At 45.8% G+C, this 101,563-nt stretch carries 98 protein-coding genes and 1 pseudogene (1 of these 99 only partly in view); 97 read left to right on the plus strand and 2 right to left on the minus strand.

What is annotated here, in order from left to right; translation table 11 throughout:
- The 6 genes from ffh to AMS66_RS27395 form a co-directional block, all read left to right on the plus strand.
- On the plus strand, nucleotides 1–1,022 hold the 3' portion of the coding sequence (gene ffh, locus AMS66_RS27370; RefSeq protein WP_053783772.1) for a signal recognition particle protein. Its footprint begins 355 nt before the window's first position; the window shows 1,022 of its 1,377 coding nt (coding positions 356–1,377); the start codon falls outside the window, past its left edge; the stop codon is at nucleotides 1,020–1,022.
- Nucleotides 1,023–1,076: 54 nt separating this feature from the next.
- Entirely contained in the window at nucleotides 1,077–1,349 is a 273-nt protein-coding gene (rpsP, locus tag AMS66_RS27375; RefSeq protein WP_024630184.1) for a 30S ribosomal protein S16, read from the plus strand.
- Between the two features lie 23 nt (nucleotides 1,350–1,372).
- On the plus strand, nucleotides 1,373–1,603 hold the full coding sequence (locus AMS66_RS27380) for a KH domain-containing protein (protein ID WP_024630185.1): 231 nt from the start codon (nucleotides 1,373–1,375) through the stop codon (nucleotides 1,601–1,603).
- Nucleotides 1,604–1,837: 234 nt separating this feature from the next.
- Entirely contained in the window at nucleotides 1,838–2,350 is a 513-nt protein-coding gene (gene rimM, locus AMS66_RS27385) for a ribosome maturation factor RimM (protein WP_053783773.1), read from the plus strand.
- 1 nt (nucleotide 2,351) lies between these two features.
- On the plus strand, nucleotides 2,352–3,119 hold the full coding sequence (gene trmD / locus AMS66_RS27390; RefSeq protein ID WP_053783774.1) for a tRNA (guanosine(37)-N1)-methyltransferase TrmD: 768 nt from the start codon (nucleotides 2,352–2,354) through the stop codon (nucleotides 3,117–3,119).
- Nucleotides 3,120–3,330: 211 nt separating this feature from the next.
- A complete protein-coding gene (locus AMS66_RS27395) occupies nucleotides 3,331–4,587 on the plus strand; it encodes a hypothetical protein (protein ID WP_053783775.1) in 1,257 nt (418 codons plus the stop codon).
- 1 nt (nucleotide 4,588) lies between these two features.
- Here the strand turns inward: AMS66_RS27395 and AMS66_RS27400 are convergent, their stop codons facing one another.
- Nucleotides 4,589–5,554 carry a polysaccharide deacetylase family protein gene (locus AMS66_RS27400; protein ID WP_053783776.1) on the minus strand — a complete coding sequence of 322 codons (966 nt, stop codon included), beginning with the start codon at nucleotides 5,552–5,554 and terminating at the stop codon, nucleotides 4,589–4,591.
- Between the two features lie 507 nt (nucleotides 5,555–6,061).
- Here AMS66_RS27400 and rplS point away from each other — a divergent pair.
- From rplS to AMS66_RS27445, 10 genes are all read left to right on the plus strand, one after another.
- The gene (gene rplS / locus AMS66_RS27405) at nucleotides 6,062–6,403 is read left to right on the plus strand and encodes a 50S ribosomal protein L19 (protein WP_024630190.1); all 342 of its coding nucleotides are present in this window, start codon (nucleotides 6,062–6,064) and stop codon (nucleotides 6,401–6,403) included.
- 256 nt (nucleotides 6,404–6,659) lie between these two features.
- Nucleotides 6,660–7,280, plus strand: coding sequence for a signal peptidase I (lepB, locus tag AMS66_RS27410; RefSeq protein WP_053783777.1), 621 nt, complete (start codon nucleotides 6,660–6,662; stop codon nucleotides 7,278–7,280).
- 167 nt (nucleotides 7,281–7,447) lie between these two features.
- Nucleotides 7,448–8,311, plus strand: coding sequence for a ribosome biogenesis GTPase YlqF (gene ylqF / locus AMS66_RS27415; RefSeq protein WP_053783778.1), 864 nt, complete (start codon nucleotides 7,448–7,450; stop codon nucleotides 8,309–8,311).
- Between the two features lie 408 nt (nucleotides 8,312–8,719).
- Nucleotides 8,720–9,424 (plus strand): ribonuclease HII, encoded by a 705-nt coding sequence (locus tag AMS66_RS27420; protein ID WP_082350922.1) that lies wholly within the window; start codon nucleotides 8,720–8,722, stop codon nucleotides 9,422–9,424.
- 31 nt (nucleotides 9,425–9,455) lie between these two features.
- Nucleotides 9,456–11,492: a flagellar hook-length control protein FliK gene (locus AMS66_RS27425; RefSeq protein ID WP_053783779.1), complete on the plus strand. Its 2,037-nt coding sequence runs from the start codon at nucleotides 9,456–9,458 to the stop codon at nucleotides 11,490–11,492.
- Nucleotides 11,489–11,797, plus strand: a complete 309-nt coding sequence (locus AMS66_RS27430) for an EscU/YscU/HrcU family type III secretion system export apparatus switch protein (RefSeq protein ID WP_024630195.1) — start codon at nucleotides 11,489–11,491, stop codon at nucleotides 11,795–11,797. The genes AMS66_RS27425 and AMS66_RS27430 overlap by 4 nt, the downstream gene beginning before the upstream one ends.
- Complete coding sequence (locus AMS66_RS27435) at nucleotides 11,791–12,189, plus strand: YraN family protein (RefSeq protein ID WP_053783780.1); 399 nt, start codon at nucleotides 11,791–11,793, stop codon at nucleotides 12,187–12,189. Before AMS66_RS27430 ends, AMS66_RS27435 begins: the two co-directional genes overlap by 7 nt.
- Nucleotides 12,190–12,693: 504 nt before the next feature.
- On the plus strand, nucleotides 12,694–12,855 hold the full coding sequence (locus tag AMS66_RS32545) for a paeninodin family lasso peptide (RefSeq protein ID WP_144424623.1): 162 nt from the start codon (nucleotides 12,694–12,696) through the stop codon (nucleotides 12,853–12,855).
- Nucleotides 12,856–12,921: 66 nt separating this feature from the next.
- Nucleotides 12,922–14,145 (plus strand): carboxypeptidase-like regulatory domain-containing protein, encoded by a 1,224-nt coding sequence (locus tag AMS66_RS27440; RefSeq protein WP_053783781.1) that lies wholly within the window; start codon nucleotides 12,922–12,924, stop codon nucleotides 14,143–14,145.
- A 261-nt stretch (nucleotides 14,146–14,406) separates the two neighbouring features.
- Entirely contained in the window at nucleotides 14,407–14,958 is a 552-nt protein-coding gene (locus tag AMS66_RS27445) for a nitroreductase family protein (protein ID WP_053783782.1), read from the plus strand.
- Nucleotides 14,959–15,170: 212 nt separating this feature from the next.
- Here AMS66_RS27445 and AMS66_RS27450 read toward each other — a convergent pair whose 3' ends face one another.
- Nucleotides 15,171–16,775 carry a YifB family Mg chelatase-like AAA ATPase gene (locus AMS66_RS27450; RefSeq protein WP_053783783.1) on the minus strand — a complete coding sequence of 535 codons (1,605 nt, stop codon included), beginning with the start codon at nucleotides 16,773–16,775 and terminating at the stop codon, nucleotides 15,171–15,173.
- A gap of 517 nt (nucleotides 16,776–17,292) precedes the next feature.
- Between AMS66_RS27450 and AMS66_RS27455 the strand changes: the two genes are divergently transcribed.
- The 81 genes and pseudogenes from AMS66_RS27455 to yfmH all read left to right on the plus strand — a co-directional run.
- Complete coding sequence (locus tag AMS66_RS27455; RefSeq protein ID WP_053783784.1) at nucleotides 17,293–17,748, plus strand: MarR family winged helix-turn-helix transcriptional regulator; 456 nt, start codon at nucleotides 17,293–17,295, stop codon at nucleotides 17,746–17,748.
- 249 nt (nucleotides 17,749–17,997) lie between these two features.
- Entirely contained in the window at nucleotides 17,998–19,158 is a 1,161-nt protein-coding gene (sucC, locus tag AMS66_RS27460) for an ADP-forming succinate--CoA ligase subunit beta (RefSeq protein WP_053783785.1), read from the plus strand.
- Between the two features lie 79 nt (nucleotides 19,159–19,237).
- Nucleotides 19,238–20,167, plus strand: a complete 930-nt coding sequence (gene sucD, locus AMS66_RS27465; protein ID WP_024630202.1) for a succinate--CoA ligase subunit alpha — start codon at nucleotides 19,238–19,240, stop codon at nucleotides 20,165–20,167.
- Nucleotides 20,168–20,412: 245 nt separating this feature from the next.
- Nucleotides 20,413–21,543: a DNA-processing protein DprA gene (gene dprA, locus AMS66_RS27470; RefSeq protein WP_053783786.1), complete on the plus strand. Its 1,131-nt coding sequence runs from the start codon at nucleotides 20,413–20,415 to the stop codon at nucleotides 21,541–21,543.
- A gap of 119 nt (nucleotides 21,544–21,662) precedes the next feature.
- On the plus strand, nucleotides 21,663–23,753 hold the full coding sequence (gene topA / locus AMS66_RS27475) for a type I DNA topoisomerase (RefSeq protein ID WP_053783787.1): 2,091 nt from the start codon (nucleotides 21,663–21,665) through the stop codon (nucleotides 23,751–23,753).
- 23 nt (nucleotides 23,754–23,776) lie between these two features.
- Nucleotides 23,777–25,120, plus strand: a complete 1,344-nt coding sequence (gene trmFO / locus AMS66_RS27480) for an FADH(2)-oxidizing methylenetetrahydrofolate--tRNA-(uracil(54)-C(5))-methyltransferase TrmFO (RefSeq protein WP_407944575.1) — start codon at nucleotides 23,777–23,779, stop codon at nucleotides 25,118–25,120.
- 26 nt (nucleotides 25,121–25,146) lie between these two features.
- Nucleotides 25,147–25,689 (plus strand): ATP-dependent protease subunit HslV, encoded by a 543-nt coding sequence (hslV, locus tag AMS66_RS27485; RefSeq protein ID WP_024630205.1) that lies wholly within the window; start codon nucleotides 25,147–25,149, stop codon nucleotides 25,687–25,689.
- Between the two features lie 139 nt (nucleotides 25,690–25,828).
- Complete coding sequence (gene hslU / locus AMS66_RS27490; RefSeq protein WP_053783789.1) at nucleotides 25,829–27,229, plus strand: ATP-dependent protease ATPase subunit HslU; 1,401 nt, start codon at nucleotides 25,829–25,831, stop codon at nucleotides 27,227–27,229.
- Between the two features lie 990 nt (nucleotides 27,230–28,219).
- Nucleotides 28,220–28,627 (plus strand): flagellar basal body rod protein FlgB, encoded by a 408-nt coding sequence (flgB, locus tag AMS66_RS27495; protein WP_053783790.1) that lies wholly within the window; start codon nucleotides 28,220–28,222, stop codon nucleotides 28,625–28,627.
- 5 nt (nucleotides 28,628–28,632) lie between these two features.
- A complete protein-coding gene (flgC, locus tag AMS66_RS27500; RefSeq protein ID WP_053783791.1) occupies nucleotides 28,633–29,082 on the plus strand; it encodes a flagellar basal body rod protein FlgC in 450 nt (149 codons plus the stop codon).
- A 67-nt stretch (nucleotides 29,083–29,149) separates the two neighbouring features.
- A complete protein-coding gene (gene fliE / locus AMS66_RS27505) occupies nucleotides 29,150–29,461 on the plus strand; it encodes a flagellar hook-basal body complex protein FliE (protein ID WP_024630209.1) in 312 nt (103 codons plus the stop codon).
- 138 nt (nucleotides 29,462–29,599) lie between these two features.
- Nucleotides 29,600–31,183 carry a flagellar basal-body MS-ring/collar protein FliF gene (gene fliF / locus AMS66_RS27510; protein WP_053783940.1) on the plus strand — a complete coding sequence of 528 codons (1,584 nt, stop codon included), beginning with the start codon at nucleotides 29,600–29,602 and terminating at the stop codon, nucleotides 31,181–31,183.
- A 2-nt stretch (nucleotides 31,184–31,185) separates the two neighbouring features.
- Nucleotides 31,186–32,211: a flagellar motor switch protein FliG gene (gene fliG, locus AMS66_RS27515; protein WP_407944576.1), complete on the plus strand. Its 1,026-nt coding sequence runs from the start codon at nucleotides 31,186–31,188 to the stop codon at nucleotides 32,209–32,211.
- Nucleotides 32,204–33,064: a FliH/SctL family protein gene (locus tag AMS66_RS27520; protein ID WP_053783793.1), complete on the plus strand. Its 861-nt coding sequence runs from the start codon at nucleotides 32,204–32,206 to the stop codon at nucleotides 33,062–33,064. Before fliG ends, AMS66_RS27520 begins: the two co-directional genes overlap by 8 nt.
- Nucleotides 33,051–34,370, plus strand: coding sequence for a flagellar protein export ATPase FliI (fliI, locus tag AMS66_RS27525; RefSeq protein ID WP_053783794.1), 1,320 nt, complete (start codon nucleotides 33,051–33,053; stop codon nucleotides 34,368–34,370). Before AMS66_RS27520 ends, fliI begins: the two co-directional genes overlap by 14 nt.
- A gap of 11 nt (nucleotides 34,371–34,381) precedes the next feature.
- Nucleotides 34,382–34,834, plus strand: a complete 453-nt coding sequence (gene fliJ, locus AMS66_RS27530) for a flagellar export protein FliJ (RefSeq protein WP_053783795.1) — start codon at nucleotides 34,382–34,384, stop codon at nucleotides 34,832–34,834.
- Nucleotides 34,835–34,876: 42 nt separating this feature from the next.
- Nucleotides 34,877–35,812, plus strand: a complete 936-nt coding sequence (locus tag AMS66_RS27535; RefSeq protein WP_053783796.1) for a MotE family protein — start codon at nucleotides 34,877–34,879, stop codon at nucleotides 35,810–35,812.
- Nucleotides 35,813–35,854: 42 nt separating this feature from the next.
- The gene (locus AMS66_RS27540) at nucleotides 35,855–37,234 is read left to right on the plus strand and encodes a flagellar hook-length control protein FliK (RefSeq protein ID WP_053783797.1); all 1,380 of its coding nucleotides are present in this window, start codon (nucleotides 35,855–35,857) and stop codon (nucleotides 37,232–37,234) included.
- A gap of 19 nt (nucleotides 37,235–37,253) precedes the next feature.
- Entirely contained in the window at nucleotides 37,254–37,799 is a 546-nt protein-coding gene (locus AMS66_RS27545; protein WP_053783798.1) for a flagellar hook capping FlgD N-terminal domain-containing protein, read from the plus strand.
- Nucleotides 37,796–38,179, plus strand: coding sequence for a TIGR02530 family flagellar biosynthesis protein (locus AMS66_RS27550; protein WP_053783799.1), 384 nt, complete (start codon nucleotides 37,796–37,798; stop codon nucleotides 38,177–38,179). Before AMS66_RS27545 ends, AMS66_RS27550 begins: the two co-directional genes overlap by 4 nt.
- Nucleotides 38,180–38,260: 81 nt before the next feature.
- Complete coding sequence (flgG, locus tag AMS66_RS27555; protein WP_053783800.1) at nucleotides 38,261–39,079, plus strand: flagellar basal body rod protein FlgG; 819 nt, start codon at nucleotides 38,261–38,263, stop codon at nucleotides 39,077–39,079.
- 66 nt (nucleotides 39,080–39,145) lie between these two features.
- Nucleotides 39,146–39,367 carry a flagellar FlbD family protein gene (locus AMS66_RS27560; protein WP_024630220.1) on the plus strand — a complete coding sequence of 74 codons (222 nt, stop codon included), beginning with the start codon at nucleotides 39,146–39,148 and terminating at the stop codon, nucleotides 39,365–39,367.
- Complete coding sequence (locus AMS66_RS27565) at nucleotides 39,367–39,825, plus strand: flagellar basal body-associated FliL family protein (protein ID WP_053783801.1); 459 nt, start codon at nucleotides 39,367–39,369, stop codon at nucleotides 39,823–39,825. Before AMS66_RS27560 ends, AMS66_RS27565 begins: the two co-directional genes overlap by 1 nt.
- A gap of 39 nt (nucleotides 39,826–39,864) precedes the next feature.
- A complete protein-coding gene (gene fliM, locus AMS66_RS27570; RefSeq protein WP_024630222.1) occupies nucleotides 39,865–40,863 on the plus strand; it encodes a flagellar motor switch protein FliM in 999 nt (332 codons plus the stop codon).
- Complete coding sequence (gene fliY / locus AMS66_RS27575; RefSeq protein ID WP_053783802.1) at nucleotides 40,853–42,115, plus strand: flagellar motor switch phosphatase FliY; 1,263 nt, start codon at nucleotides 40,853–40,855, stop codon at nucleotides 42,113–42,115. Before fliM ends, fliY begins: the two co-directional genes overlap by 11 nt.
- A gap of 28 nt (nucleotides 42,116–42,143) precedes the next feature.
- Nucleotides 42,144–42,509 carry a response regulator gene (locus tag AMS66_RS27580; protein WP_017689175.1) on the plus strand — a complete coding sequence of 122 codons (366 nt, stop codon included), beginning with the start codon at nucleotides 42,144–42,146 and terminating at the stop codon, nucleotides 42,507–42,509.
- 11 nt (nucleotides 42,510–42,520) lie between these two features.
- Nucleotides 42,521–43,057, plus strand: coding sequence for a flagellar biosynthetic protein FliO (locus AMS66_RS27585; protein ID WP_053783803.1), 537 nt, complete (start codon nucleotides 42,521–42,523; stop codon nucleotides 43,055–43,057).
- Nucleotides 43,054–43,809: a flagellar type III secretion system pore protein FliP gene (fliP, locus tag AMS66_RS27590; RefSeq protein ID WP_053783804.1), complete on the plus strand. Its 756-nt coding sequence runs from the start codon at nucleotides 43,054–43,056 to the stop codon at nucleotides 43,807–43,809. The genes AMS66_RS27585 and fliP overlap by 4 nt, the downstream gene beginning before the upstream one ends.
- 25 nt (nucleotides 43,810–43,834) lie before the next feature.
- A complete protein-coding gene (gene fliQ, locus AMS66_RS27595) occupies nucleotides 43,835–44,104 on the plus strand; it encodes a flagellar biosynthesis protein FliQ (RefSeq protein ID WP_024630226.1) in 270 nt (89 codons plus the stop codon).
- 10 nt (nucleotides 44,105–44,114) lie between these two features.
- The gene (gene fliR / locus AMS66_RS27600; RefSeq protein WP_053783805.1) at nucleotides 44,115–44,903 is read left to right on the plus strand and encodes a flagellar biosynthetic protein FliR; all 789 of its coding nucleotides are present in this window, start codon (nucleotides 44,115–44,117) and stop codon (nucleotides 44,901–44,903) included.
- 23 nt (nucleotides 44,904–44,926) lie between these two features.
- The gene (gene flhB / locus AMS66_RS27605; RefSeq protein ID WP_029880928.1) at nucleotides 44,927–46,009 is read left to right on the plus strand and encodes a flagellar biosynthesis protein FlhB; all 1,083 of its coding nucleotides are present in this window, start codon (nucleotides 44,927–44,929) and stop codon (nucleotides 46,007–46,009) included.
- A gap of 25 nt (nucleotides 46,010–46,034) precedes the next feature.
- Nucleotides 46,035–48,068 (plus strand): flagellar biosynthesis protein FlhA, encoded by a 2,034-nt coding sequence (gene flhA, locus AMS66_RS27610; protein ID WP_053783806.1) that lies wholly within the window; start codon nucleotides 46,035–46,037, stop codon nucleotides 48,066–48,068.
- Nucleotides 48,065–49,432, plus strand: coding sequence for a flagellar biosynthesis protein FlhF (flhF, locus tag AMS66_RS27615; RefSeq protein WP_053783807.1), 1,368 nt, complete (start codon nucleotides 48,065–48,067; stop codon nucleotides 49,430–49,432). The genes flhA and flhF overlap by 4 nt, the downstream gene beginning before the upstream one ends.
- Complete coding sequence (locus tag AMS66_RS27620; RefSeq protein WP_053783808.1) at nucleotides 49,429–50,322, plus strand: MinD/ParA family protein; 894 nt, start codon at nucleotides 49,429–49,431, stop codon at nucleotides 50,320–50,322. The genes flhF and AMS66_RS27620 overlap by 4 nt, the downstream gene beginning before the upstream one ends.
- A 33-nt stretch (nucleotides 50,323–50,355) precedes the next feature.
- A complete protein-coding gene (locus AMS66_RS27625; RefSeq protein WP_053783809.1) occupies nucleotides 50,356–51,792 on the plus strand; it encodes a chemotaxis protein CheB in 1,437 nt (478 codons plus the stop codon).
- Nucleotides 51,793–51,825: 33 nt separating this feature from the next.
- Nucleotides 51,826–53,901: a chemotaxis protein CheA gene (locus AMS66_RS27630; RefSeq protein WP_053783810.1), complete on the plus strand. Its 2,076-nt coding sequence runs from the start codon at nucleotides 51,826–51,828 to the stop codon at nucleotides 53,899–53,901.
- Between the two features lie 42 nt (nucleotides 53,902–53,943).
- Nucleotides 53,944–54,405, plus strand: a complete 462-nt coding sequence (locus AMS66_RS27635; protein ID WP_053783811.1) for a chemotaxis protein CheW — start codon at nucleotides 53,944–53,946, stop codon at nucleotides 54,403–54,405.
- A 37-nt stretch (nucleotides 54,406–54,442) separates the two neighbouring features.
- Nucleotides 54,443–55,036, plus strand: coding sequence for a chemotaxis protein CheC (locus AMS66_RS27640; RefSeq protein WP_090807429.1), 594 nt, complete (start codon nucleotides 54,443–54,445; stop codon nucleotides 55,034–55,036).
- Nucleotides 55,029–55,526: a chemotaxis protein CheD gene (locus AMS66_RS27645; RefSeq protein ID WP_024630236.1), complete on the plus strand. Its 498-nt coding sequence runs from the start codon at nucleotides 55,029–55,031 to the stop codon at nucleotides 55,524–55,526. The genes AMS66_RS27640 and AMS66_RS27645 overlap by 8 nt, the downstream gene beginning before the upstream one ends.
- 3 nt (nucleotides 55,527–55,529) lie before the next feature.
- Nucleotides 55,530–55,973, plus strand: coding sequence for a hypothetical protein (locus AMS66_RS27650; RefSeq protein WP_053783813.1), 444 nt, complete (start codon nucleotides 55,530–55,532; stop codon nucleotides 55,971–55,973).
- Between the two features lie 15 nt (nucleotides 55,974–55,988).
- Entirely contained in the window at nucleotides 55,989–56,777 is a 789-nt protein-coding gene (locus tag AMS66_RS27655; RefSeq protein WP_053783814.1) for a FliA/WhiG family RNA polymerase sigma factor, read from the plus strand.
- Between the two features lie 74 nt (nucleotides 56,778–56,851).
- Complete coding sequence (locus AMS66_RS27660) at nucleotides 56,852–58,261, plus strand: DUF342 domain-containing protein (protein WP_053783815.1); 1,410 nt, start codon at nucleotides 56,852–56,854, stop codon at nucleotides 58,259–58,261.
- Nucleotides 58,262–58,313: 52 nt separating this feature from the next.
- On the plus strand, nucleotides 58,314–58,628 hold the full coding sequence (locus tag AMS66_RS27665) for a hypothetical protein (protein WP_053783816.1): 315 nt from the start codon (nucleotides 58,314–58,316) through the stop codon (nucleotides 58,626–58,628).
- A 66-nt stretch (nucleotides 58,629–58,694) separates the two neighbouring features.
- The gene (locus AMS66_RS27670; protein WP_053783817.1) at nucleotides 58,695–59,267 is read left to right on the plus strand and encodes a hypothetical protein; all 573 of its coding nucleotides are present in this window, start codon (nucleotides 58,695–58,697) and stop codon (nucleotides 59,265–59,267) included.
- Nucleotides 59,268–59,270: 3 nt separating this feature from the next.
- Complete coding sequence (locus tag AMS66_RS27675) at nucleotides 59,271–59,903, plus strand: endolytic transglycosylase MltG (protein WP_053783818.1); 633 nt, start codon at nucleotides 59,271–59,273, stop codon at nucleotides 59,901–59,903.
- A 276-nt stretch (nucleotides 59,904–60,179) separates the two neighbouring features.
- Nucleotides 60,180–60,878 carry a 30S ribosomal protein S2 gene (gene rpsB / locus AMS66_RS27680; protein WP_024630243.1) on the plus strand — a complete coding sequence of 233 codons (699 nt, stop codon included), beginning with the start codon at nucleotides 60,180–60,182 and terminating at the stop codon, nucleotides 60,876–60,878.
- A gap of 116 nt (nucleotides 60,879–60,994) precedes the next feature.
- A complete protein-coding gene (gene tsf / locus AMS66_RS27685) occupies nucleotides 60,995–61,645 on the plus strand; it encodes a translation elongation factor Ts (RefSeq protein WP_053783819.1) in 651 nt (216 codons plus the stop codon).
- Between the two features lie 229 nt (nucleotides 61,646–61,874).
- On the plus strand, nucleotides 61,875–62,603 hold the full coding sequence (gene pyrH / locus AMS66_RS27690; protein ID WP_024630245.1) for a UMP kinase: 729 nt from the start codon (nucleotides 61,875–61,877) through the stop codon (nucleotides 62,601–62,603).
- A complete protein-coding gene (gene frr, locus AMS66_RS27695; RefSeq protein ID WP_053783820.1) occupies nucleotides 62,603–63,157 on the plus strand; it encodes a ribosome recycling factor in 555 nt (184 codons plus the stop codon). The genes pyrH and frr overlap by 1 nt, the downstream gene beginning before the upstream one ends.
- An 89-nt stretch (nucleotides 63,158–63,246) precedes the next feature.
- Entirely contained in the window at nucleotides 63,247–64,014 is a 768-nt protein-coding gene (locus AMS66_RS27700) for an isoprenyl transferase (RefSeq protein WP_024630247.1), read from the plus strand.
- Between the two features lie 16 nt (nucleotides 64,015–64,030).
- Complete coding sequence (locus tag AMS66_RS27705; protein WP_053783821.1) at nucleotides 64,031–64,825, plus strand: phosphatidate cytidylyltransferase; 795 nt, start codon at nucleotides 64,031–64,033, stop codon at nucleotides 64,823–64,825.
- 67 nt (nucleotides 64,826–64,892) lie between these two features.
- On the plus strand, nucleotides 64,893–66,032 hold the full coding sequence (locus AMS66_RS27710) for a 1-deoxy-D-xylulose-5-phosphate reductoisomerase (protein ID WP_053783822.1): 1,140 nt from the start codon (nucleotides 64,893–64,895) through the stop codon (nucleotides 66,030–66,032).
- Nucleotides 66,033–66,145: 113 nt separating this feature from the next.
- Nucleotides 66,146–67,417, plus strand: coding sequence for an RIP metalloprotease RseP (gene rseP / locus AMS66_RS27715; RefSeq protein ID WP_053783823.1), 1,272 nt, complete (start codon nucleotides 66,146–66,148; stop codon nucleotides 67,415–67,417).
- 62 nt (nucleotides 67,418–67,479) lie between these two features.
- A complete protein-coding gene (gene proS, locus AMS66_RS27720) occupies nucleotides 67,480–68,934 on the plus strand; it encodes a proline--tRNA ligase (RefSeq protein ID WP_053783824.1) in 1,455 nt (484 codons plus the stop codon).
- A 152-nt stretch (nucleotides 68,935–69,086) separates the two neighbouring features.
- Nucleotides 69,087–73,406 carry a PolC-type DNA polymerase III gene (locus AMS66_RS27725; protein ID WP_053783825.1) on the plus strand — a complete coding sequence of 1,440 codons (4,320 nt, stop codon included), beginning with the start codon at nucleotides 69,087–69,089 and terminating at the stop codon, nucleotides 73,404–73,406.
- A gap of 258 nt (nucleotides 73,407–73,664) precedes the next feature.
- Nucleotides 73,665–74,126, plus strand: a complete 462-nt coding sequence (rimP, locus tag AMS66_RS27730; RefSeq protein ID WP_053783826.1) for a ribosome maturation factor RimP — start codon at nucleotides 73,665–73,667, stop codon at nucleotides 74,124–74,126.
- Between the two features lie 124 nt (nucleotides 74,127–74,250).
- The gene (gene nusA, locus AMS66_RS27735) at nucleotides 74,251–75,348 is read left to right on the plus strand and encodes a transcription termination factor NusA (RefSeq protein WP_053783827.1); all 1,098 of its coding nucleotides are present in this window, start codon (nucleotides 74,251–74,253) and stop codon (nucleotides 75,346–75,348) included.
- 28 nt (nucleotides 75,349–75,376) lie between these two features.
- A complete protein-coding gene (gene rnpM / locus AMS66_RS27740; RefSeq protein ID WP_053783828.1) occupies nucleotides 75,377–75,685 on the plus strand; it encodes an RNase P modulator RnpM in 309 nt (102 codons plus the stop codon).
- Nucleotides 75,675–76,004, plus strand: coding sequence for a YlxQ family RNA-binding protein (locus tag AMS66_RS27745; RefSeq protein ID WP_029880929.1), 330 nt, complete (start codon nucleotides 75,675–75,677; stop codon nucleotides 76,002–76,004). The genes rnpM and AMS66_RS27745 overlap by 11 nt, the downstream gene beginning before the upstream one ends.
- Nucleotides 75,997–78,579, plus strand: a complete 2,583-nt coding sequence (infB, locus tag AMS66_RS27750) for a translation initiation factor IF-2 (RefSeq protein WP_053783829.1) — start codon at nucleotides 75,997–75,999, stop codon at nucleotides 78,577–78,579. The genes AMS66_RS27745 and infB overlap by 8 nt, the downstream gene beginning before the upstream one ends.
- 25 nt (nucleotides 78,580–78,604) lie before the next feature.
- Nucleotides 78,605–78,964, plus strand: coding sequence for a 30S ribosome-binding factor RbfA (rbfA, locus tag AMS66_RS27755; RefSeq protein ID WP_053783830.1), 360 nt, complete (start codon nucleotides 78,605–78,607; stop codon nucleotides 78,962–78,964).
- Between the two features lie 19 nt (nucleotides 78,965–78,983).
- The gene (locus AMS66_RS27760; RefSeq protein WP_053783831.1) at nucleotides 78,984–79,961 is read left to right on the plus strand and encodes a DHH family phosphoesterase; all 978 of its coding nucleotides are present in this window, start codon (nucleotides 78,984–78,986) and stop codon (nucleotides 79,959–79,961) included.
- Nucleotides 79,955–80,878: a tRNA pseudouridine(55) synthase TruB gene (gene truB / locus AMS66_RS27765; RefSeq protein ID WP_053783832.1), complete on the plus strand. Its 924-nt coding sequence runs from the start codon at nucleotides 79,955–79,957 to the stop codon at nucleotides 80,876–80,878. The genes AMS66_RS27760 and truB overlap by 7 nt, the downstream gene beginning before the upstream one ends.
- 66 nt (nucleotides 80,879–80,944) lie before the next feature.
- A complete protein-coding gene (locus AMS66_RS27770; RefSeq protein WP_053783941.1) occupies nucleotides 80,945–81,883 on the plus strand; it encodes a bifunctional riboflavin kinase/FAD synthetase in 939 nt (312 codons plus the stop codon).
- Between the two features lie 159 nt (nucleotides 81,884–82,042).
- Entirely contained in the window at nucleotides 82,043–82,312 is a 270-nt protein-coding gene (rpsO, locus tag AMS66_RS27775; protein WP_053783833.1) for a 30S ribosomal protein S15, read from the plus strand.
- 252 nt (nucleotides 82,313–82,564) lie between these two features.
- Nucleotides 82,565–84,667 (plus strand): polyribonucleotide nucleotidyltransferase, encoded by a 2,103-nt coding sequence (gene pnp / locus AMS66_RS27780; protein ID WP_053783834.1) that lies wholly within the window; start codon nucleotides 82,565–82,567, stop codon nucleotides 84,665–84,667.
- A 222-nt stretch (nucleotides 84,668–84,889) separates the two neighbouring features.
- The gene (locus tag AMS66_RS27785) at nucleotides 84,890–85,885 is read left to right on the plus strand and encodes a polysaccharide deacetylase family protein (RefSeq protein WP_053783835.1); all 996 of its coding nucleotides are present in this window, start codon (nucleotides 84,890–84,892) and stop codon (nucleotides 85,883–85,885) included.
- A 98-nt stretch (nucleotides 85,886–85,983) separates the two neighbouring features.
- Nucleotides 85,984–87,267, plus strand: coding sequence for a M16 family metallopeptidase (locus AMS66_RS27790; RefSeq protein WP_053783836.1), 1,284 nt, complete (start codon nucleotides 85,984–85,986; stop codon nucleotides 87,265–87,267).
- On the plus strand, nucleotides 87,227–87,673 hold the full coding sequence (gene dut, locus AMS66_RS27795) for a dUTP diphosphatase (RefSeq protein WP_170867769.1): 447 nt from the start codon (nucleotides 87,227–87,229) through the stop codon (nucleotides 87,671–87,673). Before AMS66_RS27790 ends, dut begins: the two co-directional genes overlap by 41 nt.
- Before the next feature lie 227 nt (nucleotides 87,674–87,900).
- A complete protein-coding gene (dpsA, locus tag AMS66_RS27800; protein WP_053783837.1) occupies nucleotides 87,901–88,800 on the plus strand; it encodes a dipicolinate synthase subunit DpsA in 900 nt (299 codons plus the stop codon).
- Nucleotides 88,797–89,393 (plus strand): dipicolinate synthase subunit B, encoded by a 597-nt coding sequence (locus AMS66_RS27805; protein ID WP_024630269.1) that lies wholly within the window; start codon nucleotides 88,797–88,799, stop codon nucleotides 89,391–89,393. The genes dpsA and AMS66_RS27805 overlap by 4 nt, the downstream gene beginning before the upstream one ends.
- Before the next feature lie 61 nt (nucleotides 89,394–89,454).
- Nucleotides 89,455–89,565: pseudogene (locus AMS66_RS34805) on the plus strand (aspartate-semialdehyde dehydrogenase); the annotation flags it as partial.
- 250 nt (nucleotides 89,566–89,815) lie between these two features.
- Nucleotides 89,816–91,033, plus strand: a complete 1,218-nt coding sequence (gene dapG, locus AMS66_RS27810; protein ID WP_053783838.1) for an aspartate kinase — start codon at nucleotides 89,816–89,818, stop codon at nucleotides 91,031–91,033.
- Nucleotides 91,034–91,081: 48 nt separating this feature from the next.
- On the plus strand, nucleotides 91,082–91,957 hold the full coding sequence (dapA, locus tag AMS66_RS27815) for a 4-hydroxy-tetrahydrodipicolinate synthase (RefSeq protein ID WP_053783839.1): 876 nt from the start codon (nucleotides 91,082–91,084) through the stop codon (nucleotides 91,955–91,957).
- A 477-nt stretch (nucleotides 91,958–92,434) separates the two neighbouring features.
- A complete protein-coding gene (locus AMS66_RS27820; protein WP_053783840.1) occupies nucleotides 92,435–94,114 on the plus strand; it encodes a ribonuclease J in 1,680 nt (559 codons plus the stop codon).
- 215 nt (nucleotides 94,115–94,329) lie between these two features.
- Nucleotides 94,330–95,103 carry a ClpP family protease gene (locus tag AMS66_RS27825; protein WP_330219358.1) on the plus strand — a complete coding sequence of 258 codons (774 nt, stop codon included), beginning with the start codon at nucleotides 94,330–94,332 and terminating at the stop codon, nucleotides 95,101–95,103.
- Entirely contained in the window at nucleotides 95,100–95,330 is a 231-nt protein-coding gene (locus AMS66_RS27830; protein WP_053783841.1) for a YlzJ-like family protein, read from the plus strand. The genes AMS66_RS27825 and AMS66_RS27830 overlap by 4 nt, the downstream gene beginning before the upstream one ends.
- 89 nt (nucleotides 95,331–95,419) lie before the next feature.
- Entirely contained in the window at nucleotides 95,420–98,155 is a 2,736-nt protein-coding gene (locus tag AMS66_RS27835; RefSeq protein ID WP_053783842.1) for an FtsK/SpoIIIE family DNA translocase, read from the plus strand.
- Nucleotides 98,156–98,342: 187 nt separating this feature from the next.
- Complete coding sequence (gene sleB / locus AMS66_RS27840; protein WP_053783843.1) at nucleotides 98,343–99,173, plus strand: spore cortex-lytic enzyme; 831 nt, start codon at nucleotides 98,343–98,345, stop codon at nucleotides 99,171–99,173.
- A 126-nt stretch (nucleotides 99,174–99,299) separates the two neighbouring features.
- Complete coding sequence (gene yfmF / locus AMS66_RS27845) at nucleotides 99,300–100,580, plus strand: EF-P 5-aminopentanol modification-associated protein YfmF (protein ID WP_053783844.1); 1,281 nt, start codon at nucleotides 99,300–99,302, stop codon at nucleotides 100,578–100,580.
- A 3-nt stretch (nucleotides 100,581–100,583) separates the two neighbouring features.
- Nucleotides 100,584–101,563 (plus strand): EF-P 5-aminopentanol modification-associated protein YfmH (yfmH, locus tag AMS66_RS27850; protein WP_236703654.1); only part of this gene is annotated, 980 nt, incomplete at its 3' end.

Below are 101,563 nucleotides of genomic sequence, written 5' to 3' on the forward strand. Positions count from 1 at the left end.
GTAAACTGGCTAAGATGCTGCAAAAGCAAAATAGCAGACCGTTACTTGTTGCAGGAGATATTTATCGTCCAGCAGCGATCAAGCAGTTGCAAGTGCTCGGCGAGCAGATCAAAGCGCCAGTATTTACACTGGGCGATCAGACAAGCCCTGTAGAGATCGCACGTCAGGGTCTGCAGCATGCCAAAGACAACGGCAATGACTACGTCATTATTGATACGGCTGGACGTCTGCATGTCGATGAAGAACTGATGGAAGAGCTTCGGCAGATCCACAGCGCAGTAAATCCCGATGAAGTATTGCTTGTCGTGGACAGCATGACAGGTCAGGATGCCGTTAATGTGGCAGAACACTTTAACCAGCAGCTTAATCTGACTGGAGTGGTTCTGACTAAGCTTGATGGAGATACTCGTGGTGGTGCTGCGCTTTCTGTTAAAGCAGTCACTGGTTGTCCAATCAAGTTCGCTTCCCTTGGCGAGAAACTGGACGCACTTGAACCTTTCCATCCAGAGCGTATGGCTTCGCGGATTCTCGGTATGGGCGACATGCTCTCTCTGATAGAGAAGGCGCAGTCCAACATTGATACCGATAAAGCCAAGGAAATGGAACGTAAGATGCGTAATGCAGAATTCACGTTCGAAGATTTCCTGGAGCAGATGGATCAGGTGAAGAAGCTGGGGCCAATCGATCAGATTATGGATATGATTCCTGGTATGGGCAAGATGAAACAAGCCAAGGACCTGAAGGTTGATGATAAACAGATGGGCCGGATCGAAGCGATCGTGTACTCCATGACGACCGAGGAGAAACGTAACCCGGATATGATCAACCATAGCCGGCGGAAGCGGATTGCTACAGGTAGTGGAACATCCTTGGCCGAAGTAAACCGTCTGATCAAGCAGTTTGATGAGATGCGCCGCATGATGAAACAGTTCTCGGATATGATGGGACCTAAAGGCGGCAAAAATAAAGCGATGAAGCAGCTTAAGGGTCTGGGCAAAGGAATGAAGTTTCCTTTCCGTTGATTCCAATCGCAGCTGAACGATATACAGATTTCATTGAAGGAGGTGAATTTTCAAATGGCAGTTCGTATTCGTCTGAAACGTATGGGTGCTCACAAAGCTCCTTTCTACCGCGTAGTGGTATCGGATTCCCGTTCCCCACGTGACGGTCGTTTTATCGAGGAGATCGGTTACTACAACCCGGTTGAACAACCGGCTGTTGTTAAGATCGATGAAGATAAAGCATTGCAATGGCTTCAAAACGGTGCACAAGCATCCGACACTGTCCGCAACTTGCTAAGCAAAGCGGGCGTGATGAAGAAGTTCCACGAGTCTAAATTGACTAAATAAGGTGCTGATTCGGAGGGTCATCTATGGAAGAATTAGTAAGCATAATTGCTAAGGCTTTGGTCGATCATCCGGAAGATGTGGCGGTTCGGACGGTTGAGAAAGATCGGCTTGTTGTATATGAGTTAACCGTTCATCCTGACGATGTTGGGAAAGTGATTGGTAAACAGGGACGAATCGCAAAGTCTCTTCGTACGGTCGTCACATCAGCAGCAGTTAAGATGGATAAGCGGGTAACCGTCGATATCATATCTTAAAGATATACGAAAGGGGGTTAGGATGCATGTCCTAGCCCCTTTTCGTGCATGCTGAAACTTAAATAATAGAATTGAAATAGCTCGTCAAGTATGATTATCTGCGGAAGTAGTGAGGGTACGGAATCGATTCTGAAGAAGCGTTAGGATAACAGCGATCCGAAGAACGATCCGTAACCGGAACGGCCGCAGGGATCACATATGAGTACCAATATGAATGGATTGTAGGAGGAAAGTATGGCAGAGTTTATGAATGTAGGTAAAATCGTCAATACGCATGGAATTCGCGGCGAGGTGAGAATCATGCCTTTAACTGATTTCCCGGAAGTGCGTTTTGCGAAAAATGCAGAGTTGTTTTTCTTTACACCAGATAATCATCCAGTCATGGTTAACGTGGAATCTGCACGTTTGCATAAGAATATGTATATTCTTCGTCTGAAAGAGTATGGCAATATTAATGAAGTAGAAAAGTTTAAGGGTGGCATGGCCAAAGTGTTGAAAGAAAATTTGGCTGAGCTGGAAGAGAATGAATACTACTTCCACCAAATTGTTGGATGTGCGGTCATTACAGATGAAGGTGAAACACTTGGAACCATCTCTGAGATTTTGACTCCGGGCGCGAACGACGTATGGGTTGTCAAAACACCGGCAGGCAAAGAAATCCTGCTTCCGGTCATCGATGATGTTGTTCTTGATGTGGACGTTGATCAGCAGCAGGTCAAGGTTCACCTGATGGAAGGGCTGCTGTAACATGAAAGTGGATGTATTAACCCTATTCCCGGAAATGTTTGACGGTGTGTTTGGAACCAGCATTCTGGGCAAAGCCCAAACCAAGGGTCTTGTATCCTTGGGGGCATCAAACTTTCGGAATTTTGCGACCAATAAACATAATACAGTCGATGATGCACCTTACGGCGGAGGTGGGGGTATGGTATTAAAGCCAGATCCAATCTTTGCTGCCGTTGAGGATGTGTTAAAGCAACGGGGCGAAGCCGCGGCAATGATGAAACCGCCACGTATTATTCTAATGTGTCCACAAGGTGAGACGTTCACACAGAAAAAAGCAGAGGAACTTGTACAAGAAGATCATCTGATTTTTATTTGCGGACATTATGAAGGCTACGATGAGCGTATCCGTGAGTTTCTCGTGACGGACGAATTGTCGATTGGTGATTACGTGCTGACGGGTGGCGAGCTGCCTGCGATGGTGGCGATTGATAGTATTGTACGCCTTATTCCTGGTGTACTTGGTAATGAGACAAGTGCTGTAACGGATTCATTCAGTACCGGATTGCTCGAATATCCGCACTACACACGTCCTCCGGAATTCAGAGGTATGAAGGTGCCCGATATGTTGTTATCTGGACATCATCTGAATATTGAAGCATGGCGCAGGGAGCAGTCCTTGCTTCGTACGCTGGAACGCAGACCGGATATGTTGGAGACGGCGGATTTAACAGACAAAGAACGAATTTGGCTAAACAAGTTACGTTTCGAACGTGAAAAGAGTTCAGAGTAATTTGATATATCGTGTAAGCACGGAATATAAACTAATGTAAAAGCTTGAAAGGTCAGCCTTGTGATATAAAGGTTGGCCTTTTTCTGTATTAAACACTTTTGCCGCATTGGACTTTTTTGCATGTTCCGAAATAGGCTTGTTTAAACTGGGGAATTTCTTTATGGTGATCTCAGATAGAGCTTATAAACACGAGATGCTGAGGAGGAATGATATGAATCATCAGCCTTATGAAATTGGTAAAGTGAATATTAGCGAAGCAGGAGAGCGCTGCAAGATGCTTCTGGGGGATCTGAATGGAGATGGCAGGCTTGAGATGCTGTTGGTGCAGGCAGATGGAGGCATAGACGATCGCTACGTTCCGCATCAGGTATGCTGTTTGTCGGCATATGATCTGGATGGAACATTAATTTGGCGGGTCGGAACACCGGATCCGGATGCAGGGGGCCCAGGGTCAGACTATCCTGCTCAGATCGCAGATTGGGATGGAGACGGAAACAATGAAGTGCTGTGTGTGATGAATAAACAATTTCTTGTCCTGAACGGAAGAACGGGAGAGATAAAGAAATGTCATGATCTGCCTGGAGAGCAAGCGCATGACTGTATTATTCTTGCCAACCTGACTGGTGACCAACACACAATGGATATTCTAGTGAAAGATCGTTATAAAATGTTGTGGGCTTTAGATCATGATTTCAAAGTGTTGTGGAAGCATGAAGGTAATATAGGTCATTTTCCGTGGGTGTACGATATTGATGGGGATGGCAAGGATGAAGTGATGGCCGGGTATGACATGCTGGATCATGATGGAACATTATTATGGTCCTGTCAGAATCTTGATGATCATGCAGACTGTATATGGTTTGGAGATGTGGACGAGGACGGGGAAGTTGAAATTGTTATTGGTGGCAGTGTCACGGTGATGATGGATCGGTACGGTAATGAGAAATGGCGTTATGAAGATTCGATTGAATCACAGCATATCGCATTGGGGAAATTTTGCGCGGGAAGGCAAGGACTACAGATTGCAGGCCTAGATCGGATAATTCGTGGAGATGAGAATGGCAAAGATGGAATGTTTATGCTGGATAGCGAAGGAAAAGAACTGTGGAAAGAAGATCGTAAAACTCGTGGATGGTTAACGATTATCGAGCCTGTAAGCAACTGGGATGACAGCGGGCTTGACTATATTCTGGCTTATCGCCGAGGTGGGGGCGTCCTGCCATCATTGGTCAATGGTCACATGCAAACGATTGCAGTGTTTGAAAAGGAGGGCTACGCCGTACATGCAGACTTGTGTCAGAGCGGTAGGGAACAGGTCATCATCTATGATGCACATGAGGCCGTGATCTATTCCAGCTCAGTGCTGGATGTAACCACTCCAATCTTTTTGGACATAAAAAGAGCCCAGCTTCAGCCAAAAAGGCTGTATAGCTCGACTCTTTATCCAGGCGGGGAAGTTTCAATTTAACTTAATGACTGATTTCTACGACAGGAAGGATTTCCTGTTGGTCTGATTCTGGATGGAGCAATGCAGCCAAATCGGTTCCTGTCGTAACCGTTAATCGTGGAAGCTTCATAGGATTATCCCCAGGTCGAACAAATCCTGAACGCACGGAAAAGGCCATGCGGTACCCATTTTGCTGCAGCTGATAGATCATCTGCGTGCTGGTATAACCGAAAGGGTAGGCAAGATATGGTGTATCGATACCAGTTTCTTTCATTAGCTTGACGTCATCATTCAGAAGGCTTGTATCGAGTCCGACTGGCACGTTGTCGCCACAACGCATATATCCCTTGTGATGCAGATTATAGGTATGGCTATTGAACTCAAAGACGTCTTTAGCGGCCTGCATCTCTTGTTTGGAGATAAACGTATTTTTGGCTGGATCAAAAGCTGAAGGCTGATCCTGAATTTTGCTGCCGATCACAAACAGGGAAGCGTGGAAATTATATTTTTTGAGCACAGGGTAGGCTAAAGTATAATTGTTCTGATACCCATCATCAAAGGTGATGACAATAGATTTTTGGGGCAAAGAAATCTGTCCATTCACGTATTGCTCAAGCTGCTCCAGTGTAATTGTGTTGTAGCCTTCTTCATGCAGATATTTCATGTTTTCTTCGAAGTCTTCCAGATTAATGATCGATTTGTTGTTTGTTTCATGATTGTTGATTTTGGGCTGTATGTAATGATACATCAGTACAGGTACTTCAGTAGCCGAACCTTGTGCGATGTGAAAGGTAGCCAGATCAAGTGCAGGTTTGCTGGAATAGTCGGAGTGTGACATTAGAAATGCCTTACGTTTTACCATGTCCCAGGACGTGCATGCTTTGTGAGACATTGCATTGGTAGGATGAGTTACCGCATACGCATACATTGTAATGGTACAAGTGAGTACAGCGAGTGCAGCAAGAGCGATTTTTTTAATGAGTTTCATAAGTCAATGGGTTCTCCTTTTGCCATTTCATTTCTTCGTAGAATTACATTTTAGATGTATCAGCACGTAATCCAACAAGCTATATCATAGACGATCTTTCTTGACAGAAAGTTACAGTATTTTTTCCGTCTAATGCTTGACTTATTCAAGAATACTAATTATGACAATCCATAAGGGTGGAGCTTCTATGTGCTTAAAGGAATCGTGTAGAAACGCGGATGGACAGGTGTATTTTAATGTGATTGTAATGTGACTATAATAGAATTCAGTGACGTGCTGAACACGATCGTTATCGTGGTTAACGAAAATTGGAGTAAAGGGAATTAAAGAGGATTGAAGAGCTATGGAGCTCCGTCAGCAATTTGTTTATTTTTCCTTGTGTTTTGTTAGGGTGCGTGATACAATAAGTCTGTTATGTGGAATACGGCGGTCCTCTATGGATAATGAAGGAGACAAGGTGTTCTCTGGAAGAAGTATGAACGCCTGTACGGAAGGAGGGAGTCATAGATGAATATCGTTCAAGCGATTACACAAGAACAACTTCGTAAGGATATTCCGAGTTTTCGTCCTGGTGACACTTTGAAAGTGCACGTTAAGGTAATCGAGGGAACTCGTGAGCGTATCCAATTGTTCGAAGGTGTTGTGATTAAACGCCGTGGTGGTGGAATCAGTGAGACTTTTACAGTTCGTAAAATTTCTTACGGTGTAGGTGTGGAAAGAGCTTTCCCGCTTCATTCCCCTAAAATCGATAGAATCGAAGTGGCTCGCCGTGGTAAAGTGCGTCGTGCGAAGCTTTATTATCTTCGTGAACTACGCGGTAAAGCAGCGAGAATTAAAGAAATTCGTTAATATAACGGATACCGGGGAGGGCTTGGAGACAAGCCCTTTTCGTTTTTGTCCGGGAAAAGTTGAACCGGAGGTGCACTTCCGAGTAAAATGGTATGGCGGCACACGCGCGAATAGTCCGGGAGGCTTGTGAAATCAGTTATTGAAGAACATTTGAATTGTGGATTAAATGTACTGGTAATGCTTGCGTGTAAGATTACATAACTGATGATGTGTATAAACTGCTATAACATGTACTGTGAAGAGAGGAAGATCATTAATGGAACAGGAAGTTCAACAGGACCAGGGCAATACTGTCGAAGAGAAAGGCAGTCGATCCAAAAAAGCCAAAAATGAAATTTTCGAATGGCTCAAAGCCATCGTGATTGCATTAGTACTTGTCATCTTGATTCGGTGGTTGCTGTTCAAACCGTTTGTTGTGGACGGGCCTTCCATGCAGCCGAATTTCCATACAGGTGAACGTGTGATCGTCAATGAAATTTTATATGATATCAGGGAACCACAGCGCGGAGAAGTTATCGTATTCCACGTTCCAACTGAAGGCCGTGATTTCATTAAACGTGTCATTGCTGTCGCTGGTGATACTGTTGAGGTTCAGGACGATACGGTTCTCGTCAATGGTAAAAAAGTCGATGAGACTTACATTCAGGGAGCAATCGATGCTGCTGAAGCGAACGGTGGAACCTACAACGTGAAGGACTTCCCTAATGAGCAATTTCCGGATGGGAAAGTACCTGAAGGTCATGTTTTTGTAATGGGGGATAACCGTCCGAACAGTACGGATAGCCGGATGATCGGTTATGTGTCACTGACGGATATTGTAGGTCGTGCAGATGTGATTTTCTGGCCGATCGGCGATATCAAGTGGATTAACCATTAATATGAATGCAGGATATATGAGCAAAATATAAAATGTACACCATAACGTAGAGGGCAGAAATAATCTGGGGATAATAGAGGTCGGAAGATTGTTTTGCCAGCGAAGTGATGCGGTGTGGCTGTTATAGGTAAAGCTTGTATATCAACAAATAATGAGGTGAAGACAAGGTGACGATTCAATGGTTTCCAGGTCATATGACCCGAGCCAGACGCCAGATTCAGGATAAGTTAAAGCTGATTGACGTGGTCATCGAACTGCTGGATGCCCGTCTGCCTGTCTCCAGCCGCAACCCGATGATTGACGAGATTTTACAGGGCAAGCCCCGGATGATTTTGTTGAATAAGTCCGACTTGGCGGATGCGAAAGTGACGCAAGAATGGATTGAATATTTCAAAAAAGAGGGAATCACTGCTTTCCCTGTGGATGCTTCAACAGGTACCAACGTGAAAGACATCCCAACACAAGCGAGGCTTCTCCTAAAAGAAAAAATTGACCGTCAAATAGCTAAAGGCATTAACCCTAGAGCGGTTCGTGGACTGATTGTTGGTATTCCAAACGTAGGTAAATCCACGCTAATTAACCGACTGGCTGGACGGAACATTGCGGCAACGGGAGATCGTCCTGGTGTGACGAAGGGGCAACAGTGGATCAAAGTTGGTAAAGAAATGGAACTGCTGGATACCCCGGGTATTCTTTGGCCGAAGTTTGAAGATCAAAACGTGGGTTATCGTCTTGCGGTAACGGGTGCAATTAAGGAAGAGATTCTGAATGCAGAAGACATCGCCTTTTTTGGCATCGGTTATCTGATGCGTTATTACTGGGATTCTCTTGAAGAACGATATGGACTTCAGGAGTTCTCCAAGGATGCGGATGATTCAGACAGCGTTATTGCGATTATGGAACAAGTTGGTCGTATACGTGGTTGTGTTGTAAGTGGTGGGCGTATCGATTTGGAAAAGGCTTCGCGAGCATTTCTGCGTGAACTGCGTGCAGGCAAAATGGGACGTTTCTCTATGGAAGCTCCTTATTAAATACGAAACAACTGCCGAAAGAAGCGGCCGTTACCGGATTACCGGGAGCGGTCGCTTTTTATTTGTCATACTGGAATTTAAAGTAGAGGAACATTGACTGATCTGGAAGGTGAATCTAGAAAATTGCACTTTATGGGATTGTATTGTACGTATATCTGGCTCTCTTAAATCATGCTATGATGAGTGATGAAGATTTAGCCTGCTCAATGCTGAATATCTTCAATTTAAGCCATCAGATACCGATAAAATAATAACTCACCATCGTCTAATGATATATATGCTTCACAGAAGTTTATTTCTTGTTTAAATGGATCTGGTAGAACAAAAATCGGGAATCTACGTCTATATAATAAAATGATATAAAAGTGATGTGTTGAAGCAAGAGTGGGCAGAGGAGATGACATCGTAATGAATGAAATAAATGAGTTAACTGAATTGACGCAACTGGATGCCCTGGTTGAACCGAAAAAGAAGAAAAAAGAATTGGCAGAGCCCAAAGATCTGCTGATCTATGAGCGTGAATATTGGGAAAGCGGATTTGAACGTATTGCCGGAATTGATGAAGTGGGACGCGGTTGTTTGTTTGGAGATGTCGTAGCGGCAGCCGTCATTTTACCTCGTGATCTGATTCTGGAAGGGGTTAATGATTCCAAGAAATTAACGGAGAAAAAGCGTGACGCATTATATGACATCATTATGGAAAAGGCATTGTCAGTTGGGATCGGTTATGCGGATGCAGAAACGATTGATCAACTGAATATTAAACAGGCTGCAAGGCTTGCCATGAAACGTGCGGTAGAAGCGCTTGAGGGCGTGCCAGATTATCTAATGGTGGATGCCGAGAAGGTGGATGTGAATATACCACAGTTGTCCATTATTAAAGGCGATGCAAACAGTCAATCCATTGCGGCAGCATCCATTATTGCGAAGGTTACCCGGGATAGGCTTTGCAAGGAGGACTGGGATACGTTATATCCGGAATATGGTTTATCAATACATAAGGGATATGCAACGAAATTTCATCGTGAACAAATCATGGCTCTGGGTGCTACACCCATGCATCGTCGCAGTTTTCTCGGCAATCTGCTCGGAGAACAGCACACTTTATTTTAATTAGACCACACACGGAGGGAGAGTGAAGGGTTTGAATATAAGTTCCGTGATTCGTGGGTTGCTGGGGGATAGTAAACCGGGAAATGCCAAGCCGCTGGAGTTAAAGGAAGGTCAGGTGGTCCGGGGATCCGTGGTTAGTGTATCCGATGATGGAGCAGATGCGGTTCTTCAGATTCAGGGTGTACAGGTGCGTGCAAAACTGGAAACCCCGCTTCGACCAGGTGAAACAACACTACTTCAGGTACAGCCTCCAGGTGAAAATGGCGTAACGGTCATGAAGCCACTCACGGGTGCATTGGCCGAACTTCCACAGGCGTCTTTGAACAATTTGCTTCAGGAGGTAGGTTTGCCGGATACCAAAGGTAATCGGGAATTATTGTTAGCCATGCAGCGAAGTGGGTTACCTTTAACCAAGGATAATGTAGCGATGGTTCAAAATATGATGACAGCGAAACCTGCACAGGTGCCTGCTGAAGAATGGGTGCAGGCGACAGGTATTGCTTTTCAGCGTGGTCTTCCGGTTACAGCGGAAACGGTAAAGGGCTTGCATCAGGCTGTATTTGGTCCGCCACTGCATCAGTTGTTGAAGGGCTTGGCTGAACAGCTGGAGTCCATGCTGACCCAAACCGCGGGGAAAACGCTGCCGACTGGTGAACAGGCAGCTACAGTGAAACCAACCGTAATGGGTGGAATGACTGTACCGTTAAGCGGAGAACAGACGGGAGTAACGGTAGCTGCGTCAGGCGGTGGGAGAGTGACAGGAGGAACTTCTGGCTTAGCAGGGCAACTCATGCCTGGAGCGCCCGCAGGTGCTGCTCCAGTGGCTGATGGATCGCAGGATAATGCTGGTAATGCGGTGAAAGGCAATGGGCAGACAGGTACGAGTACGGGTACGGGTACGGGAAGCGCTGAAGCTACTGGAGTGAAGTCAGGGGCCAGCAACATTGAAACTGCTGGCAAGGTGGGTGCAGGTATTCCTGCGGGAACCGGAATTCCTGGCGAGAGCCCGCGCACAGCTGACGTGGGCGTTGCTGGGAGCCGCCCGGGCACGCCAGGGGCGGCAGTGGATGCTGCGGCTGGACGAGTGATTGCGGGCCAGCCTGACGGCCGCAGTGAAACGCCTGCTGCTGCGGGGCCTTCTGCAGCAGCAGGGCAGGTGGCGCCAGCAGCTCCATCAGCAGCACAGCTGGCGCCCAAGCTGCTGGCGCTGCTGGACGCGCTGCGTAGCGCGTCCACAGCCGCACCGGCACAGCCCGGTGCGGCGACACAGGCCGCCCCTGCATCGCAGGGCGGCCAGGCGGCTGCGGCTGCCGGAGGCGTGCCGCAGCCTTTGCCAGCCGGCGCGGATGCGCTGCCGGCTGGCGGTAGTGCCGCAGCACCTGCGGGAGCTGCGGCGGCGCCTCTCACCCACGAGGGGGACCCGTGGGTGGGGCGCGTGTTGAAGCTGCTCGGTGCGGAGCACGAGCAGCAGGCAGTGCACGGCGCGGCTGCGCAGGCGCGCGTGGGGGAGGTAGCGAGTCCGGGAACGGCGGACTCGCTGAAGGGCTTGCTGCTGCAGCTTGCCAGCAGCGATGGTGCACCGGCGGCGCTCAAGGATGCCGCCGGACAGGCCGTGCAATTTCTGACAGGTCAGCAGTTATTGCTGACAACGGATCGCAGTGCTGCTTTTGCCCAGATGCACTGGTTTATCCCCATTACCGGACCCGACGGAGAAGAGACAGCTTCCGTCCAGATTCAATCACGCCGGGGACAACGGGGTGAATTGGATGCATCCAACTGCCGCCTGTGGTTTGATCTGGATATGAAGAGTCTCGGCCCAACGCTGGTGGATGTGCATGTTGTCAATAATATCGTCAGTCTTCGCGTCCTGAATGATCGTGAAGGAATGGGGTCGCTTCTGGAAAGTGGGCGTGAAGAGATCCACCGGGCGTTGGACAAGCTGGGCTATCAGTTGCTGACCTTCAAGGCAGAACCATGGCCTGTTGGCCAGGAACCAGGTGCAGAACGGAAAATGACTGCCTCTGACTACAGTCCTGAACGATACAAAGGGGTGGACATGCGGGTATGAAAGAGGATTCGCAACCGGACCTGATTTCCAAAAAGGCCGTTGCATTAAAATATGTACCTGGTGAGAGTGAAGCGCCAGTCGTGGTGGCCAAAGGCCGTGGCAAAGTGGCAGAAGCCATTTTGGATAAAGCCAAGGAAAATGGTGTTCCTGTTCAGGAGGATGCTGCACTTGTCGAAGTGTTATCTAAGCTGGATCTGGATGAACAGATTCCGTCGGAGCTGTATCAACTGGTGGCCGAAGTGTTAACCTATATTTATCGAGCCGACCGTCTGGCTTCTGGACGAGAGGAAGAAGATTCATGGTAGAGCGCAGATCAGATCAGGGTGCAGCTTCAAAACTGACACGTCAGCAAAAAGGACGATTGGGTGAAGAGGCTGCTTGCGACTGGCTACGGGAGCATCATTATCGGATTCTCCGTCAAAATTGGCGTTGCCGAAGCGGAGAGATTGATATCGTTGCTGCCCATGAAGGCATGATCATTTTTATTGAAGTCCGCAGTAGAAGCGGAACTGGAAAGTATGGTACACCCCAGGAGTCGGTAGATATCCGTAAAATGCAGCAGGTACGTGCAACCGCATCTGTATATTTGCAAATGACGGGAGAGACCAATCATCAAATCCGTTTTGATGTGATCGCAGTAATGCTGGATAAAGCGGGCGAAACCGTCTCGCTCAATCATATTATTAATGCATTTTGAGCTGCTACTATATTCGCGATTTATTAGCTGTGTTAACCCACGAGAAAGACACTAGAAAAAGTGTCTCTCTCGTGGGTTATTTTGATTTGGAACAGGTTGAGGTAAAAATGAACTTAAGAGCAGCAACACATTACATTTCATAACATAGATACATTTTGTATCGATTTGTTGGCAAAATTATTCATTTATCCCCGTTGTTTTTACTTCCCTATCTGAGTGTAAACAAGCTATGTCTAATAAATAATTTTCTAAATAAAAGTTCAAACGATGTGTTTCAATTCGGGCTATGCTACTAAGTTACCTGTTATAAAGTGCCCTCTTTCTCCTTACCATGTATATGTCCTTTTCAAAGTTCGTTTTAATTCAATAAACAATGAAGCTTCGCTATGTATCTAACTTGTTTCTAGACGACGAAAAGAGATTAAAGTTCTTAAAATAATTAGATACAAAATGTATCATTTATAATAAAATGAAAAAAGAAAATCAAAAAAAGAGGTGTGAACTATGAGAGAAATTCAATCTGCTGCGGCAAAGAAAGAGAAACAGGTGTGGGAGACCCCTCGAATGGAAGTGCTGGATATTAGCGAAACCATGAACGGCGGTGAAGGAATTTGGCAATATGTATGGGGCGGGGAGTTTTGGAAGCTCGAAATGCTAGTTAGTTAGATAGATAAAACGAGTTCATAGGGTCACCGGACTTACTACTATATATGGATGAGGTGAACGATTGTCATGAGTATTCAATGGAAATGGATGATTCGTTTAAGTGTGTTTTTATTATTTTTAGGGGTGTGTGGTCTGTTGCTTTCTGGGACGACATATGCTGCCTCCAAAGATGCTTTTGCGGAGGGGCAAGTTAATCAACTTGCTCAAATTTCAAGAGTTTTTGGGAAAATTACCGATATGGATGGTTTTCCGTTGAAAGATGCAAATGTAAATATCAAGATGTACACCTTCGAAAACAGCGAAATAGCAACCAAAACAATTAAAACCAATTCCAAGGGAGAGTACAATTTTGAAACAACGTTAAGTGAAGGCATACGCATCAATATTAGTACGGTTGCCAAGGGGTACTTGGATACCAACAAGAATTATATTAGCTATTATTTGATTCCGGGAGAAACAAGGGAATTTAATTTTTCCCTCTATGAACCAGCAACAGTTGTAGGCAAAATTACTGATCAATCAGGAAAACCAGTTGTGGGTGCTGTAATTAAAGTAACAACTGTCAGCCAGTCTGTAAAGACGGACAAGGATGGCAACTACGCAATTACAGGTATTAATCCTTATTCCGCCCCTGATATTGTGGTTTCGGTTGATGCAGATGGATATGTTCCTTACACAAAATATCTTTTTCTATACACCGCCGGTGTTACAGAGAAGTTGAACATAACACTTCAAGAGGCCGCCAAGGTGAGTGGCTTGGTGCAAGATGAACAGGGGAGGCCAGTGGCTGGGGCCACGGTATCTATTAATAATCTTAAGATGATAACAGACAAACAAGGCAAGTATTCCATGGATCGACTGTCTCCGGGAATAAGCATAATCTCTGTCGAAGCGGATGGTTATATCAACCAAACGATTAGGGTAACTTTGGTCAAAGGACCTAACAATACATTTGATTTTTTCCTTAAAAGTAATGTGGACAAAACCCCGCCTGTAACCAAATATGCTTTAGTTCCTTTGACAGAAATATCCAACGGAAAACAATATATTAATGGATTTAATTTTAAGTTAAAGGCAACGGACGAAGTTAAGGGATCAGGTTTGAAAATGACCCAGTACAGAATCAATGGGGGTGAATGGATCACGTTTACCGTACCAATAAAAATTTATGCACCTGATGTCAAAACAGTGGAATATTTCAGTACAGATGTCGCTGGCAACCAGGAGAAAATCAACAAAATGGATTTTGTGAATGGGAAGTTTGAGGGAGCAGGATCATACCCCTATTGATTAAATAGCTATTTATAATGAAGAAAGGCGACGTCACTTGAATCCCTTCGCGGGGTAAGAGTCGAAGTCGTCTTTTTAGATCTAAAATAACTGAACGAAATAATGTTGTAAGCATTCCTTTGAATCCAATGAACCGATCAGTGTATAATCAAGATTGTAATCCAGTTTGCTGCACTATTTGTTTTTTTATAAATGAGTCGATTCACATCGCAGGTTTGAACTGCGGTCACGGATAATTTTTATAATCTGGGAGGCATGGTCATGAGTAAATCTACCCAAACGGGTAACGCTGTAAGAGAAGCCATTGAAAACCGTCGCACCGTCAAAAAATTTAAAAAAGAAGCTGTTCCCACACAGCAGATTGTTGATCTGTTGGACACAGCCGTATGGGCACCCAATCATAAACTGCGTGAGCCGTGGCGGTTTTTGCTATTTAGCGGAGATGGACTGAACAAGCTGGCAGACGCTATTGATGCAGAGATGGGAGAGGATAACAAGTTCTCTGCCAATATCAAGCAAGTCCCAGCCGTTATGCTTGTAGTCATGGAAGAAGATCCGCGCCAGAATGTCTGGGATGAAGATTTTGCAGCAGTGAGTGCGTTGGTACAGAACTTCCTACTCGCAGCATGGAGTGAAGACATTGGTACCTTCTGGGTAACCAAGCCGTTCCTGTATGGACCCAAATTCCGTAAGTCCCTTGGTATTCAGGCTGGGGAAAAAATTATCGGCATGGTTTACATGGGGTATCCAGAGGTTATTCCTTCTGCCAAAGAACGTACACCAGCCAAGGACAAGCTGACTATATTTGAATAATTGATATCTTGTTGGCTATACTTTTGAACGTGATGCGTATGCAAAGCCCCTGCACGTATGCCTCTCATAAAGAGGATATATGCAGGGGTATTTGATATGTAAATCTATGTAATCTTGAATTTGAAATCTACAGATTTCTCGTTTGAATGTATCAGGATTACTGAATAGTGAGGACAGATATTTCCCTTTAAAGCTTTATTGCTGGGTGACCCTCAAAATAAATTCAGATCCAACTGCCGATACTGAATCGCCTCAGCCACATGAGCTGTCAAAATGACGCCATCATGATCCAAGTCTGCGATCGTCTGGGCCATCTTAATAATACGATCATGTGCACGCATGCTCAGGTTCAGTGCTTGCAGTGTCTGCTGGAGCAGTTGGTCTGCTTCTTCAGGCAGACGGATCGTTCGACGCAGAAGGGTTCCTGATAGCTGGCTATTCCAGCGAACTGAACTATTAGCATATCGTGCAGCCTGAATTTGATGAGCATGAATGACTTTGCCCTGCATTTCCGCAGATGAAGGAGAAGCGCCTGCCTTGCGCCACTCGCCTGGGGGAGGAACTTCGACCTGAAGGTCGATGCGATCTAGCAGTGGTCCCGAAATTTTGGCACGGTAGGCGGCAACACGGGCAGGACTGCATATACAGCGTTGATCGTCTGACTGGGCAGAGAGATATCCGCAAGGACAGGGATTCATAGAGCAGGCGAGCATGAATTGTGCTGGAAATGTGAACGCGGCTCTCGCCCGGCTAATGGTGACTTTACGATCCTCCAATGGCTGCCTCAACACTTCAAGGACTTGCCGCTGAAACTCAGGCAGCTCATCCAGAAACAATATACCCCGGTGGGCAAGACTCACCTCGCCCGGCTTGGGGATTCCGCCGCCTCCAATTAGTCCGGAAGTGGAGATCGTATGGTGTGGAGAACGAAAGGGTCTGTCTGCGATAAGACCATTCGAGGTATCTTTCAGCTTGCCAGCGGCACTTAGTACTTTGGTTACTTCCAGCGCTTCGTCTTCAGTCAATGGGGGAAGAATCGTAGGCAGCCGTTTAATTAACATGGTTTTCCCTGTTCCTGGCGGGCCGACCAGCAAAATATTGTGCATCCCTGCTGCGGCAATCATGAGTGCCCGCTTCACATGATGCTGTCCCAAAACATCACTATAATCATCATCCAGGAACGAAATGTGTTTCGAGCGCTCGCGGTTATTCGAATCTTCGCAGTCTGGAATTCGAACAGAAAGGTGGGCGTAGTCTTTTAAAACAATAGGCCCCGTATTTTGAATTGTTCCATTCGTGCTCTTTGCAGCTGTTACACTCTCTGGAACGATATCTTGCAAATGACGAATGCCATATACCTGAATACCCCGAATCAGCGAAGCCTCTTCCAGATTATCGGCAGGCAGAAGAACGGAGGTAAAGCCTTGGCGTTTTGCCAAATCTACCATAGACAAAATGCCAGGCACGGATCTCACTGAACCGTCCAATGCCAGCTCACCCACCACCAATGACCGTTCCTGTACTGGAAGTACCAGCTGACCACTTGTTGTAAGTAAACCAATAGCAATGGCAAGATCAAAAGAAGATCCTTCCTTGCGCAGATCGGCAGGGGCGAGGTTAATCGTAATCCGCTGTAAAGGATACTGGTAGCCACAGTTTTTTATAGCTGCACGAACGCGTTCAACCGCTTCACGAATAGCTGAATCCGGTAATCCGATAATAGACGTCTGGGGTAAACCATTCGACAAATCTGTTTCCACTTCAATTAAAACACCGTCAATTCCATATAAACAGGCACTATGCAGTTTTCCGTACATAATAAAAGAAACACCTCACTTCGTCCTTGGCGCGCATAATACGGGCCAGTCTACGAATTAAGGTGCTTCCTCAGCTTCTAACAAGCATTTTATATAAAAGGAATCAGGGCGTCAACCCGTCATCGCTGCTGCTGTATCTATCCCTGACTCTGGATTGTTACAGTTTAACGCACGAAGTTTCCCATAGAATTAAAGGATGTTCAGTTCCGAATCAATGTCGCGCTGTTGTGGTGGCGTAAGTAGACGAGTGGTGAGCTGTTGCAAACTATTAAGAATTTTTTGTAATGTGGTCATATATTGATGATTATCTATGCTTAAATTATATTTTATACAATTAAATTTATTGCTATTAAATATAAAAGTAAAATCATTTGTGCTCAATTATTCTGTTTTTTTTCTAATTTATGATAAGATAGATGAAGAGTTCCTTACAATTCCCATGTTCTAGCAGTTATATTAGGGGGGAATCTTTATTATAAGGAATATAGAATGCACAATAGGTAGGTGAGTCAGTTATATGCAGAATGAAAGTTTGAAGCTGGATAATCAATTATGCTTTGCCATATACGCTTGTTCACGTGAAATTACGAAGATGTATCAGCCCTATCTTGAGGTGCTTGGTGTAACTTATTCTCAATACCTGGTCTTGATGGTGTTGTGGGAACGTGAAGAATGTACGGTTAAGGAAATCGGAGAGGCACTTTACCTCGATTCAGGCACATTGACGCCTCTTCTGAAACGTTTGCAGTCAGCAGGACTTATTCATCGCGAACGTTCAGCCCTGGATGAACGAAAAGTATTAATTACACTTACAGACTCTGGGCGGGAACTTCGCCATAAAGCCTTGTCTATACCTGAAGCAATCCAGGAAGATGCGTGTCTGAACAGCTCAGAGTTCGAATCTTTACTGGGACAGTTCAAGGGCCTGCTGGAGAAAGTTCATCAGACCAACACCAAAGAAGTCAGAAAATAAAATGTATCGTCGTATTACAATCAAGAAACCTTGGCTTATTAGCTAAGGTTTTTTCCATTAATATCCAAGCATTCACAATATGGGATCATACTCATATCAAAATACTGTCTATTAACCATTACTTTTTTAAGGAAAGCGTTTTAAAAACATGTTACAATGAATTGGGTTTAAGTGAAAATAGTCAACATTTGTCTTTTGTTAGTCTACCAACCCGCCTTGTTGCAGTCATGTTGATAGGAGGATTCGAGAATGAATATCCATGAATATCAAGGAAAAGAAGTACTGAAACAGTATGGAGTCACCGTTCCAAACGGAAAGGTTGCTTATACAGTCGATGAAGCGGTTGCGGCCGCAGAGGCACTGGGCAGTCCAGTGACTGTAGTCAAAGCGCAAATTCATGCAGGTGGCCGGGGGAAAGCCGGCGGCGTGAAAGTAGCAAAAAGTATCGACGAAGTTCGTGCTTACGCATCCGAAATTTTGGGAAAAGTATTGGTAACACACCAAACTGGACCTGAAGGCAAAGAAGTGAAGCGTCTTCTGATTGAAGAAGGATGCGATATCCGCAAAGAGTATTATGTGGGTGTTGTTGTGGACCGTGCCACAGGACGCGTCGTGATGATGGCTTCCGAAGAAGGCGGTACAGAGATCGAAGAAGTAGCTGAAGCTACACCTGAGAAAATTTTCAAAGAAATTATTGACCCTGCAATTGGATTGCAAGTGTTCCAGGCACGTAAACTGGCCTACAGCATTCGTATTCCGAATGAGTTGGTGAACAAAGCAGTTAAGTTTATGCTTGCGTTGTACAAAGCATTTGTCGAAAAAGATTGCTCCATTGCCGAAATTAATCCACTCGTTGTTACCGGAGATGGAAACGTTATCGCGCTGGATGCAAAATTGAATTTTGATTCCAACGCCTTGTTCCGTCACAAAGACATTCTGGAACTGCGCGACTTGGATGAAGAAGACGAAAAAGAAATCGAAGCTTCCAAATACGACCTGAGCTACATAGCACTTGATGGAAACATCGGCTGTATGGTCAATGGTGCGGGACTTGCGATGGCGACGATGGATATCATCAAATACTATGGCGGCGACCCGGCCAACTTCCTCGATGTTGGGGGCGGTGCGACAACAGAGAAAGTGACCGAAGCTTTCAAAATCATTTTGTCTGATGCCAAAGTAGCGGGTATCTTCGTTAACATTTTTGGCGGCATTATGCGTTGTGATGTCATTGCCAATGGTGTTGTTGAAGCCGCGAAGCAGCTTGGCCTGACTAAGCCGCTGGTTGTTCGTCTTGAAGGAACTAACGTGGAACTTGGTAAACGTATTTTGGGTGAATCCGGCCTGAATATCGTTCCTGCTGATTCTATGGCCGATGGTGCACAGAAAATTGTTGCCCTCGTAAAATAAGTTCATTCCTGGGCAAATTGCTGCCTTAGTTCCGGAGCTGTCCGGCACTTGAAAAATAACCGTAAGGATGTGAAGCAACGTGAGTATTTTGATTGATAAAAATACAAAAGTCATTACGCAAGGCATTACGGGTTCAACGGGAATGTTCCACACGAAGGGCGCATTGGACTACGGAACCCAGATGGTAGGCGGCGTTACACCGGGTAAAGGCGGAACCAATGTTGATATTACACTGGAAGATGGCAAAGTAGTCAGTCTCCCAGTGTTCAATACGGTACAGGAAGCGAAGGAAGCTACGGGCGCAACAGCGAGCGTCATCTACGTTCCTCCGGCATTTGCAGCGGATTCCATCATGGAAGCTGTGGACGCAGAGCTGGATCTCGTGATCTGTATTACCGAAGGTATCCCGGTACTTGATATGGTCAAGGTTGACCGTTTCATGGAAGGCAAAGATACCGTTCTGATCGGACCAAACTGTCCGGGCGTTATTACACCAGGCGAATGCAAAATCGGCATCATGCCAGGTTATATTCATATGCCTGGTCATGTTGGCGTGGTATCCCGTAGTGGAACACTCACGTATGAAGCTGTTCATCAATTGTCTGCACGTGGAATTGGACAATCTTCTGCTGTGGGAATCGGGGGCGACCCGGTTAAAGGCTCCGAGTTCATTGATATCCTGAAACGGTTCAATGAAGATCCGCAGACACATGCGGTCATCATGATCGGTGAAATCGGCGGTACGGCTGAAGAAGATGCGGCAGAGTGGGTACGCGATAACATGACCAAACCGGTAGTTGGTTTCATTGGTGGCGTTACTGCGCCTCCAGGGAAACGCATGGGTCATGCAGGCGCTATTATCTCTGGTGGTAAAGGTACAGCCAAAGAAAAAATTGCGAAACTGGAATCTTGCGGAATCAAAGTTGCTCCAACGCCAGCTGAAATGGGCTCGACTCTTGTGAGCGTACTTGAAGAACGCGGTATTCTGAATTTGTGCACGACACACTAATTCTTTTCCGTTATAATAGAAGAAACGGTTCAGGAATTTAATTTCCTGGTGAACCGACTATTGATAATGCGGAAAAGGTAAGCAACCTTTTGTCCTGAACAGGGCGAAGGGTTGCTTTTTTGCGTTTTTTTACCGGGTGAAAATGAGCTTGGTTATCTGCCTGCGAGAGTAAACGCTTGCATTCCGTTGTCACATAACACACAATATGAGGGAAGATTTTCTTCCCGATATGGGAGGTTTTTGATATGGAAGAAAGATGGATTTTGATTGGACTGCATGAAACGGATGGTATTGGTAAGAAAACAATCTCCAAACTGTTATCAGGACAACATCAACTGACGGATCTTCTGCACTATAAAGAAGGAGATTGGATTGCTGCGGGATTACGCAAGGATCAGGCTACACGTTTAACCAAACAATTCAATGTCGACTGGATTGAGCAGAGACAAGAGAGTGTTTATAAACTAGGAATTGAGGTCGTTACCTATCTGGATCAGGATTACCCCATATTAATGAAGGAAACCGTTCAGCCACCCTGGGTAATGTACGGTCGTGGAGATCTGAATCTGTTGCACACCCAATCCATTGCAATGGTAGGAACCCGCATGCCCACGGTATACGGACGCAAAATTGGTGAGAAGCTAGCGGAGCAATTATGCAAGGCTGGTCTGACAATTGTAAGTGGGCTAGCCAGAGGAATAGATAGTGTGTGTCACGATGCGGCACTCCGTTCAAATGGCAAAACCATTGCGGTATTTGGGACAGGAATTGACAACATCTATCCTCCTGAAAATACAAGTCTTGCCGAACGAATTGCCGAAACAGGGCTGCTCTTGTCAGAATATCCTCCAGGTACGCGTGCACGTCAGGGATTATTTCCGGAACGCAATCGGATCATTGCTGGGTTAACTCTGGGTACGCTGGTCGTTGAGGCTGATATCCGAAGCGGATCACTCATTACTGCAGATGCTGCTCTTGAAGCGGGAAGAGACGTGTTTGCAGTCCCAGGTCCCATTACATCTCCCAAAAGTCGAGGTTCGCACAATTTGATTCGTCAGGGGGCAAAATTGGTGACCTGTGCCGCAGATTTATTGGAAGAGTTTCAATTGGACTTGCCAAATATGGAGCAACTTCCTTACAATAGAGGACGTTCAACGGAAAGCAGTGAAACTTCGAATCAAGGAATATTCCCTGTCGTAAAACTATCTTCAGATGAACAACGTGTTATTTATCTGCTAGAGCGGGAAGAGCAATCCCTGGATCAACTTGTGGAACAGCTCAAATGGGATTTTGGACATTTGCATTCAGTTCTGTTATCTTTAATCATAAAAAAGCAGATTAGCCAATTACCTGGAACGAAATACGCAAGGGTATGACGATGCTGCATTAAGGCAGCATGTGAAAATAGATTATTAGCGGAAGTTAGTCCTGCTGCTAATGAAGTATGAATCATAAAAACAAGCAGCAGTTTCATGACTGAGAGGAGGATGAACCTATGGCGGATGCACTCGTAATCGTGGAGTCGCCCTCAAAGGCGAAGACGATCGGCAAATATTTAGGCAGCAAGTTCATCGTAAAAGCTTCGATGGGACATGTACGCGATTTGCCAAAGAGTCAGATCGGCGTTGAGGTAGAGAATAATTTTAATCCGAAATATATTACGATCCGCGGCAAAGGTTCAATTTTGAAAGAACTGAAGGATGCACGTAAGAAAGTGAAAAAAGTGTATCTCGCAGCTGACCCGGATCGCGAAGGTGAGGCTATTGCATGGCATTTGGCCCATGCACTTGAACTGGACGAAACCGCGGACTGCCGAGTAGTATTTAATGAAATTACGAAACAGGCTGTCAAAGATGCGTTCAAAACGCCACGCAAAATCAACATGGATCTGGTTAACGCGCAGCAGGCAAGACGTATTCTGGATCGGCTTGTAGGATATAAAATTAGTCCGTTATTATGGAAGAAAGTCAAAAAAGGGTTGTCCGCTGGCCGCGTTCAGTCCGTGGCCGTCAAAATCATTTTGGATCGTGAAAATGAAATTAATGATTTTGAACCGGAAGAGTACTGGAGCATTACTGCCAAACTGACAGCGGATGGAAATCCGTTTGAAGCCAAGTTCCATCAGTTGAACGGTACAAAAACCGAACTTGGCAGTGAGGCAGAAGTACAGGCCATTTTAAAACAAATCGAAGGTGCTTCTTTTACAGTCAAAGAAGTTAAAGAGAAAGAACGCAGCCGTAACCCTTCTGCTCCGTTCACAACGAGTTCATTGCAGCAGGAAGCCGCACGTAAATTGAATTTCAGAGCTTCCAAGACGATGTCTGTCGCGCAACAGCTGTATGAAGGTGTAGACCTCGGAAAAGAAGGCACAGTAGGTCTCATTACGTATATGCGTACAGACTCTACCCGAATTGCAGCATCGGCTCAGGAAGAAGCAAAGGAATACATTATTGGCAAGTACGGTGAACCATTTGCACCAGAAACGCCTAGAAACTATTCCAAAAAAGCAGCCAATGCTCAAGACGCGCATGAAGCAATTCGTCCAACTTCAATTTTGCGTGATCCGGATTCCATTAAATCGTTTATGAGCCGTGATCAATTCCGGTTGTACAAACTGGTTTGGGAACGTTTTATAGCGAGCCAGATGTCATCTGCCGTTCTGGATACACTATCCGTAGACATTGCTGCAGGAGATACGATTTTCCGGGCAGCGGGTTCCAAGGTTCGTTTCCAGGGATTTATGAAGGTGTATGTAGAAGGTAATGATGACGGCACAACGGAAGAAGATCGTCTGCTGCCTCCGCTGAAAAATGGAGATGTGCTGGAGAATCGGGAGATTGAGCCGAAACAGCACTTTACACAGCCGCCACCACGTTATACGGAAGCAAGGTTAGTTAAAACGCTTGAGGAACTGGGCATAGGGCGTCCGAGTACATATGCGCCAACGCTGGAGACCATTCAGAAGCGCGGATATGTTGCAATTGAAGAGAAGAAGTTCATGCCAACGGAATTGGGTGAACTGGTTATCGAACAGATGGAGGAGTTTTTCCCTGAGATCCTGAATGTGGAGTTCACCGCGAACATGGAAGGTGATCTTGACCATGTGGAGGAAGGGTCGGAGGACTGGGTCAAAGTACTCGCAGAATTCTATGAGTCCTTTGAGAAACGCCTTGAGTTTGCAGAAGAAGAAATGAAAGAAATCGAGATTGAAGATGAAGTATCGGATGAAATATGTGAGAAGTGCGGCAAACCGCTCGTTTATAAGCTGGGACGTTTCGGCAAGTTTCTCGCATGTTCCGGATTTCCGGATTGCCGGAATACCAAACCGATCATCAAGGACATTGGTGTAACTTGTCCGAAGTGTAGGGAAGGGCATGTTGTTGAACGCCGCAGTAAAAAAGGCCGTATTTTCTATGGCTGTGACAAGTATCCTGAATGTGATTTTGTATCGTGGGATAAACCATCAGCGAAACCATGTCCAAGTTGTGGATCATTAATGATTGAGAAGCGGAACAAACAGGGAACACGATTGCAGTGTACTTCATGTGATCATCAAGAGCCGGTAGAGGAACCGGATGAAGAATGAGCGGATTAGCATAATGGGGGTAAATGATTTTGACGAATGAACAACAAGTAACCGTTATTGGTGCCGGGTTGGCAGGAACAGAAGCAGCTTGGCAGATCGCAAGTCGCGGTGTGCGCGTAAAACTATACGAGATGAGACCGGTTGTGAAAACGCCGGCTCACCATACAGATAAATTTGCAGAACTGGTATGCAGCAACTCACTTCGTGCCAATGGCTTGACCAACGCAGTTGGAGTATTGAAGGAAGAAATGAGAATGCTTAATTCTCTGGTTTTGGGTGCAGCAGACCGTCATGCCGTTCCAGCAGGTGGGGCACTTGCTGTGGACCGGGACGGATTCTCAGGAGAGATCACATCTACGCTTCATCAGCATCCGCTCATCGAGGTTGTCAATGAAGAGCTGACTAATTTGCCGGAAAACGGAATCGTTGTTGTTGCAACCGGACCATTGACTTCACCAGCATTGTCAGAGCAAATCAAGGCTCTAATGGGTGAGGAATACTTCTACTTCTATGATGCGGCTGCGCCGATTATCGAAAAAGATTCCATTGATATGGATAAGGTCTATCTTGCTTCACGTTATGATAAGGGCGAAGCAGCGTACTTGAACTGCCCAATGACAGAAGAGGAATTCGATGTGTTCTATGAAGCATTGATCACAGCGGAAGTTGCTCAGCTGAAAGAGTTTGAGAAAGAAATTTACTTTGAAGGCTGTATGCCGATTGAAGTCATGATGAAGCGTGGTAAACAGACGGCTTTGTTTGGTCCGATGAAACCTGTAGGACTCGTCAATCCGCATACTGGAGAGCTTCCACACGCTGTTGTTCAGCTTAGACAGGACAATGCGGCAGGAACGCTGTACAATCTGGTGGGATTCCAGACGCATCTGAAATGGGGAGAGCAAAAGCGTGTCTTTAATTTGATCCCTGGACTTGAAAATGCGGAATTCGTCCGTTATGGCGTAATGCACCGTAATACATTTATTAATTCTCCCAAACTGCTTCGTCCAACGTATCAGTTCAAAGAGCGTCCGAACCTGTTCTTTGCAGGTCAAATGACAGGAGTAGAAGGTTATGTAGAGTCTGCGGCATCCGGTTTAATCGCGGGTATGAATGCAGCCAAAGCAGCCCTTGGACAGGAATTGGTAGTATTGCCGGTGGAGACAACTCTGGGCAGTATGGCACAGTATATTACAACCGCTGATTTCAAACACTTCCAGCCAATGAATGCAAACTTCGGATTGCTGCCGAAACTGGAAACCAAAATACGTAACAAAAAGGAAAAAAATGAAGCACTTGCGCAGCGTGCACTGGATAGCATTGCTCGTTTTGCAGCAGCTGAAGGTCTAACCGTTCCAGAACGCGTGTAAATTAATCGTGGGAGGAGGCTGATATCATGGATATGTCATTTCATGCTACAACGATCTGTGCAGTTCGTCATAATGGCAAAGCAGCGATTGCCGGTGATGGTCAGGTTACCATGGGGCAAAGTGTTGTAATGAAAAATACAGCCAAAAAGGTAAGACGTTTATATCGTGGACAGGTTGTGGCGGGTTTTGCCGGTTCCGTAGCGGATGCCATTACCTTGTTTGAGAAGTTCGAAGGCAAACTGGAGGAACACCATGGCAATCTGCAGCGCGCAGCGGTAGAACTCGCCAAGGATTGGCGCCAGGATCGGATTTTGCGCAAGCTGGAAGCACTCCTTATTGTTATGGATAAAACGGGTATGCTGCTGATTTCTGGCGGGGGCGAAATTATCGAGCCGGATGATGACGTTATTGCTATCGGCTCAGGAGGAAACTTTGCCTTATCTGCTGCGCGTGCGTTAAAACGTCATGCGGTGGATCTGGAAGCGAAAGACATTGCTCGTGAATCACTCCAGATTGCTTCAGAGTTATGCGTATATACCAACAATAATATTATTGTTGAAGAGTTGTAAGGAAAAGCAATCTCCCGTGATGGAGCATGATGATTAAATCGGCTTCAGCTACTTCGTGGAGATTCTTTGTCCTTGTAGGTAAGATTAATAACGTTCTATCTCATAAACAAGGTTCGCATACTGGTAGGAGGGAATCTATATGCATACTCAAGCGTTAACGCCAAGACAAATCGTTGCAGAGCTTGACAAGTACATTGTAGGTCAAAAACAGGCTAAAAAATCGGTAGCGGTTGCCCTTCGCAATCGTTATCGTCGCAGCCTCTTGCCTGAGCATACCCAGGATGATATTGTGCCTAAAAATATCCTGATGATTGGACCTACCGGTGTCGGCAAAACGGAGATTGCACGCCGACTGGCGAAGCTGGTAGGAGCTCCATTCGTAAAGGTGGAGGCGACGAAGTTCACGGAAGTGGGTTATGTTGGCCGTGACGTGGAATCGATGATTCGTGATCTGATTGAAACATCTTTGCGGATGGTCAAGCTGGAACGTACAGAAAAGGTGAAGGACAAAGCCGAAGAGGCTGCCAATGAACGGATTGTACATATTTTGGCACCTTCACAATCCAAATCCAAGAATCAGCGGAATCCGTTCGAAATGATTTTTGGCAACAATGGCAATAACGCGCCAGAAACCGAAGAGCAAGAACCGGATACGGGAGTAGCCGAGCGGCGACGTAAAATCAAATTCGATTTGTTATCTGGCAAGCTGGAAGATGACGTTATCGAGATTGACGTGGAAGATACCACGCCAAATATGATGGATATGTTCGCGGGTCAAGGAAATGATCAGATGGGGATGAACATGCAGGAGATGTTTGGCAGTTTATTGCCTCGTCGTACCAAAAAACGTAAACTGGCGATTAAAGAAGCTCGCAAAGTGTTGATCCAGGAAGAAGCCGGCAAGTTGATCGATATGGATGATGTTACTCAGGAGTCCATCCGCCGGGCGGAACAGACAGGTATCATATTCATTGACGAAATTGATAAAGTGGCCAGTCAGGGACGCGGTAGCGGCCCCGATGTATCCCGTGAAGGTGTACAGCGTGATATTCTGCCAATCGTGGAAGGATCTACGGTAATGACGAAGTATGGCCCTGTCAAAACGGATTACATCCTGTTTATGGCAGCCGGTGCATTTCACGTAGCAAAACCCTCGGATCTCATTCCAGAGCTTCAGGGACGTTTTCCAATCCGTGTAGAACTGAACAGCCTGACGCTTGATGAATTTGTATCGATCCTCACGGAACCTAAAAATGCATTAACCAAGCAGTATGTGGATTTGCTGCGTACGGAGAATATTGAAATTGAGTTCTCGGATGATGCCATTCGTGAGATTGCCAAGCTGGCTGAGTCCGTGAATCAGAATACCGAAAATATCGGTGCACGGCGTCTGCATACTATTCTGGAGAAACTTCTTGAGGATCTATCTTTTGAAGCGCCAGAACTTACATTGGATCGCATGGTAATCACTCCGGAATATGTACGTGAGAAATTGAATGACATTGCACTGGATCGTGATTTAAGCCAATATATCTTGTAACATAGGTGTATTGCTCTGTTCAGAGCATGTTTGAAGTATGAATGACGGTATACACTGGATGAATGAAGATCAAACGACTACACGGAAATAGGATATTCGGTCCTGGTTCTGACTCTCGTAGACTTTATTCAATCCAAGGGTATGCCGTTTATTTTTGTTTCAGTCTAATATAATGCAGTATTATAACCGATAAAAGAGTTGGAGTTGTATAAGACGAAAGACAATCTAGGACTTGTGCCGCAGAGATAATGTATTTACACCCTAAAGATGCACTTACAACTCATATTCAATAATTCTATAAATCCCAATAAAAGGATTTATTTTTTCCAAGTCTGGTGATCGGTTTAATTAGAGGAGTAAGAAATTTTTGCGCAAATGCGCAAAAAAAGAATTTGTTCACATTGCAGATGTGACAAAATTTTATCGGTTCATTAAAATCTGCATACGAGGTATAAATGTTAAAAAAGTGTTGGGGAAATTCAGTAAAATCAAATAATCCAATATGGATATTTTGTCAATTATCTATTTCATTGAAGATCAAAGAGTATAGTTGAATTGATAAGAAAGCTTATTATATCGGTAAATATTTCTAACAGAAAACGGATTGAAGCCTCTCAATGTATTTCAGGTTTGTATTAATATGATGTGCTCAAACGTACGGGAGCATAGTACAAATTTTAAGAATGTTTAAGAGCTCATATAGAGTGCTTAAGCTTATTTTTGTTTTGGGCCCCGACATTTACGAAAAAATTCATAATTTGCAGAAAATACACAAAAAGCTCTGTCTTTCAGAAAAGATAGGGCTTTTTTCTTATTGTAATATATCCCAATCTCGAAGAAACTTATGTTATACGACAACATCAGAGTTAATTCTACTTAAGTCCTAGAAAACCGTGTAAAAGCGAATGTTTTTTGTCGAAAAAACATAAGTATCCTGACGGAAAAAGATTGAATCTATTTCCATAATTTCTAAAAGAGAGGAGGGCGATTATGAATCTTTTGAATGATATTAGTTTTCAAAGGTTACAAGGTGCACTCGATGCCTCCAACATTAGACAACGAACGATTGCTGACAACATCGCGAATGCGGACACCCCGTATTTCAAGCGTTCGGACGTTGCTTTTGAAGAAATGCTGCAGGAACAAATGAATGGAGATATGCCTGTTCTTAAAGGGAAAGTAACGGATTCAAGGCATTTTGTCATAGGTCCTTCCTCTTCCATACCTACACCAGTAGTTAATATGGACCAGTCAACCTCCATGAATAACAACCAGAACAACGTCGATGTAGACAAAGAAATGAGTCTTCTGGCGGAGAACCAGCTGCGTTACAACGCTTATATTCAGCAAGTAAATGAACAGATTAAAATGATGCGTGTTGGAGTCGAAGGGAGATAACTTAGGTGAATATTAGTAACAGTTTCAGTATCAGTGCATCGGCTCTAACAGCTCAGCGTTTGCGAATGGACGTTATATCTTCCAACATTGCCAACGCCGAGACGACTCGCGCGAGTGTAACCAACGGTGAGGCGGTTCCTTACAAACGCAAGATGGTTGTGCTTGAACCGAACAAGTCCTCCTTCAACAGTTTGCTTCAAAATCAAATGAAAAACAGTGGGTCTGGAGAGGGAGTTCGAGTATCAGAGATTCGTGAAGATCAATCGCCTTTGAAACCGGTCTATGACCCTTCACATCCGGATGCCAACGCTGAGGGGTATGTTTACATGCCTAACGTGGATATCGCGAAAGAAATGGTGGACATGATCTCGGCATCACGCTCATATGAGGCAAACGTCACAGCTTTGAACTCAACCAAAGCAATGATATCAAAGGCATTGGAGATTGGAAGGTAATAATTAACGGCTTAAAGGTGGAAATATCCATAAAACCAAAGAACAGAGATGAAAGGGAGGGACATTAATGATTCAGAACAACATGTTTAGCACACAGGGGATTCAACCGCTTCAGATGCAAAGTACGGCACAAAGCAAACCATCTACACCAGCCGAAACCATTCAGAGCTTCGGTACATACCTACAGGATGCGCTAGGGTCTGTAGCTGCACAGGAGACCCAAGCACATGAAATGTCAAACCAATTCCTGGTTGGAAAAGTGAATGTTGATCAGGTGATGATCGCTTCCGAACAGGCCCTGTTGAGTCTGCAACTTACGACTCAAGTCCGAAACAAAGTAGTCGAAGCATATCAGGAGATTATGCGTACGCAATTGTAAATTGGCTTACATGCGCTTCGACAACAGCGCTGATTACTACAACAAGCAGCTGCGATGCTGCTCCTGACCGTTAATCCTTTAGAATTGATAGAGATTGCGGAAGGACAGACCAAGCAAAGTTTCGGATGGGGTGACAGAGTGAATGAGAGAATTGCCCAGTACAGGGATAAGGCATCCCAGTATTGGAATAGTTTTAGCAAAAAGCAAAAAGTATTATTTATTTCCACTTTCCTGTTTTTAATTTTGGCTGCACTCGTACTAACCATGCAATTGTCAAAGACGGAATATGAAGTTGCTTTCACGGATTTGAATGCAAGTGACTCTGCAGGCGTCATTAATTATCTTGATTCATCCAGTATTCCATACAAATTAAGTGCAGACGGCAAGACCATATCTGTACCGAGCACGGATGTTGCTATTGCAAAAGTAAATATCGGATCACAAGGAATTATTCAGAATGGTTCATTAGGATATAAGTCATTCGAGGAGTCATCGTCTCCCATCGGGATGACGGATAAAGAGTTCGATGTGAAGTATAACAATGCATTGAACGGAGAAGTGGAGCAGTTGCTTCAACGGATGCAAGGCATACAGGATGCTAAAGTACTGGTCAATATGCCAAAAGATAATATCTTTGCTGGCCTGGAAGAACAGGATAAAGCATCAGCATCGGTGGCCCTGCAATTTAAACCAGGTTATCACCCCAATCAGGCTGCGGTAGATGGATATTTTAATTTGGTCAAGACTGCTATCCCCAATCTACCTATTGAAAACATAACAATTACGAACACGGATGAAGCGGAACTGATTCCAACGGCCCGAGGGGGTAGCGGAGGATTATCTTCTGAGGTCCAGGAAAATATGGCGTTACAGAAGAAATTCGAAAATGATGTTCGCAATAACGTGAAACAATTTCTTTCCCAGATTGTCGGTGACGAGAACGTCAATGTTTTGGTTGCTTCCAAGCTTAATTTTGACAAGGAAACGCGGAAAGAAAACCTGGTTACACCGGTCGATGTAGATAATATGAAAGGCATCGAGATCAGTGTGCAAGAGATTCAAAAGAGTTACACTGGGGCAAGCAATCCGACAGGCGGTGTTGCTGGCACAGGTCAAGAGGAAGTTCCGGGTTATCCATCATCGGATGCATCAGGCAACTCAACCTCGGAAGAAACATCCAGCACTAAAAACTACGATGTCAACCGAATTGTTAAAGATATCGTTTCCAGTCCATATACTGTAAAAGATTTAACCATTAACGTCGCGGTTGAACCACCGGCAGGACAAACAGAATTACAAGCACCGGTTCAGGATGCAATTGAAAATATTTTGGTTAACATTGTTCGTGCATCATTGGCGGACTCAGGCACTGTAATAAGTGACGCAGATTTGGCCAAAAAAGTTTCGGTAATGTCTCAAGGTTTCCAGACTGCTGCGGCAACAAATACTGGTTTCCAGCTTTCCACCGGAATGATGTGGGGCATAGGAGCACTGGTGGCAGCACTGATTGCAGCGGTTGTTATTTTGTTAGTACGCCGTCGTCGCAAGCAAAACGAAATAGAAGAAGAGGACATTCCTCTTCCGGTAGCAACAGAGTTTCCGTCCATTACGTTGGACAGTGTAACGAACGAAAGTCAAGTGCGCAAACAATTGGAGAGTTTGGCAAAGAAAAAGCCAGACGAATTCGTCAATCTGCTGCGTACGTGGCTGGCTGACGAATAGAGGTGAACGCATTGGCGAAGGCAAGCAGTCAAGGTCTGACTGGAAGACAAAAAGCAGCAATTTTGTTGATTACATTAGGTCCGGAAGTATCCGCGCAAATCTTCAAACATTTGCGTGATGAGGAGATCGAACAACTGACGTTGGAAATTGCCAATGTTCGCAAAGTGGATGCTTCCGAAAAAGATATGATTATGTCTGAGTTTCACCAGATCTGTCTGGCACAGGAATATATCTCTCAGGGTGGTATTACGTACGCGAGAGAAATTCTGGAGAAAGCACTCGGGTCGCAAAAAGCACTTGAAGTTATTAACCGTTTGACGGCTACGCTGCAAGTTAGACCATTTGACTTTGCGCGTAAGGCGGATCCGAATCAAATATTGAACTTTATTCAGAACGAAAGCCCGCAAACGATTGCTCTGGTATTATCGTATCTGCAATTTGAGCAGGCAGCAGCGATCTTGTCCTCGTTACCACAAGAGAAGCAGGCCGATGTAGCACGCAGAGTTGCTGTTATGGACAGTACTTCTCCGGAAGTCATTTCTCAAGTGGAGCGGGTGCTCGAACAGAAATTATCTTCAACTGTTACGCAGGATTATACAAATGCGGGTGGTATCGAATCCATCGTTCAAATCTTGAACGGCGTCGACCGTGGTACGGAACGTACCATTCTCGATTCGTTGGAAATACAAGATCCGGAACTTGCAGAAGAAATCAAAAAACGCATGTTTGTATTCGAAGATATCGTCAATGTGGACGATCGTTCGATCCAGCGTATTATCCGGGATATCGACAACGCAGATTTGCAGTTGGCACTCAAAGTGGCAAGCGAAGAAGTACGGGATGCTGTATTCCGAAATATGTCGAAACGGATGTCCGAGACATTCAAGGAAGAGATGGAATTCATGGGACCTGTTCGGTTGCGTGATGTTGAGGAAGCTCAAACTCGTATCGTAGGAACGATCCGTAGATTGGAAGAAGCCGGTGAGATCATTATCGCTCGCGGTGGAGGAGATGATATCATTGTCTAATTTGATTAAATCTTTCCAGTATGTACCGGTTGATGACCGCAAACGACTCGAAAATCATCATCATTATGGTGGACCGCAGTCTGATGCGGAGATAGATGGTGAACGTGCTGAAGGTTCCGAAGCTGAGATGCTTCAGGCACGCGTGGACGAAGAAACACAACGTCTTACCGCGGAGATGCTGGAGGATGCCAAGGAGTTTGCAGAAAAGCAGGTACGTGAAGCTTCGGAGGAAGCGGAGCGATTGCTTCAAGAAGCCCGTGAACAGATTGATAGCTGGTGGCAGGAGCAGCGTCAGCAGGATGAACATCTGACTGAAGCGCTTCGTTCACAAGGTTTCCAGCAGGGTTTTGAAGAAGGCAAAGTACATGCTGAACTGGATCTCCAGGTGAAGATCGAAGAGATGATGAAGGAAGCCCGTGGGGTGCTTGAAGAAGCTTATGTTGCCAAAGAGCAGATTATTCAGGAAGCAGAGCCTTTCCTTGTGGATCTCGCCTGTGGTATCGCTGAGAAAGTGATCGACAAACAACTCTCGGTTGAACCAGAACATACGATTGAACTGATTCGTCAGAGTTTGTCTCGCAAACGTGAACAGGGGATGATCACCTTATGTGTGGCGCCTGATCAATTTGCTTTTGTACAAGCCGCACGTGAAGAGTTGGCTATGGCAATTGACTCTCAGGCAGAATTGCAGATTTTGCCTGATGCTACGGTAAAAGACAAGGGATGTGTTATACGGTCGTCGTTTGGAAGCGTAGATGCCAGAATTGATACCCAGCTCGCTGAAATTAAAAAAGAACTGATCCGCATAGCACTTGAGGATGAGGGGCGAAAAAATCAACATGAAGATTCTTAGCTCACAGAGATACATGGAACATCTCAAGCAATTTGATCCCGTTCGCATTAATGGTAAGGTCACACAGGTCATTGGTCTTATGGTTGAGTCTGAAGGTCCGGATGCTAGCATTGGTGATGTATGTTACATCTACCCCGGAAAATCTGCCAAGCCACTTCAGGCAGAGGTTGTCGGGTTTAGGGATAACAAAGTATTGCTCATGCCACTCGGTGAACTTCAATCCATTGGTCCTGGATGTGATGTGGTTGGAACGGGTAAACCACTTGGGGTTCAGGTTGGATCAGAATTGCTTGGTAAGGTGTTAGATGGATTGGGACAACCTTTAGATGGTTCCTTGTTGCCTTCCAGAATGCCGATGTACTCCACATCCAATACGCCTGTGAATCCGATGGATCGTCCACGGGTACTTGAGACGATGAGTGTAGGTGTGAGAGCCATTGACGGGCTGTTGACGGTGGGCAAAGGACAGAGGGTCGGCATATTTGCCGGATCGGGTGTTGGTAAAAGTACACTGATGGGCATGATTGCCCGCAATACAGCAGCAGACGTCAATGTAATTGCTTTGGTGGGTGAGCGGGGCCGTGAGGTTCGTGACTTTATTGAACGGGATCTGGGTCCGGAAGGGCTGGAACGATCCGTCGTTATTGTTGCTACTTCTGATCAACCTGCTCTGATTCGTATCAAAGGCGCGGTCATCGCAACTACGATTGCGGAGTATTTTAGAGACAGAGGCATGAATGTCATGTTGATGATGGACTCCGTTACACGTTATGCCATGGCACAGAGGGAAGTGGGACTTGCCGTGGGAGAACCTCCGGCAATGAGAGGTTACACTCCTTCTGTTTTTGCGAGTTTACCCAAGTTGCTTGAGCGAGCGGGGACTGGGCCCACAGGTTCGATTACGGCTTTTTACACGGTTCTTGTCGACGGGGATGATATGAACGAACCGATCGCAGATGCGGTGAGAGGTATATTGGATGGTCATATTGTACTGAACCGGTCCATCGCGAATAAAGGCCATTTCCCTGCCATTGATGTGCTTGCAAGCATTAGTCGGGTTATGAAGGATATTGCTCCTGAAGAACAGCTGGAAGCCGTTAATAATATGAAGAGACTGATGGCTGTGTACAAGGAATCAGAGGATTTAATCAACATTGGGGCTTATCAAAGAGGTTCAAATGCAGCCATCGATGAATCGATAGACCAGATTGATAGCATATGGAATTTCACGAGGCAGAAAGTCGATGAAAAAGTAACGCTGAGTGAAGTACAGGAACGTTTGATTCTTGAATTTGCAAGGAGATGAATGGGTAAACGATGAAATTTCGATATCATTTCCAGAAGGTTGTTGACCTGAAAAGCAATGAAAAAACGCAAGCGGAGTGGATGTTATCCACAGCGATCGGGGAACTTCAGACGGAGGAAGAGCATCTTCTACAACTATTGAATGATAGAAAGGAAATGATTAATGTCATTCAATCCGCTACGGAAAGTAGTGCTTCTGTATCCAGCCTTCAGGAGATGCAGCGGTATGTCCATCACCTTGACGAGTGCATTTCACGCAAAAGTAGTGATGTCAGACATGCTCAGGTCAATGTGCAACGGAATCAGACGTTTCTGAACGGCAAAATGATGGACGAAAAAGTATGGCTTGGGGCGAGAGACAAGGCCAAGATCAATTTTCAGCAGGAGATGCTCCTCCGGGAACAGAACGATCTGGACGAGATGGCTACTGTACGCTTCGCTGCCAAAGCCGGACGCGCGAATTGATGTGGCCGGACGCGAAGTTGTCTCGTGAAGGAGGAATGAACAATGGCTGTTAAAGACACAGATATGGAAAAAGAGTCGAGCGGCGGTTGGGAGAAGTTCTTGATGATTTCAATCCCAATTGTGTTCACTGTGGTTTTGTTGGGTGTTTTGCTCACTCTATTTAATGTAGATATTCGCAACAACCTGCTTGAAGTAGCTAACAAAATTCCTGTCGTGAAAGACTGGGTACCTGATCCAGTGCTAGATCCGGAGAAAAAGAAACTGGAGAAGAGCGAGCAGCAGGTTGAAAGTGCAGAAGCGACAATAGAAAAGCTTAAGGCACAGGTGAATGCAAAAGAAACTGAGCTCAAGGCAGCACAGGAAGCCACAACGACTGAGGCCAAAAAAGCAACTGATTTGCAAAAGAAATTGGATGATGCGGAAAAAGCTGCTGAAACCGCTGTGCAGAATCCAGAGACCGAGTCTGATTATCAGAAACAGATTAAAGATTTAGCTAAGATGTATGCGAACATGAGTCCCAGCAAGGCTGCACCCATTTTGCAAAATATGACGAATGAAGAGATGGTTTTGCTTCTGAGTGCAATGCAATCAGCTGCACAAACCAAGGTGTTGGAAAAGATGGACCCCAAAACAGCAGCTGATGTCACGATGATGATGAAGGATGCGAAACCATCCGGTGATCTGGCCCTGGATGCACTGCAATCTCGCTTAAAGAAAGAGACTGCAACGACATCTACGGCGTCTACGACTAATTCCAAAAATTTGGATAAAAATCAACTCAGTCAAACGTTTGCTTCCATGTCGGCCTCAAGTGGAGCGAAGCTGTTGCTGGAAACATATAAGCTGAGTCCGGACAAAACCTTGACCATTTTGAATTCTGTTGACGATGCTACACGTTCTCAATTGCTTGAAAATATGTCGACTGAAAACTCGGTTGAAACTGCAAAAATATTAAATAAATTAATGGGTAACAAGTAAGATTAGTAGCGTCTGTTTACTACGGAGAGGAGGTGAAAACAAATGTCGATTGTATATCAAATGACATCCACATCATCCGCCAAGACAACAGGAGCAGCTCAGACAGCTGGAATTGGATCCAAAGGTGCAACTGCTGGTAGTGGTGATTTTCTACAAACTCTTGCCCAATCATTGAATGGTGGTGCAACGGCGGAGAACAGCTCGGCTGCAGCAGGGAGCTTAACAGCGAATCCGCTTATGTTTACCTTTGCAGCTAGTGAAGACGGAGAACAAACATCGATCATCGATATCTTGAGTTCGTTATTCGCAGATTTGGATTCGCTAGATGAAGCTTTGGAAAATGATCCGTCACTACTAGGGGATTTACAAAGTCTGATTCAGCAGATGTACGCTCAATTAAATGCTAATTCAGGCACTCAAGTTGAAGGTTCTGAAGAGCCCGCAACTGAAGCGGGAAGTGCAGCATCAGCAATTGATCTGGCGGAGCATCCTGCAGCAGTGCGTTTTGTATTACAGGATGTGCTTACACAGTTGATCTCTGGAATGAATGAGCCGGATAGTACAGTTGCCAAGAATGCTCCAGAATTCAAGCACCTGCTTCAATCTCTTCAAAGTCAGCTGCAAGACGCTGGCGTTGATACGAGTCTTAACAAAGGGTGGTCTGAACTTAAATCCATTCTGGATACATTAGTGGTGGCTAAGGATCAGGCGGTGCAAGTGGCTCCAACCAATCCCGTTCAAACGTCCAAGCAAGATTCCGTGGTACCGCAAGTTCTTGTTGCGGCGGCTTCAAATACTGAAACTAAAGTTACAGTTGATACGGATTCAACACCTACTGCAAATGAAGCTGGAGAAGTGGATCATTCAAGTATCATCACGGCAGGAGAGTTGTCTCTACGTTCATCAGGTACATCAGCAGGTAAACCAGCTGAGCCTGTCATGCAAGCATCCCAGTTTGCAAAAGAGATGACAGAGTTTGTTGTGAATAAGTTGGATATTGTGCAGCAAAAGGGATTTTCGGAGGCGACTATCTCCCTCCGTCCGGAGCATCTGGGTAAGCTGGATGTACAGATTACTTTGCAAAACGGACAACTGGTTGCACGTTTTATGACCGAGCATACGATGGCGAAAGACATGCTGGAACAGCAAATGATGCAACTGCGTAGCTCGCTTCAAGCTCAAGGCATTCAAGTGGAACGACTTGAGGTTACTCAGAACAGCTCACTTGGTTCACAAATGTACCAGGATGGTGGACGCCAGCCAGGAAGTAATTCTCAGCAGCAACGGCGCTCACGTGAACGTGAAGAACAATCGGATGATGCTGTAACTACAGCAACTCTGCAAGAAGAATTACGCAACTGGCGCAGTGAGCATGAAGAAGGAAATGACCTGCGAAGAGACACGTTTACAGCAGAGGCTTAAACAGAAATGAGGTGAAAATATGGCTAATGAAGCGATTTCTACCAATAATACATGGCCTAACTATTCGGCAGCGAATAGAGCTACAACAAGCGCTGCAACAAAAGAGCTGGGCAAGGATCAGTTTCTTAAAATATTGATCACACAGCTACAAAATCAGGATCCGATGCAGCCAATGGAAGATAAGGAATTTATCGCTCAGATGGCTCAGTTCAGTTCGGTAGAACAACTGGTGAATATCTCGTCTCAGCTCAAGACTTTGAATCAGTCTCTTGGGACAGTGTCTGGCATGATTGGCCGCGAGATCAGTTGGCTTTCTTCTAATAAAGAGGATAACGGAACCCTCCGTCAAGGTATTGTGGATTCCATCATCGTACGAGACGGTGTTCAGTACGCAAAAGTGGGCAATGACGAAATCAAACTGGATGAAATTATTCAGGTAACCAATCCAACACTGGCTGAGGAAAATGAAACTCCAGTTCAGGACGCTGCAGATTCAGCTGTAACGAACGAAAGCAAGGAACCAGAACCATCAGCGCAGCCTGAAGACAATGGAAACACGTTATGAGTGATCGGATAACAGTAGGCCAACTGTACACAGGTCCAATTACACCCAATTTGCTTAACCGTTCCAAAACGGGAGAAGCGTCCAATTTAACTGAACGCCCTTTTGCACAGGTATTGGAAGACAATCTTCTAAAATTGAGTAATCATGCTGCCAAAAGATTGGAACAGCGTGGTATTGAACTCAAGACTGAGCAGATGCAGCAGATTGAAACTGCTCTGGATAAGGCTGCTGCCAAAGGAGCCAAGGAATCCTTGATTTTGATGAAAGATATGGCTCTTATCGTTAATGTCAAAAATCGCACTGTCGTTACAGCCATGGATAGTGAAAGCATGAAAAATAATGTATTCACTCAGATTGACAGTGCTGTAATCATTTCTTGACCGGCTGGCCCTTCTCGGGAGCCGGAATGCCGCTGACCGACTGACGCGGTAACCAAATTAAGACTGGGAGGATTTTTAAAAATGTTGAAATCAATGTACTCAGGCGTTTCCGGGATGCGGGGTTTTCAAACGAAACTGGATGTAATCGGTAATAATATTGCGAACGTGAATACGGTTGGTTTTAAAGGTAGCCGTGTCATGTTCAAAGATATTATGAGTCAGACCACTGCAGGGGTGACTGCACCGACGGATACTCCAACAGGTGGTGTGAATGCGAAGCAAATCGGTTTGGGTGTAACTGTAGGATCTATTGACACATTGCATCTTGCAGGAAGTCCTATGACAACAAACAATCCAACAGATTTACGTATTAATGGAGATGGGTTCTTTCTGGTTTCCATGGGAGGAGATCAGGAGGTTCCATTTCTAACTCGTGCTGGGGATTTTCACGTAGATGCGGCTCGTAATCTGGTTACATCTGACGGCCTTTTCGTATTAGACAGTGAAGGGGAACAAATCACAATTGCTGATGATGTCGTTTCCTTTACAATCGGCCAAAACGGTATGATTAACCAGACAATGGCTGATGGAACAATCGAAAGTGAAACTCAACTGGGGATTGGGAAAGTGGTCAACCCTGAAGGCCTAGAAAAAATAGGGGGTAACCTTTACCGGATGACTGCCAATGCCAATCCTGACGGCACACTTGTTTCTTTAACAGCAAATGATGCCGAGAATGGAACAGGCTCAATTATTGCAGGACAACTTGAAATGTCCAACGTAGATCTGACTGGTGAATTCACAGAGATGATCGTGGCTCAGCGTGGATTCCAGGCGAACTCACGGATTATTACAACGTCGGATGAAGTGCTTCAGGAAGTTGTTAACCTGAAACGTTAATAACTGATTAGCAATTTTTAATGCGTGGGGGAGCTTGCTCCTCCACTCTGATCGAGGGGGCTTAGCATGATTTCGGTTACGCGGTTAAATGGTTCTCCCATGTGGTTAAATGCGCTGATGGTTGAAATTGTGGAAGAGACACCAGACACGTATATTACTCTGGTAACCGGAAAGAGACTTATTGTGCTTGAAAAGGCCGATGAAGTCATTTCCAAAATTAAAGATTACAACCGTGAAATCGGGGTTCAGGCAGCCACTATTAAAGTGCAGCAAACGGAGGAGTCCTGATGAAAAAGATGTTGCCTTGGCTTGCAACAAGCTTGCTAGCTATAACACTCATTGTGGTGGTTGTGTTTGTATTTATGCAAGGACAGAACGGGAATAAGCTTGATACACATACGGCAGCTGCTGCAGAGAAGAAGATGACTGCGGATGAGATTGTTGCAGTTTCCTCAGAGCTTGGAGAAATTAAAACCAATTTGGCTGATATAGACCATATTGTCGTTGTAAGTTTTTCTTTCAAATTATCCGACAAAAAAGCCAAAGAAGATTTTGAGAAAATCAAGGAAATCACGGTGAAGCCTATTATCATCCAGACGTTTGCGGATACCAAGTCTGATGAACTGGCTACAGCAAAAGGTCGTATTCAATTTAATAAAAAATTGACCGAGCTCATTAATGAAGCTTTGCCAGAAGGTAAGCTGACCAGCACTAATTTTTCTTCTTTTGTGATGGCGCCAATGTAATGAACAGGACACGCTGTAAATCTGTAAGGGGGTGAGAACATGGTGGATGTATTATCACAAAATGAGATTGACGCCCTATTAGCTGCCCTTTCCTCTGGTGAGATGGATGCTGAGGAATTGAAAAAGGAAGAAACTCAAAAGAAAATTAGATCGTACGATTTTAAGCGGGCGGTTCGTTTTTCCAAAGATCATATTCGAAGCTTGACCCGTATTCACGAAAACTTTGCACGCTTTCTCACCACTTATTTTTCAGCCCAACTGCGGACGTTCGTTCAGATCAATGTCGTTCAGGTTGAACAGTTGCCTTATGACGAGTTTATCCGTTCTATTCCGAAGATGACGATATTGAACATATTTGAGGCGGAGCCATTACAGGGACGGATGGTGATGGAGGTTCATCCCAACGTGGGTTATGCAATGCTGGATCGTCTGCTTGGCGGAACAGGAAATGCACCGACAAAGATCGCATCGATGACGGAAATTGAGACGACGATTATGGAGCGGATTTTCAGCCGTGCGTTTGAGAGTTTGCAGGAAGCATGGAAGACTGTGTTGGATATTTCTCCAAGGATGGAAGCGCTGGAGACCAATCCGCAATTTATGCAGATTGTTTCCCCCAATGAGACCATTGCTTTGATCTCACTGAGTACCAAAATCGGTGACACCACAGGCATGATCAATTTGTGTATCCCGCATGTCGTTCTTGAACCTATTATGTCCCGGTTGTCGACTCATCAGTGGTTTGTTTCGGAGAAAAAAACGAGAGCTCCGGAAGAATATGATGCTCTTAAAGAGCGTGTGAACAAAGCCAAATTGCCCGTCGTTGCGGAATTGGGAGAATCCAGGATTTCGATTGCTGAATTTCTGGGTCTGTCTGTTGGCGATGTCATTACGTTGAACAAACCCGTTGATGAGGGACTGTCCATTAAAGTTGGAGACAGGCTGAAGTATATGGGAAGCCCGGGAACGATCAAGGATCGTGTGGCTGTGCAAATAGACAAGATTGTCACCGAAGGAGTTGAAGAATTTGACGAGTAAGGATTATTTATCCCAAGAAGAAATCGATGCTTTGCTCAGACAATCGGAATCGATGAACAGTTCGGAACCGGCTGAGAAAACAGTTGATGATTTTTTGACCGAGCTGGAACAAGATGCCTTGGGAGAGATTGGTAACATTACATTTGGTAGTGCAGCGACAGCTTTGTCCACGCTTTTGGGCCTAAAAGTAGATATTACAACACCTAAGGTGTCCATCATTAGCCGGACACAGTTTGATGAAGCATTTCCTAAGCCTCATGTTGCAGTCCATGTGAATTATGTAGATGGATTTGAAGGGATCAACTCGCTAGTCATCAAAAAACGGGATGCTCAAGTCATAGCCGATCTGATGCTTGGTGGCGAAGGAAATCCGGTCGATGAAGAACTGAATGAAATCCATATCAGTGCAGTGCAGGAAGCGATGAATCAGATGATGGGTTCGTCAGCTACATCCATGTCCACAATCTTTAACCGTTTCGTGAATATTTCTCCTCCGGGAATTGATATTCTCAATATGGAAAGTGGTGAAGGAGTCAGCAATCTTCCAGAAGATGAGACGTTGATTCAAGTATCATTCCGTCTGTTAATTGGCGATCTGATCGATTCCAATCTCATGCAGCTGCTTCCAGTACACTTTGCGAAAGAAATGGTAGAGATGTTGATTGGAGGCGCCCAAGAGTCTACTGCAAGTGCGCCAGTTGCGTCAACACCTGAGCCAGCACCAGCAGCAGTACCTGTTGCCCCTCAGCAACCTCCGGTTCAGCAACAGGTGCCGCCACAGGCGCAACAACCGCCTGTTCAAGATTATAATGGATATGGACAGGCTCCTATGGGGATGCCTCAAGGAATGCCGCCACAGCAGCCTTACAGCATGCCTCCGCAGCAACCATATGGTGTGCCGCAGCATTACGGGGGTATGCCGAACAGGAATGTAAACGTACAACCGGTTCAATTCGCCAATTTGCAAAACGGGGCGTTTGGTCAGGTAGACGAAAACAATTTGAATTTATTGATGGACATTCCCCTTAAAGTCACCGTAGAATTAGGAAGGACCCAGAAGCAAATTAAGGATATTTTAGAACTGTCACAAGGTTCAATTGTCGAGCTGGACAAACTGGCCGGTGAACCTGTCGATATTTTGGTAAATAACAAATTGATTGCCAAAGGTGAGGTTGTCGTAATCGACGAAAACTTTGGTGTTCGTGTTATAGATATCGTAAGCCAATGGGACCGAATTCAGAAATTACAATAAGCACAATTTAGGGAGGACTTGAATCAAGATGGCAAACCGAATTTTAGTCGTGGACGACGCTGCATTTATGAGAATGATGATCCGGGACATTTTGTCCAAAAACGGATACGAGGTCGTTGGCGAAGCACAGGATGGATCACAAGCAATTGAGAAGTTTAAGGAGCTTCGTCCTGATCTGATCACAATGGATATTACCATGCCTGAGATGGATGGTATTGCAGCATTGAAAGAAATCAAAAAAATTGATGCCAACGCAAAAGTGATTATGTGCTCTGCGATGGGTCAACAAGCGATGGTTATTGATGCAATTCAAGCCGGAGCCAAAGATTTCATCGTGAAGCCGTTCCAATCTGACCGGGTTATTGAAGCAATCAGCAAAACGCTGGGCGTTTAAGAGACATGATGATGGCTCAGGATAAGATTCCAAATGATGTAGGCGCGGGAGTCAATTATTATTTTCAGCTTGTATGGGTGATTGTTGTCCTGGCCGTCATTCTGGTTCTTATAGTCTATCTGATTCGTTTTCTAAACAAACGGAATCAGCGATGGTTCCGGAACGGCACAATTCGTATTTTGGGTGGAGTCGGACTGGGACCAAACAAGTCGCTGCAAATTATAGAAATTGGCGGTAGCGTTTATCTACTCGGTGTGGGTGATGACATACAGCTGGTGGATAAGGTTTCGGATCTTGAAGAGGCACAGCGAATCATTGATTCATTTGAACGGGATGCTTCAGCACAACAGGGAAGCCTCTCGCCTCTCATTGCGAAGCTGGCAGCCCGCTTGCGCAAAGATGAACCGCCGCGGGAAATGGAACTTGAGGATACAACCTCTTTTCACGAACTGTTTGAATCTAAACTTCGGCAGATGCCTAACCGTAAAGAAAAGATGGAGAAGGTTCTGGAAGAAGACAATACTACAGATCGGTCGAGGGATTCATGAAGAAAAAGATTTGGTTAGCGTGTTTTTTCATAGGGCTCTTCAGTCTGGCCTCCGTCACTGCTGCCTTTGCCGAACCGATTCCGAATATTGACATTCAAATTGGAAACGGGGATGGGAGCACACCAAGCACGAGTTCACTGTCGATTATCCTGTTGATCACGGTACTTAGTATAGCGCCAGCTTTGCTAGTACTGATGACCAGTTTTACCCGGATTGTTATCGTTCTCGGTTTTGTGCGGACATCCTTGGGTACGCAGCAAATGCCACCCAATCAGGTGCTGGTCGGTTTGGCACTTTTTCTGACACTTTTCATTATGTCACCGACGTTGTCGTCCATCAATCAGGTAGCGCTTCAGCCCTATCTCAAGGGAGACATCACACAAACCGAGGCGTTGGAAAAAGCTGCGGATCCCATGAAGAAATTTATGTTCTCCCACACCAGGGAGAAAGACCTATTGCTGTTTATGAAGTACAATCAAACCGAAAAGCCCAGCACATATCAGGATATTCCGATTACTGTGATGGTACCGGCATATGCAATCAGTGAGTTGAAGACAGCATTCCAGATGGGATTCATGATCTTTATTCCATTCTTGGTTATAGACATTGTAGTGGCGAGTACACTCATGGCTATGGGGATGATGATGCTTCCACCTGTCATGATCTCATTACCTTTTAAAATACTGCTATTTGTACTAGTCGATGGCTGGTATCTGGTTGTGAAGTCACTGTTGCTGAGTTTTAACACTTGAGCCGGAATATTAAAGGAGGACGGTCATGACTTCGGAGTTTATTATCGGTCTGGCCGGGAAAGCGGTCTATACTTCACTGCTGGCCAGCGCACCCATGCTTATTCTAGCTCTGGTTGTAGGACTCATTATCAGTGTGTTTCAGGCAACAACTCAAATTCAGGAGCAAACGCTGGCCTTTGTACCTAAAATCATTGCCGTACTTCTGGCAGTACTTTTGTTTGGTCCTTGGATATTGAATATACTGGTCGATTTCACGTATAACATTCTCGATAATTTATACAGATACATAGGGTAGGCTGTTGCAGATGGAGACATTGTTGCAAAGTTTTCCTGTCGCTCTGCTTATGTTTTGTCGAATAGCATCATTTTTTGTAACTGCTCCTGTCTTCTCCGCTCGGAATGTGCCGAATTCTATTAAAATTGGTTTATCGGCATTTGTAACCTTGACTGTGTATATGGTATACGGCATAGACCAGGTTGTACCAACGGATCTGAGTTATATCCTGCTGGTCATCCGAGAGATATTGATTGGCTTGCTCCTAGGCTTTGTTGCTTATCTGTTAATGACCGCGATACAGACAGCAGGAACCTTTATTGATCTTCAGATCGGTTTTGGTATGGCTAACGTATATGATCCAATGACTGGTGCTTCTGCACCGCTTACAGGTAACTTCAAATATGCCTTTGCTATACTGCTCTTTCTGACAATGAACGGACATCATTATCTGCTCGATGCCATTGTATACAGTTATCGCTGGATTCCGTTGTCGAACGTATTCTATCTACGATTGGCAGATGGAAGTATTGCTGAATTTTTGGTGCGTACATTAGGTCAATCTTTTATGTTGGCTTTTCAGATGTCTGCACCGATTGTAGTTGCCCTGTTTTTGACGGATGTAGGATTGGGATTCTTGGCGAAGACGGCTCCTCAATTTAATGTATTTGCCGTCGGAATGCCGCTTAAGGTACTCGTTGGGCTTGCTATTTTGCTTTTGCTGGTTCCCAGTTTTGCCTTTGTGTTTAGTCAATTGTTCGAAGTAATGTTTAGCTCCATGGAAAAATTGCTTGGGACCATTGGACAAAGGCCGGGCTGAGTGAAACGGAGGACAAGATTCGAATGAAATATCAACTCGACCTCCAGATGTTCGCAGGGGAAAAAACAGAGAAGGCGACCCCGAAAAAGAGGCAGGATACGCGAAAAAAAGGACAGGTTGTCAAAAGTATGGAGCTGTCCGGCGCATCCATTCTCCTATTCACCTTTTTGATCATGATGATGTTCAGTAACTTTTACAAAGAACGTATGGTTCGACTGTTTACTGACATCTTCATTAATCGGCTGAGTATGGAGGTCACCGGGGAGAATGTCGTAGCCTTATTGATGCGTTATGGCATTGAGGTGATGCTATTGCTTGCTCCTGTTTTGCTTGGTGCAGTACTTGTTGCGTTAATCGTCAATTACATGCAGGTAGGTTTCCTGCTTGTAGGAGAGGGGTTAAAGCCGAAACTGGAAAAGTTGGATCCGATTAAAGGGTTCAAGAACATTTTTTCTCTTCGTTCTTTGGTGGAGTTTGCTAAATCCATTATGAAAATGTCGATTATCGGCTTTCTGGTTTACAGTACGATCACAGGTTATCAGTCAGATATTGCTTCATTGTCACATTTTTCATTGGATGCGATTCTGCATTTTGCTGCTTCAATCACCTTAAACTTGGGAATCAAGATTGCAGTAGCCCTGTTAGTACTTGCCGTACTCGACTATATGTACCAGAAGTATGATTACGAGAAAAACATTAGGATGTCCAAACAAGACATCAAAGACGAATACAAAAAAATGGAAGGTGACCCACTGATCAAAGGGAAAATCAGGGAGCGCCAGCGTCGTATGGCTGTTCAGCGCATGATGCAGGAAGTTCCCAAAGCGGACGTGATTATCACCAACCCAACTCACTTTGCCGTAGCGCTTAAGTATGAAGGGTCTGAGATGGAAGCACCGCAGATTATAGCCAAAGGTCAGGATTACGTCGCCTTGCGCATTAAGGAAATTGCCAAAGAGCACGGTGTCATTACAATGGAAAACAAGCCGCTGGCACGGGCATTGTTCCAGAGAGCCGAGATTGGTGACGCTATACCGGCTGATTTGTTTCAAGCGGTAGCCGAAGTGCTGGCTTATGTATATAAATTAAAGGGCAGAACGAAATAACAGGGGATCGGAGGCCGTACATCCATTGAAAACAAAAGATATAGCTGTCCTTGCGGGTATCATCGGCATCGTGTTGATGATGATTCTCCCGATCCCAACCTGGTTGTTGGACATGCTGCTTGTCATCAATATCTCACTTGCACTGATGATACTGCTTGTTGCGATGAACAGCAAAGAAGCACTGCAATTTTCTATCTTTCCTGCATTGTTGCTGATCACGACGTTGTTTCGATTAGCACTCAACATATCGACAACGAAACTGATTCTGGGACAAGGAAACGCGGGATCTGTTGTAGCCACCTTTGGTAGCTGGATAGCCGGCGGACAGATTGCAATCGGATTTATTGTGTTCCTAATTCTCGTCGTTGTTCAATTTATCGTTATAACCAAGGGTTCCGAGCGTGTAGCTGAAGTAGCAGCACGATTCACCCTCGATGCGATGCCTGGTAAGCAGATGAGTATCGACGCAGATTTGAATGCCGGTCTGATCAATGAGCAGCAGGCGCGTGAACGTCGTTCCAAAATCGAACGTGAAGCGGACTTTTACGGAGCCATGGATGGTGCGAGTAAGTTTGTAAAAGGGGACGCTATTGCGAGTATCATTATTCTCCTAATCAATCTGATTGGCGGCTTTATCATCGGAATGACAGTACATGGTCTTGCTTTTGCTGATGCGCTGTCCACCTATTCCGTATTAACTATCGGGGATGGACTGGTAAGTCAGATTCCTGCACTCCTGATATCTACAGCAGCAGGTCTTATTGTAACAAGAGCATCATCGGAAGGTAATTTGGCCGATGACATTACGGGGCAATTGTTTACATACCCGACGCTCCTTTATATTGTAGCTTTTGTAATAGCAATGCTCGGGTTTTTCACCCCGATCCATATTATTACAACGTTGCCTCTTGCAGGTTTGCTAGCTTTTTCGGGTTGGAGGATGCAGAACAATCTGAATCAGAAGCAAGTGGCCGAGGAGCAAATGGAAGAGGAGCAGCAGATAGAAGAAGTGAGAAGTCCAGAGAGTGTAATCAACTTGCTTCAGGTTGACCCTATCGAGTTTGAATTTGGTTACGGTCTGATCCCTTTGGCTGACAATCAGCAGGGAGGGGACTTATTGGATCGAATCATTATGATTCGTAGGCAGTGTGCTCTTGAACTGGGGCTAGTCGTCCCGGTTATCCGGATTCGCGATAATATCCAACTAAGACCGAATGAATATGTCATCAAAATTAAGGGTAATGTGGTTGGCGGCGGGGAACTGTTGTTAAATCATTATCTGGCGATGAGCCCGGGTTACGAAGAGGAGTCTGTAACAGGGATCGAAACGACAGAGCCAGCCTTTGGACTTCCAGCGTTATGGATTGATGAAGTAACCAAAGACAGAGCTGAACTTGCAGGATATACAGTTGTAGATCCTCCTTCGGTTGTAGCAACACATCTAACTGAATTGATTAAGAAGCATGCGCATGAGTTACTTGGTAGACAAGAAACTAAAGCACTTGTGGATAATCTCAGAGAGAATTATGCTGCGCTGGTGGATGAACTCATCCCATCCGTTCTCTCTATAGGAGATATACAGAAAGTACTCGCCAAGTTGCTGCGTGAGAAAGTTTCCATTCGTGATATGGTTACAATCTTCGAGACATTGGCTGACTATGGAACGTATACCAAAGACCCGGATGTACTGACGGAATATGTGAGACAATCCCTCTCTCGTCAGATTACTCAGCAATTCTCTCAAAAAGGGGAGACGCTTAGAGTAATCACTGTTGGACCTGGTCTGGAGAAGAAAATTGCAGAGAGTGTACAGCAATCCGATCAAGGCAGTTACCTTGCATTGGATCCAGCCTCAACGCAGAGTGTATATCAAAAGTTGACTGAACAAGTCAATCGTCTAATCCAGTCTGGCCAGCAGCCTGTTGTATTAACTTCTCCAACCATTCGTATGTATCTGCGCCAGGTGATCGAACGCACTATGCAGGATATACCAGTGCTTTCCTATAGTGAGTTGGAACCGAATGTTGAAATCCAAAGTGTCGGGGTGGTGAACTTATGAGAGTAAAACAATACGTCGTTGAGACCATGCCCGAAGCTATGCTTCAAATTCGCAAAGACCTGGGAAGGGATGCTGTCATTCTGTCCACCAAGGAAATCAAGGTGGGCGGTGTGCTGGGGATGTTCCGCAAAAAAAGAATCGAAGTTGTAGCAGCAGTAGATAAGGAAGAAAAAAAACAAGTAACAAAGCAAGTAACAAAGCAAGTGCAAAACCAATTTACACCCGTGCCTCGCGCATTTGTACCTGAAGCATACCGACAAACGGCTCGTTCGTTTGTCGCCGCTTCTGATGAATCAGCTGTAAATACAGCCGACAAAACTGTGCAAGATAGAACGATGGATGCCCCAGCTGTGTCTGAATTGAGTGAAATCGGTTCAGACATGAGCAACGGCAGACCTTCTTTGAGTATCGAGCATAAACCGCGACCGCAAGGGGCGGATTTTTCGGGTTTACCATCTGCCAGTGGGCAGCAGAAGCAGGAGATCGATCCGCAGCAAGACCAGCTGATGTCTGAATTGCAGGAGCTCAAACTGATGATGACCAAGTTGTCTAAACAAGGGGCTTCGGCAGACCCGGTACCAGAGGAGCTTCATGCTCTTCGAGAAAGGTTGATGGAGCAAGACATTTGGCCAGAAGTATGGGAATCATGGTTTGACGTTGTTCAGACGGTGCTTTCTGAAAAAGGTTTAAGTGAAGTAGAAGCAGTTCAAGCAGTTCAATTGGAAATTTCTCATTTTTTGGAGAAACGTATCGACGCAGGTATTTTGCCGACCACACGTATTGTATATGTAGCTGGGCCAACAGGCGTTGGTAAAACAACAACGATTGCCAAGCTGGCTGCGGAACAGATGTTCAATAAACAGCGGAAGGTAGGATTCATCACTTCAGATACGTATCGGATCTCAGCGGTAGAACAACTAAGAACGTACGCATCCATTTTAAATGTCCCGCTTGAGGTCGTACAATCCCCAGGTGACACACAGCGTGCGATCTCCCGTCTTGAGCAATGTGATCTGATCTTTATGGATACAGCCGGAAGAAACTACCGGAATGAGTTGCTAGTTTCAGAACTGCAAAGCTTACTCGCGCCTGTGGAAAATAGTGAAACCTTTTTGGTTATGAGCATGACTTCCAAAAGTGCTGATATGGTTCAAATTACGGAGCATTTCAGCAAATATGGGCTGGATAAGGTCATTTTTACGAAGATGGACGAGACCGGAAGCTGTGGGCCGATGTTTAACCTACTGCACCGTTTTCCACTCAAACTTGCTTATGTGGCTAACGGACAAAATGTGCCAGATGATCTGCTCAAGCCTGATGCGGATTCTCTGACCAAACAATTGTTAGGAGAGCTTGTACGATGAAGGACCAGGCAGCCTCACTCAGAAGTATGGTCCCCATGCCTAGCGGAGTGGAAGGAAGGGAGCATAATTCACGTTCCTCCAAAATCATAACCGTTGCCAGTGGAAAGGGAGGGGTTGGAAAATCCAATTTCACACTTAACTTTGCACTGAGTTTACAGGCAATGGGGCAAAAGGTATTAGTATTTGATGCAGATATAGGGATGGCTAATATCGATGTTCTAATGGGAACTTCTTCTCCCTACAATCTGTACCATTTGTTATACCGACAGAAATCCATACAGGAAATCATACAGCTTGGTGCAAGCGGGTTGCCTTATATCGCCGGAGGTTCGGGGATGAAAGAATTGTTCTCATTGTCAGATCGAGATCTGGAGTTTTTTGCTGGGCAAGTTGAAGAGATTGCTCAGGAGATGGACTATGTCATTTTTGATACAGGAGCAGGACTTTCCAAAGAAAACATGAAATTTATCGGTGCAGCCGATGAATGCCTGATCATCACCACACCTGAACCAACTTCAATAACCGATGCTTATGCTTTAGTCAAAGTTATGCATGGCCAGGAAAATGCTACACCCTTTCGGATGATCGTTAACCGGGTTGAAGACCAGCAAGAGGCGGAACGGGTGGCGGATAAAATAGCTGGAGTGGCAAAGAGATTTCTACAGATCGATATCCCGCTGCTTGGATACATTTCCGAAGATGCCCAAGTTGTAAAGGCAGTTAAAAGGCAAGTGCCATACAGTCTGGCATATCCGAATGCAAAAGCTTCCAGGGATATAGAGAAACTCGCACATCACTATTTGGCTGCACATGCTGCTCCGGGATCGGGAACCGAAACCTTGACAGGAATCAGAGGTTTTATGAAAAAGTGGCTAAAGCGGACAACATGATTTCTGAATAAAGGAAACAGGGGTGGAAACAACATGGCGGTGTATCAAGTATTGGTTGTCGATGATTCCGCTTTTATGCGTAAAATTGTTTCAGATTTAATTGAAGCAGATTCGGAGTTTAAGGTTACGGCAACAGCATCAAATGGTAAAGAAGCCATTCAAAAAGCAATAGATTTGAAGCCCGATATCATCACAATGGACGTTGAGATGCCTGAAATGAATGGATTGGACGCATTAAAATCGATCATGAAGCAATCTTTCGTTCCGGTAATTATGCTCTCGGGTATTAATGAACAAGGCATGAAGGAGACCATCATGGCACTTGAGGCCGGTGCGTTTGACTTTATTCGTAAGCCATCGATTGTGCATGATCAGGATATTGCCCAAGTAGGTAAAGCTCTGGTTGAGCGGATGCGAGCAGCTATGAATGAAATCAAGCGAAAGGCCGATCGTGAAGCATCCATGAAGAATCGGGATGAAGCGCAGAGCAAACTGTTGCATCAGCCCCAGCGAGTTCAGGTAGATCCATCTTTACAAGACCGCAAAGGTCTTTTGAAGAAAACGATAGAGCCTGCCCAGTCAGGAACACGACTTGTCAGCGGACAAACCGAACCCTTGCGAGCAAAACCGAAGCAGCAGCCAACTGTTCCATTAACGAACCAGAATGATGGACGTCTGGACAAAAAGCCGGAGCGTTTGCGAGATGCAAATGGAGTCTTGGATGCCAGCACTGACAAATTAGCAAAGGCGAACAAGCCAACGCAGCCTGTCAAGGAAAACCGTTTGTCCAATGTATCTCGATTGGCAGAACAGGAGACAGCTGCAGCTGAACCATCCAAGGATATTGCCAAGGTAAACGCATCTCATAAGGGAGCAGGAGGACCGGAAGGATCATTTAACAAACTTGTAGCTATTGGTTGTTCAACTGGGGGACCGAGGGCCCTCAAGACTTTGCTGGAGCAACTGCCAGGTGATTTACCGGCTCCAGTCATTATTGTTCAGCACATGCCGCCTAATTTTACCCGGTCCCTTGCCCAGCGATTGAATACGTTCAGTGAACTGCATGTGGTTGAAGCTGAGGAAGGCATGGTTCTACGAAAAGGAACAGCTTATATTGCTCCAGGCGGCTTTCATGTCAAAGTCAACAAAACGGCAGACGGAAGGTTCAACCTAAAGCTGACAGAGGAAGAACCAGTCAATGGTCACAGGCCTTCAGTAGATACGATGTTTGAGTCGCTACTGCCGTACACGTCATTGCAACGACATCTGGTTTTGCTGACAGGGATGGGCAGTGATGGCGCTCGTATGATGAAAAAATTGTATGAAGCGGGTGTCACATCAACCTTTGCGGAGAATGAAGAAACTTGTGTTGTGTATGGTATGCCGCGTTCAGCTGTAGAGCTGCAATGCGTGCGGCATCTTCTGCCATTGCAGGAGATTGCGCCTAAACTTGTTCAAGCTGTGAAATAAACGGAGTGTAACTCATGGAGGAGGTGCCTCACAATGGACATGAATCAATATTTATCTATGTTTATTGATGAGTCTAATGATCATCTGCAGTCCCTTAACGAAAATATGCTTCAACTCGAAGGCAGTCCGGAGGATTTAGGAATTGTTCAGGTCATATTCCGCTCTGCTCATACGTTGAAGGGTATGGCTGCTACAATGGGTTTTGAGGATTTGGCATCATTGACGCACAAAATGGAAAATGTACTGGATCTGGTACGTAATGAAAAGTTGAAAATGCAGGATTTCATTTTTGATACCCTGTTCAAGAGTTTGGATGCTTTAGAAACAATGGTTCAGGATATTACCGGTGGTGGAGAAGGTAAAGCGGATGTATCCTCCATCGTGGCTTCTCTCCAAGCAATTGAGAGTGGTGAATGGACGGGGAGTACTGCTCCAGCAGCTGCAGTAAATCAATCATCAAGTACAGTAACACCAAGTGCGGTTGAACTGGACGAATTCCAGTACTCCGTATTGGATCAGTCCATAGCTGAAGGTCACCGCGTTCTCTATATTGAAGTTCTTGTCAGCGAGCAGAGCCAGCTAAAGGGTGTACGTGCATATATGGTCTTCGATCTGTTAGAACGCTCAGGTGAAATTGTTAAATCGTTCCCAACAGTTCAGGATATCGAGCAAGAGAAGTTTGAGCGCAGTTTTTCGTTGTATTACATAACGACCAAAGAAGCGCAGGAACTTGAAAAGGGCATTATGAGCATCTCTGAAATTGAAAGTGCCAAAGTCATTCAGCTGGATCAAGAAACTCTTCAGCAAATGACTAATCAGGCAGCGGCAACAGCTGAAGTGGAAGCTGCACCTGTTCCTGCTCCAGTAGACGCATCCCCGGAACCGGATTCTTCATCGAAAGAGGAACCAAAGAAACCGGTAGTGACCAAAACTGTTGCACCTAAACAAGCTGCTGCACCTTCACGTACCATTCGTGTGGATATAGAACGTCTGGATGTACTGATGAACTTGTTCAGCGAGTTACTGATCGATCGTTCGCGTCTGGAACAGTTGGCCAGCGAGACGGGCAATAATGATTTATCAGATACAGTAGCTCATTTGAGCAGAGTCAGTACAGATTTGCAAAATATTGTACTGAAATTGCGGATGGTTCCTGTGGATACGGTATTCAACCGTTTCCCACGTATGATTCGTGATCTGGCTAAAACACTCGACAAAAAGATTGATCTGGTTATTACAGGTGCCGAAACGGAACTTGATCGGACGGTAATCGATGAGATTGGTGATCCGCTGGTGCATTTGCTGCGTAACGCTGTTGACCATGGTGTTGAATCGATCGCAGAGCGTGTGGCAGCAGGTAAACCGGAATTGGGAACAGTTAACCTTCGCGCCTTCCATAGCGGAAATCATGTGTTTATTGAAATCGAAGATGATGGTAAAGGTATTTATCGTGATAATCTGTTGAGAACAGCTGTTAAACGTGGAGTTGTTACCGAAGAACAAGGTGCCAAGATGAGCGATGATGAAGTCAACCAGCTGTTGTTTGCACCAGGCTTCAGTACCGCAGATAAAATCTCGGATATCTCCGGCCGTGGAGTAGGCTTGGATGTTGTAAAATCCAAAATCACTTCCCTTGGTGGTAATGTAACCATTCATTCGACACCGGGTAAAGGCACCAACTTCTCTGTTCAGCTACCATTGACCCTGTCCATCATCGCTGCGATGCTTGTGCGACTTGGATCCGAGAAATATGCCGTTCCTTTGTCTTCTATTGTGGAGACAGCTATTGTACAGCGTGAACAGGTCCGAAACATTCATGGCAATAAAATGATCACGTTCCGTGAGTCTTTAATTCCGTACCTGTCATTGAGCGAAGTTTTCGGAGTGCCTGATTTTAATGATGCGGACGAACAAGAAACTGAAATCGTGGTCATTCGCAAAGGTGAACGTCTTGCAGCTGTAGCCGTTGAAGAATTTATTGGACAGAGTGAGATTGTTCTTAAATCGATGGGTACTTATCTTCCTTCCATTGAAGGGATCTCTGGAGCAACAATTCTGGGAGACGGACAAGTAGCTCTGATTCTTGACCCTAACGCGTTTATTAAATAAGCACACAAGATAAGTCTTACATTTAATAGGGAGGTTTTATCCATGGAAGAAGAGTTGAAAGTCATTGTCTTTAAATTAGGTTCCGAAGAGTATGGTATCGAGGTAGACAAGGTTCAGACTATTGAGCGCATGATGCCTATTACCCGTGTTCCCAAGACCTTCTCTTTTGTAAAAGGAGTTATTAACTTACGTGGTGTTGTTATTCCAGTCATTGACCTGCGTGGTCGATTCTCTTTGCCGGAAACAGAATATACCGATCAAACACGTATTGTCATTGTAGGTGTGGACGACATGCAAGTTGGCTTTATCGTTGACTCTGCCAATGATGTTATTGACATCAAGCGTGATGCTATTGATAGTCCGCCTGAAGTGGTTGGTGGAGTTAAAGCAAGATACCTGCGTGGTGTAGCCAAGCTGGAGGATGCGCGTCTGTTGATTATGCTTAACCTCAACGAAGTATTAAATAAAAGCGAGATTGTACAGCTGGAAAGTATTGAGGGCTAACACCGTGGAACTGTTCAACCGATTTGAGGGATTCCAAATGGATGTGCTCAAAGAGGTCGGTAACATTGGAGCAGGCAACGCCGCAACGGCGTTGTCTCAGCTTCTCAATAGACCGATTGACATGGGTGTACCTACAGTACAGATGCTTCCTTTTGAAGAAGTTGCTGAAAAAGTGGGCGGAGATGAACGTATTGTTGTTACCGTATTTCTTCGTGTTGAAGGCGAAGCACCAGGCAATCTGTTCTTTATGATGGCACCTGAGGCTGCCAAAATGCTGCTGAACCGGCTTGCCGGCTTTGATCTGAAGGAAGGTCTTGCATTCACGGAAATGGAACAATCGGCTCTATCCGAAATCGGGAATATTTTGGCGGGTTCGTACCTTTCTTCTTTAGCAGATTTTACGAAACTATCTATGTATCCGACCGTTCCTGGACTTGCTATTGATATGGCTGGAGCCATTTTGAGTTACGGTCTGCTGCAGTTTGGTGAAATGGGCGACGATGCATTATTGATTGACACTTCTTTCTTTGAAGGCGAAGATCAGGTAGAGGGTCAATTTTTCCTAATTCCGGATCCTCCTTCATTTGCTAAGATATTTGAATCTTTAGGGGTGCCACTGGATCATGATTGAAGACAAAAGCGTCGTTAAAGTCGGTATGGCGGATTTGAACATTGCTCATCTTCCCGGCGTAATCCGTACGACTGGCTTGGGCTCTTGTGTGGGATTAACGATGTATGATCCACATTTGAAACTTGCCGGAATGGCGCATGTCATGCTCCCCACTTCAGAGATTGCTCGTGAAGGAACTTTGAACAAAGCCAAATATGCAGATACGGCATTGCCGGAATTGCTACAAAGAATGATACAACTCGGTGCATCTCGTTCACGTATTGTGTCCAAAATGGCTGGAGGGTCTCAGATGTTTGCCTTCTCGGGGGCAGGGGATACGATGCGTATCGGACCGAGAAATGCGGATTCTTGTCGGGAATGGTTAGAAAAGCTTGGAATTCCACTTCTTGCCGAAGATACCGGTGGGAATTATGGACGAACAATTGAAATGGACTGTGAAACTGGACTTTTGACTATTCGAAGTGTCCAAATGGGTGTAAAGGAACTATAAGACATGATAGGAAACTACCGCATTAATCTTGGAGCAGGCATAGTCGGATTTATTCTGACTTTTTTTGTAGCATACAGCAGCAATGTGTTGATGACCAGTTTAATTCGCGGGTTGATCGGCTTTGTAGCCTGGTTTGTCCTCGCTTATGGTTTACGCTGGGGACTGGGATTGCTGCTGAACCCTCAGGCTGAGGGGAATGAGTATGGATATGATTCACAGGGCGCTCAAGAACTAAGAGGTTCACAGGTGGACATTAAACTCGAAGACGATGGACAAGAGCTGAACGACTTGCTCAAACATGGACAGAACGCCTCCTCTGGGGAGAACCTTCCACCATCTGAGACGAAAGCTCCAACGGGATTTGCCCCTTTGGATCCGCCTAAACTTGTCCGGACCAAGGAGCCGGAGGAGTTGGCGCAGGCCGTTCGTCACCTGACAGACAAATAAGGAGGGTGAAAGCAATTGAACGAGCGTAAAGCTTCACATTTGAACCACGCTGACTTGTGGGAAAAGTGGAAAGAACAAGGCGATCTTGAAGCCAAGAAAAGTTTGATCGAAAAGTATCTTCATATTGTAAACTATGTATCCGGGCGTTTGGCTGTCGGTCTGCCCAAAAATGTCCCGAAAGATGATCTGGAGAGCAATGGAGTCATGGGGTTGATTGATGCGTTGGAGAAATTTGACTATGAGCGTGGTCTGCAATTTGAAACGTACGCATCCTGGCGGGTGCGTGGTGCAATCCTTGATGGTTTACGACAGGGAGATTGGGTGCCTCGTTCCGTTCGGGAGAAAGCAAAGCGGATTGAAGATGCTTACCAGCAACTAGAGCAGACCTATTTGCGTTCCGTTAGTGATGATGAAATGAGTCAGTATCTGGACGTGTCGACGAAAGACTTTCAACATATGCTTCAAGAAGTGGCAGTTATGTCGCTTTGCTCTTTAGAAGATCCGATCCGGGAAGAAGAGTCTGAGACTCGACTTTCCTTAATGGTCGACGAAAAAGCCAAAAACCCGGATTATAAAGTAAATGAGTTCTATTTAAAAGAAGCTTTGGTGCAAGGGCTTGATAAATTGACTGTCAAAGAGAGAACAGTTGTTTCACTTTTATATTATGAAGATCTGTCTCTCAGTGAAATTGCTGAGGTCATGTCTCTCTCTCCGTCACGTATCTCGCAGCTGCACTCAAAGGCCATTTTACGGTTACGTGGAACGCTGGATAAACAAAAAGACTTGCTTATGCGTAAGGATTAGTATGTTAATATATTAATAGAGAGCTTTAATATAGGATTTGGGGAGTGGAAAGTCTAAAAGGGGGAAGAAATGCATTGACACAGCGGACTGTTTTGGAACAGTGTTTGAGCATTGTTTTATCAGATGATAAAAGTACGGCCTACCTTGAATTTTCCAAACAGGAAGAAGGTTTTGCCTGTACACCGGATGAGCTCGAAAAATATATAGCCAGTCAGGGTATTAAGTATGGTGTACTGCGCGAAGCATTGCTTGTTTTTGTGAGTCATCCTGAGACGTATGTGAAGGATCGATGCAAGATTGCGGAAGGTATTAAACCAGTACAGGGAACGGATGGATTCATCAAGGTACTGGTGGACATGGAGGATTCCAATGAACGGCGCCCTCTGGAAGCGGAAGACGGAAAAGTCGATTACAAAGAAGTGACTCGCTTAAACAATGTTCGAACAGGTCAAATCATTGCTGAGCGAATTCCTCCTGTGGATGGCACAGTGGGTAAGGCTGTAACAGGTGAAGAAATTCCTTTTCGTCCAGGGAGAGAAGCCCGCTTCAAAATTGGGAAAAATGTTGTTGTTAACCCTGATGGATCTGCGATGTATGCTGCTCTGGATGGATTGGTTACCAAAACAGACGGCAACAAACTGAATGTGTTTCCTGTATACGAGATCAATGGCGATGTGGATTATAACATCGGTAACATTGATTTTGTGGGTACAGTTGTCATTCGAGGTAATGTGCTCACCGGATTTAAAGTAAAAGCGGCGGGGGATATACGTGTCGTCGGAGGTGTCGAGGGAGCAGAGCTGGAAGCAGGAGGCTCTGTCGAAATTACCGGTGGTATTATTGGTTATAACAAAGGACTTATACAAGCTGGACATAACGTGAAATGTACTTTTATTCAAGAAGGCAACGTCGATGCGGCGGAAAATGTTCTGGTATCCCAAAGTATTATGCATTCCACAATTCGTGCAGGAAATGCGGTAATCTGTGAAGGCACAAAAGGACTTATCGTTGGCGGATCGATCCAGGCTGGTGAAAACGTCTCAGCACGCGTTATTGGCAACAGCATGTCTACTGTGACTTCCATTGAAGTAGGCGTATTACCTAAGCTTCGTAACGAGCTGAATGAATTACGTAAGGAAGTCAGGGAACAGATGGATGCTTTGGATAAAACGAAAAAAGCTTTGACAATATTGGATCAGTTAGCTGCTGCAGGGCAATTAAGCCCGGATAAAATGTCGATGCGGATCAAACTGAGTGCTACACAAAAATCTGCCCTTCGTCTTAGCGAGGAAACGAAAACTCGTATCTTTGAAATCGAAAAGGTACTTGAAGATACAAGCAGGGCACGCGTCGATATTCATAAGATGATTTATGGTGGCTCTAGAATAGTTATCGGCAGATACACCAAATTTATTAAAGATCCGGTAAGTCGAATATCTTTTTATTATCATGATGGGGATATAACGATGGTTCCATTCGTATAAGTACAGCATTCAAGCACAAGAAGAAATCCATTCGATACCGTGAGGTGAGCGTATGAGTTTCAAAGCGGTTGAGTTGCAGATTGCCGTACCAAGAACAAGTGAGGCCGGGCGTTATCAGAGTGAAGCTCAGCAGAGACCGGTTATTGACCAGAATCTACTAGCAGAACAAACGGCCAAAGAAGCAAATGAAGCAAGGCAACGGAGCGAGGCGCTGGATGAGACAGCGCACACCAATGTACGCGATGGTCAATCTAGCAACAAAGAGCAGCATAGCGGCTCCAACGAACCTGAATCTACTTCAACTTTAGAAACCGTCAAACCTGCTGAGCATCCATACAAAGGAAAACATATTGACCTGTCGCTGTAATGGATGACATGTGACTCACATGTAGTCTTATGCATCGATGGCTGCATTAAAAGGAGAGAACCCAATTTGTCACCATGGATCATTATTGTCATATTAGGAGCCTGCGCAATTGCATATGCGCTTATCATGCCAAAGAAAAACAAGGTGCAGGAGCCTGAGCATCACCTGGTGCAAGAGATGGAATCTACGCTTGAGCACTATATGGCTGAGATCGAAAACGACAATGATGCTCTCATCCAGCGTGTTGCTGAGATGAAGGGTGAGGCGACGGCAGCAGATCAGCGTATGCAATCGCAGCTTCAGGAATTACAGCGGAGGCTGGATCAACTGGAAGAAAGTAAAACGACAGAAACAGACATATCCTCCAATACAATTCCGGTACATAGCACAAGCGGATTGCAAGCTCAGGCGCTTGTAGACAGTGTGCGAGCAGATTTGGCCCAACAGGCGTCAGAAATAGAACAGCAGTCCACTGAGCAAGAATCTAAGCCTGTACCTGAATCCATTAAGGATCGATATGCAGAGCTGTTTAATTTATATGCTGAAGGAAAGTCAGTAGATGCCATTGCCAAGCAGACAGGCATACAACGTGGAGAAGTACAGCTGATTCTACAGCTGGCAGAACGGGAGGAGAGCTAACAGATGGACAAGCGCTCCTTATGGATTGGACTTGGAAGCGGCATGATTGTTGGTGCCGTATTGCTGCAGCTTGCAACAGTTGGACAAAACGCATTGTCTGAGAGTAATCTCGACCCGGGGCTGGCTATAGCGAATCTGTCGAAAGAACAACTGGAAACGGCTGCGAAGAGCATGGATATGAAGCTTGTAGCTTCTGAAGATGAGCTGTTTACGGAAACTGAGTGGGTAGAGAAGAAGAAACAGGAAAGCACCGAAATGCAGGGGGAAGCGGCAACGGCTCCAGAAGCGGCTAAGTCGGCTGAGAAACCGGAGCAACCCGAGAAACCACAGCAGCCTGCCACCAATGAAAGCGGAAAACAGAACGAAGTTAATCAGCCAAAGACGACTGATCCGTCAACTCCTAACAGTCCAGAAGCTGCGGCTACCGTATCTTTTAAAGTGCGTTCAGGCAACAGTCTGGCCATTGTGGCGGGCAATCTGGAGAAAGCCGGGATTGTCGATAGTGCACAAGCTTTTATAAAGGCTGGCAGGGCTGAGCGAATTAATACAAAAATACAAGTAGGCACCTATGACCTGGAGAAAGGCGAAAGCTTCAAATCCATTATTGCCAAGATTACAAAAGAACCGTCAAACTGAGTGCGCTCAGACAGGGCGGTTTTTTTATTATAAATAGTGACAAGTTTTGCATCGCTACAATGGATATGAAATTGCTTGGAAAGGGCGCTTTCTTGTACAAAGCATTTTAGTTTGAAAGACTGTTGCATCAGGCAATCAGTTATGCTATATTAGATAACGGTGTTAAAACACACGCATGTGCTAATTTTGTTGAGGGTGCTTTCCTGATGGAGAGTCTTGGCGAAAAATGATGCCGGCGGAGGACACAATAAAAACCATATTAGGAGGTGTGTGAAGATGGCAGTAATCTCCATGAAGCAGCTTCTCGAAGCTGGGGTACACTTCGGTCACCAAACTCGTCGTTGGAACCCAAAAATGGATCGTTATATCTTCACTGAAAGAAACGGAATTTATATCATTGACTTGCAAAAGACAGTGAAAAAAGTCGAAGAGGCTTACAACTTCGTTAAAGGAATCGCAGGAGAGAATGGTACAATTCTTTTCGTGGGTACGAAAAAACAAGCTCAAGATTCCGTTAAAGAAGAAGCTGAACGCGCTGGTCAATTCTACATTAACCAACGTTGGCTCGGCGGTACCCTGACTAACTTCTCAACTATTCAAAAACGTATTGATCGTTTGAAACAGTTGGAAGCTTGGGAAGAAGACGGTACATTCGCTGTATTGCCTAAAAAAGAAGTAATCTTGCTTCGCAAAGAGAAAGATCGTCTGGAGAAATTCCTCGGCGGTATTAAAAATATGAAAGGCCTGCCAAGCGCCCTGTTCATCATCGATCCACGCAAAGAGCGTATCGCTGTTGCGGAAGCTCGCAAATTGGGTATCCCAATTGTAGGTATCGTTGATACTAACTGCGATCCGGATGAGATCGATTATGTTATCCCGGGTAACGACGACGCAATCCGCGCCGTTAAGCTGTTGACAGGTAAAATGGCTGATGCCGTTATCGAAGCTAACCAAGGCGAAGAAACATCCGCTTAATAGATTCGAACATATCTAATGAATTAAATGAAAAGGGTGGTTGGCAGGTGGATAACCTCTCACTGCCCTTTTTTTAGAGTGTACGTACAATTACTTATTTTTGGAGGGAATTAATAATGGCAGTTAATGCGAGTGCAGTAAAAGAACTCCGTGAAAAAACGGGCGCAGGTATGCTCGATTGCAAAAAAGCACTTGAAGAAGCAAACGGTGACATCACGAAAGCAGCTGAATTGCTTCGTGAAAAAGGTCTGTCAGCAGCAGCAAGCAAAGCTGGCCGTGCTGCAACTGAAGGCGTTGTAGAATCTTATATCCACGCTGGTGGCCGTATTGGTGTGCTGGTAGAAGTTAACTGTGAAACTGACTTTGTTGGTAAAACAGACCAATTCAAAGAGTTCGTTAAGGATATCGCTATGCAAATCGCAGCAGCGAGCCCTAAATTTGTTACTCGTGAAGAAGTTTCCACAGAAGAGCTGGAAAAAGAGAAAGAAATCTTGAAAGCTCAAGCTTTGAACGAAGGCAAACCAGAAAAAATCGTTGAAAAAATGGTTGAAGGCCGTATCGGTAAATATTACGAAGAGTTCTGCCTGTTGGAGCAACCTTTTGTTAAAGATCCAGACAAAACGATCTCCCAACTGTTGAATGAAAAAATTAGCCAAATCGGTGAAAACATCTCCATCCGTCGTTTCGTTCGTTACGAGCTGGGTGAAGGTCTTGAGAAAAAAGTAGACAACTTCGTAGAAGAAGTTATGTCCCAAGTAAACAAATAAGGCGGTTTTCAAACAGGCAAGCAGAAATGATTTTCGAAGATATAAGAATGATGAAACTTCGAAGCGCTACTCCCTTATATCCTAGGAAAACAATGCCTTACCGGTTGAATGTTTTTCCTAAAAGAGCGGAACACAACTGTGTTCCTTTCTTTTTAAGCAGGAGGCCATGCGCGAGAAGTTTTGTTGGTTGAACGCCTAGGGTGTTCAATTCAAAGTGGAGGGTGAATAATTGGAACAGCCAGTATTTAAACGTGTTGTCTTAAAGGTCAGCGGAGAGTCTCTTTCCGGTCAAAACGGCTACGGTATTGATGCAGAGACAATCTCGTCGATTGCCCAGCAAGTAAAAGAAGTAGTTGAACTAGGTGTACAGGTTGCTATCGTATGTGGCGGCGGAAACATCTGGCGCGGAATTGCCGGTAGCGAAAACGGCATCGACAGAGCGACTGCGGATTATATGGGGATGCTGGCGACGGTTATGAACTCGTTGGCACTGCAAGATGCACTGGAACAGATTGAAGTGCCAACACGTGTACAGACATCGATTGCCATGCAACAAATCGCAGAACCTTATATTCGTCGTAGAGCTATTCGTCATCTGGAGAAAGGCCGGGTCGTTATTTTTGCAGCAGGTACAGGTAACCCGTTCTTCTCCACCGATACAACAGCAGCACTGCGCGCAGCGGAGATCGAAGCAGAAGTCATCTTGATGGCCAAAAATAAAGTCGACGGTGTATACTCAGCAGATCCGTTTAAAGACAGCACGGCTGTCAAGTTTGATCAGTTGACTTACATGGATATACTTAACAAAGATCTTGGTGTAATGGACTCAACGGCGTCCTCGCTTTGTAAGGACAACAACATTCCGTTGATCGTATTTGCCATTACGGAACAAGGTAACATCAAACGCGTTGTTCTTGGTGAACGCATCGGGACAATCGTTAAAGGGAGTGTAGATTAATGCCACAAGCGGTTAAAAAACATGCCGAAGAACGTATGGATAAAGCGATTCAAGCGTTACGACGTGATCTTGCCACTTTGCGTGCAGGTCGTGCAACTCCGGCTCTTCTCGACCGGATTCAAGTGGAGTACTACGGTGCAATGACACCGCTCAACCAATTGGCTAATATCAGTACACCGGATTCCCGGACACTGATGATCCAGCCGTGGGATAAATCCTCCATGGGGGATATTGAGCGTGCGATTATGAAATCCGATCTTGGCCTTACGCCAGCGAACGACGGAACTATGATTCGTCTGTCCATTCCAGCACTTACGGAAGAACGCAGATCAGAACTTGTGAAGTTGACGAAAAAATTCGGTGAAGAAGGTAAAGTAGCTATTCGTAATATTCGCCGTGATGCGAATGATGATATTAAAAAAATGGAGAAGTCAGACATTTCCGAGGACGAGTCCCGGAGACATCAAGATGACATCCAAAAATCGACCGACAAGTTTATTGCTGAAGTCGATAAGGTACTCGCTGCCAAAGAAAAAGAAATCATGGAAGTGTAAGACAAGCGCAGCCCCTCCAATACGGTGGGGTTTTGTCTCTTTTTCCAAGCTTCAGGTGAAGAAACTTCAGGGATTTTGGAGGAACAGGAATGATCAAACGGGTTCGGTCGTGGTGGAATGGGGCTGACAAGCAGGAAACGCTGACTATATCCGAGGATAATATCCCGCAGCACGTCGCCATCATTATGGACGGCAATGGACGATGGGCGAAACGTTTGGGTCTCCCACGAATAGCTGGCCACCAGAATGGGATGAAGGCGGTCAAACGTGCGACCATCGCGGCGGATGAACTGGGCATCAAATATCTGACGATGTACGCTTTTTCGACAGAAAACTGGACGCGTCCAAAAGAAGAAGTGGATTTTCTGATGCGGCTTCCGCAAGAATTTTTGGCGATAGAGCTGGATGAACTTATAGAAAAAAATGTACGCATTCGTATGATGGGCCAGGAGGAACATTTGCCCTCCCATACCATTAATGCTTTGCGTGAAGCTATACGTCTTACGGAACATAACACAGGGCTTGTTTTGAATTTTGCAATGAACTACGGAAGTCGCCGCGAAATGACAGACTGTGTCAAACAAATCGCTCTGCAGGTAAAGTCGGGGGAACTATCGGCAGAGGATATTACGCCTGAACTCATTGACAGACATATGCTCACTGGGGATATGCCTGATCCGGATTTGCTGATCCGGACGAGCGGAGAGTTGAGATTAAGCAATTTTATGCTTTGGCAGCTTGCTTATAGCGAATTATGGTTTACGGATATATACTGGCCCGAATTTGGCAAAAAGCATTTGCTTGAAGCAGTAGCCGAATATCAGCGCAGAACAAGGCGTTACGGCGGTTTGAAATAGATGGAGGATGAAGCCGTTGAAACAGCGATTAACGACAGGAATCATAGCAGGTGTGTTGTTTTTGGGTTTTTGCATGCTGGGCGGACCCTGGTACCATGGTTTGGTATTGCTTATGGCTCTCATCGGTTATTATGAATTTGTGAAAATGACCGGGGTACAGCCTTTTTCAGGTGTAGCCCTAATCGGTTATGCAGGTATCTTTGCCATTGTGTTTCCTTGGGAAATGGTTTGGGAAGCCAGGCCGCTAACGTTATTCCAGATCGGCTGGATAGTGATGCTTGTTCTAATGACGGCCTCTGTAGTAACTAAAAACAAGATTCCTGTGAACACTGTAGCCATGCTCTTTCTGGGAGTAATGTACATTGGAATCGGTTTTTATTACATTGCAGAATCCAGACATTTGCATCACGGATTGTTCTGGACGTTTCTGCTATTAGGTTCCATATGGGCAAGTGATGCTGGTGCCTATTTTGTAGGGAAACTTATCGGAAAGAACAAATTGTGGCCCTCGATTAGTCCTAACAAAACGGTAGAGGGTGCGCTGGGCGGTATTGTAATCGCGGTAGTCACTTCTGTTGTTTTTGCATGGGTGTCAGACGGTTTGTTGTCTTGGCAAAGAGCGGTATGGATTGGGATTGCTTGCGCGGTTGTGGGACAGATGGGAGATCTGATCCAATCTGCTTACAAACGTGTGTATAAGATCAAAGATTCCGGCAATCTGCTCCCGGGGCATGGTGGTATTCTGGATCGGTGCGACAGCTGGATTGTCGTTTTTCCATTCGTACATATACTAATGCTTCTGCCCTATTAAAGATGAGCACAAGCCACATGACGAGATGTTCGTCATAGGCATTGGATAAATAAAGATGAGGTGCAGCATGAAAAAAATTGCGATTCTCGGGTCAACGGGTTCCATTGGAACCCAGACACTGGATGTGGTCGATATGCATCCCGAACGCTTTCAAGTAGAGGGACTGGCTGCTGGGGGCAATATAGAACTGCTGATTGAACAAGCGAAGCGTTACCGGCCCAAAAAGGTATCGGTTGGCTCGAAAGAGCTGGCGGAGACCGTGGCTCCCCACTTGCCGGTTGAAACGCAGCTTTTTTATGGTAAAGAAGGACTGGTGGAAGTTGCTGCTGGAACGGATGCGGATACGGTTGTTACTGCTGTAATGGGAAGTGTTGGGCTTGAGTCGACCCTGGCTGCTATTGAAGCAGGTAAACAGATCGGGCTGGCTAACAAGGAGACGCTAATTACAGCGGGACACATTGTTACTGCCAGAGCCGCTGCGAAAGGGGTACCGCTTCTGCCAATAGATAGTGAACACTCGGCTATCTTCCAATGCCTGAATGGAGAACCTCGCGAACGTGTGATGGGAATTACGCTTACAGCCTCTGGAGGATCTTTCCGTAATTTGACTCGTGAACAGCTAAAGGAAGTTACCGTGGAAGATGCGCTCAAACATCCGAATTGGTCCATGGGATCCAAGATCACGATTGACTCAGCGACGATGGTGAATAAAGGTCTGGAAGTTATTGAAGCGCATTGGCTGTTTGGACTAAGATATGATCAGATTGACGTGTTGCTTCACCCGGAAAGCATCATTCATTCCTACGTGGAATTCAATGATACGAGCATTATTGCGCAGCTTGGCAATCCGGACATGCGAGTTCCCATTCAGTATGCACTGACCTATCCAGACCGCTTGCCATCACCTGCAAAACGCCTATCCCTAGCGCAAGCAAGCGAGCTGCATTTTCGTGAAATGGATATGGAACGGTTCCCTTGTTTAAGAATGGCGTACGAGTGTGGTAAAATGGGAGGGACCGCAACAACGGCGTTTAATGCAGCCAACGAGGTTGCCGTAGCCCGTTTCTTGCGTAAAGAGATTTCGTTCCTTAAAATAGAGGATATTATTGCTTCTGTGCTGGAAGCACACCGCAATGAGGACGAGCCTGATCTGGAGGAAATCGCAAGATGTGATCAGGAGAGCCGTCAACTTGCGTTCAGTCTGTAATCTCTTTTTTCAAGATAAAATGGAAGAAGTGATTCTCTTGTGCAGCATCAGAGAATAATGATAATCTAAAGGGACAGACTGCGGTTCGTGCCGTGAAGGAGGATGGATAGGGATTGGAAACCATACAAGTGGTATTTCTAACGGTGCTCATGTTCTTTGTCATCGTGACGGTTCATGAATGGGGACATTATTATTTTGCCAAACGCGCCGGCATTCTTGTACGGGAATTTGCGATCGGTTTTGGTCCCAAATTGTTCTCATATAAAAGAAACGAGACCCAGTTTACACTGCGTTTGCTGCCCTTTGGCGGATATGCACGTATGGCTGGGGAAGACCCGGAACTGGTAGAGATTCAAGAAGGTCAGACCATTGCAGTAAGAGCGGCTGATGACCAGGTCAAAATGATCTACCTCGATCAATTGGATAACCGAAAAAATGTAATTCGTGGTGAAGTGATCTCCATAGATATGGAGACTGCGCTGAAATTGCAACTCGATGTAGATGGCGAAGTTCAACAGTACCGGATACATCCGCAAGCGATGTTGGTGAGTCGGGGCAAACAAACCCAGATTGCACCGAAAGATCGTCAATTTGGCAGTAAAACGGTGGGTCAACGGGCCATGGCTATTTTTGCCGGACCACTCATGAATTTCATCCTGGCATTTGTGTTGTTTGCCGTATATGCGCAAATGGCAGGTGTTGCAGTTGAGAATCCAAAAAATCTGGAAATTGGTGAAGTGCTTGAAGGTGGAGCTGCCGACCAGGCGAACTTGCAAAAGGGAGATATCATTGAGACAATCAATGGTACTGCTATTGGTACGGATTCGCAAAAAATGGTGACGATGATTGCCGATTCCAAAGACAAACCGATGGAATGGACACTGCGTCGGGGGGAAGAAACGTTCAACATAACGATTACACCTCGTGCCGTAGAAGGACAAGAGGGCGGCAAGGTGGGGATTGTACCAACATTGCCAACCCGATCCGTTGGATTTGTAGAAACCTTCAAAGTGTCTGGGATAGCGATGGTTGATACAACCAGAGTGATCTTTGAAGGCTTCAAACATCTGATCAATCAGTTTAACATGGATGATATTGGTGGTCCAGTTCGTACATTTGAAGTAACAGGCCAAATTGCGAAACAAGGAATTGAACAGTTAACGAGATGGGCAGCCATTTTGAGTCTCTATCTCGGTATTTTCAACCTGTTGCCTATTCCTGCATTGGACGGAAGTCGTCTTGTATTCCTAGGAATCGAAGGACTGCGCGGCAGACCTGTTGATCCCAACCGGGAAGGCATGGTTCATTTTGTTGGATTCGCCATGTTGTTTGTACTGATGCTGGCAGTAACATATAATGATATATTACGATTAATTAACGGATAATTATGGTTTGACTACGCTCTGACTATTCAGAGATAGTCGTTATGGGAGGACGCTGGAGTCTTATGTCAAAGGAAAATGATAAACAGTTCGTGACTGAAATTACACCTCAGGGCGAGGATTTCTCACGCTGGTACATTGATGTTATTAAAAAAGCTGATCTCATGGACTATTCACCCGTGCGGGGTTGTATTGTTTTCAAACCAGACGGCTTCGAAATCTGGGAGCACATCAAGGATGAGATGGACCGTCGTTTCCGTGAAACGGGTCATCGCAATGCTTACTTCCCAATGTTCATTCCTGAGAGCTTTTTCCAAAAAGAAAAAGAACATGTGGAAGGGTTCAACCCTGAATTGCCTTGGGTAACGGAAGCGGGCGGAGAAAAGCTGGAAGAGCGTCTGGCGATCCGCCCAACCTCGGAAACCATCATCGGTCACATGTACTCCAAATGGATTCAGTCGTATCGTGACTTGCCAGTACTGATCAACCAATGGGCTAACGTGGTTCGCTGGGAGAAGAGAACACTGCCTTTCCTTCGTACAAGTGAATTCCTTTGGCAAGAGGGCCATACGGCGCACGAGACAGAAGAAGAAGCACGTGAAGAGACGATGAAAATGCTTGAAATCTACCGCGAGGTTTTGGAAGAATATCTGGCGATTCCTGTTATTACAGGTCAGAAAACAAAATCCGAGAAATTTGCAGGTGCTGTAGACACCTTCTCCATCGAAGCGATGATGAAGGATGGACGTGCGGTTCAAGCCGGGACTTCTCATTATATGGGTACAAATTTTGCGAAAGCATTTGAGATCCAGTATCTTAGCCGCAACAACGTGCTGGAACTGGCTCACACCACTTCATGGGGAACAAGCACACGTCTGATCGGTGCATTGATCATGGTTCACGGAGATGACCGTGGTCTGGTTCTTCCTCCTAAAGTTGCACCAACACAAGTGGTTATGATTCCGATTGGACCTCCAAAAACGCGTGATGCCGTTGTAGGCCGTGCGGATGAGTTGTTCGCTGAACTGAAACAAGCGGGAATCCGTGTGAAAATGGATGATCGCAGTGATGTTCGTCCAGGCTGGAAATTTAACGAATACGAGATGCGTGGTGTGCCGATTCGTCTTGAAATTGGTCCGCGTGATATGGAGAACGGTGTATGTGTGCTCGTTTCCCGGATTACTGGAGAGAAGAAAGTCGTAGAACAAGCCAATCTGGTGGAAGAAATCCAGACCATGCTGACTCAAGTGCAAGCCGATATGCTGCAACGTGCTCGCACGTTTATGTCGGACAACTTCTACTCTGTCGATACGCTTGATGAGATGAAGGAATTGATGGAAAACAAACGCGGGTTCACACTGGCTGGATGGTGCGGTTCAGAAGCTTGCGAAGATAAAGTAAGAGAAGTAACAGGTGCAACAAGCCGGAATATTCCGTTCCAGCCTGCGGAAGAAAAGCATACGTGCCTGGCTTGTGGTGAACAAGCGAAACACACGGTAGTGTTTGCAAGAGCGTACTAAGTCAGGAAGAGTTGACTAACAGCACTTATTCACCGTAAGAGTAAGGAATGGAGAGCTTCTGTCGGATAAAATGAGTCGGTGCGGGTTCGGATCGGGGACATTTTTGAATGCAGAGGCTTTTGCTGTTTTAAGGGGGTACAAGGAGGAACACGATGAGTGGATTCGAGGAGAAGAGAAAACGGTTTGAGTTGTTGATGAAACAGACGGAGCTTCCGGCTGGCCTGATAGAGCCCTACTTTTTGGATGGATGGATTGAACGGGTGGAGACGAGCCGTAGCAACCGCGATTGGACTATTGTGATTGCAAAGGATACCTTGGTTCCTGCTCCAATCTATCGTACATTTTGCCTGCATATCCAGGAGAAAATGAATCATATTTCCAAGATTACATTTGGTTTTAAATATAGTGAGCAGGTTGCGATTGGTGATATTGTCAGTGAGTATTGGAATCTGTTCCTAGAATGGGTTACACGGGAGATTCCATCCGTTAATGGTTGGATGAGTCGTACCAAGTTTGAATGTGAGGCGGATCTGCTTCAATTGACTATGAGTGATGCCATGTCGATGGAGCTTGCGAAGAAGAAGCAGATCGATCAGGCTATAACCACTTTTTATGATAAGTATTTTCAATTGTCCTTGCGGGTCAAATTGCTGGTTGGTGAGGTTGAAAGCAACAAAGAGGCGATGGAACAATTCCAGCTCAAGAAGCGGGAAGAAGAGCTTCAAGTTATCGAACAGATGATGAGTGAAGTGGACTCCGAAATGCCTGAAGAGGAAGAACAGGGCGATGTTCGCTTACAGATGGGATATGATATCAAGGAACCACCTGTACCTATGCAGGAAATTCAAGATGAAGAGAAAAAGGTTACGTTGCAGGGAACGGTCTTCGGTCTGGATCGTAAGGAATTGCGGAATGGTAATACCTTGTTTACTTTTTATCTGACGGATTTCACGGATTCCATGCAAATGAAGATGTTTGCCAAAACAAAAGAGGATGTCAGAATCCTGAGCTTACTCGCCAATGGAAAATGGGTAAAAGTCCGTGGCCGTGTAGAATACGACCGGTTTATGCAAATCCCGGAACTTGCTATGATTCCGTCAGATTTAATTGAAGTAAAAGCACCGCCATCCCGTAAGGATAATGCAGCAGAGAAACGGGTTGAGTTTCATCTGCACTCCACAATGAGTACAATGGATGCCGTAACTTCGATCGATAAATACGTAAAAACTGCAGCGGAATGGGGACACAAGGCAATCGCGGTAAGTGATCATGGCGGTGTGCAGGTGTATCCGGAGGCGTCCAAAGCGGCCAAGAAAAATGGAATTAAAATGATTTACGGCCTTGAGGCCAATGTGGTGAACGATTCGGTTGCTGTTGTTTTGGCGCCGCAGCCGTTGGAGCTCAAATCAGCGACTTATATTGTCTTTGATATTGAGACCACAGGTCTATCTGTAACACAGAGCAAGATCATCGAGATTGCGGCAGTGAAGGTGGAGGACGGTAAAGAGATTGATCGCTTTGCTACGTTTGTAAATCCGCATGAGCGCATTCCATATAACATTCAGCAGTTGACTAACATTAACGATGAGATGGTGAAGGATGCACCTGAGCTAGAACCGGTTATCCGTGATTTTGTACAGTTTGCCGGAGATGGCGTATTGGTCGCGCATAATGCGCGTTTCGATATGGGCTTTATTCAAGCTTCGTTGAAACAGCTTGGTATGCCTGAACTTTCGAACCCTGTCCTTGATACGTTGGAACTGGCACGTTTGTTATATCCAAAAATGAAGAATCACCGTCTGAATACGCTGGCGGATAAATATAAAGTAGCACTGGAGAGTCATCACCGGGCGATTGATGATACGATTGCGCTCGCAGGTATACTGAATGGATTGGTTAATGATGCTGCCCAGATGAAAGGCCTGACCATGCTTGATCGGCTTAACGATTATGTCGGAGTTGATCTCTCAAATACGCGTCCTTTCCATTGTGGAATCTATGCTTTGAACGATGTCGGCAAGAAGAATCTATATAAACTGGTAACACTTTCCCACACAGAGCATTTCAAACGGGTGCCTTGTATTCCGAAATCTAAGCTGGTCAATTTGCGTGAGGGCCTCATTATTTTATCCGGTTGTGAAAAAGGTGAGTTTTTCGAGGCTGTGCTCAACAAATCGCTTGAAGAGGCGGAAGAGATAGCGCATTTCTATGACATTCTGGAGATCCAGCCATTAACGATGTATATGCACTTGGTGGATAAAGGGCTGGTGGCTACACCAGAGGAATTGAAGCTCGCTGTTCGCAAAGTTATTGACATTGGTTCAAAATTGGGGAAACCAGTCATAGCCACAGGTAACGTGCATTATCTGGAACCGCGCGACAAGCTATATCGGGATATCACCATTCATGGAATTACAGGCTTCAGCCCGCTCAAAGATCAACGAAAACCGGATGCTCACTTAAGAACGACGGATGAAATGCTTGAAGAGTTCCAGTACCTGGGCCAAGACAAAGCTTACGAAGTAGTTGTTACGAATACAGTTGAATTGGCTGATCGATTTGAGGAAATCAAACTGTTCCCGGACAAGCTGTTCACTCCAATTCTGGAAGGTGCGGACGATGAAATCCGTAATACTTGTTATAATACCGCCAAGTCCATTTATGGTGAGGAACTGCCGGAAGTAATTGTGGCACGACTTGAAAAAGAACTGAAGCCAATCATCAAATACGGTTTTTCTGCCAACTATCTGATCTCGGAACGTTTGGTTAAAAAATCGAATCAGGACGGCTACCTTGTCGGCTCCCGGGGATCCGTTGGTTCGTCTGTAGTTGCTACTTTCCTGGGGATCTCTGAAGTTAACCCGCTGCCAGCGCACTATATTTGTGTGAATTCGGAGTGTAAGCACAGCGAGTGGTTCCTCGACGGTAGTGTACCGAGTGGATTTGACCTTCCGGAGAAAGAATGCCCTGATTGTGGAGGCCGATTAAAAGGCGAAGGGCAGGATATTCCGTTTGAGACTTTCCTTGGCTTTAAAGGGGACAAGGTTCCCGATATCGACTTGAACTTCTCGGGTGATTATCAGCCGCATGCTCACAACTATACCAAGGTGCTTTTCAGCGAAAAGAGTGTGTTCCGTGCAGGTACGATCGGTACGGTAGCTGAGAAAACGGCGTTTGGTTTTGCCAAGAAATATGAGGAAGAACATCATAAGAAATGGCGTGGGGCTGAGCTGAATCGTTTGGCTTCCGGTTGCACCGGGGTTAAGCGTAGTACCGGACAGCATCCCGGTGGTATTGTCGTTGTACCGGATTATATTGAAGTGGAAGATGTAACGCCTGTACAATTCCCGGCCGATGACGTTAATGCCGAGTGGAAAACAACTCACTTTGACTATCACGCCTTTGAAGAGAACTTGCTAAAACTCGATATTCTGGGGCACGATGATCCAACCATGATGCGGATGCTTCAGGATTTGACTGGTATCGATCCAACGACTATTCCGATGAATGATCCTAAAGTCATGAGCATGTTCAACTCGACGGAGTCGCTGGGCGTTTCGCCAGAGCAGATTCGTTCACCAGTTGCCACTTTTGGTGTACCAGAGATGGGGACGAAGTTTGTACGTCAGATGCTTGTTGAATCACAGCCTTCATCTTTTGCCGATCTACTTCAGATCTCTGGATTGTCTCATGGTACGGGGGTATGGCTCGGTAACGCACAAGATCTAATCAAAAATGGAACGTGTAACATCAAAACGGTGATTGGTTGCCGGGATGATATCATGTTGTTCCTGATCTATAAGGCGGGTATGGACGCCAGTCTTGCCTTTAAAATTACGGAGAGTGTTCGTAAGGGGCGTGGATTGCCGCAAGAATGGATTGATGAGATGAAAAATTGCAAGGTGCCGCAATGGTACATTGACTCCTGTCTTAAAATCCAGTACATGTTTCCGAAGGCCCACGCGGCAGCTTATGTTATCTCGGCAGTACGTACAGCTTTCTTTAAGCTGTATCACCCAATTGAATATTACGCGACATACTTCACAGTTCGTGCGGATGAGTTTGACATTGGACTGGTATGTCAAGGCTATGAGCCCATCTATAGGAAGATCGTAGAAATTGAACAATTAGGTTTCCAGGCACCGCCAAAAGAAAAAAACATGCTTCCCGTCCTTGAGATGGCACTGGAAATGGCAGCACGCGGATTCTCGCTTAAACCGATTGATCTCTATCGTTCGGAAGCGACGAAGTTTATCGTCGACGGGAATACACTCATTCCTCCGTTTTCGGCATTGGGAGGAATCGGGGATAATGCTGCACGCAACATTGCTGCTGCAAGAGAGCATGGAGAATTCCTGTCGATTGAAGATTTCCAGCAGAAGTCCAAAGCAAGTAAAACCATTGTTGAGCTGCTGACGGGAATGGGATGCTTCCGTGGTTTGCCGGAAAGCAATCAATTATCCTTGTTCTAAAATGGCATTTTGAGTATCCAATGTTGGTCTGTGATGTGATTGCGAAATTTTTCTTCATTAGTAACGGAAATGCCTGAATGATCGCTTACTTGTCACTATTACCAGACTATGTTATAATTTTTGAAGTGAACGAGATAGTACGAATTTCTAAAGAGTGGGGAAACCCACTCTTTAGTCTTTGGTATACAAGAATCTTGGGTAATGAAGAAATTGCCAGTCATTATTTGCTGGTGTAACCTAAGTTGGAGGTTATCGGTTTTGAGCACAACGAACATTAAATCTACCGTGGAAGAAATGATCCAACCCTACTTGAACGAACAAGGCTTCGAGCTGGTTGACATCGAATACGTCAAAGAAGGCAGCAACTGGTTTTTACGGGTGTATGTCGACAAAGAGGGTGGCATCGACATCGATGATTGTGTCTTGATCAGTGAAAAGCTAAGCGCCAAGCTGGATGAGAACGATCCGATTCCGACCATCTATTTCCTTGAAGTGTCTTCTCCCGGTGCGGAGCGTCCACTGAAAAAACCGGAGGACGTTACCAAATCCGTAGGCAAAAATGTATTTGTTACAACCTACGAGCCGGTAAATGGTATAAAGGAATTTGAAGGCAAGCTGCTTTCCTTTGATAACGGGGAACTTGTGATCGAAGCAGGCAAGAAACAGCATGCCATTCTTTATGACAAGGTCGCGAGTGCGCGCCTGGCCATTCTGTTTTAAGTGCCTTGTTCACTTTATTAATGAAAAAAGACACATCTCACGATAACGGCAAGGTGCTCATGAGTATAGAGCCTTTCGCCGTTTTACGTATGAGATGCCATGTTTGAAAGGGGGATCAACATTCATGAGTATGGATTTTATTGAAGCAATGAATGAATTGGAGCGGGAAAAAGGGATCAGCAAGGATGTGCTGTTTGAAGCGATCGAGGCAGCGCTCATCTCCAGCTACAAGCGAAATTTCAACACCGCCCAGAATGTGCGTGTTGACATGAACCGCAATACGGGTGTTATCCGGGTATATGCCCGCAAATTGATCGTGGAAGAAGTCCTGGATTCACGTACCGAAATTTCATTGCCTGCTGCACGAGAGATCAACCCACACTTCCAGCTGGAAGATATTGCGGAGATTGAAGTTACGCCGCGTGATTTCGGACGTATCGCCGCACAAACTGCCAAACAGGTAGTTACCCAGCGGATTCGTGAAGCCGAACGCGGCCTGATCTACAACGCTTTCGTTGATAAGGAAGAAGATATCGTTACGGGAGTGGTGCAGCGTCAGGATTTGCGCAATATCTACATCGATCTGGGCAAAATCGAAGCGGCTTTACCGCTGACCGAATTGATGCCGAACGAGAAGTTTGTTCATGGTGACCGTATTAAAGCGTACATCACCAAGGTCGAGAATACGACCAAAGGGCCACAAATCATTTTGTCCCGTACCCATCCGGGCCTGTTGAAACGTCTCTTTGAACTGGAAGTACCTGAAATTTTTGATGGTGTAGTTGAGATTCGCTCCGTCGCACGTGAAGCAGGCTTCCGCTCCAAGATTGCCGTTAATTCCCGCAATGAGGAAGTTGATCCGGTTGGATCATGTGTAGGTCCTAAGGGAATGCGCGTGCAGACCATTGTGGGTGAGCTGCGCGGTGAAAAAATTGACATCGTTCGTTTCTCCGACCAGGTAGACGAATATGTGGCTAATGCACTTAGTCCTTCCAAAGTATTGGAAGTTCAAGTATTCGAGGAAGAAAAGATGGCTCGGGTTATTGTTCCTGACTATCAGCTGTCCCTCGCCATTGGGATCAAAGGCCAAAATGCCCGATTGGCAGCCAAACTGACCGGCTGGAAAATCGACATTAAGAGCGAGAGCCAGGCGGAACAGGAATTCGGCAGAGAGAAAGATTCTTCTTTGGAAATGCACCAAGATTCCGTCTCCGTCGACTAAAGTAAAGCACGGGGGGGGGCGCTAACGTATGAAAACCAAAAAAGTACCGCTGCGCAAATGTGTGGCGTGTCAGGAAATGATGCCCAAAAAGCAGCTGATCCGTATCGTTAAAACGCCAGAGGATGAAGTGCTGATCGATTTGACTGGCAAAAAGTCCGGACGTGGTGCCTATTTATGCGGCAAAGAGTCCTGTTTTAAGCTTGCACTCAAAAACCGGTCTTTAGATCGGGCGCTAAAGGGCAAAGTCTCACCGGAAATTTATGAGCAATTGGCAGCTGATTTTGTCGCGGTAGAGGACGAATTCATAGCAGCACAGGAGCGTGAACATGATGAATAATAAAACATTGTCTTATCTGGGACTCTCCATGCGTGCAGGCAAACTTGTAACAGGTGAAGAAATTGTACTTAAAGCGATCCGTTCTTCCGAAGCTAAAATGGTTATTGTTGCGGGTGATGCCTCGGCCAATACACAAAAGAAATTTCGCGACAAATGCGGGACATATAAGGTTCCACTAGTGATCGGATTTGACCGGGATAGTCTGGGTTCAAGTATCGGTAAAGAAACGCGGGTTGTTCTTGCAGTAACGGATCGAGGGTTTGCAAAAATGATCTCCAAGCAAGTCGGTATAATGTCGGAGGTGGAGTATATTGAGTAAACAGGAAAACAAGGATAAATTGCGAGTTTATGAATATGCGAAGTCCCTTAATATGAGTAGCAAAGAAATTATAACCATTCTTAAAAAGCTGGATATTCCCGTAAACAATCATATGAGTGTTATGGAGAATGGTTCAGTCGGTAAGGTGGAACAATTTTTTAAAGATATAAAATCCACTGCCGCTTCCAAACAAAACAACGAAGCAAAATCCGTTGCTACTTCGTCAGTGCGCAGTGACAAAACAGTGGACAGCAACAAACCGGCCGGCGGAGTGAACACGCCGAAAAGCAGTAACACATCCGGTAGTCCCGTACAAACAAAAATACAACAGGAAAAGCAGGTAGGTATGAACAATAGACCAAATTCCAACAATAACAATGGCTCCCAAAGACCTAGCGGCCAAGACAGCCGCAACAGAACGAATTCTTCCCAAGGCTCAAGCCAAGGAGGACAATCAAGTAATCGTCCAAGACCTGCTCAAGGTGGACAAAGCAGTACAGCATCCCGCCCGCAAAGTACGGGGCAACGTCCATCGAACAGTGGTGGCGGTCAAACAAGAAGCGCAGGCCCGAACAGCGGTGGCAACACTGGCACTGGCGGCAACCGTACTGGTGGCCAAGGACAGAGCTCGGGACAAGGCCAACGCAGAGGCGGCCAAGGTAATTCCAGCAATAACAACAATAGCGGCAATCGTTCGAACAGCGGTGGCGGTGGACGTCGTTATGACGACAACCGTGGCGGCAACTTCCGCGGTAACCGTGGCGGCAAGAACAATCGCAATAGAAATCAACAACAGTACCAACAACGTGAGAAAATTGATAACACACCTAAGAAAATCATCGTACGTGGTGACATGACTGTTGGTGAAACAGCGAAGTTGCTTCATAAAGATGCTTCCGAAGTCATCAAAAAACTCATCGCAATGGGTGTTATGGCAACGATTAACCAAGAGCTTGATATCGAAACCATTCTGTTGCTTGCTGGAGAATTCGGTGTTGAGGTCGAAGTGAAAATTGTCCTTGAAGATGACCGCTTCGAAACACTGGAAGAAAATGATGAACCTGCTGACTTGCAAGCTCGTCCACCAGTAGTTACGATCATGGGTCACGTTGACCATGGTAAAACAACATTGCTCGATGCGATTCGTTCAACGAATGTAACGGGCGGAGAAGCCGGCGGTATCACACAGCATATCGGTGCTTATCAAGTTGAAATTAATAACAAAAAAATCACGTTCCTGGATACACCGGGTCACGAAGCGTTTACCGCTATGCGTGCACGTGGAGCACAGGTTACCGATATGACGATTATTGTTGTAGCTGCAGATGACGGTGTTATGCCACAAACCGTTGAGGCGATTAACCATGCTAAAGCTGCTGGGCTGCCAATTATCGTAGCTGTCAACAAAATTGACAAGCCGGGTGCAGATCCGGATAAAGTAAAACAGGAATTGACCAACTATGAACTCGTTCCGGAAGAGTGGGGCGGAGATACCATCTTTGTTAACGTTTCGGCGAAACAAAGAATGGGTCTGGAAGGTCTGCTTGAAATGATCCTGCTCGTTGCAGAAGTGAACGAGTACAAAGCGAACCCGGACAAACGTGCCCGTGGTACAGTGATCGAAGCCGAGCTGGATAAAGGACGTGGCCCAGTTGCCCGTATTCTCGTACAGCACGGCACATTGAAAGTTGGAGATGCTTTTGTTGCAGGTAACTGCTTCGGTCGCGTACGTGCGATGGTGAATGACAAAGGTCGCCGTTTAAAAGAAGCTGGACCTTCAACACCTGTAGAAATTACCGGTCTGACTGAGGTTCCAGGTGCGGGAGATCCGTTCATGGTGTTTGAAGATGAGCGTAAAGCGCGTTCCATCGCTGACAAACGTGCAATTACACAACGTGAATCCGATCTGGGTACAAACACTCGTGTGACACTGGATGATCTGTTCCAGCACATCAAAGACGGAGAAATCAAAGACCTGAACGTAATCATTAAAGGTGACGTACAAGGTTCGGTTGAAGCATTGAAAGGCTCCCTTGCGAAAATCGAAGTTGAAGGTGTACGCGTGAAAATTATTCATAGCGGCGCTGGTGCAATCACGGAGTCCGACATCATTTTGGCTGCAGCATCCAATGCTATCGTAATTGGTTTCAACGTTCGTCCTGATAACCAGGCGAAATCGACTGCAGATCAAGAGCAAGTAGACATTCGTATGCATCGCGTAATCTACAGTGTCATCGAAGAGATTGAACAAGCGATGAAAGGTATGCTTGATCCGATCTACAAAGAAAAAGTAATTGGTCATGCTGAAGTTCGGAGCACATTCTCCATCAGTAAAGTGGGTACCATTGCTGGATGTATGGTTACCTCGGGTAAAATTACGCGTTCAGCGGAAGCACGCGTGATTCGTGATGGTATCGTTCTTTACGAAGGTAAGTTGGATTCCCTGAAACGCTACAAAGATGATGCCAAAGAAGTAGCTCAAGGCTACGAGTGCGGTATCACGCTGGATAAATACAATGATCTCAAAGAGGGCGACGTTATTGAAGCCTTCATTATGGAGACCGTACAACGATAAGCAAGGAAGCATGAGGTGAACAACAATGGCTAAGGTTCGTACAGGTAGAGTGGGCGAGCAGATCAAGAAAGAATTAAGTCTGCTCATCCAGTCTGAACTGAAAGATCCTCGTATCGGTTTTATTACTGTAACGGGAGTCGAAGTAACAGGCGACTTGTCGCAAGCCAAGGTTTATCTGAGTGTCTTCGGTGAACAGGAACAAAAGGATAACTCGCTTAAAGCGCTGGCAAAAGCAAATGGATTTTTGCGTACCGAACTGGGCAAGCGTATCCGTTTTCGACATGTTCCCGAGTTGATATTCAAGATCGATGAATCGATCGCATATGGCAGCCGGATTGAGAAGCTGCTTGGTGATATCGGTACCGACAAGAACGAATCCGAGTAACAGAATAAAGGAGACGGCAATGCACACTTATGAACAGGCGCTTCAGGACGGAAAGAAATTTCTGCTGGAGCATGATGATTACCTGGTCGTGTCGCATGTACAGCCGGACGGTGACGCAGTCAGCTCGACGGTAACGGTGGGCTGGCTGCTGTCATGTCTGGGCAAGACATTCACGATGATTAATGAAGGTGAGATTCCACAGCGCATGCATTTTTTGTGGGAAGCTGGCAAGATCGTGAACATGACCGAACAACCACCGGAGCGGAAATATAAAGCGATAATCTGTGTGGATTGTGCAGACTTTTCCAGAGTAGGCCTGACTCGTCATTATTTCGAAGAAGATGCTGTCATTTTAAATATTGATCATCATCCGACCAATGACGCGTATGGCACAGTAAACATCATTAAGCCAGACGCTGCAGCAACGGCTGAAATTCTGTTTGATTTCCTTAATCTTTTCCCAGTGAATTGGAATAAGGATGTGGCTACAGCAGTCTATACGGGATTGCTAACAGACACAGGTGGATTCCGATATTCTAATACGAGTCCTAATGTGATGACCACCGCATCCAAATTGCTTGAACATGGTGTGGACGGGCCTTATCTCGCACAAATTTTGCTTGAGCAGGTGACGCTTCCCCAAGTTCGTATATTGAATCAGGCACTTTCAACTCTGCAAATGACTGGCGATGGCAAGATTGCTTGGGTTGTCATTACACCAGAAGATATGATCGCTTGTGATGCGGCCAATGAAGATCTTGAAGGAGTAGTTAATTACCCGCGTAACATTCAAGGTGTGGAAGTGGGAATCTTTTTCAAAGTGATCAATGACAATGCCGTCAAAGTATCTCTCCGGTCAGCTGGCAAGGTTGATGTTGCCTCGCTCGCACAGAACTTTGGTGGAGGTGGACATGTCCTCGCAGCTGGATGTCGCGTAGAAGGCAAGTTGGAAGATATCGTCGCACTAGTGCTGAAGCAGGTGAATACTCAATGGTAAAACCATTTGAAGGCGTACTTCCGGTGTACAAACCAGCGGGATTTACGTCTCATGATGTAGTAGCCAAAATGCGTCGCATTCTCAAAATGAAACGTATTGGTCATACAGGCACATTGGACCCGCAAGTTACTGGCGTACTTCCTCTTTGCCTTGGACGGGCAACACGTGTGGTGGAGTACATGCAGGAGCTTCCCAAGGAGTATCTGGCAACGCTACGATTGGGTCTGTCTACAGACACTGAGGATATGACGGGTGAGGTTATTGAGCGGTCGGAGACGGCTGTTGAGGTGACACAGGAGCAGGTTCAGCAGGTGCTGGAACAATTCTTGGGCACCATCTCTCAGGTTCCACCTATGTATTCTGCGGTCAAAGTGGATGGGAAACGTCTCTACGAGCTTGCTCGTGAAGGGAAAACGGTAGAGCGCAAGAGTCGTGAAGTTACGATCTATGAACTGGAATTGACAGGGATTGAGAATCAGGGTGACACCACGGATATATCGTTCCGTGCTTTATGTTCCAAAGGGACATATATTCGAACATTATGTGTAGATATCGGCAGGAAATTGGGATATCCGTCCACAATGCTACAATTGGAGCGCACGATATCGGCTGGCATTTCCGCTGATCACTGCCTTCGCTTTGAAGAAGTGGAACAACGCATGATTGATGGAACGTTAGCCGAGGTGTTGATTCCGGTTGATGAAGCTATCTCTTCCATTCCGGCTCACACGGTTGGTGCTGATCAGGCCAAAGGAGCACTTCAAGGCCAGAAATTGTCGGCGCGTTTGCTCGAACCGCCTGCAGAGCAACCTGGACTACTGCGGTTATATGATCAGGATGGGACTTTTCTGGGGATATTTGAGCGGGATGAATTGAAAGCAACGGTGAGAGCTGTTAAAGTCTTTTTGCCGGAATAAAGAGGTTCCTGGTTTGAGTGGTGGTACTCAAGCCTGACCTATCAAGTGAAATGCAGGTGAATGATTGTGAAAACCGTAATGCTAACCTATCCGCAGACGTTACATTCGGCTGTTCAGGGCACACATCCCCAAGTGCTCGCGATTGGTCAATTTGACGGGCTGCATCTCGGACATGCAAGTGTCATTTTGTCAGCTGTCCGCATTGCACGCGAAACGGGCATGCAGGCAGCGGTGATGACCTTTCATCCTCATCCGAAGGAAGTTATGCGCAAAGGGGATTACGAGGGTTATCTAACTCCCTTGAGAGATAAAGAAGACATCCTGGCAGAGATGGGTGTAGACGTACTCTATGTGGTAGAATTCAATGAGGAGTTTTCAAGATTGACGCCGCAGCAATTCGTACATGATTTGCTGCTTCCGCTTCAGACTCGAACAGCGGTAGTTGGTTTTGACTTCCGCTTTGGTCACAAGGGAGCAGGGGATGAGCAGCTTCTTCGCACATTGGGAGAAGGCGAAATGACGGTGGAAACTGTACCTCCGTTCCTGTTAAATGGTGAGAAGGTAAGCAGTTCTCTCATTCGTGGCCTGTTGAAGCGTGGAGAACTGGACGAAGCCAGTCAATGGCTCGGACGACCTTACAGCATCAGAGGAACCGTAATTCATGGGGAGAAACGTGGACGGACCATTGGTTTTCCTACCGCTAACCTTGATCTTACAGATCATTATGTTACGCCAGCGAAAGGCGTTTACGCTGTTCGAGTACAGTATGGGGAGCAGGAACTGCGTGGCGTCATGAATCTCGGTGTGAAACCTACCTTTCATGAAAACGGGATGAAACCTACGTTTGAGGTGCACTTGCTTGATTTTGATGGGCAGATATATGACCAGGAATTAAAGGTTGAGCTCGTTCACTATATTCGTGCAGAACGAAAGTTTGAATCGATTGATGCCTTGATCAGTCAGATTCGTGAAGATGCATTAACCGCCGCCCGCCTGCTTTCTTAAGGCTCAGGACAAAATACAGGTTTACATTTACTTTGTCTGGGCAACTATGATATAATGTACTACGTTGTCGTTTGAGACGACAGATAACCTTGGCTTGGTTGCTTGCTCTCACCGGCGGTGACGAGGCTAATGGCGATTATAATGAAGGAGGTGAATAGGATGGCATTGACTCAAGAACGTAAACAACAACTGATCGACGAGCACAAAACTCATGAGTCCGATACTGGATCACCTGAGGTGCAAGTTGCTATCCTTACGGAAAACATCAGAAGTTTGACTGACCACTTGCGTACGCACAAGAAAGACCACCACTCACGTCGTGGACTTTTGAAAATGGTAGGTCAACGTCGTAAGCTTTTGGCTTACGTGAAAAACAAAGATGTTAAACGTTACAGTGTACTGATCGAAAAACTCGGATTGCGTCGTTAATTATCGTACATGTTTTCAAAATCAACCTGGCTGTTATCCGTCATTCCTTTGTCTAAAAGGACAAGCGGAGCTTACAGCCGGGTTGTTTTGTAGATGAACATGTTGCCATATATTTGTAGCTAATGGCTCCGCAAGGAGCTTTTGTTTTGCAAGTGAGCATGTTGCTGTGGAGTTAATGAATGCAGGACAAGCAGGAAATACTGTGAAAATGCAGAATCCATTGTGTTAGGAACGAATAAAAGGAGGGATTTCATGGAACAGCGTGTTGAAATGCAGCTTGGTGGAAGAACGCTTACGCTTGAAACAGGGCGTTTGGCCAAGCAGGCTAATGCTGCCGTTAAGGTAACGTACGGGGATACCGTTGTATTGTGTACCGTAACAGCATCAAGTGAGCCTAAAGATCTGGACTTTTTCCCATTAACGGTAAACTATGAGGAAAGATTGTATGCCGTAGGTAAAATCCCAGGTGGATTTATTAAACGTGAAGGCAGACCAAGTGAGAAAGCTATTCTTTCGAGCCGTTTGACAGACCGTCCGATTCGTCCTTTGTTCCCGGAAGGTTTCCGGAATGATGTACAAGTTCTTAATATCGTTATGAGTGTGGATCAGGACTGCGAACCGCAAATTGCTGCCATGATCGGTACATCGGCTGCACTGAGCATTTCGGATGTTCCATTTAGCGGACCGATTGGTGGCGTGAAAGTTGGACGTATTGATGGCGAGTTCATCATCAACCCAACGATTGCCCAGCTTGAAGTAAGTGAGATTGAACTCGTTGTTGCAGGTACCAAAGATGCCATCATGATGGTTGAAGCGGAAGCGAATGAAGTTCCGGAAGAAGTAATGCTTGAAGCAATCATGTTCGGACACGACGAGATCAAAAACATTGTTGCAGTGATTGAACAACTCGTCCAAGTGGCTGGTAAAGAAAAAATGGCTGTAAAATTGCACACCGTTAATGCTGAAGTTAACAGCAGTGTACGTGAGTTCGCCAGTGCTCGTCTGGTTGAAGCTGTCAAAATTGCTGAGAAACATGCACGTCAGGATGCAATCGATGTCGTGAATGACGAAACCGTTGCTCACTTCGAAGAGAAGTATATTGAGGCTCCAGAACTTCTTAAAGACGTGAAAGAAGTGCTGCACGATATCGTTAAAGAAGAAGTTCGCCGTCTCATCACGCATGATAAAGTTCGTCCGGATGGACGTGGACTCGCAGAGATCCGTCCAATTGAATGTGATACTTCCCTGCTGCCACGTACTCACGGTTCAGGTCTGTTCACTCGTGGTCAAACACAAGCGCTCAGCATTTGTACACTTGGTGCACTGGGTGATGTTCAGATTTTGGACGGCATCAGTCTTGAAGAAACGAAACGTTTCATGCATCACTACAATTTCCCGCCGTTCAGCGTAGGTGAAGCTCGTCCATTGCGTGCTCCAGGCCGTCGTGAAATCGGACATGGTGCTCTTGGTGAGCGTGCTCTTTCCAAAGTAATTCCTTCCGAAACGGACTTCCCATACACAATTCGTCTGGTATCCGAAGTACTGGAATCCAACGGTTCAACTTCCCAGGCAAGTATCTGTGCCAGCACATTAGCTATGATGGATGCAGGTGTACCAATCAAAGCTCCAGTAGCGGGTGTAGCTATGGGTCTGATCAAAGACGGAGATCATGTATCCATTCTGAGTGATATTCAAGGTATGGAAGATCACCTCGGTGACATGGACTTCAAAGTAGCAGGAACACCTGATGGTGTAACAGCTATTCAAATGGACATCAAAATTGATGGTATTGATCGTCAAATTTTGTCTGAAGCATTGGCTCAAGCCAAAGAAGGCCGTATGCACATTTTGAGCAAAATGACTGAAGTGATGAAAACTCCACGTGAGCAATTGTCACAATATGCCCCTAAAATTACAACCATGCACATCAATCCGGACAAAATCCGTGATGTTATCGGTGCAGGTGGTAAAATTATCAATAAAATCATCGAGGAAACCGGTGTTAAAATTGATATTGAACAAGATGGACGTGTCTTTATCGCTTCTTCCAACCAAGAGATGAATGATAAAGCCAAATCGATCATCGAAGGCATTGTGCGTGAAGTACTGATCGGCGAGATTTATGTCGGTAAAGTAAAACGCGTTGAGAAGTTTGGTGCATTTGTTGAAGTGTTGCCGAACAAAGAAGGTCTGGTACACATCTCACAACTGTCCACAGAGCGTGTTGCTAAAGTGGAAGATGTGGTTGCCATTGGTGATTCCATTACGGTAAAAGTAACGGAAATTGACCCACAAGGCCGCATCAACTTGTCCCGCAAAGCCGTATTGACTGCCGAAGCTCCGGCTCAATCCTAGGCTGCGTGCCACCGTTTTATTGAAAAGATAGATTGAATGAAGAGACAGAATGTGAATTTCTGGCTCTTTTTTTAACGTTTAAATACTTTTTTGACATCGCTTGTTTATCCATAAAGCCTTTGAATCCCGCTTTGAAGATCGTTTACATGAACAGCCTGTTTTATTCATATTCTTGCCCTTGTCCTCATATGATGGGGACAAAGACGGCGGGAGGATGGAGCTGTGGGAAACCAATCCAAAAAGCTGGCGGCTGTTCTGGTGGGTATGGCAGCTGTCATACTGGTCGGACAAGTGGGCAGTGTACGTACATACATTACGGAAATCCGTGATGGGCCAGGCACGCAAAATGCATTTGATATGTTCAAAGAGGCAACCGGAGAAGATCAGCTGTTGTCGGCGATCCGGGATAAAGCGGCCGAAACGAAAATCGCTCCGGTAAACGCCAGAGTGGATCGGGTCTGGAAAGCGATACCTGGGTATAACGGGATAGAGATTGATGTGGAAGCCACGTATCGCAAAGCACTTGGTGGGACGCTGAATACCAAGATAGCGTATGTCTATCGGCAGACTGAACCTGAAATTCAGCTTAAAGATCTGGGTGCACACCCGATTTATCGGGGAAATGCCGAAAAACCAATGGTATCATTCATGATTAATGTAGCGTGGGGCAATGAATTCATTATCCCGATGCTAGATACGCTTGATGCCGAAAAAGTCAAAGCTACTTTTTTTCTGGATGGCAGCTGGTTGAGCAAAAATGAGGAACTGGCTAAAGAAATCCAAAAGCGAGGACATGAGTTATCGAATCATGCATACTCACATCCCAACATGAGTCGGTTGAGTACGGAGCGGGCCAAGCTGGAAATCAGCAAAACCCAGGACCTGCTCAAAGAAAAGCTGGGTGTGGAAAACCACTGGTTTGCTCCACCTTCCGGTGATTTTAATCAACAAACGGTCGATATTGCTTCCGGCATGGGACTGCAAACGGTACTGTGGACACTGGATACCGTGGATTGGCGCAAACCGAGTTCTGATTCTGTTGTAGCCAAGATCGCCAAAAACGTGGAAGCCGGCACATTAATTCTGATGCACCCCACGGCTGCTTCTTCAGGAGCTCTAAAAGGAATGATTGATTCCATACGGGCCAAGGGTTTGACGCTTGGAACAGTTAGCGAAACATTGTCATCCGAGCGGGTGAAGGGTTCAGTGGTTGAGTGAATGACGTTTTTTTGTTAATATCAAACAGTTGGAACCAAATGTCGATTTCGATTTTGCGTTGAAATCTAGGCAATTATAGAGATGTAGGAGGGCCAACCGTGAAAAAAATTCAGCTGGGCAATGGCCTCAGAGTTGTCATGGAACAGATTCCGACCTGTCGTTCCGTATCATTTGGAATATGGGTCAAGACAGGTTCTCGTAATGAGCAGCCTGCAAGCAACGGAGTATCCCATTTTATTGAGCACATGCTGTTCAAGGGAACGGATCGTTATGATGCCAAAGCGATTGCGGAGCAATTCGACGCAATTGGTGGTAACGTGAATGCGTTCACTTCGAAAGAATACACTTGTTATTACGCCAAAGTGTTGGATGAACATCTGCCAATAGCAGTCGATGTGTTGTCGGATATGTTCTTCCGCTCTAAAATGGATGATGGTGAATTGCTCAAGGAGAAAAACGTTATTCTGGAAGAAATATCGATGTATGAGGATACGCCGGATGACATGGTCCATGATCTTATGGCTTTGGCCGCTTATGGCGAACATCCGTTGGCTTATCCGATTCTGGGTACCGAAGAGCGTCTCAAAACGATGGACTCCAGCCATCTGCGTGCATATATGAAGGAGCACTACACGATTGAGAATACGGTTATTAGTATCGCTGGTAACATTGATGACAGTGTGATCGATTTGATGGAAAAGCATTTTGGTGCTTTTGACGTCAACGGTGTAGCTGAACAAGTCACGCTGCCTGCATTCCAGAGCGGACAACTCTTTCACAAAAAGAAAACGGAACAAAACCACATCTGTATCTCGTTCCCGGGATGTAAGATTGGAGATCCGCTTCAGTTCGCTATGGTCGTGCTGAATAATGCGATAGGCGGAGGAATGAGCTCCAGACTGTTCCAGGAAATTCGGGAGAAACGCGGTCTTGCTTATTCCGTTTATTCGTATCATAGTTCCCATGCGGATAGTGGACTTTTCACCATATATGCAGGTACAGCGCCGAAACAGACGAAGGAAGTGCTGGATCTGACCAAAGAGGTCTTACACGATCTGGCTGTAAATGGTTTGTCTGAAGATGAGCTGCGCAAAGGAAAAGAACAGCTGAAAGGCAGTCTGATCCTCAGTTTGGAAAGTACGGGCAGTCGGATGAACCGCCTGGGCAAAAACGAGCTGATGCTGGGCAGACATCACACGCTGGACGAAATGATTGCCAAAATTGAAGAAGTGACGATGGACGATGTTAATGCTGTGCTGGACCTGATGTTTGCCGAGCCGTTTGCGCTCGCTATGGTCGGTGCTTCGGATCGTACGATCGCTGGATTAAGAAGGGATGATTTTGTTGCATTACGTTCAAATTCAAAAGTTACCGGGCAATGAAGATATCAAGTTGCCTCAAAAAATGTCAGAGCTGGCCTCCGGCTTTGATGTAGTTGCAGCATTGCAGGAAGAGGTTGTGCTGCAGCCGGGTCAGCGTACTTTGATTCCTACTGGACTCGCAATGGCTATGCCAGCTGGGTTGGAGGCACAGGTTCGCCCTCGCAGCGGTCTGGCTTTCAAACACGGGATTACTTGTCTGAATACACCTGGCACCATTGATGCCGATTATCGCGGTGAAGTTAAGGTCCTTTTGATCAATCTGGGTCAGGAGCCATTCACGATTGTACGCGGAGAGCGTATCGCTCAAATCGTCTTTCAAACGGTTCCAGCCGTTGAATTAACAGAGGTAGCTGAACTGTCGGAAACGGTACGTGGAGAAGGCGGATTCGGTCATACCGGAAAATAAAGGTTCCGAAACTAAACTGTAAATAGGTACATCTTCTGTAATAAGAGCTTCACAGTTTAATTTAATGAGCATTTTATCGAAGAGTCGTCCCCGAGGGGCGGCTCTTTTTTCTTTTTTTTGAACGATAGAGACAATGTTTCTTCGGATGCTTCAATTTTATTGTTTCACCCCCCTGTGGGCCACTGCATACGATAAGGCATACATGTGGTGAAAGGAGTGACGTCCCGATGCTGACCGGTGTCCGGATTATAGTCCTGGGCGGAGATGCGCGGCAGCTTGAAGTCATTCAAAAATGCGCAGAGCTGGATGCTACGGTAAGTGTGGTGGGTTTCGACAAGTTGGAGCGTTCGGTTCCGGGTATCGAACACCAGGAATTGGAGGACGATGTATTTGCTTCGGCAGATGTGCTGGTGCTTCCTGTAGTCGGGTGTGATGATCAGGGAAAAGTGAGTACTTCGTTCAGTGATACACCGATTTTTTTGAAAAAGGAACATGTTGCGGCATTGCCGGAGCATTGTATTGTGTTCACGGGCATGGCGAAGCCTTTTTTACGTGATTTGTGCCGGGAAAATGGTCTGCGGCTTGTTGAAGTACTCGATCGTGATGATATCGCGCTCTACAACTCCATTCCGACAGCCGAAGGCGCCATTGCGATGGCGATTCGGGAGACGGACTTCACGATCCACGGCTCGGAATGCATTGTGCTCGGCTTGGGTCGAACAGGGTTCACTATGGCCAAAACGCTCCAGGGGCTTGGGGCAAATGTACGGGTGGGAATCAGACGCGAAGAGGATGCTGCTCGAGCAGCCATAATGGGCTGGAAGCCTTTCATGACAACGGATTTGGCCGCTCAAACCGGGGAAGTTGACTTGCTTTTTAATACGATACCGACTATGATAATCACAGCACAAATCCTGTCCAAAATGCCGCAAAAAGCAGTCATTATCGACCTCGCATCCGCTCCTGGCGGCTGTGATTTCAGGTATGCCGAAAAACGCGGTATCAAAGCGCTGCTTGCGCCTGGCCTCCCCGGCATTGTTGCTCCCAAAACGGCTGGCGGCATAATTGCCGACGTATTAATCCGTTTGCTTTTGGAAGAACAAAACGCACGGGAGGTTGAACAATGAACTGGCAGGGAAAAACGGTAGGTTATGCAATTACAGGTTCTCATTGTACGTTTGAAGAGGTTATGCCGGTGATTAGCCGCTTTGTGGCCGAAGGTGCCAATGTTGTCCCGATTATTTCCAATTCGGTTCTAACTACGGATACACGCTTCGGGACAGCGCAAAATTGGCAAAAACAGTTGAAAGATATAACGGGGAATGATATCATTTCTACAATTGTTGAGGCAGAGCCGTTAGGCCCTTCCAAGTTGCTTGATGTGCTCGTAATTGCTCCATGCACAGGCAACACGACGAGTAAGCTCGCTAACGCGATGACGGACAGTCCGGTTTTAATGGCAGCCAAGGCCCAGATGCGAAATCAGCGTCCGCTGGTACTCGCCATTTCCACAAATGACGGTCTTGGGTTAAATGCTGCGAATATCGCCAAGCTGCTTGTGGCCAAATATTTGTATTTTGTGCCATTTGGGCAGGATGATCCGGTGAAAAAACCAAACTCGTTAGTAGCTAAAATGGAGCTGATTCCGGAGGCATGCTGGAGTGCGCTTGAAGGCAAACAGTTACAGCCAATGATTGTGCAGCGTTCTGCACAGGCTTGATAGTTCTTGGGTCCACCGTAGCATCCGTTTGTTTTCAGACACGTTTCTGTACAGACTTAGTTACGGGGATAACGGTTATACGCTTGAAGAAATGAAGATGGTTCGAGAGACAAAGAAAATCATGGGGACGTTATGCTGGAGAACAGCTACCTGTGTCCATGTTCCTTTCATTAAAAGGGCATTCCTGCTTGCAGCGATTAGGTCAGGCAAGCGGGATGAGTGCACAGGAAACGTGTGCGTCATGATCTCGATAACAACCGCGGCCTTCATAAGGGGTTGTTCCACACAATCCTTAATTGAGGAGCGGCATGAAATGCCGTATAAATTGCTGAAATTATCGCATCGGAACGCTCCCTAGGGTGATCCATTTGTTGATTTGACCCGTGTCCAGTCTTCTTGCGTACACAAATGGAGGAATAAAGATGCGCATCATGGTACAGAAATTCGGAGGTACGTCTCTCTCTACCGTTCAGGCGAGAGAGCATGTGCTCCGTCATGTTAAACGTGAACTTGAGGCAGGATTGAGTCTGGTCATCGTTGTGTCAGCGATGGGTCGCCGCGGCGATCCTTATGCTACGGATACGTTACTGGATTGGACTGCACAGAACGGAAATACACTATCTGCACGCGAAAAGGATTTACTGCTGTGCTGTGGTGAAATTATATCTGCGACAACTTTGAGCAGTTTGCTCGAACATGAAGGTATTCCAACTACAGTGCTGACCGGTGCACAAGCAGGTTTTGTGACGGACGACAATTTCGGGAATGCCCGAATTTTGGATGTCCGTCCTGTTCGTGTGCTGGAGCAGCTTCAGGTTGGGCGTGTTGTCATTGTTACAGGGTTCCAGGGGCAGACCGAAAACGGTGACTTTACGACACTTGGTCGTGGGGGAAGTGATACGTCAGCAACAGCTCTTGGTGCAGCATTACACGCTGAAATGGTGGACATATATACAGATGTAAATGGGATATTGACAGCAGATCCACGTATCGTGGAAGACGCTCGCCCGTTGACTGTTGTGAGCTATGCCGAGATATGTAATATGGCACATCAGGGGGCCAAGGTGATTCACCCCCGTGCAGTCGAGATTGCGATGCAATCCCAGATTCCGGTGCGTGTACGGTCTACCTTTGCAGATAGCGAAGGGACGCTGGTTACGCATCCAGAAGGATTTCAGGATGTGCAGACAGGCATTGTCGACCGATACGTAACAGGGATTGCCTATGTAAGTAATGTTACGCAAATAACGGTGGAAGTGCCGGGCGGTGCAGATCGTTTACAGCTGAAAGTGTTCAAAACGATGGCTGAAAATTCGATTAGCGTAGATTTTATTAATGTTACCCCCTTGGGAGTTGTCTATACCGTTTTCGATAGTGATTCTGAGAAAGCCATACAGGTGCTGCAGGAAATTGGTCTTAAACCGCAAAGTCTTTCCGGATGCGCCAAAGTTTCCGTCATCGGTGGAGGTATTAACGGAGTGCCAGGCATTATGGCACGGATCGTGGAATCCCTGACACTGGCGGACATCCAGATCCTGCAATCTGCAGATTCCAATACAACGATTTGGGTACTTGTGAAAAAAGAAGATATGGTTCAAGCTCTGAGGGCGCTTCACGCCTCATTCGAACTTCACTTGTAGGGAAGCCGAAGTCAGCGGAGCCGGACCTGTTTTGAAGGAGGAATCGAATTGGACTTTGGAAGATTGATTACTGCAATGGTCACTCCGTTCAACGAACAAGGGGGGATTCATTGGGACGAAACAGCACGTCTGATAGACTATTTGATTGTTAATCAAAAGTCTGAGACGCTCGTTGTTTCCGGAACAACTGGAGAATCTCCCACGCTTAGCGACGAAGAAAAAGTAGAGCTATTCGAATTCGCTGTAAAACATGCGGCTGGACGGTGCAAAATCATTGCCGGAACAGGTAGCAATAACACCGCCCATTCAATCCATCTGACTCAGGACGCTGAACGTGCTGGTGTAGATGGGGTTTTGCTGGTTGTTCCTTATTACAACAAACCAAGTCAAGAGGGAATGTTTAGACATTTTGAAGCGATCGCTAACGCGACGAAACTGCCAATTATGCTCTATAACGTTCCTGGACGTACGGCAGCCAGTCTTTCGGCTGCAACAACGCTTCGTTTGGCTCAGATTCCTAACATTGTAGCTACGAAGGAATGTGTATCTTTGGAGCAAGTCGCGCAGATTGCTGCGGGTGCACCGGATCAGTTTAGGGTGTATTCCGGTGATGACGCTGCTGGCTTGCCTGCCATTGCTGTAGGTGCTTATGGGATTGTTAGCGTTGCTAGTCATGTGGTAGGTGCTGAGATGAAACAAATGATTGATGCGTTCTTCGGTGGGGCGCCTGTACAGGCGGCTCAGATGCATCAGAAGCTGTTTCCAGTGTTCAAAGGTCTGTTCGAGTGCCCGCAGCCTTTACCGAACCCTGTAGCGGTGAAATACGCTCTTACATTGCGAGGTCTGAACGTAGGATCCGTACGTCTTCCGCTTATTGCCCCAACAGAGGATGAACAAGATTTTATTCGTACCCTGTTTAATTAGCAACCATACGGATATGGAACTGATTTGTTAACTTTTATAAACCCATAAAAATTACAGAAGAACCGCTCCGCGTTTAAGAGGAGGCGGTTCTTTTTTTGACGATGATTGTTAGGTTTCTTTTCACAACTGTAGGCGAACGGGGGGGTTAACGAGAGAGTGACTTGTTTTTTTTGTTTTTAATCATGTATAATGATGTCAAGTGACTGGGTGCGGTATTTTTTTGAAATTGAAAGCGACATCGTTTCTTGGTGTAGCTTTGTGGTGAAAAAGGAAGGAACGGCTAAGAAGGATCATTTCAAAATCCATCTTGTTGGAGAAGGGGAATAACTTCGAAGAACTTCTTCCAAATATCGTGAATAAAGGTGCTCTTTTGCATTCATCCCTATTTACGGGCATGGGTGTAATGGACTGCTTTTCTTAACTTACAATAAAATAATAAGGTACGACGTCCAACTACCATAGGAGGTTTAGATTCATTTGTCTAAGAAAAATAACAACGATAAACTGATGATTTTTGCATTGGGCGGCGTAGGCGAGATTGGTAAAAATATGTACGTCATCCAATACGCGAACGACATTGTAGTCGTAGATGCTGGTCTTAAATTCCCGGAAGAAGATATGCTTGGAATCGACATTGTCATTCCTGACATTTCTTATCTGACTGAAAACCGTGACAAAGTAAGAGGAATTATTTTGACTCACGGACATGAGGATCATATCGGCGGTCTGCCATATGTTCTGAAACACTTGAATGTTCCGGTATACGGAACAAAGCTAACTCTCGGACTTGTAGAGAACAAGCTGAAAGAAGCCAATTTGCTGGGTGAAACAAAACGCATCCTGATTGATGCGGATTCCGAGATCCAACTCGGCTCTGTATTGAAAGCAACGTTCTTCGCTACTAACCATAGTATTCCGGATTCCGTCGGCGTATGTGTCGAAACACCGGAAGGCGCAGTTGTTCATACAGGTGACTTCAAATTTGACCACACTCCAGTCAATGGTCAATATGCAGATCTCCAGCGTATGGCACAGATCGGAACCAATGGCGTACTCGCCCTCTTGTCCGACAGTACCAACGCAGAGAAACCTGGATTTACACCTTCGGAGAAAAATGTGGGTATCGTTCTGGAAGATATCTTCCGCAAAGCAAGTCAACGTGTCGTTGTAGCAACGTTTGCTTCCAACGTACACCGGATTCAACAGGTGATCAATGCAGCTGAAGTAACTGGACGCAAAGTCGCAGTTATTGGACGCAGTATGGTAAATGTGGTAGGTATTGCTTCTGAACTGGGTTACCTTGAGATTCCAGACGGCATGATCATTGAGCCGGAAGAAGTAGGCAAAATGGCTGCTGACCGTGTAGTAATTCTCTGCACAGGTAGCCAAGGCGAGCCGATGTCAGCATTGACACGTATGGCTCGTTCAACTCATCGTAAGGTAGATATTCTGCCCGGTGATACAGTAATTATCGCGGCAACACCAGTTCCGGGTAATGAGAAATATGTAGGCCGTACGATTGATGAGCTGTTCCGTTTGGGTGCCAACGTGCATTATAGCGGAGCAAACAGTGGCGTTCACGTATCCGGTCACGGTAGCCAGGAAGAGCTGAAATTGATGCTTAACCTGATGAAACCGAAATACTTCCTGCCGATTCACGGTGAATTCCGTATGCAGCGCCGCCACGCGGTACTGGCTGAATCTGTAGGTATTGATCCAGACAACATTTTCATTACGGATATCGGTGAAGTAGTAGAAATTCAAGGCGGAGCAGCACGCAAGGCAGGTAAAGTTACTGCAGGTAACGTGTTGATCGACGGTTTGGGTGTAGGCGATGTAGGTAACATCGTATTGCGTGACCGTAAATTGCTGTCACAGGATGGCATTCTGGTTGTCGTAGTAACACTGAGCAAACAGGATGGCAAAATTGTTTCCGGTCCGGACATTATCTCCCGTGGATTTGTCTATGTACGCGAATCGGAAGGACTGCTTGATGAAGCCAATCGCATCGTCAGCAGCACATTGCAGAAGTTGATGAGTGAGAACGTTAACGAATGGGCTTCACTCAAAACGAATGTTAAAGATGCACTCGGACGCTTCTTGTATGAGCAAACTCGTCGTAGACCGATGATTTTGCCAATCATTATGGAAGTTTAAAATAAACCAAACAAAAACATAAATTCAGGCACACAGTCGCCCCTTCTCTACGAGTAATATTGGACGGTTCCTCGTAGAGAAGGGGCTTTTTTTGTTGTTTTTTAGCCCTAAACCAGATTATGGAGAAATTGATGATTAATCGGGTATAAGGCAGCTGAAACATTCCCCATACTAAGGAAATACATTACATGTTTCTGGAGAAGGGGATTAATCGAATGAGTGAATATATGAAAAACAAGCAAACACCGAAATCGGAACAACCAAGCACCGAGGCACCGGAAGTACCTGCACAAGAGGAGAAGACCATGTCTCCTGTAACGGAGGCTATCCAGCAATTTGGACAAACGCAGTCACCCGCAGCTGAATCGAATATTTACTGCATGACCATTATAGGTCAGGTGGAAGGGCATTTAATTTTACCTCCGCAAAACAAAACAACAAAGTATGAACACATCATTCCGCAGCTGGTTGCAGCAGAGCAGAACCAGCGAATCGAAGGCATTCTGATCATTTTAAACACGGTAGGAGGGGATGTGGAGGCGGGCTTGGCTATTGCCGAAATGATTGCTTCACTCAGCAAACCTACGGTTACCGTCGTCATTGGAGGAGGGCATAGCATCGGGGTTCCGATCGCGGTTGCCTCAACCTATTCCCTGATCGCGAGTAGTGCAACAATGACCATTCATCCGATCCGTATGAACGGACTCGTGATAGGCGTGCCTCAGACGTTTGAGTACATGGAGAAGATGCAGGAACGTGTCGTGAGATTTGTTACGTCACACTCGAATATCTCTGAAGACATGTTCAAGGAACTGATGTTTAAGACAGGTGAGCTCAACCGCGATATCGGAACAGCTGTGGGAAGTGCAGATGCGGTCAAATATGGATTGATGGATGCCATAGGCGGAATTGGTCAGGCCATCGCCCAGTTGAATCAGCTTATAGGAGACAAAAGACAGACGTTGCAGGCAGGAGGTTATACCCAATGACACTCTACACAGTGATGCCGCCTGAACTGCTGTGGTCAGGGATGTGGAATGAGGGAGAAGATACACGGGAGATCAAGATGAATGGATTATTGATGCAGGTCAGACCTGTTAATGACAATGAGGCTGTCATTGTACGTTTGCTTGAATGCCCCTTGGAAGCTTATCTGAATCCCGCCAATATGCCCGGATCTATCGTTCCGCTTTCAGGTAACCCGGGACCAACATAACGCGACGAAATAAGACAAATTGAGCAAAAAAGAACATATGTACGGATTATATTTGTATGGTATAATATTCTTCTGGGGGTGACCTGATTTTGGCCAGAAGAAAAAAGAGGAAAAAAAAGGCTGCAGCGTTTAGCGGCGTTTTAAAATATGAAATTTACGGCATTGTGCTTATAACCCTTGCCGTCATTGCTTTGTCGGGCGAAGCAACCGTAGGACGATCGCTTTCCAAGATGTTTGGATTGATGCTTGGCAAGTTCTATTTTGCGATTCCGCTTATAGGGATTTATTATGGCTTAATGGTGATGATTCATCGAAAATGGCCAAGCGGTTGGACAACGCGCAAGACAGGGCTCGTTTTGCTGGTGTTTGCCTTAACCCTGATGAGTACCGTCTCTGCCATGCACCAGAAGCTTATACCGGTTGGAGCCCTTGAGCCTGGTGCTGTAATTACACAGATACATAATGATATGCAAACCGAGCTGCTTACGCCTGCTGCGCCAGGCGAACGGGATTCGATGCTCAATAAGGACATTAGCGGCGGTTATATAGGAGCGGCGCAATTTGCCTTGTTCTTGTGGTTGTTTGGCAGCTTGGGGGCACGATTGATTATGATCGTGATGTTCATTATCAGCTTCATGCTGGTTACCAATCTTTCTTATGTCGATCTGATTCGCATTTTCAGAACCAAGATATGGGATGCAGGAAGTGCGATGTACAAAAAGCTGGAGGCTAGACCGGCAGCACGCGCTGCTTCAAGCTCTGCGGGCAAGAAAAACGGGAATGTCCGCAAAGTGGTGCCTGTTCCAGTGGACGACGAGGAAGATGATGACGATGAAATGCAGGATCAGCAACTACCGAAACGAAAAGCGCCAATATTTTTCCAACTGTTTGGAAAATGGGGCTCTGATCGGGAACGGACGAAGACTGAGCGTGAGTTGGATCGGGATGATTCTTTAGACACAGAACATGTTGTCTACCGAGCTGAGCGGGAAAAGCCTGCAGATTCATGGCATGACCAGCCAATTATCGCATCAGATGCGTTGGCTCCCGAGACAGTTCCTGTGCAATCAAGACCTAATTCGGCTCCAATCATCCGTGACTTCTTCGAACATGTCAGATCCGAGGATGCGAGTAAAGATGATGATCTGGATGATGCGTATCCTTTCCCAGATGATCTAACGGATAACATGCAGGGAGAAGAGCTTCCAATTAAGATCTCAGATGAACTTGTGGATAACAATGAGTGGCCTGGAGTAGCGAATGCTGGAACAGATGTGATGGATGATGCTGAGGCTAGTTCAGACGTTAATTCTGCGTTGAGCAATGCGGCTCAAGGTTCGGTTGCTTCGGATACGGAGGGGCAGGAAGTGCAGCCTGTTAAGCCGCCTCCACCACCTCCGAAACCTTATAAACTTCCATCGTTCCGACTTCTTTCCAAGCCGAACAATGGAGGCAAGGGTGGCGACCAGAAGGATTATATGCAGACTGCACGGAAGCTGGAAGCAACGCTGGAAAGCTTCGGTGTTCGCGCCAAAGTACTTGAAGTGGTCAGAGGGCCTGCTGTTACACGATATGAGATCCAACCTGATATAGGTGTGAAGGTCAGCAGAATTGTAAGTCTGACAGACGATATTGCATTAGCCCTGGCGGCAAAGGATATCCGTATGGAAGCGCCAATTCCCGGCAAATCCGCTATCGGTATTGAGGTGCCGAATGGAGAGGTATCCGTTGTAACGATGCGGGAGGTCATGGAGACTGCCACATTCCAGGAAGCCGAATCCAAAGTGACTATTGCATTTGGACGGGATATCTCTGGACAGACAATCATCGGTAATCTGGCTCGTATGCCCCATTTGCTGGTTGCTGGTGCGACGGGTTCAGGTAAATCCGTATGTATCAATGGTATTATTACCAGCATCCTGTACAAAGCGAAGCCGGATGAAGTGAAATTTCTGATGGTCGATCCTAAAATGGTCGAGCTGAACGTATATAATGGTATTCCGCATTTGATGGCACCTGTCGTAACCGATCCGAAAAGAGCTTCACTCGCTCTCAAAAAGATCGTCGTTGAGATGGAGAAAAGGTATGAGCTATTCTCCAAATCGGGTACACGTAACGTTGAAGGTTACAACAATCTCATGAAGGATAATCCAGCGGCAGTTTTGCCTTATATCGTTGTTATCGTGGACGAGCTGGCGGACCTGATGATGGTTGCAGCAGGTGATGTGGAAGACGCGATTGCACGATTGGCTCAGATGGCGCGTGCAGCCGGTATCCATCTGATTATTGCCACACAGCGCCCTTCTGTGGATGTTATTACGGGTGTAATCAAAGCCAACATCCCGTCCCGGATTGCCTTCGGTGTATCGTCTCAAGTGGATTCCCGAACAATTCTGGATATGGGTGGGGCCGAGAAACTGTTGGGTCGTGGAGATATGCTGTTCATGCCAATGGGAGCCTCGAAGCCAGTGCGTGTACAAGGAGCTTTCATGAGTGATGAGGAAGTTGAAAACATCGTGAATTACGTGCGTGGTCAAGGTGAAGCGCAGTATGACGAATCCATTGTGCCTGAGGTGGATGATTCCGTTCAGGCAGCAGATGAAGTGCAGGATGAGTTATATGAACAGGCAGTGCAGATTATTTTGGAGGCGAAGCAAGCCTCGGTTTCTCTGTTGCAACGCCGAATGCGAGTAGGTTATACTCGTGCCGCACGTTTGATTGACTCCATGGAAGCCCGAGGTGTAATTGGTCCTTACGAGGGTAGCAAACCAAGGGAAGTACTGATTTCGCTGGAGCAGTATCAGCAGAATAAAATAAGCTCGTAATACACAGCATGTGTAAACGATTAAAGCCCTTAACCTTATTGGTTGAGGGCTTTTTGCATGCCATTGGACTGAAGATTTGCCATGATGTCCAATGATCGGAGGATTTGGTGCATAGGAACGAAGTATGCTTGTCATAATAACCTTAGCGATTCTGTTAATCCCACAAGAGAAAGGTAGAAGACAGTCGATGCAAAAAATGAACATATGGCTTTTCACTGCTATTTTGCTGATGTCCGCATTGGGAATTCGTTATTTGCTTCCTGGGAATACAGCAACCGAAAGTCCAAACCCAAGTACTCCTCAGATCGAAGAGAAGTCCTTACCCACCTTTAGCACCAATGCTGTGAAATATGGAAGTTACGGTCAGGATGTATACGAGCTTCAAGGCCGGCTGAAGTATTTGGGATTTTACAATGGTAAAATCGACAGTAATTTCGGCAGCACCACACTGAAATCGGTAAAATGGTTTCAATCTGAATTCGGCATGAAGGCAGATGGTGTGGTTGGAGCCAAAACCAAGCTGAAACTTTACAATGCTTCAAAACAATGGTCGCCAACAGAAACGCCGTTGCACAAGGATCAAGGTTCAGGAAATAGTGGCAGCAATAACAATACTGCAGATAAAGAGCAAGACAATATGGGCTCAGCCAATTCCATGGGGTTGTCGGAGAACGAAATCAAAATTATGGCTAACGCCGTATATGGTGAATCTCGCGGAGAGCCGTTCGAAGGTCAAGTGGCCGTAGCGGCAGTTATCCTGAATCGCGTTAAATCGCCGAGTTTCCCGAATACACCGTCAGGAGTAATTTTCCAGCCGGGTGCGTTCACCGCTGTTGCAGACGGCCAGATTTATCTGGAACCGAATGCACAAGCTAAAAAAGCAGTTGAACAGGCGATGAATGGTTGGGACCCATCCGGTGGATGCCTCTATTATTTTAATCCGAAGACAGCTACATCCAAATGGATCTGGACACGTCCTCAGGTGAAAACAATCGGGCAGCATATATTCTGTATGTGATGATCTTGGAAGCAACCAGAAGGCGTGACTTCGGTTGCTTCTTGCCTTTTGAATGGGTTAAAATGGTTGATACGTTTAAGCTTCACTTATTGCACAACAAATGACGCCGTAAAGGGGTTTTAACATTTGAATACATCAGGATTTGAACGAGGAAACCGGAAAGAATTCCGCATACATGTTCTTCCTACGAAACGGTTTAAGACATATGCGATATCGCTTTACGCGGGGGTTCCCCTGCAAGAAGATACGGTTACCAAAGTAGCCTTAACACCTTTCGTGCTTCGGCGCGGGACCGAATCTTATCCGGAAACAACGCAATTTCGTGAACAGTTGGAACATTTGTATGGAGCGGGTTTTGGCTTTGATGTCTATAAACGTGGTGATTACCAGATCGTACAGTTCCGTATGGACACCATTAATGATTCCTTTGTTGGCGGAGACGAGCAGCTGTTGGATCGTTCCTTTGCTTTCCTTGGAGAGGTGCTCACACGCCCTGCACAGGAGGATGGTCATTTCCGAACCTCTTATGTACATGCTGAACGGGAGACCGTTCGCAAAATGCTGGAATCCATCGTCAATGATAAGATGCGTTATGCAGCGGAGCGCAGCATTGAGGAGATGTGTAAAAACGAACCTTACCGCTTGCACCCGCTTGGTGAGCGCAAAGATTTGCCGGGCATTGATCCAGAAACATTGACAGCTTCGTACCACGAGTGGTTACAGCAGGCGAGTATGGACTTGTATGTAGTGGGCGATACCACGCTGGAAGAGGTAGAGAGCCTGGTACAGCGATATTTCAATGTAGACCGTGTGACCTCTTCCGACTATCACACAGGGGAAGCTGTTCGTGGAGATAAAGAAGTGGAAACCGTGGTAGAACGGCTAAATGTTAATCAGGGTAAGCTTAATATGGGACTTCGTACGTCAATCACTTATAGTAATCCGCAGTATGCAGCAGCATTGATGTATAACGGTATTCTCGGAGGATATCCTCATTCCAAGCTGTTTGTTAATGTTCGCGAAAAAGAAAGTCTGGCATATTATGCCTCTTCCCGTTATGACGGACATAAGGGTATTGCAACGATCCAATCCGGGATTGAAATCCCCAATTACGAAAAAGCGGTCAAGATTATAAAACAGCAGCTGGATGAAATGAAGAATGGGAATATCACTGACCTGGAGATGTCTCAGACCAAGGCGATGATCCGGAATTTGCTTAAGGAAATGCAGGACTCTGCATTTGAGCTGATCGCTTATGATTTCAATCGGCAGTTATCTGGCAAAGACCGAACCGCCGAGGAACTGCTGGCCCAAGTAGAACAGATCAGCAAAGAAAATGTTCGTGAGGCGGCAGAACAATTCCGTCTGGATACGATTTATTTCTTGCGTGATGAGAAGGGGGAATAGTCGGTGGAGAGCATAACTTACGATCGTTTGCAGGAAACGCTGTATTACGAAGTGATGGATAACGGGCTGCATGTTTATATTTTGCCTAAACCGGGTTTCCAGAAAACATATGCCACGTTTGCAACCAAATACGGTTCGGTTGACAATCATTTTCAGGTTGAAGGACAGGAAGAAGTGAAGGTTCCGGACGGAATTGCTCATTTTCTGGAACACAAAATGTTTGAGGAACCGACTGGCGATATTTTTGCCACATTTGCTTCTCATGGAGCCTCTGCCAACGCATTTACCAGTTTTGACCAGACGGTTTATTTGTTTTCAGCGACAGAATACGTCAATGAAAATATACAAACATTAGTTGATTTTGTGCAAAATCCTTACTTCACCGATCAGAATGTGGAAAAGGAAAAAGGGATCATCGCTCAGGAAATTAATATGTATGCTGATAATCCGGATTGGCGCGTTTATTTTGGCTTGATTGAGGCGATGTATCAGAAACATCCAGTGCACATTGATATCGCCGGAACCGTTGAATCCATTGGGACCATAACCAAAGAAACGTTGTATACGTGCTACAACTCTTTTTATCATCCAAGCAACATGCTTCTGTTTGTAGTGGGTGGAGTAGATCCGCAGGAAGTGCTGGATATGGTTCGTTCGAACCAGGCGGAGAAAGATTACAAGCCTCAAGGGGAAATCGAGCGGATATTTGAACAGGAACCTGAGCCAGTAGGAGAAGCTAGACGTGAATCCAAATTGGCCGTATCCCTGCCCAAATGTTTGTTTGGTTTCAAGGAAACGGATGTGGGACTTACTGGAGAAGACCTGTTACGTCGGGATATGACAACCAAACTGATGATGGATTTGCTATTTGGTTCCAGTACCGCGCTATTTCAAAAACTGTATGATGAAGACCTGATTTCGGACAGCTTTGGACATGAATATAACAGTTCACCGCAATATGCTTTTTCTGCTATTGGCGGGGA

Origin of the sequence: Paenibacillus xylanivorans (genome assembly GCF_001280595.1) — a bacterium.
In the GTDB taxonomy this organism is placed as follows: Bacteria; Bacillota; Bacilli; order Paenibacillales; family Paenibacillaceae; genus Paenibacillus; species Paenibacillus xylanivorans.

Coding starts and splice junctions, on each gene's coding strand:
- rpsP (WP_024630184.1), top strand. CDS start 1,077: ATGGCAGTTCGTATTCGTCTGAAACGTATGGGTGCTCACAAAGCTCCT.
- AMS66_RS27380 (WP_024630185.1), top strand. CDS start 1,373: ATGGAAGAATTAGTAAGCATAATTGCTAAGGCTTTGGTCGATCATCCG.
- rimM (WP_053783773.1), top strand. CDS start 1,838: ATGGCAGAGTTTATGAATGTAGGTAAAATCGTCAATACGCATGGAATT.
- trmD (WP_053783774.1), top strand. CDS start 2,352: ATGAAAGTGGATGTATTAACCCTATTCCCGGAAATGTTTGACGGTGTG.
- AMS66_RS27395 (WP_053783775.1), top strand. CDS start 3,331: ATGAATCATCAGCCTTATGAAATTGGTAAAGTGAATATTAGCGAAGCA.
- AMS66_RS27400 (WP_053783776.1), bottom strand. CDS start 5,554: ATGAAACTCATTAAAAAAATCGCTCTTGCTGCACTCGCTGTACTCACT.
- rplS (WP_024630190.1), top strand. CDS start 6,062: ATGAATATCGTTCAAGCGATTACACAAGAACAACTTCGTAAGGATATT.
- lepB (WP_053783777.1), top strand. CDS start 6,660: ATGGAACAGGAAGTTCAACAGGACCAGGGCAATACTGTCGAAGAGAAA.
- AMS66_RS27420 (WP_082350922.1), top strand. CDS start 8,720: ATGAATGAAATAAATGAGTTAACTGAATTGACGCAACTGGATGCCCTG.
- AMS66_RS27430 (WP_024630195.1), top strand. CDS start 11,489: ATGAAAGAGGATTCGCAACCGGACCTGATTTCCAAAAAGGCCGTTGCA.
- AMS66_RS27435 (WP_053783780.1), top strand. CDS start 11,791: ATGGTAGAGCGCAGATCAGATCAGGGTGCAGCTTCAAAACTGACACGT.
- AMS66_RS32545 (WP_144424623.1), top strand. CDS start 12,694: ATGAGAGAAATTCAATCTGCTGCGGCAAAGAAAGAGAAACAGGTGTGG.
- AMS66_RS27440 (WP_053783781.1), top strand. CDS start 12,922: ATGAGTATTCAATGGAAATGGATGATTCGTTTAAGTGTGTTTTTATTA.
- AMS66_RS27445 (WP_053783782.1), top strand. CDS start 14,407: ATGAGTAAATCTACCCAAACGGGTAACGCTGTAAGAGAAGCCATTGAA.
- AMS66_RS27450 (WP_053783783.1), bottom strand. CDS start 16,775: ATGTACGGAAAACTGCATAGTGCCTGTTTATATGGAATTGACGGTGTT.
- AMS66_RS27455 (WP_053783784.1), top strand. CDS start 17,293: ATGCAGAATGAAAGTTTGAAGCTGGATAATCAATTATGCTTTGCCATA.
- sucC (WP_053783785.1), top strand. CDS start 17,998: ATGAATATCCATGAATATCAAGGAAAAGAAGTACTGAAACAGTATGGA.
- dprA (WP_053783786.1), top strand. CDS start 20,413: ATGGAAGAAAGATGGATTTTGATTGGACTGCATGAAACGGATGGTATT.
- topA (WP_053783787.1), top strand. CDS start 21,663: ATGGCGGATGCACTCGTAATCGTGGAGTCGCCCTCAAAGGCGAAGACG.
- trmFO (WP_407944575.1), top strand. CDS start 23,777: ATGATTTTGACGAATGAACAACAAGTAACCGTTATTGGTGCCGGGTTG.
- hslV (WP_024630205.1), top strand. CDS start 25,147: ATGGATATGTCATTTCATGCTACAACGATCTGTGCAGTTCGTCATAAT.
- hslU (WP_053783789.1), top strand. CDS start 25,829: ATGCATACTCAAGCGTTAACGCCAAGACAAATCGTTGCAGAGCTTGAC.
- flgB (WP_053783790.1), top strand. CDS start 28,220: ATGAATCTTTTGAATGATATTAGTTTTCAAAGGTTACAAGGTGCACTC.
- fliE (WP_024630209.1), top strand. CDS start 29,150: ATGATTCAGAACAACATGTTTAGCACACAGGGGATTCAACCGCTTCAG.
- fliI (WP_053783794.1), top strand. CDS start 33,051: ATGAAGATTCTTAGCTCACAGAGATACATGGAACATCTCAAGCAATTT.
- fliJ (WP_053783795.1), top strand. CDS start 34,382: ATGAAATTTCGATATCATTTCCAGAAGGTTGTTGACCTGAAAAGCAAT.
- AMS66_RS27535 (WP_053783796.1), top strand. CDS start 34,877: ATGGCTGTTAAAGACACAGATATGGAAAAAGAGTCGAGCGGCGGTTGG.
- AMS66_RS27540 (WP_053783797.1), top strand. CDS start 35,855: ATGTCGATTGTATATCAAATGACATCCACATCATCCGCCAAGACAACA.
- AMS66_RS27545 (WP_053783798.1), top strand. CDS start 37,254: ATGGCTAATGAAGCGATTTCTACCAATAATACATGGCCTAACTATTCG.
- AMS66_RS27550 (WP_053783799.1), top strand. CDS start 37,796: ATGAGTGATCGGATAACAGTAGGCCAACTGTACACAGGTCCAATTACA.
- flgG (WP_053783800.1), top strand. CDS start 38,261: ATGTTGAAATCAATGTACTCAGGCGTTTCCGGGATGCGGGGTTTTCAA.
- AMS66_RS27560 (WP_024630220.1), top strand. CDS start 39,146: ATGATTTCGGTTACGCGGTTAAATGGTTCTCCCATGTGGTTAAATGCG.
- AMS66_RS27565 (WP_053783801.1), top strand. CDS start 39,367: ATGAAAAAGATGTTGCCTTGGCTTGCAACAAGCTTGCTAGCTATAACA.
- fliM (WP_024630222.1), top strand. CDS start 39,865: ATGGTGGATGTATTATCACAAAATGAGATTGACGCCCTATTAGCTGCC.
- AMS66_RS27580 (WP_017689175.1), top strand. CDS start 42,144: ATGGCAAACCGAATTTTAGTCGTGGACGACGCTGCATTTATGAGAATG.
- AMS66_RS27585 (WP_053783803.1), top strand. CDS start 42,521: ATGGCTCAGGATAAGATTCCAAATGATGTAGGCGCGGGAGTCAATTAT.
- fliP (WP_053783804.1), top strand. CDS start 43,054: ATGAAGAAAAAGATTTGGTTAGCGTGTTTTTTCATAGGGCTCTTCAGT.
- fliQ (WP_024630226.1), top strand. CDS start 43,835: ATGACTTCGGAGTTTATTATCGGTCTGGCCGGGAAAGCGGTCTATACT.
- fliR (WP_053783805.1), top strand. CDS start 44,115: ATGGAGACATTGTTGCAAAGTTTTCCTGTCGCTCTGCTTATGTTTTGT.
- flhB (WP_029880928.1), top strand. CDS start 44,927: ATGAAATATCAACTCGACCTCCAGATGTTCGCAGGGGAAAAAACAGAG.
- flhF (WP_053783807.1), top strand. CDS start 48,065: ATGAGAGTAAAACAATACGTCGTTGAGACCATGCCCGAAGCTATGCTT.
- AMS66_RS27620 (WP_053783808.1), top strand. CDS start 49,429: ATGAAGGACCAGGCAGCCTCACTCAGAAGTATGGTCCCCATGCCTAGC.
- AMS66_RS27625 (WP_053783809.1), top strand. CDS start 50,356: ATGGCGGTGTATCAAGTATTGGTTGTCGATGATTCCGCTTTTATGCGT.
- AMS66_RS27630 (WP_053783810.1), top strand. CDS start 51,826: ATGGACATGAATCAATATTTATCTATGTTTATTGATGAGTCTAATGAT.
- AMS66_RS27635 (WP_053783811.1), top strand. CDS start 53,944: ATGGAAGAAGAGTTGAAAGTCATTGTCTTTAAATTAGGTTCCGAAGAG.
- AMS66_RS27640 (WP_090807429.1), top strand. CDS start 54,443: ATGGATGTGCTCAAAGAGGTCGGTAACATTGGAGCAGGCAACGCCGCA.
- AMS66_RS27645 (WP_024630236.1), top strand. CDS start 55,029: ATGATTGAAGACAAAAGCGTCGTTAAAGTCGGTATGGCGGATTTGAAC.
- AMS66_RS27650 (WP_053783813.1), top strand. CDS start 55,530: ATGATAGGAAACTACCGCATTAATCTTGGAGCAGGCATAGTCGGATTT.
- AMS66_RS27665 (WP_053783816.1), top strand. CDS start 58,314: ATGAGTTTCAAAGCGGTTGAGTTGCAGATTGCCGTACCAAGAACAAGT.
- AMS66_RS27675 (WP_053783818.1), top strand. CDS start 59,271: ATGGACAAGCGCTCCTTATGGATTGGACTTGGAAGCGGCATGATTGTT.
- rpsB (WP_024630243.1), top strand. CDS start 60,180: ATGGCAGTAATCTCCATGAAGCAGCTTCTCGAAGCTGGGGTACACTTC.
- tsf (WP_053783819.1), top strand. CDS start 60,995: ATGGCAGTTAATGCGAGTGCAGTAAAAGAACTCCGTGAAAAAACGGGC.
- frr (WP_053783820.1), top strand. CDS start 62,603: ATGCCACAAGCGGTTAAAAAACATGCCGAAGAACGTATGGATAAAGCG.
- AMS66_RS27700 (WP_024630247.1), top strand. CDS start 63,247: ATGATCAAACGGGTTCGGTCGTGGTGGAATGGGGCTGACAAGCAGGAA.
- AMS66_RS27710 (WP_053783822.1), top strand. CDS start 64,893: ATGAAAAAAATTGCGATTCTCGGGTCAACGGGTTCCATTGGAACCCAG.
- proS (WP_053783824.1), top strand. CDS start 67,480: ATGTCAAAGGAAAATGATAAACAGTTCGTGACTGAAATTACACCTCAG.
- AMS66_RS27725 (WP_053783825.1), top strand. CDS start 69,087: ATGAGTGGATTCGAGGAGAAGAGAAAACGGTTTGAGTTGTTGATGAAA.
- nusA (WP_053783827.1), top strand. CDS start 74,251: ATGAGTATGGATTTTATTGAAGCAATGAATGAATTGGAGCGGGAAAAA.
- rnpM (WP_053783828.1), top strand. CDS start 75,377: ATGAAAACCAAAAAAGTACCGCTGCGCAAATGTGTGGCGTGTCAGGAA.
- AMS66_RS27745 (WP_029880929.1), top strand. CDS start 75,675: ATGATGAATAATAAAACATTGTCTTATCTGGGACTCTCCATGCGTGCA.
- rbfA (WP_053783830.1), top strand. CDS start 78,605: ATGGCTAAGGTTCGTACAGGTAGAGTGGGCGAGCAGATCAAGAAAGAA.
- AMS66_RS27760 (WP_053783831.1), top strand. CDS start 78,984: ATGCACACTTATGAACAGGCGCTTCAGGACGGAAAGAAATTTCTGCTG.
- truB (WP_053783832.1), top strand. CDS start 79,955: ATGGTAAAACCATTTGAAGGCGTACTTCCGGTGTACAAACCAGCGGGA.
- rpsO (WP_053783833.1), top strand. CDS start 82,043: ATGGCATTGACTCAAGAACGTAAACAACAACTGATCGACGAGCACAAA.
- pnp (WP_053783834.1), top strand. CDS start 82,565: ATGGAACAGCGTGTTGAAATGCAGCTTGGTGGAAGAACGCTTACGCTT.
- dpsA (WP_053783837.1), top strand. CDS start 87,901: ATGCTGACCGGTGTCCGGATTATAGTCCTGGGCGGAGATGCGCGGCAG.
- AMS66_RS27805 (WP_024630269.1), top strand. CDS start 88,797: ATGAACTGGCAGGGAAAAACGGTAGGTTATGCAATTACAGGTTCTCAT.
- dapG (WP_053783838.1), top strand. CDS start 89,816: ATGCGCATCATGGTACAGAAATTCGGAGGTACGTCTCTCTCTACCGTT.
- AMS66_RS27825 (WP_330219358.1), top strand. CDS start 94,330: ATGAGTGAATATATGAAAAACAAGCAAACACCGAAATCGGAACAACCA.
- AMS66_RS27830 (WP_053783841.1), top strand. CDS start 95,100: ATGACACTCTACACAGTGATGCCGCCTGAACTGCTGTGGTCAGGGATG.
- sleB (WP_053783843.1), top strand. CDS start 98,343: ATGCAAAAAATGAACATATGGCTTTTCACTGCTATTTTGCTGATGTCC.